Annotated in this window: 95 protein-coding genes, 6 pseudogenes and 1 riboswitch (2 of these 102 running past the window's edge); of the genes and pseudogenes, 54 read left to right on the top strand and 47 right to left on the bottom strand. The window is 69.2% G+C overall.

All coding sequences use genetic code 11. The annotated features are described in order from the left end of the window. The 8 genes and pseudogenes from ACF07B_RS07510 to ACF07B_RS07475 form a co-directional block, all read left to right on the top strand. Positions 1–2,498: pseudogene (locus ACF07B_RS07510) on the top strand (type I polyketide synthase); its annotated part reaches 3,046 nt to the left of the window's first position; the annotation flags it as partial. A gap of 9 nt (positions 2,499–2,507) precedes the next feature. Next, on the top strand, positions 2,508–9,083 hold the full coding sequence (locus tag ACF07B_RS07505; RefSeq protein WP_392178134.1) for an SDR family NAD(P)-dependent oxidoreductase: 6,576 nt from the start codon (positions 2,508–2,510) through the stop codon (positions 9,081–9,083). A gap of 5 nt (positions 9,084–9,088) precedes the next feature. Next, positions 9,089–12,229 (top strand): type I polyketide synthase, encoded by a 3,141-nt coding sequence (locus ACF07B_RS07500; RefSeq protein WP_392178133.1) that lies wholly within the window; start codon positions 9,089–9,091, stop codon positions 12,227–12,229. Between the two features lie 246 nt (positions 12,230–12,475). Beyond that, complete coding sequence (locus tag ACF07B_RS07495) at positions 12,476–15,877, top strand: AMP-binding protein (protein ID WP_392178132.1); 3,402 nt, start codon at positions 12,476–12,478, stop codon at positions 15,875–15,877. 60 nt (positions 15,878–15,937) lie between these two features. Beyond that, complete coding sequence (gene ccrA / locus ACF07B_RS07490) at positions 15,938–17,296, top strand: crotonyl-CoA carboxylase/reductase (RefSeq protein WP_392178131.1); 1,359 nt, start codon at positions 15,938–15,940, stop codon at positions 17,294–17,296. 1 nt (position 17,297) lies between these two features. Next, complete coding sequence (locus ACF07B_RS07485) at positions 17,298–18,287, top strand: 3-oxoacyl-ACP synthase III family protein (RefSeq protein WP_392178130.1); 990 nt, start codon at positions 17,298–17,300, stop codon at positions 18,285–18,287. After that, on the top strand, positions 18,284–19,168 hold the full coding sequence (locus ACF07B_RS07480) for a 3-hydroxybutyryl-CoA dehydrogenase (RefSeq protein ID WP_392178129.1): 885 nt from the start codon (positions 18,284–18,286) through the stop codon (positions 19,166–19,168). The genes ACF07B_RS07485 and ACF07B_RS07480 overlap by 4 nt, the downstream gene beginning before the upstream one ends. A 56-nt stretch (positions 19,169–19,224) precedes the next feature. Continuing rightward, positions 19,225–19,311, top strand: a riboswitch (ZMP/ZTP riboswitch). A gap of 21 nt (positions 19,312–19,332) precedes the next feature. Continuing rightward, positions 19,333–20,190: a bifunctional 5,10-methylenetetrahydrofolate dehydrogenase/5,10-methenyltetrahydrofolate cyclohydrolase gene (locus ACF07B_RS07475; protein WP_392178128.1), complete on the top strand. Its 858-nt coding sequence runs from the start codon at positions 19,333–19,335 to the stop codon at positions 20,188–20,190. An 83-nt stretch (positions 20,191–20,273) separates the two neighbouring features. Here the strand turns inward: ACF07B_RS07475 and ACF07B_RS07470 are convergent, their stop codons facing one another. From ACF07B_RS07470 to ACF07B_RS07460, 3 genes are all read right to left on the bottom strand, one after another. Further along, positions 20,274–21,029: a thioesterase II family protein gene (locus tag ACF07B_RS07470; protein WP_384233061.1), complete on the bottom strand. Its 756-nt coding sequence runs from the start codon at positions 21,027–21,029 to the stop codon at positions 20,274–20,276. 87 nt (positions 21,030–21,116) lie between these two features. Next, positions 21,117–22,634, bottom strand: coding sequence for an FAD-dependent monooxygenase (locus tag ACF07B_RS07465; protein WP_392178127.1), 1,518 nt, complete (start codon positions 22,632–22,634; stop codon positions 21,117–21,119). 268 nt (positions 22,635–22,902) lie between these two features. Further along, positions 22,903–23,310, bottom strand: coding sequence for a hypothetical protein (locus ACF07B_RS07460; RefSeq protein ID WP_369486692.1), 408 nt, complete (start codon positions 23,308–23,310; stop codon positions 22,903–22,905). A 530-nt stretch (positions 23,311–23,840) separates the two neighbouring features. Between ACF07B_RS07460 and ACF07B_RS07455 the strand changes: the two genes are divergently transcribed. Both ACF07B_RS07455 and cimA read left to right on the top strand, forming a co-directional pair. Beyond that, positions 23,841–25,418, top strand: a complete 1,578-nt coding sequence (locus ACF07B_RS07455) for an acyl-CoA carboxylase subunit beta (protein WP_392178126.1) — start codon at positions 23,841–23,843, stop codon at positions 25,416–25,418. Between the two features lie 125 nt (positions 25,419–25,543). Further along, positions 25,544–27,175, top strand: coding sequence for a citramalate synthase (gene cimA, locus ACF07B_RS07450; RefSeq protein WP_392178125.1), 1,632 nt, complete (start codon positions 25,544–25,546; stop codon positions 27,173–27,175). 41 nt (positions 27,176–27,216) lie between these two features. Here cimA and ACF07B_RS07445 read toward each other — a convergent pair whose 3' ends face one another. The 4 genes from ACF07B_RS07445 to ACF07B_RS07430 form a co-directional block, all read right to left on the bottom strand. Beyond that, entirely contained in the window at positions 27,217–28,395 is a 1,179-nt protein-coding gene (locus tag ACF07B_RS07445; protein WP_392178124.1) for a M20 family metallopeptidase, read from the bottom strand. A 269-nt stretch (positions 28,396–28,664) separates the two neighbouring features. Further along, positions 28,665–29,516: an aldo/keto reductase gene (locus tag ACF07B_RS07440; protein ID WP_392178123.1), complete on the bottom strand. Its 852-nt coding sequence runs from the start codon at positions 29,514–29,516 to the stop codon at positions 28,665–28,667. Between the two features lie 42 nt (positions 29,517–29,558). Continuing rightward, complete coding sequence (locus tag ACF07B_RS07435) at positions 29,559–30,587, bottom strand: zinc-binding dehydrogenase (RefSeq protein WP_392178122.1); 1,029 nt, start codon at positions 30,585–30,587, stop codon at positions 29,559–29,561. A gap of 46 nt (positions 30,588–30,633) precedes the next feature. After that, on the bottom strand, positions 30,634–30,792 hold the full coding sequence (locus tag ACF07B_RS07430) for a hypothetical protein (protein ID WP_392178121.1): 159 nt from the start codon (positions 30,790–30,792) through the stop codon (positions 30,634–30,636). Between the two features lie 231 nt (positions 30,793–31,023). On the opposite strand from ACF07B_RS07430, the gene ACF07B_RS07425 reads away from it, so the two are divergent. Continuing rightward, a complete protein-coding gene (locus tag ACF07B_RS07425) occupies positions 31,024–31,932 on the top strand; it encodes a helix-turn-helix transcriptional regulator (RefSeq protein WP_392178120.1) in 909 nt (302 codons plus the stop codon). A gap of 30 nt (positions 31,933–31,962) precedes the next feature. Here ACF07B_RS07425 and ACF07B_RS07420 read toward each other — a convergent pair whose 3' ends face one another. From ACF07B_RS07420 to ACF07B_RS07410, 3 genes are all read right to left on the bottom strand, one after another. Then, positions 31,963–32,550, bottom strand: a complete 588-nt coding sequence (locus ACF07B_RS07420) for a DUF4383 domain-containing protein (RefSeq protein WP_392178119.1) — start codon at positions 32,548–32,550, stop codon at positions 31,963–31,965. 126 nt (positions 32,551–32,676) lie between these two features. Continuing rightward, complete coding sequence (locus ACF07B_RS07415; protein WP_392178118.1) at positions 32,677–33,138, bottom strand: SRPBCC family protein; 462 nt, start codon at positions 33,136–33,138, stop codon at positions 32,677–32,679. 239 nt (positions 33,139–33,377) lie between these two features. Continuing rightward, a complete protein-coding gene (locus ACF07B_RS07410; protein ID WP_392178117.1) occupies positions 33,378–34,619 on the bottom strand; it encodes an MFS transporter in 1,242 nt (413 codons plus the stop codon). Positions 34,620–34,687: 68 nt separating this feature from the next. On the opposite strand from ACF07B_RS07410, the gene ACF07B_RS07405 reads away from it, so the two are divergent. Beyond that, positions 34,688–35,119 carry a MerR family transcriptional regulator gene (locus tag ACF07B_RS07405; RefSeq protein ID WP_392178116.1) on the top strand — a complete coding sequence of 144 codons (432 nt, stop codon included), beginning with the start codon at positions 34,688–34,690 and terminating at the stop codon, positions 35,117–35,119. A gap of 43 nt (positions 35,120–35,162) precedes the next feature. Here the strand turns inward: ACF07B_RS07405 and ACF07B_RS07400 are convergent, their stop codons facing one another. Beyond that, a complete protein-coding gene (locus ACF07B_RS07400) occupies positions 35,163–36,287 on the bottom strand; it encodes an LLM class flavin-dependent oxidoreductase (protein WP_392178115.1) in 1,125 nt (374 codons plus the stop codon). 334 nt (positions 36,288–36,621) lie between these two features. Between ACF07B_RS07400 and ACF07B_RS07395 the strand changes: the two genes are divergently transcribed. Then, the gene (locus tag ACF07B_RS07395; RefSeq protein WP_392178114.1) at positions 36,622–37,833 is read left to right on the top strand and encodes a S8 family peptidase; all 1,212 of its coding nucleotides are present in this window, start codon (positions 36,622–36,624) and stop codon (positions 37,831–37,833) included. A gap of 154 nt (positions 37,834–37,987) precedes the next feature. Here the strand turns inward: ACF07B_RS07395 and ACF07B_RS07390 are convergent, their stop codons facing one another. Further along, positions 37,988–38,713 carry a dienelactone hydrolase family protein gene (locus tag ACF07B_RS07390; protein ID WP_392178113.1) on the bottom strand — a complete coding sequence of 242 codons (726 nt, stop codon included), beginning with the start codon at positions 38,711–38,713 and terminating at the stop codon, positions 37,988–37,990. A gap of 480 nt (positions 38,714–39,193) precedes the next feature. On the opposite strand from ACF07B_RS07390, the gene ACF07B_RS07385 reads away from it, so the two are divergent. The 3 genes from ACF07B_RS07385 to ACF07B_RS07375 all read left to right on the top strand — a co-directional run bounded on the left by ACF07B_RS07385 (position 39,194) and on the right by ACF07B_RS07375 (position 41,813). Continuing rightward, positions 39,194–40,141 carry a M28 family metallopeptidase gene (locus ACF07B_RS07385; protein ID WP_392178112.1) on the top strand — a complete coding sequence of 316 codons (948 nt, stop codon included), beginning with the start codon at positions 39,194–39,196 and terminating at the stop codon, positions 40,139–40,141. A 298-nt stretch (positions 40,142–40,439) separates the two neighbouring features. After that, complete coding sequence (locus tag ACF07B_RS07380) at positions 40,440–41,216, top strand: endonuclease/exonuclease/phosphatase family protein (protein WP_392178111.1); 777 nt, start codon at positions 40,440–40,442, stop codon at positions 41,214–41,216. Between the two features lie 156 nt (positions 41,217–41,372). Beyond that, entirely contained in the window at positions 41,373–41,813 is a 441-nt protein-coding gene (locus tag ACF07B_RS07375) for a DoxX family protein (protein WP_392178110.1), read from the top strand. Between the two features lie 97 nt (positions 41,814–41,910). Here ACF07B_RS07375 and ACF07B_RS07370 read toward each other — a convergent pair whose 3' ends face one another. Next, positions 41,911–42,339 carry a hypothetical protein gene (locus ACF07B_RS07370; protein ID WP_392178109.1) on the bottom strand — a complete coding sequence of 143 codons (429 nt, stop codon included), beginning with the start codon at positions 42,337–42,339 and terminating at the stop codon, positions 41,911–41,913. 863 nt (positions 42,340–43,202) lie between these two features. On the opposite strand from ACF07B_RS07370, the gene ACF07B_RS07365 reads away from it, so the two are divergent. The 5 genes from ACF07B_RS07365 (at position 43,203) to ACF07B_RS07345 (ending at position 45,894) form a co-directional block, all read left to right on the top strand. After that, positions 43,203–43,454 (top strand): hypothetical protein, encoded by a 252-nt coding sequence (locus ACF07B_RS07365; protein WP_392178108.1) that lies wholly within the window; start codon positions 43,203–43,205, stop codon positions 43,452–43,454. Beyond that, positions 43,454–43,801, top strand: coding sequence for a hypothetical protein (locus tag ACF07B_RS07360; protein WP_392178107.1), 348 nt, complete (start codon positions 43,454–43,456; stop codon positions 43,799–43,801). Before ACF07B_RS07365 ends, ACF07B_RS07360 begins: the two co-directional genes overlap by 1 nt. A gap of 165 nt (positions 43,802–43,966) precedes the next feature. Continuing rightward, the gene (locus ACF07B_RS07355; RefSeq protein WP_392178106.1) at positions 43,967–44,494 is read left to right on the top strand and encodes a hypothetical protein; all 528 of its coding nucleotides are present in this window, start codon (positions 43,967–43,969) and stop codon (positions 44,492–44,494) included. A gap of 110 nt (positions 44,495–44,604) precedes the next feature. Further along, positions 44,605–45,162 carry a hypothetical protein gene (locus tag ACF07B_RS07350; protein WP_392178105.1) on the top strand — a complete coding sequence of 186 codons (558 nt, stop codon included), beginning with the start codon at positions 44,605–44,607 and terminating at the stop codon, positions 45,160–45,162. A gap of 186 nt (positions 45,163–45,348) precedes the next feature. Beyond that, positions 45,349–45,894 carry an MOSC domain-containing protein gene (locus ACF07B_RS07345; protein WP_384233078.1) on the top strand — a complete coding sequence of 182 codons (546 nt, stop codon included), beginning with the start codon at positions 45,349–45,351 and terminating at the stop codon, positions 45,892–45,894. A gap of 304 nt (positions 45,895–46,198) precedes the next feature. On the opposite strand, the gene ACF07B_RS07340 is transcribed toward ACF07B_RS07345, so the two are convergent. Both ACF07B_RS07340 and ACF07B_RS07335 read right to left on the bottom strand, forming a co-directional pair. Then, positions 46,199–46,399 (bottom strand): type II toxin-antitoxin system VapB family antitoxin, encoded by a 201-nt coding sequence (locus ACF07B_RS07340; protein ID WP_369484200.1) that lies wholly within the window; start codon positions 46,397–46,399, stop codon positions 46,199–46,201. Between the two features lie 206 nt (positions 46,400–46,605). Then, entirely contained in the window at positions 46,606–47,097 is a 492-nt protein-coding gene (locus ACF07B_RS07335) for a YbaK/EbsC family protein (RefSeq protein ID WP_384233080.1), read from the bottom strand. Between the two features lie 133 nt (positions 47,098–47,230). Here ACF07B_RS07335 and ACF07B_RS07330 point away from each other — a divergent pair, with 133 nt between their 5' ends. The 3 genes from ACF07B_RS07330 (at position 47,231) to ACF07B_RS07320 (ending at position 49,429) form a co-directional block, all read left to right on the top strand. After that, positions 47,231–47,749 (top strand): helix-turn-helix domain-containing protein, encoded by a 519-nt coding sequence (locus ACF07B_RS07330; RefSeq protein WP_384233081.1) that lies wholly within the window; start codon positions 47,231–47,233, stop codon positions 47,747–47,749. A 139-nt stretch (positions 47,750–47,888) separates the two neighbouring features. After that, positions 47,889–48,785, top strand: coding sequence for a MarR family transcriptional regulator (locus ACF07B_RS07325; protein WP_392178104.1), 897 nt, complete (start codon positions 47,889–47,891; stop codon positions 48,783–48,785). Between the two features lie 377 nt (positions 48,786–49,162). Beyond that, positions 49,163–49,429 carry a hypothetical protein gene (locus ACF07B_RS07320; protein WP_392178727.1) on the top strand — a complete coding sequence of 89 codons (267 nt, stop codon included), beginning with the start codon at positions 49,163–49,165 and terminating at the stop codon, positions 49,427–49,429. A 365-nt stretch (positions 49,430–49,794) separates the two neighbouring features. Here the strand turns inward: ACF07B_RS07320 and ACF07B_RS07315 are convergent, their stop codons facing one another. The 3 genes from ACF07B_RS07315 to ACF07B_RS07305 are packed head-to-tail and all read right to left on the bottom strand — an operon-like array spanning position 49,795 to position 53,232. Continuing rightward, positions 49,795–52,074: an ABC transporter permease gene (locus ACF07B_RS07315; RefSeq protein ID WP_392178103.1), complete on the bottom strand. Its 2,280-nt coding sequence runs from the start codon at positions 52,072–52,074 to the stop codon at positions 49,795–49,797. After that, complete coding sequence (locus ACF07B_RS07310) at positions 52,071–52,763, bottom strand: ABC transporter ATP-binding protein (protein ID WP_392178102.1); 693 nt, start codon at positions 52,761–52,763, stop codon at positions 52,071–52,073. Before ACF07B_RS07310 ends, ACF07B_RS07315 begins: the two co-directional genes overlap by 4 nt. Before the next feature lie 58 nt (positions 52,764–52,821). Next, positions 52,822–53,232: a hypothetical protein gene (locus ACF07B_RS07305; protein WP_329297335.1), complete on the bottom strand. Its 411-nt coding sequence runs from the start codon at positions 53,230–53,232 to the stop codon at positions 52,822–52,824. A gap of 485 nt (positions 53,233–53,717) precedes the next feature. On the opposite strand from ACF07B_RS07305, the gene ACF07B_RS07300 reads away from it, so the two are divergent. Next, positions 53,718–54,467, top strand: coding sequence for a hypothetical protein (locus ACF07B_RS07300; RefSeq protein WP_392178101.1), 750 nt, complete (start codon positions 53,718–53,720; stop codon positions 54,465–54,467). A gap of 182 nt (positions 54,468–54,649) precedes the next feature. Here the strand turns inward: ACF07B_RS07300 and ACF07B_RS07295 are convergent, their stop codons facing one another. After that, positions 54,650–55,324 (bottom strand): DUF4232 domain-containing protein, encoded by a 675-nt coding sequence (locus ACF07B_RS07295; protein WP_392178100.1) that lies wholly within the window; start codon positions 55,322–55,324, stop codon positions 54,650–54,652. A 509-nt stretch (positions 55,325–55,833) separates the two neighbouring features. Between ACF07B_RS07295 and ACF07B_RS07290 the strand changes: the two genes are divergently transcribed. Next, positions 55,834–56,613, top strand: coding sequence for a DUF4253 domain-containing protein (locus ACF07B_RS07290; RefSeq protein WP_392178099.1), 780 nt, complete (start codon positions 55,834–55,836; stop codon positions 56,611–56,613). 58 nt (positions 56,614–56,671) lie between these two features. On the opposite strand, the pseudogene ACF07B_RS07285 reads toward ACF07B_RS07290, so the two are convergent. Beyond that, positions 56,672–56,764, bottom strand: a pseudogene (locus ACF07B_RS07285) (IS5/IS1182 family transposase); the annotation flags it as partial. A gap of 8 nt (positions 56,765–56,772) precedes the next feature. On the opposite strand from ACF07B_RS07285, the gene ACF07B_RS07280 reads away from it, so the two are divergent. Continuing rightward, positions 56,773–56,985 (top strand): hypothetical protein, encoded by a 213-nt coding sequence (locus ACF07B_RS07280; protein WP_384233096.1) that lies wholly within the window; start codon positions 56,773–56,775, stop codon positions 56,983–56,985. 131 nt (positions 56,986–57,116) lie between these two features. Here ACF07B_RS07280 and ACF07B_RS07275 read toward each other — a convergent pair whose 3' ends face one another. The 6 genes from ACF07B_RS07275 to ACF07B_RS07250 all read right to left on the bottom strand — a co-directional run bounded on the left by ACF07B_RS07275 (position 57,117) and on the right by ACF07B_RS07250 (position 65,234). Continuing rightward, complete coding sequence (locus ACF07B_RS07275; protein WP_392178098.1) at positions 57,117–59,510, bottom strand: ADP-ribosyltransferase domain-containing protein; 2,394 nt, start codon at positions 59,508–59,510, stop codon at positions 57,117–57,119. Between the two features lie 539 nt (positions 59,511–60,049). Then, entirely contained in the window at positions 60,050–60,664 is a 615-nt protein-coding gene (locus ACF07B_RS07270) for a hypothetical protein (protein ID WP_392178097.1), read from the bottom strand. After that, positions 60,651–61,112: a hypothetical protein gene (locus ACF07B_RS07265; protein WP_392178096.1), complete on the bottom strand. Its 462-nt coding sequence runs from the start codon at positions 61,110–61,112 to the stop codon at positions 60,651–60,653. The genes ACF07B_RS07270 and ACF07B_RS07265 overlap by 14 nt, the downstream gene beginning before the upstream one ends. 403 nt (positions 61,113–61,515) lie before the next feature. Beyond that, complete coding sequence (locus ACF07B_RS07260; protein WP_392178095.1) at positions 61,516–63,174, bottom strand: hypothetical protein; 1,659 nt, start codon at positions 63,172–63,174, stop codon at positions 61,516–61,518. Between the two features lie 770 nt (positions 63,175–63,944). Next, entirely contained in the window at positions 63,945–64,445 is a 501-nt protein-coding gene (locus ACF07B_RS07255) for a hypothetical protein (protein WP_392178094.1), read from the bottom strand. Positions 64,446–64,721: 276 nt separating this feature from the next. Beyond that, positions 64,722–65,234, bottom strand: a complete 513-nt coding sequence (locus ACF07B_RS07250) for a PadR family transcriptional regulator (protein ID WP_328457139.1) — start codon at positions 65,232–65,234, stop codon at positions 64,722–64,724. 94 nt (positions 65,235–65,328) lie between these two features. Between ACF07B_RS07250 and ACF07B_RS07245 the strand changes: the two genes are divergently transcribed. From ACF07B_RS07245 to ACF07B_RS07230, 4 genes and pseudogenes are all read left to right on the top strand, one after another. Next, on the top strand, positions 65,329–65,880 hold the full coding sequence (locus ACF07B_RS07245; RefSeq protein ID WP_328457137.1) for a hypothetical protein: 552 nt from the start codon (positions 65,329–65,331) through the stop codon (positions 65,878–65,880). A 185-nt stretch (positions 65,881–66,065) separates the two neighbouring features. Next, positions 66,066–66,350, top strand: coding sequence for a hypothetical protein (locus ACF07B_RS07240; protein ID WP_392178093.1), 285 nt, complete (start codon positions 66,066–66,068; stop codon positions 66,348–66,350). 309 nt (positions 66,351–66,659) lie between these two features. Then, the gene (locus ACF07B_RS07235; RefSeq protein ID WP_392178092.1) at positions 66,660–68,012 is read left to right on the top strand and encodes an FG-GAP-like repeat-containing protein; all 1,353 of its coding nucleotides are present in this window, start codon (positions 66,660–66,662) and stop codon (positions 68,010–68,012) included. A gap of 220 nt (positions 68,013–68,232) precedes the next feature. Continuing rightward, positions 68,233–68,861 (top strand): annotated as a pseudogene (locus ACF07B_RS07230) (IS5 family transposase); the annotation flags it as partial. Positions 68,862–68,959: 98 nt separating this feature from the next. Here ACF07B_RS07230 and ACF07B_RS07225 read toward each other — a convergent pair. After that, positions 68,960–70,180 carry a helix-turn-helix domain-containing protein gene (locus ACF07B_RS07225; protein ID WP_392178091.1) on the bottom strand — a complete coding sequence of 407 codons (1,221 nt, stop codon included), beginning with the start codon at positions 70,178–70,180 and terminating at the stop codon, positions 68,960–68,962. A 706-nt stretch (positions 70,181–70,886) separates the two neighbouring features. Between ACF07B_RS07225 and ACF07B_RS07220 the strand changes: the two genes are divergently transcribed. The 8 genes from ACF07B_RS07220 to ACF07B_RS07185 all read left to right on the top strand — a co-directional run bounded on the left by ACF07B_RS07220 (position 70,887) and on the right by ACF07B_RS07185 (position 78,562). Next, entirely contained in the window at positions 70,887–71,075 is a 189-nt protein-coding gene (locus ACF07B_RS07220) for a hypothetical protein (RefSeq protein ID WP_392178090.1), read from the top strand. Between the two features lie 99 nt (positions 71,076–71,174). Then, complete coding sequence (locus tag ACF07B_RS07215) at positions 71,175–72,413, top strand: hypothetical protein (protein WP_392178089.1); 1,239 nt, start codon at positions 71,175–71,177, stop codon at positions 72,411–72,413. Then, complete coding sequence (locus ACF07B_RS07210) at positions 72,410–73,234, top strand: class I SAM-dependent methyltransferase (RefSeq protein WP_392178088.1); 825 nt, start codon at positions 72,410–72,412, stop codon at positions 73,232–73,234. Before ACF07B_RS07215 ends, ACF07B_RS07210 begins: the two co-directional genes overlap by 4 nt. A 4-nt stretch (positions 73,235–73,238) precedes the next feature. Then, a complete protein-coding gene (locus ACF07B_RS07205; protein WP_392178087.1) occupies positions 73,239–73,631 on the top strand; it encodes an iron-sulfur cluster assembly scaffold protein in 393 nt (130 codons plus the stop codon). Next, a complete protein-coding gene (locus ACF07B_RS07200; RefSeq protein WP_392178086.1) occupies positions 73,615–74,883 on the top strand; it encodes an MFS transporter in 1,269 nt (422 codons plus the stop codon). The genes ACF07B_RS07205 and ACF07B_RS07200 overlap by 17 nt, the downstream gene beginning before the upstream one ends. Before the next feature lie 74 nt (positions 74,884–74,957). After that, entirely contained in the window at positions 74,958–77,291 is a 2,334-nt protein-coding gene (locus ACF07B_RS07195; RefSeq protein ID WP_392178085.1) for a xanthine dehydrogenase family protein molybdopterin-binding subunit, read from the top strand. Then, entirely contained in the window at positions 77,276–78,055 is a 780-nt protein-coding gene (locus ACF07B_RS07190; protein ID WP_392178084.1) for an FAD binding domain-containing protein, read from the top strand. The genes ACF07B_RS07195 and ACF07B_RS07190 overlap by 16 nt, the downstream gene beginning before the upstream one ends. Positions 78,056–78,058: 3 nt before the next feature. Next, complete coding sequence (locus tag ACF07B_RS07185) at positions 78,059–78,562, top strand: (2Fe-2S)-binding protein (RefSeq protein ID WP_392178083.1); 504 nt, start codon at positions 78,059–78,061, stop codon at positions 78,560–78,562. Between the two features lie 108 nt (positions 78,563–78,670). On the opposite strand, the gene ACF07B_RS07180 is transcribed toward ACF07B_RS07185, so the two are convergent. After that, positions 78,671–79,330, bottom strand: coding sequence for a hypothetical protein (locus ACF07B_RS07180; protein WP_392178082.1), 660 nt, complete (start codon positions 79,328–79,330; stop codon positions 78,671–78,673). A 247-nt stretch (positions 79,331–79,577) separates the two neighbouring features. Further along, on the bottom strand, positions 79,578–80,837 hold the full coding sequence (locus tag ACF07B_RS07175) for a transcriptional regulator (RefSeq protein ID WP_392178081.1): 1,260 nt from the start codon (positions 80,835–80,837) through the stop codon (positions 79,578–79,580). 382 nt (positions 80,838–81,219) lie between these two features. On the opposite strand from ACF07B_RS07175, the gene tap reads away from it, so the two are divergent. Further along, entirely contained in the window at positions 81,220–83,469 is a 2,250-nt protein-coding gene (tap, locus tag ACF07B_RS07170) for a telomere-associated protein Tap (protein ID WP_392178080.1), read from the top strand. Positions 83,470–83,484: 15 nt separating this feature from the next. Beyond that, positions 83,485–84,042: a telomere-protecting terminal protein Tpg gene (gene tpg, locus ACF07B_RS07165; RefSeq protein ID WP_392178079.1), complete on the top strand. Its 558-nt coding sequence runs from the start codon at positions 83,485–83,487 to the stop codon at positions 84,040–84,042. 130 nt (positions 84,043–84,172) lie between these two features. On the opposite strand, the pseudogene ACF07B_RS07160 reads toward tpg, so the two are convergent. From ACF07B_RS07160 to ACF07B_RS07150, 3 genes and pseudogenes are all read right to left on the bottom strand, one after another. Continuing rightward, positions 84,173–84,992, bottom strand: a pseudogene (locus ACF07B_RS07160) (IS5 family transposase). A 22-nt stretch (positions 84,993–85,014) separates the two neighbouring features. After that, positions 85,015–85,263: a hypothetical protein gene (locus tag ACF07B_RS07155; protein WP_392178078.1), complete on the bottom strand. Its 249-nt coding sequence runs from the start codon at positions 85,261–85,263 to the stop codon at positions 85,015–85,017. A 182-nt stretch (positions 85,264–85,445) separates the two neighbouring features. Further along, complete coding sequence (locus ACF07B_RS07150; protein ID WP_392178077.1) at positions 85,446–85,646, bottom strand: hypothetical protein; 201 nt, start codon at positions 85,644–85,646, stop codon at positions 85,446–85,448. 135 nt (positions 85,647–85,781) lie between these two features. Between ACF07B_RS07150 and ACF07B_RS07145 the strand changes: the two genes are divergently transcribed. From ACF07B_RS07145 to ACF07B_RS07135, 3 genes and pseudogenes are all read left to right on the top strand, one after another. After that, positions 85,782–87,011, top strand: coding sequence for a hypothetical protein (locus ACF07B_RS07145; protein ID WP_392178076.1), 1,230 nt, complete (start codon positions 85,782–85,784; stop codon positions 87,009–87,011). 7 nt (positions 87,012–87,018) lie between these two features. Continuing rightward, positions 87,019–88,914, top strand: a complete 1,896-nt coding sequence (locus ACF07B_RS07140) for a diguanylate cyclase domain-containing protein (protein WP_392178075.1) — start codon at positions 87,019–87,021, stop codon at positions 88,912–88,914. Between the two features lie 199 nt (positions 88,915–89,113). After that, positions 89,114–89,260, top strand: a pseudogene (locus ACF07B_RS07135) (XRE family transcriptional regulator); the annotation flags it as partial. 316 nt (positions 89,261–89,576) lie between these two features. Here the strand turns inward: ACF07B_RS07135 and ACF07B_RS07130 are convergent. After that, on the bottom strand, positions 89,577–91,763 hold the full coding sequence (locus ACF07B_RS07130) for a Helicase associated domain protein (protein ID WP_392178074.1): 2,187 nt from the start codon (positions 91,761–91,763) through the stop codon (positions 89,577–89,579). 388 nt (positions 91,764–92,151) lie between these two features. Here ACF07B_RS07130 and ACF07B_RS07125 point away from each other — a divergent pair, with 388 nt between their 5' ends. The 3 genes from ACF07B_RS07125 to ACF07B_RS07115 all read left to right on the top strand — a co-directional run bounded on the left by ACF07B_RS07125 (position 92,152) and on the right by ACF07B_RS07115 (position 95,295). Then, a complete protein-coding gene (locus ACF07B_RS07125) occupies positions 92,152–92,700 on the top strand; it encodes an N-acetyltransferase (protein WP_326666631.1) in 549 nt (182 codons plus the stop codon). Positions 92,701–92,785: 85 nt separating this feature from the next. Beyond that, positions 92,786–93,919: an IS630 family transposase gene (locus ACF07B_RS07120; RefSeq protein WP_392178073.1), complete on the top strand. Its 1,134-nt coding sequence runs from the start codon at positions 92,786–92,788 to the stop codon at positions 93,917–93,919. 596 nt (positions 93,920–94,515) lie between these two features. Then, on the top strand, positions 94,516–95,295 hold the full coding sequence (locus tag ACF07B_RS07115) for a hypothetical protein (RefSeq protein WP_392178072.1): 780 nt from the start codon (positions 94,516–94,518) through the stop codon (positions 95,293–95,295). 262 nt (positions 95,296–95,557) lie between these two features. Here ACF07B_RS07115 and ACF07B_RS07110 read toward each other — a convergent pair whose 3' ends face one another. Then, positions 95,558–97,018 (bottom strand): hypothetical protein, encoded by a 1,461-nt coding sequence (locus ACF07B_RS07110; RefSeq protein WP_392178071.1) that lies wholly within the window; start codon positions 97,016–97,018, stop codon positions 95,558–95,560. Between the two features lie 176 nt (positions 97,019–97,194). Then, entirely contained in the window at positions 97,195–97,404 is a 210-nt protein-coding gene (locus tag ACF07B_RS07105) for a hypothetical protein (protein WP_392178070.1), read from the bottom strand. A gap of 636 nt (positions 97,405–98,040) precedes the next feature. Here ACF07B_RS07105 and ACF07B_RS07100 point away from each other — a divergent pair. The 3 genes from ACF07B_RS07100 to ACF07B_RS07090 all read left to right on the top strand — a co-directional run bounded on the left by ACF07B_RS07100 (position 98,041) and on the right by ACF07B_RS07090 (position 100,114). Next, positions 98,041–98,400, top strand: a complete 360-nt coding sequence (locus tag ACF07B_RS07100) for a hypothetical protein (RefSeq protein WP_392178069.1) — start codon at positions 98,041–98,043, stop codon at positions 98,398–98,400. After that, positions 98,400–99,587, top strand: a complete 1,188-nt coding sequence (locus ACF07B_RS07095; RefSeq protein ID WP_392178068.1) for a sigma-70 family RNA polymerase sigma factor — start codon at positions 98,400–98,402, stop codon at positions 99,585–99,587. Before ACF07B_RS07100 ends, ACF07B_RS07095 begins: the two co-directional genes overlap by 1 nt. Positions 99,588–99,868: 281 nt before the next feature. Continuing rightward, positions 99,869–100,114 carry a transposase gene (locus tag ACF07B_RS07090; RefSeq protein WP_392178067.1) on the top strand — a complete coding sequence of 82 codons (246 nt, stop codon included), beginning with the start codon at positions 99,869–99,871 and terminating at the stop codon, positions 100,112–100,114. Positions 100,115–100,606: 492 nt separating this feature from the next. Here ACF07B_RS07090 and ACF07B_RS07085 read toward each other — a convergent pair whose 3' ends face one another. Next, positions 100,607–101,896: a sugar transferase gene (locus ACF07B_RS07085; protein ID WP_392178066.1), complete on the bottom strand. Its 1,290-nt coding sequence runs from the start codon at positions 101,894–101,896 to the stop codon at positions 100,607–100,609. Then, positions 101,893–102,522, bottom strand: coding sequence for an RNA polymerase sigma factor (locus ACF07B_RS07080; RefSeq protein ID WP_392178065.1), 630 nt, complete (start codon positions 102,520–102,522; stop codon positions 101,893–101,895). Before ACF07B_RS07080 ends, ACF07B_RS07085 begins: the two co-directional genes overlap by 4 nt. Positions 102,523–103,840: 1,318 nt before the next feature. Between ACF07B_RS07080 and ACF07B_RS07075 the strand changes: the two genes are divergently transcribed. Beyond that, complete coding sequence (locus tag ACF07B_RS07075; protein WP_392178064.1) at positions 103,841–104,041, top strand: DUF397 domain-containing protein; 201 nt, start codon at positions 103,841–103,843, stop codon at positions 104,039–104,041. A 267-nt stretch (positions 104,042–104,308) separates the two neighbouring features. Here ACF07B_RS07075 and ACF07B_RS07070 read toward each other — a convergent pair whose 3' ends face one another. Then, complete coding sequence (locus ACF07B_RS07070) at positions 104,309–104,764, bottom strand: hypothetical protein (RefSeq protein ID WP_392178063.1); 456 nt, start codon at positions 104,762–104,764, stop codon at positions 104,309–104,311. Positions 104,765–104,838: 74 nt separating this feature from the next. Then, complete coding sequence (locus ACF07B_RS07065) at positions 104,839–105,699, bottom strand: helix-turn-helix domain-containing protein (protein ID WP_392178062.1); 861 nt, start codon at positions 105,697–105,699, stop codon at positions 104,839–104,841. A gap of 691 nt (positions 105,700–106,390) precedes the next feature. On the opposite strand from ACF07B_RS07065, the gene ACF07B_RS07060 reads away from it, so the two are divergent. After that, complete coding sequence (locus tag ACF07B_RS07060; RefSeq protein WP_392178061.1) at positions 106,391–106,588, top strand: hypothetical protein; 198 nt, start codon at positions 106,391–106,393, stop codon at positions 106,586–106,588. A gap of 294 nt (positions 106,589–106,882) precedes the next feature. On the opposite strand, the gene ACF07B_RS07055 is transcribed toward ACF07B_RS07060, so the two are convergent. The 4 genes from ACF07B_RS07055 to ACF07B_RS07040 form a co-directional block, all read right to left on the bottom strand. Further along, positions 106,883–107,428 (bottom strand): hypothetical protein, encoded by a 546-nt coding sequence (locus ACF07B_RS07055; RefSeq protein ID WP_392178060.1) that lies wholly within the window; start codon positions 107,426–107,428, stop codon positions 106,883–106,885. After that, positions 107,425–107,895 (bottom strand): hypothetical protein, encoded by a 471-nt coding sequence (locus ACF07B_RS07050; RefSeq protein WP_392178059.1) that lies wholly within the window; start codon positions 107,893–107,895, stop codon positions 107,425–107,427. The genes ACF07B_RS07055 and ACF07B_RS07050 overlap by 4 nt, the downstream gene beginning before the upstream one ends. A 180-nt stretch (positions 107,896–108,075) precedes the next feature. Continuing rightward, positions 108,076–108,612 (bottom strand): hypothetical protein, encoded by a 537-nt coding sequence (locus ACF07B_RS07045; RefSeq protein WP_392178058.1) that lies wholly within the window; start codon positions 108,610–108,612, stop codon positions 108,076–108,078. Between the two features lie 10 nt (positions 108,613–108,622). Next, a protein-coding gene (locus ACF07B_RS07040) for an IS5 family transposase (protein ID WP_392178057.1) occupies positions 108,623–109,443 on the bottom strand; the annotation gives its coding sequence in 2 pieces (ribosomal slippage) (positions 108,623–109,093 and positions 109,096–109,443; 819 coding nt in all). An 82-nt stretch (positions 109,444–109,525) separates the two neighbouring features. Between ACF07B_RS07040 and ACF07B_RS07035 the strand changes: the two genes are divergently transcribed. Then, positions 109,526–109,735: a hypothetical protein gene (locus tag ACF07B_RS07035; protein WP_392178056.1), complete on the top strand. Its 210-nt coding sequence runs from the start codon at positions 109,526–109,528 to the stop codon at positions 109,733–109,735. Here the strand turns inward: ACF07B_RS07035 and ACF07B_RS07030 are convergent. From ACF07B_RS07030 to ACF07B_RS07015, 4 genes and pseudogenes are all read right to left on the bottom strand, one after another. Beyond that, a complete protein-coding gene (locus tag ACF07B_RS07030) occupies positions 109,732–110,100 on the bottom strand; it encodes a DJ-1/PfpI family protein (protein WP_392178055.1) in 369 nt (122 codons plus the stop codon). The two genes, ACF07B_RS07035 and ACF07B_RS07030, sit on opposite strands and share 4 nt — an antisense overlap. 736 nt (positions 110,101–110,836) lie before the next feature. Next, complete coding sequence (locus ACF07B_RS07025) at positions 110,837–111,568, bottom strand: CBS domain-containing protein (RefSeq protein ID WP_392178054.1); 732 nt, start codon at positions 111,566–111,568, stop codon at positions 110,837–110,839. Positions 111,569–113,033: 1,465 nt separating this feature from the next. Continuing rightward, positions 113,034–114,216, bottom strand: a pseudogene (locus ACF07B_RS07020) (cation:proton antiporter); the annotation flags it as partial. A 6-nt stretch (positions 114,217–114,222) separates the two neighbouring features. Next, the gene (locus tag ACF07B_RS07015; protein ID WP_392178726.1) at positions 114,223–114,693 is read right to left on the bottom strand and encodes a cation:proton antiporter regulatory subunit; all 471 of its coding nucleotides are present in this window, start codon (positions 114,691–114,693) and stop codon (positions 114,223–114,225) included. Positions 114,694–114,967: 274 nt separating this feature from the next. Between ACF07B_RS07015 and ACF07B_RS07010 the strand changes: the two genes are divergently transcribed. Further along, positions 114,968–115,343, top strand: partial view of a HAMP domain-containing sensor histidine kinase gene (locus ACF07B_RS07010; protein ID WP_392178053.1) — the 5' portion only. 596 nt of this gene lie beyond the right edge of the window; 376 of the gene's 972 nt are visible here — the first part of the coding sequence; it begins with the start codon at positions 114,968–114,970; its stop codon lies beyond the right edge, outside the window.

The following is a 115,343-nucleotide window of genomic DNA, read 5'->3' as shown; positions in this document are numbered from 1 at the left end:
TCGTCGACGGCAAGGGCGCCGTCGGCGTGCACTCACGCGCCGACGGCGAGAACACGTGGACGCGCAACGCCACCGGGACCCTCGGATCCGGCACCGCACCCGCCCCCGCCCAGGAGAGCCTCACCGCATGGCCGCCCCCAGGCGCGACCGCCGTCCCCTTCGACGACGAATACACCAGGCTGGCCGCCCTCGGCTTCGGCCACGGCCCCCTGCTGCGCGGCACCCGCGCGGTGTGGCGCACGGGCGACACCCTGTTCGCCGAGGTCGAACTGCCCGCAGCCGACGGCGCGGAGCAGGGCCGCTTCCGCATCCACCCGGCGCTGCTGACCGCCGCGCTGCTCCCGGCCGGCCTGGGCCCCTTCACCGACACCTCCCGGCCCGAGGGCCAACTGCCCTTCCGCTGCACCGGACTGCGCCTCGACGCCGGCCGGCCCGCCACCCTGCGCGTGCGGCTTTCCCCCGCGGGGGAGAACACGCTGTCCGTGACCCTCGCGGACGGCAGCGGGACACCACTCGGCGGCGTCGCCTCGCTGAGCCTGCGCCCGGTGGACGCCGAGGAGCTGACCGCGCTGAGCTTCGACCACCAGGACGCGCTGTTCCAGGTGGACTGGGCACCCCTCGCCGTTCCCCCCGGGCAGCCGACGGACCGGTACCCGGTGCTGGGAGCCGCCCCCGGCACGCAGGCAACGGACGGGCCTGCCTTCGCCGGCCCCGCCGAACTCGCCGCGTCCGGCGCGGAGATACCCCCCCTCGTCATCGCCCGCCTCGACGATGACGGCGCTGCCGGCGGCGACACCCCCGCCCTGGCCGAACAGCGCCTGCACCGGGTGCTGCGCTGGACCAAGGACTGGCTCGCCGACGAACGGTTCTCCGCCTCCCGCCTGGTCCTCGTGACACGGGACGCCTTCCACGACGACCACATCGCCCACCCCGATCCCGCGGCGGCCGCCGTCTGGGGCTTCGTACGCACCGCGCAGACCGAGAACCCGCAGCGCTTCACGCTCGTGGACACCGACGGCCGGCCCGAGTCCTTCGCCCTGGTCCCGGCGGCCGCCGCCACCGGCGAAGCCCAGCTCAAGATCCGGGCCGGCCACGCGAGCACCCCCCACCTGGCCCACGCGGCCCCCGCACCCCGCGACGGAGCACCGCGAGCGGCTCCGCTCGGCTCCGGTACGGTGCTGATCACCGGCGGCACCAGCGGCCTCGGCGCGATCCTGGCCCGGCACCTGGTCGAGCGGCACGGCGTGCGCCGGCTGGTGCTGACCAGCAGGCGCGGCCCGGCAGCCCCCGCGGCGGCGGCCCTGAGCGAGGAGCTCACCGCGGCCGGCGCCCACGTCCAGATCGCGGCCTGCGACGTCACCAGCCGCGACGCCGTCGCCGAACTGATCGCCGCCGTGCCCACCGAGCACCCGCTGACGGCGGTGATCCACTGCGCGGGCGTCCTGGACGACGGCGTCGTCGAGGCCCTGACCGAGGACCGCCTCGATGCGGTCCTCGCGCCGAAGGTGCGCGGCGCCTGGCACCTGCACGAACTGACCGAGCACCTGGACCTGTCCGCGTTCGTGCTGTTCTCCTCGATCGCCGGCGTGCTCGGCACCCCCGGACAGGCCAACTACGCGGCGGCCAACGCCTTCCTCGACGGCCTCGCCGAGGCCCGCCGCAGCCGCGAACTGGCCGCCGGCGCACTGTGCTGGGGCTTTTGGGCCGAACGCAGCGACATGAGCGCCGACATCAGCGAAGCCGACGTCCGGCGCCTGCAGCGCCGCGGTGTGCGCCCGCTGTCCTCGCAGGAGGGACTCGCGCTCTTCGACGCCGCCCTCGCGGCCGACGAACCGGTGCTCGTGCCGGCGCTGCTGAACCTGCAGGCGAGCGGCAGCGCGCAGACGGCCTCCCCGCTGCTGCGCACCCTCGCCCGGACCTCCACCGGACCCGTCGGATCCGCAGGCCCGGAGCCCACCGACGTGCCGCTCGAACAGCAACTGAGGTCGCTGCCGGCAGACGAGGCACGGACCCTCCTGCTGGACGCCGTACGGACGCAGACCGCGCTCGTCCTCGGTCACGCCGACACCGGGCGGGTCGCTCCCGCGGTGACGTTCAAGACGCTGGGGATCGATTCGCTCACGGCACTGGAGCTGCGCAACAAGCTGGCGGCGGTGACCGCCCTGAAGCTGCCCGCCACCCTCGTGTTCGACCACCCGACCCCCACCGCCGTCGCCCACTTCCTGGGCACACGCCTCACCCCGGACCCCGGCGCCGGGCAGCAGTCCCCGGCCGATCACCTGGTCAAGGAGATCGAGCACCTGGGCGCCCGGCTCGAGGACGCGTTCCGCACGCTAGCGGAGCAGGACCGGGCCACGATTTCCACTCTGCTCGGCGAGTTGCAGGGCCGAGTCCGTTCGCTGGCGGGCGACGACGGGTCACCGGTCGCCATCGTCGACCAGATCGGTGCGGCATCGGCGGGAGAACTCCTCGCGCTGCTGGACAAAGAGCTCGGCTAGGGGAAAGCGATGACAAACGACAACAACGCCGAGGTTCTCGACTACCTCAAACGGACGTCGATCGAGCTGATCGAGACACGCAGGCGCCTTCAGGAGCTGACGGACGCCGCCGCCGAACCCATCGCGATCGTGGGCGTCGCCTGCCGCTACCCGGGCCAGGTGGCGTCCCCCGAGGAACTGTGGGAGCTGGTGCGACAGGGCGCGGACGTCGTGGACGACTTCCCCGACGACCGCAACTGGGACCTGGAGAACTTCTACGACCCGGACCCGGACCACCCCGGCACCTGCTACACCCGCAAGGGCGGATTCCTCTACGACGCCGGCGACTTCGACGCCGACTTCTTCGGGATCAACCCGCGCGAGGCGCTCTCCGCCGACCCGCAGCAGCGCCTGCTGCTGGAGGCGTCGTGGGAGTGCGTCGAGCGGGCCGGCATCGACCCCGAGTCCCTGCGCGGCAGCGACACCGGAGTGTTCGCCGGACTCGCCTACTTCGGCTACGGCAACCACTTCGCCACCCCGGAAGCCATCTCGGGCTATGCGCAGCTCGGTTCCCTGCTGAGCGTGGCGTCCGGGCGGGTGTCGTACGCGCTGGGCCTGGAGGGCCCGGCCATCTCCACGGACACCGCGTGCTCGTCCTCGCTGGTCGCGGTGCACCAGGCGGTGCAGTCGCTGCGGCAGGGCGAGTGCGCACTGGCCCTGGCCGGTGGGGTCACCGTCGTCGGGATGCCGCAGGTGTTCCGGGAGATGTCCAGGCAGCGGGGCCTGTCGGTGGACGGCCGGTGCAAGGCGTTCGCGGACGCGGCGGACGGCACAGGTTTCTCCGAGGGCGTCGGCATGCTCGCCCTGGAGCGGCTCGGTGACGCCCGCCGCAACGGGCGCCGGATCTGGGCGGTGATCCGCGGCTCGGCCATCAACCAGGACGGTGCGTCCAACGGCCTGACCGCGCCCAGCGGTCCCGCGCAGCAGCGCGTCATCCGGGCCGCGCTGGCCAACGCCCGGCTCCAGGCCGGCGACATCGACGCGATCGAGGCACACGGCACCGGCACCACGCTCGGCGACCCCATCGAGGCGGGCGCCCTGCTCGCCACCTACGGCCAGGACCGCGATGCCCAGGACCCGCTGTGGCTGGGGTCGCTGAAGTCGAACATCGGGCACACCCAGGCCGCCGCCGGAGTCGGCGGCATCATCAAGATGATCATGGCGATGCGGCACGGGCTGCTGCCCAGGACGCTGCACGTCGATCGCCCCTCGACACACATCGACTGGTCGGCAGGAGCCGTGGAGCTGCTGACCGAGGCCCGCCGGTGGACCACGGCGGACGGCCGTCCCCGGCGGGCGGGCGTCTCCGCGTTCGGGGCCAGCGGCACCAACGCCCACGTGATCCTGGAACAGGCGCCCGAGGACGAAGCGGAGGAGGGCGACGAGGACCCGCTGCCCCACTGCGAGGGCGACCCGGTGCCCTGGGTGCTGTCGGCACGCTCCGAGCAGGCCCTGCGCGAACAGGCCGCCCGGCTGCGCGACCTCGCCGCCGCCGACGCGGACCTGGACCTCCTGGACGCAGGCTGGTCGCTGGTGTCGAGCCGCACCCGCTTCGAGCACCGCGCGGTCGTCCTCGGCCACGACCGGGACGAACTGCTGAACGCGCTCGACGCGCTGAGCCAGGGCAAGGACGGCGCCGCCCTCGTGCGCGGCACGGCCGGCGAACCCGGCGCCCCGGTCTACCTGTTCCCGGGGCAGGGCTCCCCCTGGGCAGGCGCGGCACGGCAGTTGTACGACACCTACCCCGTCTTCGCGCGGAGCCTCGACGAGATCTGCGCGCGCTTCGACGCCCACCTGCCCTACCCGCTCAAGCCCGTCCTGCTCGCCGACGAGCCCGCCGGCCGCGAACGCACGGACATCGCCCAGCCCGCCCTGTTCACCCTCCAGGTCAGCCTCTACCGGCTCCTGGCCCGCTACGCCCCGCGGCCCGCCCGGCTCATCGGCCACTCCGTCGGCGAGATCGCCGCCGCCCATGTCTCCGGCGTCCTGGACCTGGACACCGCGACCCGGCTCGTCGCCGCCCGCGGACGCACCATGCAGAAGGTCACCGAACCCGGCGCCATGCTCGCCGTCCGCGCCGCACCCACGCACATGAGCACCCTGCTGGACGCCTACGACCGCGTCGGTGTGGCCGCCGTCAACGGCCCCGAGTCCGTGGTCGTCTCCGGCCTGCGCGAGCAGGTCCACGCCCTGCGCGACGCCCTCGCCGCCGACGGCGTCTCGGCGAAACTCCTCCCGGTCGACCACGCCTTCCACTCCCCGCTGATGGACCCGGTCCTCGAGGAGTTCGCGGCGGCTCTCGGCGAACTCCTGCCCGGCGAGATGACGATCCCCATCGTCTCCACCCGGCTGGGCCGCGAGGCCACCCTGCAGGAGCTGACCTCCGCCCGCTACTGGGTCGACCACGTCCGCGACCCCGTGCGCTTCTGGGACGCGGTGCAGTGCGCCCGCGCCGCAGGCGCGGACACCTTCGTGGAGGTCGGGCCCGGAGCGACGCTCACCAGCATCACCAAGGAGGCCCTCGCCGGTGAGGGCGTCACCGACGTACTGGTCGTGCCGGCGTCGCGGCGCGACCGCCCCGCCCCGCAGGCGCTGCTCGGCGCACTGGCCCACCTGCACGTCGCCGGCTCCCCGGTGGACTTCGGCGCCCTGTTCGGCCCCCGCCGCACGGTGGACCTGCCGACCTACGCCTTCCAACGGCAGCGCTACTGGCTGGACTTCCTCGCCGGAACGCAGACCACCGATGTCACCTCCGCCGGCCTGTCGGCCCCCGGACACCCCCTGCTCGGCGCCGTGGTGGACCACCCCGGCACCGGCGAGAAGGTCTTCACCGACCTGTGGTCCCAGCGCACCCACGGCTGGCTGGGCGACCACACCGTGTTCGGCGCCGTCGTCGTCCCCGCGACGGCCTACCTGGACCTGGCACTGTCGGCCGGCGGCCACGTCGGATGTGCCGCCGTCGAGGAACTCACCCTGGCCGTCCCCCTGATCCTGCCCGACTCCGGCGACGTGCGCATACGCATCGTCCTCGGCGCGGCCGACGACAGCGGACGCCGCTCCCTGGACGTGTACGCGCAGCCCGGCCAGGACAGCCCCGCACACAGCGGCGGCTGGACCCACCACGCGAGCGGGAACCTGGCACCGGGCACCGCACCGGCGGCCACGGCGGCACTCACCGCATGGCCGCCGGCCGGGGCCAGCCGACTCGACATCAGCGGCCTCTACGACCGGTTCGCGGACGCGGGATTCGACTACGGCCCCATGTTCCGCGGCCTGCGGGAGGTCTGGCGGCACGGCGAGGACCTCTACGCCCTCGCCACCCTCCCCGACACCGCCGACCCCACGGCCGGCGGCGCCTTCGCCCTGCACCCGGCCCTGCTCGACACCGTCCTGCACGCGTCCGTGGCCGGCGGCGTCATCGAGGTCACCGGCGAACAGGGCCGCATGCCCTTCGCCTGGTCCGGCGTGGACCTGACCGGACCGTGCACGCCGACCGTCAGGGTCCGCCTGTCCCCGGCCGGCGAGGACGCCGTGTCGCTGGCGATCGCCGACGAGCACGGCCGGCCGGCCGCCTCCGTCGCGACACTGGCCTTCCGCCCCGCCCACGCCGGACAGGTCCGCTCCGCACCCGGCGGACAGGAGCGGCCGCTGTACGAACTGCGGTGGCGCCCGGCCAAGGAGAAACTGCGCGAGACCCGCCAAGGACGATGGGCCCTCCTCGGCACACCCGGCGCTCTCGCCACCCGGCTCACCGGCACGAGCGAGCGCCGTCCCGCCTGCTACGCGTCGATGGACGAGGTCCTGGCCGGGGAGGCACCCCGCCACATCGTCCTGGCCCTGGACGACGTCCTCACCCACGGCCCCAAACTGCTCGAGAGCGTCGCCGACGCGAACAAGCGGGTCCTGGAACAGGTCCAGCGCTTCCTGGGCGAACAATCCCTCGCCGCCTCCACCCTGGTGGTCCTCACCCGCCTGGCCCTGGACACCAAAAACGGCGAGCGCCTCGAAAGCCTGCCCGGCGCGTCCGTGTGGGGCCTGATCCGCTCCGCCCTCACCGAACACCCCGGCAGATTCCGGCTGGTGGACATCGACGACGCGGACACCTCCTGGGCCCGCCTGCCCGACGTACTCGCCCTGGACGAGGGCCAACTGGCCCTGCGCGAGGGGACCTTGCTGATCCCGCGGCTGGCAGCGGCCGAGCCGGCCGGCCACCGCATCGAACCCGCGCCGGCCGGAGCCCACCGTCTGGGCATCGAGACCCGGGGCACGCTGGAGAACCTGACCTGGATCCCCTGCCCCGAGGTGGAAGCACCCCTGGCACCGGGCCAGGTCCGCATCGCCGTGCAGGCCGCCGGCCTCAACTTCCGCGACGTCACCATCGCCCTGGGCCTGGTGGACCGCACCGCCATCGACTCCGGACTCGGCAGCGAGGGCGCCGGCACCGTCCTCGAAGTCGCCGACGACGTCACCGAGTTCACGCCCGGCGACCGCGTGACGGGCATCTTCAGCGGGGCCTTCGGCCGCACCGCCGTGGCCGACCACCGCCTGCTCGCGCCCATCCCCGACGGCTGGAGTTACGCCCAGGCCGCATCCGTGCCGTGCACCTTCCTCACCGCCTACCACGGCCTCTTCCGCGTGGCGAACCTCCACAAGGGACAGCGCGTCCTCATCCACGCCGCGGCGGGTGGCGTCGGCATGGCCGCCGTCCAGCTGGCCCGCCACGCCGGCGCCGAGATCTACGCCACCGCGAGCCCCGCCAAGTGGCCCGCCCTCAAGGCCCTGGGAGTGGACGAGAGCCACCTGGCGTCCTCCCGCGACCTGCACTTCGCCGAGAAGTTCCACCGCGCCTCCGGCGGCCGCGGCGTCGACGTCGTCCTCAACTCCCTCGCCCACACCTTCGTCGACGCCTCACTGACCCTGCTCCCGCAGGGCGGGCACTTCGTCGAGATGGGCAAGACCGACATCCGCGACCCCGGGCAGATCGCGGCCGCCCACCCCGGAGTCGACTACCGGCCCTTCGACCTCTACGAGACGGGCCCCGAGGCGATCCAGGACATGTTCCGGACCGTCATGGACCTGTTCACCGACGGGCACGTCCACCTGCCCCCGCTCTCCCTGCGCGACATCCACGACGCACGCCAGGTGTTCCGCGAGATGAGCCAGGGCCGTCACATCGGCAAACTGGTCCTGGACGTGGGCGACGGCCTCGGCGGCGGCACCGTGCTGGTCACCGGCGGCACCGGGGGAGTGGGCTCGCTCCTGGCCCGCCACCTCGTCGCCGAACACGGCGTACGGAGCCTGCTGCTCGCCAGCCGCAGCGGCCCCGCCGCCGACGGCGTCGCCGACCTGGTCGCCGACCTCGAAGGCGCGGGAGCGGCCGTACAGGTCGCGGCCCTGGACGTCGCGGACCGGACCGCGGTCGCGGACCTGCTCACGCGCCTGCCCGCCCGCTACCCGCTGACCGCGGTCGTGCACGCGGCGGGAGCCCTCGCCGACGGCACCGTCGAATCACTGACCGCGCAGAGCGTCGATGACGTGCTGCGCGCCAAGGCGGGCGGCGCGATCAACCTCGACGAGCTGACCCGCGAACACCCCCTGTCGGCGTTCATCACCTTCTCCGCCCTCGCGGGCACGCTCGGCAACGCCGGACAGGCCAACTACGCCGCCGCCAACGCCTTCCTGGACGGTCTCGCGGCCCGCCGCACAGCCTCCGGCCTGCCCGGCACCTCACTGGCCTGGGGCTGGTGGGAGCACAGCAGCGGCATGACCGGCGAGCTCGACGCCGCCGACCTTGCCCGGCTGCGGCGCACGGGCATCACCGCGATGCCGACCCCCGAGGCCCTGGCCCTGTTCGACACGGCCCGCGCCGACGGCAAGGCGGCCCTCGTCCCGGCCCACCTGGACCTCGCCGTACTGCGCGGCAAGGACACCGACGACGTGCCGCCGCTGCTGCGCGACCTCGTCGAGAGCGGCCGCCCGCGCCGCACCAGGACCGGCACCGGCACCGGCCAGGAGAGCGGTCCGGCCGGGCTGCCCGCCCGGCTGGCCGGCCTGCCGGCCGCCGAGGCCCGCGCAACCGTTCTGGAATGGGTCCGCGAACAGGTCGCCGTCGTCTTCGGACACACCTCCGGCGCGAGCGTCGACGTCGACGAGGCCTTCACCCGGCTCGGCTCCGACTCCCTGATCGCCGTCGAACTCTGCAACCGCCTGAACGCCTCCACCGGTCTTCGACTGCCGTCCACCATCGTCTTCAGCTACCCGACACCACGCGAACTGAGCGACCACATCAGCGACCTGCTGCGCCCGCAGGAGGACATCGGAACGGCCGGCGCCACCGAGGAGGACGCGGCGATCCGGGAAGTGCTGCGGACCGTCTCCATCGACAGCCTGCGCAGCGCGGGCGTCCTCGACCTGGTCCTGGCCTGCGCCCAGACCCCCGGCGCGGGCGGCGCCGCCTTGGCGGCGGACGAGAGCGCCGGCGCGGACGAACTGTCGGACCTGGATCTCGAAGCACTGGTCGACCTGGCCCTGGATGACAAGAGGTGAATGGCATGACCGACTCCGCGGAACGCACGGCGGACGGCGCGGACCGGGTCCAGCGGGCGCTGCGCACGCTCCTGGAGGAACGCGACCGCCTCCGGCAGGAGAACGACGCCCTCAAGGCCGGCCGCGGCGAGCCGATCGCCGTGGTGGCCATGGCCTGCCGCTACCCGGGAGGCGTCTCGACGCCGGAGGAACTGTGGGACGTGGTCCGCGAGGGCCGCGACGTCATCGGCGACTTCCCGCAGGACCGCGGGTGGCGCGACGTGTACGACCCGGATCCCGACGCCACCGGCCACGCCTACACCAACCAGGGAGGGTTCCTGGACGACGTCGCCGGCTGGGACGCCGAGTTCTTCGGCACCAGCCCGCGTGAGGCGCTGGCCGTCGATCCGCACCACCGCCTGCTGCTGGAGACCTCCTGGGAGGCCTTCGAACGCGCCGGAATCGTCCCCGCCGACGTCCGCGGATCCGAGGTCGGCGTCTTCTCCGGGGTCAGCTCCTCCGAGTACGGATGGCGCTTCCTGGAAGGCGGCCAGAAGGACCTGGAGGGCTACCTGCTGTACGGCAGCGCCCTGAGCGTCGCCTCCGGCCGCGTCGCCTACGAGCTCGGCCTGACCGGGCCCGCGGTGTCGGTGGACACGGCGTGCTCCTCCTCGCTGGTGGCCCTCCACATGGCGGTGCAGTCCCTGCGCTCGGGGGAATGCTCCCTGGCGCTGGCCGGCGGGGCGCTGGTGATGGCGACGCCCGCGATGTTCGTGGAGTTCTCCCGGCAGGCCGCCCTCTCGCCCGACGGCCGCTGCAAGGCCTTCGCGGACGGCGCCGACGGGACCGGATGGGCCGAGGGCGTGGGCGTGCTGCTCCTGGAGCGGCTGTCCGACGCCCGGCGCAACAACCACCCGGTGCTGGCCGTCGTGCGCGGCAGCGCGGTCAACCAGGACGGCGCCAGCAACGGCCTGACCGCCCCCAACGGCCGCGCCCAGGAGAAGGTGATGCGCAAGGCCCTGGCGAACGCGGGCGTCACCCCCGCCGAAGTGGACCTCGTCGAGGCCCACGGCACCGGAACCGTGCTCGGCGACCCGATCGAGGCCGGCGCGCTGCTGGCCACCTACGGCCGGGGCCGCGACCAGGACAGGCCGCTGTGGCTGGGCTCCCTGAAGTCGAACCTCGGACACGCCCAGGCCGCCGCCGGGGTCGGCGGGGTCATCAAGACCGTGATGGCTCTGCGTCACGGCCACCTGCCCAAGACCCTGCACGTGACCGAACCCTCGCACCACGTGGACTGGTCCGCGGGCGCGGTACGGATCCTGGCCGAGGGACGCGCGTGGACGAAGACGGACGGTCCGCGCCGGGCCGGGGTGTCCTCGTTCGGCGTCAGCGGCACCAACGCGCACATCGTCCTGGAGCAGGCCCCGTCCCCGGACCAGGACCAGGAGCAGGAGCGGCACGACGAGCGAGGCGCGGACGCGGGCGTCGTCGGCGGCCTGGTGCCGTGGACGGTGTCGGGCAAGACCGCCCAGGCCCTGCGGGAGCAGGCGGCCAAGCTGCGCGACTTCGCCGCCGCGGACCCCGGCCTGGACCTCGCCGGGGCCGGCTGGTCGCTGGCATCGGGCCGCTCACGGTTCGAGCACCGCGCGGTGGTGCTGGGCCGCACCAAGGATGAACTCCTGGACGCGCTCGGGGCGTTGAGCGAGGGTACGGAGTCTGCCGCAGTGGTCGGCGGCAGTGCCGGGGACCTCGGCGGCGTCGCCTTCATGTTCCCCGGCCAGGGCTCCCAGTGGGTCGGCATGGGACGGGAGCTGTACGCCGCTTTCCCGGTCTTCGCGCGGAGCCTGGACGCGTGCGCGGAAGCCCTGGCCGAGTGGACCGACTGGTCGCTGCTCGATGTCATCCGAGGCGTTCAGGGTGCGCCGGGTCTGGACCGGGTGGACGTGGTGCAGCCGGCCCTGTTCTCGGTGATGGTGTCCATGGCCGCCCTGTGGCGGTCCTGGGGCGTCCAGCCGTCCGCGGTGATCGGCCACAGCCAGGGCGAGATCGCCGCCGCCCATGTGTGCGGCGCGCTGTCCCTGCGGGACGCCACCAAGATCGTGGCGCTGCGCAGCAAGGCCCTGGTGCAGCTGATCGGGCACGGCGGGATGGCGTTCGTCGCCGAGTCCGAAAAGGTGGTGCAGCAGCACCTGGCGCCGTGGAGCGAGCGGATCAGCGTCGCCGTGGTCAACGGACCCCGCGCGGTGGTCGTGTCCGGCGAACCGGACGCGCTCGACGAATTCATCGAGAAGATGAAGGCCGACGGCTGCCAGGCCCAGCGCATCAAGGTCGACTACGCCTCGCATTCGCATCAGGTGACACGGGTACGGGACGAGGTGATCGCCGCACTGTCCGACGTGAGCCCGAAATCGTCGGAGCTGCCTTTCTATTCGACCCTGTACGGCGAAATCATCGACACCGCGCGGCTGGACGCCGACTATTGGTACAACAACCTGCGCGAGAAGGTCCGCTTCGCATCGTCCGTACGGCAACTGGCCGCGGACGGGTTCCGGGTGTTCGTCGAGATGAGCCCGCACCCTGTGCTGACCGTCCCCGTGCAGGAGATGACCGAGGATCTCGACGACGCGCTGGTGCTGTCGTCGTCGCGGCGCGGCCGGGGTGAGGTGGAGGCCGTCCTCTCCTCGCTGGCCGGGCTCCACGTCCGGGGCGGGAGCGTGGACTGGTCAGCCCTGTTCGCCACCCGCCGCAGGGTCGATCTGCCGACCTACGCCTTCCAGCGGCAGCGGTACTGGCTGAGCTCCTCGCCCGCCTCGGCCGTGGTGGGCGAGGCCTCCCCGCAGGAGCCGCCGCAGGTGGCCGACGACCGGCAGGTTCCGCTGCCGGAGCGGATCGTGGCGCTCGTCCCCGACGACGCGCAGGCCCTCGTCCTGGACCATGTCCTGGAGCGGGTCGCCGTCGTGCTGGGGCATCCCTCGAGCGAATCGGTCGATCCCGACGGGGAGTTCACGAAGATCGGCTTCGACTCGATGCTGTCGGCGGACCTGAGCAAACGCCTGACCGCCTCGACCGGTCTGAAACTGCGGCCGAACGTGGTGCTGCGCCACCCCTCCCCGCGGCTGATCGCCCGGCACATCGTGTCCTCGCTGGCCAAGCCGGCCGGCTGAACCGACCGTGTTCGGGGCGTGGTTGCGCCCGCTCCGGGGCGTGGCTGCGCCCTGTGGAAATTGTCCCGCCAGGGAAAAGGTTCCCGCTGGTGGATTGTCCCGCCGGCGGGACACCGCAAGCCCGGAAACGGCTTGTCCCGCCCCCGTACCAAGTTGTCTTGACCGGCTGATTCACCTTCCGTGAAGGTGGGGTGATCTGCGAATTCCTCCGATTCCCGGACCTGTTTCTCCAAGGGGTTGATCCGTGTGCGTGCATTCGCTGCTTCGTCCGCGCATAAAGGGCTGTGGCTGGCGGAGGAAATGTCTGCCGACACGCTGAACCATGCGCTGACCATGTGGGACGTGGACGGTGAACTGGACGCGGCCGTCATGGAGTCCGCGTTCCTGCACGTGCTGGACGAGGCCGAGGTCCTGCGCGTCACCTTCGCCGACGCCGGTGACGGGCTGCGCCTGACACCGCGCGAGCTGGGGGAGTGGCGGCCCTTCCTCCTGGACCTCTCCGGCGAGGCCGACCCCGAGCAGGCGGCGCGCGACGCGCTGGCCGACCTGATCCGCAAGCCGTTCGACCTCGCACGGGACCTGCTGTTCCGGATGGGCGTCATCACCCTCGCACCGGCCCGTTCGCTCGTGGTGATCGCCTACCACCACCTCGTCTCGGACGGGTTCGGCACCGGCGGCCTGCTCTCCAAGCGGCTCGCCGAGGTCTACACCGCCCTGTCACGCGGCGAGCAGGTCCCCGCTCTGCCGCACCCCTGGGACGCCGAGTCGTTCGCGGCCGAGGCGGCCGGCTACCTCGCCTCGAAAGAGTTCACCGAGGACAGCGGGTTCTGGCGTGACTACCTTGCCGACGCGCCCGCCCCCGCGCAGATCCCGCACGTCACCCTGTCCGAGCCCGCGCGCGCCGCGCTTGCCGAACCGATGAGCAGCGCGGACCGCTGGGGCGAACTGACCGAGCCCATCGGCATGGTCAGCCGCACCCTGACCGTCCCGCGCGCCGAGGCCGACGCGTGGACCGAGGCGGCGAAATCCATGGGCGTGTGGACGTCCACGATGCTGACCGCCGCCGCGGCCGTGTTCTTCCGCCACCGCTGCGACCGCCCCGAGTTCCTGCTCTCCCTCGCCGTCGGCAACCGGACCGGCGTCGCGAGCAGGACACCCGGCCTCGCGGTCAACGTCGTCCCCGTACGCGTGAAGGTCCCGCTGAACGCGACCTTCACCGACCTCGCCGACGCGATCGTCGACGAGACGTACGAGATCTCCGGCCACACCGCCTGCCACTACTCGGACATCCAGCGCGTGAGCGGGACCGCCCTGAGCGACCGCGGCAGCTTCGGCGCCGTCATGAACGTCGTCGAGTTCGTCGAGCAGCTCCGCTTCGGCGACCACCTGGCGCGCTACCTCGGCGGAACCACCGGCTCCTTCGACGAACTGTCGATCGGCGTCTACACCGACGGCAGCGCCGACAGCGACCTGTTCATCCGCCTCGACGCACCCGCCCGCCTCTACCACCGCGCGGAACTGCGCTTCATCGGCGAGGAGCTGATCGCCCACATCCGCGCCGTGGTGGCCGACGGGGAACAGCGCGTCGGCGCGCTGGACGCGCTCACCGGCGCCGGGCGGGAGCGGGTGCTGACGGCGCCGAACGACACGCACGCGCCTCTTCCCGCGCTCACCGTTCCTCAGCTGTTCGCCCGCCAGGTGACCTCGGCCCCCGACGCCGTCGCGCTGGTCGGCGCCGACCTCACCCTCTCCTACCGGGAGCTCGACGAGCGCTCGGACCGTCTGGCCGGCGCCCTGCGCGGCCGCGGGGTCGGCGCCGACACGGTCGTGGCGGTGGCACTGGAGAGGTCGGTGGACCTGGCCGTCGCCCTGCTCGGCGTGGCCAGGGCCGGCGGAGCCTACCTGCCCCTCGACCCGGCGCTGCCCGCGGCGCAGGCCGAGCTCGTGGCCGACGAAGCCGGCGCACACGTCCTGCTCACCGACGCGGCAACCGCCCAGACCCTCTCCACCGGCCTGCAGATCCCGGCACTCATCCTCACCGACCTCACCTCCACCACCGACGCGGCCTCCGTCACCGACGCCGCCCCGGCCAGCACCGACGTCGCCTCCGCCGACGCCGCACCGGCCCCCACCAACGCGGCCTCCGCCCCCGCCTCCGCCACCACCCCCGCCGACGCCGCACCGGCCGTCCCCGCCGCACCGGCCCCCACCGACGCGGCCTCCGCCCCCACCGACGCCCCCGCCCCCACCGGTGCCGCACAGGCCGTCCCGCTCCCGCTCCCGCACCCGGACAACCTTCTGGCCGTGACACCCGCCTCGTCCGCGACCGGTACCGCCGCGGTCGGCATCACCCACCGCAACATGGCGCGGTTCGCCATGGACCGCGCCTGGCGCGACGCCGCCCGCGCCGCCGTGCTGTGGCACACCCCGGCGACTTCCGGCAGCCTCGCCCTCGAACTGTGGGCACCCCTGCTGAACGGCGGCCGTGTCATCGTCGCTCCCCCCGGGGAACCCGGCACCGGCACACTCACCCAGCCGTCCGAGGCGCACGGCGTCCCCGCCGTGTGGCTGCCCGCCGACCGGTTCGCGCGGATCGCGGCCCACGACCCCGCGTCCCTGGCCGGGCTGCGCGAGGTGTTCACCGGCGGCGACCGCGTGCCCGCGGCCGCACTGCGCCGCGTCCGCCAGGCCTGCCCGGGCCTGACCGTCGTGACCGGCCACGGCCCCACGGAAGCCACCGTGTTCGCCGCCGCCGACCGCCTGGCCCCCCACGAACCGCAGCACCGCCCGGGCACCCTGGGCCGCCCGGCCGACAACACCGCCCTCTACGTTCTGGGCCCGGGCCTGGCGCCCGTCCCCGCCGGCGTCACCGGCGAGCTGTACGTGGCCGGGTCCGGTGTGGCACGCGGATACCTCGGACGGCCCGCCCGCACCGCGGAACACTTCGTGCCCTGCCCCTTCGGTCCGCCCGGCGCACGCATGTACCGCACCGGCGACCGGGTGCGCTGGGGCGCCGACGGCCGGATCGAGCACGTGGCCGACGCGGGCGCCCAGGCCGACGTACGCGGTGTCAGTGTCGAGCCGGCCGAGGTCGAGGAGGTGCTGGCCGAGCATCCCGCCCTCGCCCGCGCGGTCGTCGCCGTCAAGCAGGACAGCACCGGCCAGCAGCGCCTGGTGGCCTATGTCGTCCCGGCGGACGGATCGGCCGTCCCGGGCGACGAACTGCGCCGCTTCGCCGCGGGACGGCTCCCCGAATCCGTCGTCCCGACACTGTTCACCGTGCTGGAACGCCTGCCGGTGACGGCCGGCGGCAGGGTCGACCGGGCCGCACTGCCCGAGCCCGAGACCGAGCCGGACACCTACCGCGCACCGCGCAACGACACCGAACGGATCCTCGCCAAGGCGTTCGCCGAGGTCCTCGAAGTGGACCGGGTCGGCATCGACGAGGACTTCTTCGACCTCGGCGGCAACTCGCTGCGCGCGATCCGGCTGGTCGGCCTGATCCGGGCCGAGCTCAAGCAGGAGGTGTCCATCCGCCGCCTGTTCGCCGCGCGGACCATCACCGGCCTGTCGGACATGTGGAAGGACCTCGGCCGGTCCAGCAGGCCGAGCCTGCGCAGGCGGACGAAGGAGGGCGCGGTCCTCTGAGACCGCGCGGCCCGCTCCGGCCGGCAGCGGTTCGGCACGGCATACGTGAAAGGGAATCAGATGGATTCTTTGACAGAGGCCCTGCTGTCCGGGGCCGGCCCGGACGAACTCGGGCGACACGAACTCCCCTCCCACTACGAGGCGGCGCACCTCCTGGCCGCGGACCTCGGCATGTTCGACGGCGTGGCGGACAACGACGTCCGCAAGTCGCTGCACGTCGGGCAGGTCCCCATGCCGGACATCGCGCCGGACGAGGTGGTCGTCGCCGTCATGGCGAGCTCCATCAACTACAACACCGTGTGGTCGGCGACGTTCGAGCCGGTGCCCACCTTCGCGTTCCTCAAGCGCGGCGCCCGCCAGGGCGGCTGGGCCGCCCGGCACGACCTGCCGTATCACCAGGTCGGCTCGGACGCCTCCGGCGTCGTCGTCCGCACCGGAGCCGGGGTACGGCACTGGAAGCCGGGCGACCACGTCGTCGTCAGCTGCGTCCAGGTCGACGAGCAGGAACCGGCGACACACGCCGACGCCATGCTCGGAGCGGGACAGAAGATCTGGGGCTACGAGACGAACTTCGGCGGCCTCGCCCATTACTCGGTGGTCCGCGCCAGCCAGCTGCTGCCCAAGCCGGCACATCTGACCTGGGAGGAGTCGGCGGGCGTGCTGCTGACCGCGGCGACCTCCTACCGGATGCTGGTCGGCGACAACGGCGCCCGGATCAAACAGGGCGACATCGTCCTCGTCTGGGGTGCCACCGGCGGCCTCGGCGCGTTCGCCGTGCAGATGGTCAAGAACGCGGGCGGCATTCCCGTCGGCGTGGTCGGCTCCGAACGCAAGGCCGAGGTGCTGCGCCGCCTGGGCTGCGACGTGGTCATCGACCGCAACGAGATCGGCATGGGCGGCGACGACGCGCTCACCCCCGAGCGGACCATCGAACTGGGCAAACGCCTCGGACGGGAGATCCGCCGGCAGGTCGGCGAGGACCCGCACGTCGTGTTCGACTTCGTAGGGCGGGCGACGTTCGGGATCTCGGTGTTCGTCGTGCGCAAGGGCGGAACCGTCGTCACCTGCGGCTCCAGCACCGGCTACGACCACCACTTCGACAACCGCTACCTCTGGATGAACCTCAAGAAGATCGTGGGCAGTCACGCCGCGAACCTCCAGGAACAGGCGGAGTGCAACCGGCTCTTCCAGCTCGGCCACCTCTCACCCGTCCTGTCCGAGGTCTTCCCGCTGGCCGAGGTCGGCGAGGCCGCCCGCCTGGTCCAGAACAACCGGCACACCGGAAAGGTCGGCGTCCTCTGCCTCGCCCCCGAGGAAGGGCTCGGCGTCACCGACCCCGCCCTGCGCGAGAAGATCGGCGTCCAGCGCCTCAACCCGCTGCGCCGCCTCGGCGCGCCCGATCCCCAAGAGGCGTCCTGACATGGGCATCGGCATACTCTCCACCGGCTCCTACCTGCCCAAGCACGAGGTCGGCAACGAAGAGGTCGCCGAGCGCGTCGGCGTCACCGCGGAGTGGATCGAGCGCAAGACGCAGATCAAGTCCCGGCGCTACGCCGCCGAGCACGAGGCGACCTCCGATCTGGCGGTGAAGGCCGCCGAACGCGCCCTGGAGCAGGCGGGGCTGGGCCCGGAGCAGATCGACCACATCATCGTCTCGACCTCCACCGGCGACTTCCCCCAGCCGCCCACCTCCTACCTGGTGCAGCACGGCCTGGGCGCCTACGGCGCGGCCTGCTTCGACATCAACGTCGTGTGCAGCGGCTTCGTCTACGCCCTGGCGCTGGCCCACAGCCTGGTGAGCGTGAACCCGTCCGCCCGGGTGCTGGTGATCGGCGCGGACGTCTACTCCCGGATCCTGGACTTCACCGACCGCCGCACGGCGATCCTGTTCGCCGACGGCGCCGGCGCCGCTGTAGTCGGCGCGGTCCCCGAGCCGTACGGGATCATCGCCACCGACCTGTCCAGCCGCGGCGACGCCCACCACCTGATCCGCGTCGAGGCCGGCGGCAGCCGCAGACCCGCGTCCGCGGCGACCGTCGCGGACGGCGGCCACTACTTCAAGATGGACGGCCGCGGCGTACGGGACTTCGTCGCCGAACACGTCCCGCCCGCCCTCCTCGCCCTGGCCGGCAGGGCCGGCGTCGACATCGGCGCGGTCGACCACTTCGTACCGCACCAGGCCAACGGCGTGATGCTCGGCGAGGTCGTCGAGCGCACCGGACTCGGCGCCGCGCAGACCCACCGCACGCTGATCAGATACGGCAACGTCGGCAGCGCCTCCGTCCCCGTCGCCCTCGACGAGGCCCACCGCACCGGCGCGCTCAAGCAGGGAGACCTGGTCCTGCTCGCCGGATTCGGCGGCGGCATGTCGATCGGGGCGACACTTCTGAACTGGGGGACACCCACATGACCACGTCCACACACAGCGCCACCACCGCCATCGAGCGGGTGGGCGTCGCCGGCAGCGGCATCATGGGCACCGGCATCGCCGAACTGTGCGCCAAGAACGGCCTGAACGTGAAAGTCGCGGTGTTCTCCGAGGCATCGCTGCACACGGCACCGCGGCGGCTGGCCGCGTCACTGGAACGCGGCGTGGCCAAGGGCAAACTGACCGCGCGGGAACGCGACGCGGCCCTGGGCCGGGTGTCCTTCACCCGCGACCTCGCCGACCTCGCGGACCGCCAGCTCGTCATCGAGGCGGTCAAGGAGGACGAGCAGCTCAAACGGGACCTGTTCGCCACCCTCGACAAGACCGTCGAGGACCCGGACGCCATCCTGGCGACCAACACCTCCTCCCTGCCCGTCGTACGGCTCGCCGCCGCGACCCGCCGCCCCGGCCAGGTCCTGGGCATCCACTTCTTCAACCCGGTGCCCGCACTGCCCCTCGTCGAGCTCGTCCCCACCGTCCTGACCGACGAGAGAGTCGGCGAACGCGCCCTGGCCTTCGTCCGCGACACCCTGGGCAAGAAGCCGATCACCTCCCCGGACCGGGCGGGCTTCCTCGTCAACGCCCTGCTGTTCCCCTACCTGCTGTCCGCGATCCGGATGGTCGAGTCCGGCCTGGCGAGCGCCGAGGTCGTCGACCAGGGCATGGTGCAGGGCTGCGCGCACCCGATGGGCCCGCTGCGCCTGGCCGACCTCATCGGCCTGGACACCACGGTCTCCATCGCCCAGGCCATGTACGAGGAGTTCAAGGAGCCCCTGTACGCGCCGCCGCCGCTGCTGCTGCGCATGGTCGAGGGAGGCCTGCTGGGCAAGAAGTCCGGCCGCGGCTTTCACACCTATGCCTGAGCGGGCCTCTTCGCTCTTCCGTTCATGACCCGCGGAAAGGGCGTCCACTAGAGTGGTGCGCGGGCCGTGACTGGCGCTGAGGTGGAGCACCACCGGGGAGCGGTCTGACGAATCGGTCGATGCCGTGCGCCTGGGCGAGTGGTCAGCGACGCCTGGAGGCGACCATGTCCCAGACCCGGACAGCCCAACTCATGGACGGTGTCGGCCCTGCCCGGCGCATCGTCGAGGAGGCATCGGGCAGAGCGGCAGAGCTTGCGCGGCGCGTGGGCGTGACGCCTTGCCTGGCAACGGTGCTGGTGGGTGAGGATCCGGCTTCGGCGACGTACGTCCGCATGAAGCGGGCCCGTTGCGCGAAGGCGGGCATCGAGTCCCGGCTCGTCGCTCTGCCGGCCGCCACGACGACCGCTGAGCTGGTGGCGATCCTGCGGTCCCTCTCGCGGGACACGGGCGTGCACGGCATCCTGCTGCAGCACCCTGTGGGCCCTCACATCGACGAGCGGGCGGCGTTCGAGGCCATCGCGCCGGAGAAGGACGTCGACGGGGTCACGATGAGCTCCTTCGGGGCGATGAGCTTCGGACTGCCTGGTTTCACCTCGTGCACCCCGGGCGGGATCATGCGGCTCCTGGACGAGTACGACGTCGAGCTCGCCGGCCGGCAGGCCGTGGTCGTGGGCCGCAGCGCGATCCTCGGCAAGCCCGTCGGAATGCTCCTGCTCGCCCGGGACGCCACCGTCACCTACTGCCACTCCCGCACGACCGACCTGGCCGCGGCCGTGCGGGAAGCGGACGTTGTCGTGGCGGCCGTGGGACGGCCTCGGCTCATCCGCGGCGAGGACGTCAAGCCGGGGGCCGTCGTGATCGACGCCGGATACAACCCCGGCAACGTCGGTGACGTCGACTTCGACACGGCCCGCACGCGTGCCCGCCTGATCACGCCGGTTCCCGGTGGGGTCGGCCCCATGACCATCGCGGTTCTGCTGGCGCAGACGGTCGACGCGGCATCCAACCAGCTCACCCGCTGAGCGCGGCACGGCCAGGAGGCCAAGCGCGGATCGACCCGCGCTCCGCCTCCTGGCCGTGGCACCCGTGCGACGCCCCTTCCCCCTCAGGAAGCGGCGGCCCGGGTGAGCAGTCCCTCGGTGACGGCGGCGGCGACCCGGCCGAGCTGGTCGAAGAGGTAGAAGTGCCCGCCGGGGAACACCTCCACCCGGAAGTCGCCGGTGGTGTGCTCCCGCCAGGTGTGGGCGTCCTCGACCGTCGCGATCGGGTCGCTGTCCCCGATCAGGGCGGTCACCGGGGCCGTGAGCGGCCCGCCGACGGGCCCGCGGTAGGTGCCCAGGATGCGGTAGTCGGCCCGCAGCGCCGGCAGCACCAGCTCCAGGATGTCGGGATCCTCCAGCATCGACTGGTCGGTGCCGCCCAGCCGGCGCACCTCGGCCAGCATGTCGGCGTCGTCGTAGAGGTCGTAGGCGCTGTCACGCAGGTCGGGACCGCCCCGGCCGGAGAAGAACACCCGCTGCGGCGCGGGCAGTTGACGCCGGGCCAGCAGCCGGGCCGTCTCGAACGCCACCAGCGCGCCCATGCTGTGCCCGAACAGGGCGTACGGCCGCCCGTCCGCCACCAGTTCACGGGCCAGCTCCTCGGTCACCGCCTCCGCGAGCGGCGCGAGGGCCGTGAACGGCTCCTCGCGGTAGCGGTCCTGGCGGCCCGGATACTGCACGGACACCACGTCGACGTCCGGGTGCAGTACGCGCGCCAGGTCCTTGAACGCCGTCGCGGAGCCCCCCGCGTGCGGGAAGCACACGAGCCTCGGTCCGTTGCCGGCAGGCGTGGTGAAGCGTCGCAACCACGTGCTGTTCACTGTCGGTGTGTTCCCTTCGTAGGGTCGTCGCGGCCGGGGCCCCGCCGGGAAGCGGACCGGCCGGCCGTTCGTTTCGGGCAGGGCCGCTCAGCCCTGAAGGGCCGGGCCGAACCAGGCTTCGATGGCCGCCCGCAGCGCGGTGCCACCGGGCGGGCCGCCGGCCGCCACCGCCCAGGCGACATGCCCGTCGGGACGGACGAGGAGCGCGGCCGGCGCCGGGATCTCCCCGAGGGCCGGGACGATCCAGTGCTCGTCCTCGCTGCGCGCCTCGACGACATCCACGCGGTCGGCCCAGCCCCGGGCGACCGCGGCCGCCTCGGGGCTGCCGGCCAGGTCGAGCAGGACCGGGCGGGCGGCGTGCAGCAGCTCGTGGACCCGGGTGGCGCCATCGGCCCCCTTCAGATCGGCGTCCGGGACCCGGCGCCCCACCAGCGGGTGGTCGCCGTCGATCGGATAGCGGATGTCCAGCGCCGTCAGCAGATGACGCAGGTACTGGTTGACCTCGTCGAAGACCATCAGGGAGCCGAACACCTCACGCAGCGCGTCCGTCTGCGGTCCGGGCCGGACCAGGGCCGACTGCGCCCGGGTGTTGTGCAGCACCCGCTCCCCGACCGGGTGCCGCTCGGCGTGGTAGGTGTCCAGCAGGCTCTCCGGCGCCAGCCCGCGCACCACCGCGGCGAGCTTCCAGCCCAGGTTGACCGCGTCCTGCACGCCCATGTTCAGCCCCTGCCCGCCGGCCGGGAAGTGGATGTGCGCCGCGTCCCCGGCGAGCAGCACCCGCCCCGCGCGGTACCGGTCGGCCTGCCGTGCCGTGTCGTTGAACCGGGAGACCCACCGGGGGTTGCGCATGCCGAAGTCGGTGCCCGCGACCCTGACCAGGGACTCCCGCAGCCCCTCGAACGTCACCTCCTCGTCGCGGTCCGCGACACGGTCGAACTCCGAGGTGATCACCCGGTGCCAGCCCGGCTCGAACGCGATCGCCGAGTAGTCGCCGCCCGCGGTGCGCCGCACCCAGACGTAGTCCTCGCCCAGAGCGGGCAGTTCGACGTCGCCGATCAGCGCCGTCATCGTCGCCTCGGTGCCGGGGAAGCCGATGCCCGCCAGCTTGCGCACCGTGCTGCGCCCGCCGTCGCAGCCCACCAGGTAGCGGGCGCGCAGCGTGGCGGGCGCCTCCTGCGCGGCGGCGGTCTCGACGCTCACACCGCTGTCGTCCTGGCGAAGCCCGCTCACCTCGTATCCGCGGCGCACCCGCACGCCGAGCTGGACGGCCCACTCCTCCAGGAGCCGCTCGATGGCGGACTGCAGGATCATCAGCGGGTAGGGGTGGCGCGACTCCGACTCGTCGAAGTCGAGGTAGAGGCCGGAGAAGTGGCCCACCGGCTGCGGCTGGCCCTCCGCCAGGAAGCGCTCCAGGATGCCGCGCTGGTCGAGGATCTCCAGGGTGCGGGAGTGGATCCCGCCGGCCCGTGACTCGCCCGAGCGCTGCGCGAGCCGCTCGACCACGATCACGTCGGCGCCCGCCAGCCGCAGTTCGCAGGCGAGCATCAGGCCCGTGGGCCCGGCGCCCGCGATCACCACATCCGTGTCCGTGCCGGTGTGTCCCACGTGTGCCCCCTCTTTCCGCTGCGCCTGTCACGGCATTGGATGACCTCCACGCTCACGCACGCGACGCGGCGGTTCAAGACAACTCGGCTGCGGCGGGCGGCTGTTCGCGCTCGGGCTTGCCGTGTCCCGCCAGCCGGCCCCTGGTGTCCCGCCGGCGGGACACCGGACGGTGCGCGAAGAGCGCCGGCTCCGCCGGAGCGTTCTCCGGCGGAGCCAGGGGTGAAGCGGGGGAGCGGCGCCGAGGGTGTACCGGTACCGGGACGGTGGGTCAGGCGGCGTCCAGAGCGGCGGTGATCTTGCCGGCGGTCGCGGTGAGGGTGGGGCCGGGCCCGCCCTTGGAGGTGCGGGCGGAGGCTTCGACGGCGACGAGGACGGTGCTGCGGAAGTTGTCGGCCTCCTCGGGGGCCTGCTTCTTCAGCAGCTGCACGGCGGCGGTCAGGGCGGGCAGGACGCGGTCGGCGATCTCGGCCGCGGACTTGCCGCTCAGGTCCCCGACCGCGGACTTCTCCGCCAGCACGTGGCCGACCAGACCGGTGCCGGTGGTCAGGGCGATGCTGCCCTGGGTGGCCACCTTGTGCGGGGAGTCGGCGCCGGCGGCCGCGGCCATCAGCGTCACGGCGCCGTAGGCGGCGGTGCGCAGGGTCAGCTTGTCCTGGTCGCTGAGGGTGACGGACATGGTGGGGGCTCCTTCGTGTCGTACGCCGTGCCCGGCGTCGCTCCGTTTCCGTGGCTCCACTGTGGCACATGTATGGCACCATGATGGGCCATTAATGGCGCCAATATGCGCCACGGGATGGCCCGTGCTCATGAAGCCACAGCTCAACGGCCTGGCCACAGAGACCAGGACGACCGAATCCCGACGGCACAACCGCCGGAACCGACCGCTTCGGCCACACCGACCGCCCGCTCGACCGCACCGGCTGCCTTTCGGCGACGGACGGGCGGGAAACCCGCCGGCGCCCTCGGGGGATGGTGGGGACACCGGCGGGCCGTTCGGTGCTCCAAGAAGGCTCTTGACCGTCCGCATCGGAGCTCACGGCCTTGAGCCTCGCACGCTCCGCTCGACGCGACCTCGCGCGCCACCGGAGCGCCCGGCGTGTCCGTAGCGATCGTCGTCCGGCGCTCCAACAGGCTTCAAGTGCCCTGACGGACGCTGGCGTTCGGCTCATCGAAGGATGGCTGATCACGACGGCCGGAAGGGAAACCATGACCGCCCTGGACGACACACCGGTCGGGCTGCGGCGCGGCACGGTCGCCGAACTCGAGGCCGTACGCGCCGACATGCGCCGAGGACCCAGCGACAAGGCCACCGAGACGCAGCACGCCAAGGGCAAGCTCACCGCCCGTGAACGGCTCCAACTCCTCTTCGACGACGGCCGGTTCACCGAGGTCGAAGGACTGCGCAGACACCGGGCGAGCGGCTTCGGCCTGGAGGACAGGCGCCCCTACACCGACGGCGTCGTCACCGCCTGGGGCCGGGTCTTCGGCCGGGTCGTCTTCGCCTACGCCCACGACTTCCGCGTCTTCGGAGGCTCCCTCGGCGAGGCCCACGCCGAGAAGATCCACAAGATCATGGACATGGCCGCCACCGCGGGCGCCCCGATCGTAGGCCTGTGCGACGGCGCCGGAGCACGCATCCAGGAAGGGGTGACCGCGCTCGCCGGCTACGGCGGCATCTTCCAGCGCAACGTCCGCAACTCCGGCGTCATCCCGCAGATCAGCGTCATGATGGGCCCCTGCGCGGGCGGCGCGGCCTACTCCCCGGCCCTGACCGACTTCGTGTTCATGGTGCGCGGCACCTCGCAGATGTTCATCACCGGACCCGACGTCGTACAGGCCGTCACCGGGGAACGGATCAGCCACGACGAACTCGGCGGCGCCGACGCCCACACCACCCTCTCCGGAGCCGCCCACTTCGCCTACGACGACGAGGACAGCTGCCTCGCCGACGTCCGCTACCTGCTCTCCTTCCTGCCCGCCAACAACCGGGAACAGCCACCGTCCGAACCCGGCGCCGACCGGCCCGACCGGCTCACCCCCGCCCTGCGCGACCTGGTGCCCTTTGACGAGAAACGCGCCTACGACATGCGCGAGGTCATCGGGGAACTCGTCGACGACGGCGACTTCTTCGAGGTGCACGAGACATGGGCACCCAACGTCGTGTGCGCCCTGGCCCGGCTGGACGGCCATGTCACCGGCATCGTCGCCAACCAGCCCGCCGCGCTCGCCGGAGTCCTCGACATCAAGAGCAGCGAGAAAGCGGCCCGCTTCGTGCAGATGTGCGACTCCTTCAACATCCCGCTCGTGACGCTGGTCGACGTGCCCGGCTTCCTGCCCGGCGTCGGCCAGGAACACGGCGGCATCATCCGCCACGGCGCGAAACTCCTCTACGCCTACTGCAACGCCACCGTCCCCCGCGTCCAGCTCATCCTGCGCAAGGCCTACGGCGGCGCCTACATCGTCATGGACTCCCGCTCCATCGGCTCGGACCTCTCCCTGGCGTGGCCCGGCAACGAGATCGCGGTGATGGGCGCGGAGGGCGCCGCGGGCGTCGTCTTCCGCCGCGAGATCGCCGCCGCGGACGACCCCGACGCCGCCCGCGAACAGCACATCAAGGAGTACCGGGAACAGCTCATGCACCCCTACTACGCCGCCGAACGCGGCCTGGTGGACGACGTCATCGACCCCGCGGAGACCCGCGTCAGACTCATCGACGCCCTCGCCGTGCTGCGCACCAAGTACGTGGCGCAGCCCTCCCGCAAACACGGCAACCAGCCCCAGTGACACACCGGGCCGGCCGGCCCGCCTCTGTGCCCATCCTCGACCGGTAAGCGAGCGCGAGGGCCCATAGATGGACGGTGCAGCCGGTCATCCCGGTGGACCGAGATCCCGAACAGGAGATGGTCGGCATGAGTATCAGCGAGAGCGAACGCACCGGGAACGTCACCGGCGGACTCGACGATCTCTTCCACGTCTTCGACACGACGCTGCGCGACGGCGCGCAGCGCGAGGGCATCAACCTCACCGTGGCGGACAAGCTGGCCATCGCGCGGCACCTGGACGACTTCGGGGTGGGCTTCATCGAGGGCGGCTGGCCCGGCGCCAACCCCCGCGACACCGAGTTCTTCGCCCGCGCGCAGGGCGAACTCGACCTCCGGAACGCGCGGCTCGTCGCCTTCGGCGCCACCCGCAGGCCCGGCGCCAGGGCGAGCGAGGACCTCCAGGTCAAGGCGCTCCTGGACTCCGGCGCCCCGGTGATCACGCTGGTCGCCAAGGCGCACGACCGGCATGTGGAGCTGGCGCTGCGCACCACGCTGGAGGAGAACCTGGAGATGGTCCGCGACACCGTCTCCCACCTCGTGGCGCAGGGCCGGCGGGTGTTCGTGGACTGCGAGCACTTCTTCGACGGCTACCGCGCCAATCCCGCCTACGCGAAGTCCGTGGTGCGGGCCGCGCACGAGGCCGGCGCCTCCGTGGCCGTGCTGTGCGACACCAACGGCGGGATGCTCCCGGCCCAGGTCCACGCGATCGTGCAGACGGTCCTGGCGGACACCGGCGCCCGGCTGGGCATCCACGCCCAGGACGACACCGGCTGCGCGGTCGCCAACACACTCGCCGCCGTCGACGCGGGCGCCACCCACGTCCAGTGCACCGCCAACGGCTACGGCGAGAGGGTCGGCAACGCCAACCTCTTCCCCGTGGTCGCCGCACTGGAGCTCAAGTACGGCAAGAAGGTGCTCCCCGAGGGCAAGCTCCGCGAGACCACCCGCATCTCCCACGCCATCGCCGAGGTCGTCAACCTCACCCCCTCCACCCACCAGCCCTACGTCGGTGTCTCCGCCTTCGCGCACAAGGCGGGCCTGCACGCCTCCGCCATCAAGGTCGACCCCGACCTGTACCAGCACATCGACCCCGAACTCGTCGGCAACCGGCTGCGGATGCTCGTCTCGGACATGGCCGGCCGCGCCTCCATCGAGCTCAAGGGCAAGGAGCTCGGCATCGACCTCGGCGGCGACCGCGAACTGGTCGGCCGGGTCGTGGAGCGGGTCAAGGAGCGCGAACTCAAGGGCTACACCTACGAGGCCGCCGACGCGAGCTTCGAACTCCTGCTGCGCGAGGAGGTCGAGGGCAGGCCGCTGCGCTACTTCCAGGTCGAGTCCTGGCGGGCCATCCTGGAGGACCGCCCCGACGGCAGCCACGCCAACGAGGTCACGGTGAAACTGTGGGCCAAGGGCGAGCGCATCGTCGCCGCCGCCGAGGGCAACGGCCCGGTCAACGCCCTGGACCGCGCCCTGCGCGTCGGCCTGGAGCAGATCTACCCGCAGCTCGCCCGCCTCGGAGTGGTCGACTACAAGGGCCGCATCCTGGAGGCCAGGCACGGCACCGAGTCCACGACCCGCGTCCTGATCTCCACGACGGACGGCACGGGGGAGTGGTCCACGGTCGGCGTGGCGGACAACGTCATCGCCGCGTCCTGGCAGGCCCTGGAGGACGCGTACACCTACGGCCTGCTACGAGCGGGCGTCGAGCCCGTCGACTGAGAAGCTGCTGATGGCAACGCCGGCAGGCCTGCCGGTCCGTGCTAGGCCCTGCCCGGCAGGCCCTGCGCTCTGTGGGTGCGCTCCGCGATCCAGCCCGCCATCGCCCGCACGCCGACGCCGATGGCTCGCTCGTCCGGGGAGAAGTCCGGGTAGTGCGGATAGCCCGCTGTGATGGGTGTGCCAGGTGCATGGACACCGAGGAAGGTGTACGTACCGGGGATCCGGTCCAGAAAGAGGGCGAAGTCCTCGCCGCTGAAGGGCGGGAAGGCGGCACGGAGCTCGATGACCCTGTCCTGGCCGACGGTGCGGCGCAGATGGCGGGCGAGCAGGCGGGCGTCGCGTTCCGGGCAGACCACGGCCGGGAACGGCTCAGCGGGGAAGCGTACCCCGGCCCCCGCATAGGGCGTGGCCGCTCGGCGAATGCTTTCGCGCACCTCCGCGTAGCGCTCCTGCGGCCAGCAGCGATAGGACACACTCACCTTGGCCTCCTGCGCCGAGGCCCGGAGGGCTACGAACCGGGCCAGCGGCCCGTCGGGCACCTGGGCGGCAGCGATGATCCGCTCCAGGTCCGCCGGGGTCCGTGGCAGGGCCACGGTGGCGAGCGCGCCGATATCGACAGCCAGGCGCCGCGCGGCATCGAGTGCGTCCGGCCCGGAGAGGGCTATTTCCGCCTTGTCCTGGCCCGGCATCCCATAGCCGGGAGTCACGGCGAACCGGCCGACCGGGAACGGCCCGCAGTGCAGCGCATGGATCTCCTCGACGTGCTCGCGCTCCAGCACACCTGAGTCGATCAGCGCGCGGGCTCCGGACAGCGTCTCCTCGGCAGGCTGGAAAAGGAAAACCGCCGCTCCGCTCAATTGCCGCCGCAGCCGCGCCAGGACCCGCGCGGCGCCGATACCCACCGTGGTGTGGATGTCGTGTCCGCAGAGATGGGCCGGCGCGGGACCTCCTCCGACGATGTCCTGGGGCGGAACCGCGTCCATGTCCGCCCGGTAGGCGACAGTCCGGCCCGGACGCGAGCCCCGCAGGACCCCGACGACTCCGTGGCCGCCCACTCCGGTGGTGACGTCCAGCCCCGCCGCCCGCAGCTCCCGGGCCACCACAGCGGCCGTGCGCTGTTCCTGCCCCGGGGCCTCAGGGTGTTGATGGAAGTCCCGCCGCAGCTGAATCAGCACGCGATCCACACGCGCCGCCTCGGCGGCCACCGCCGCCTGTTTCACCGGCCCTCTCCATCCACCCGCGACGGCCTTCCCCCTGCCTGCCCACACCATTCCCGCACCGGCTGCCGCTGCGCCGGCCAATAACGTGCGGCGCGCGAGAGCGTGCTCAACGGGACGATCCACTGCTACCCCCTTGACCCAAGTCGTCTTCTGGGACACAGGATCGCCGTGCGCCGATGCCCTTGCCCATCCGGTGGGCCACCCCTCGGCGGTGGGGACAACCACACCAGGGACATCGCCGCGGTGAGGCCGATGCTCCTGAAAGCGGTTCAGGAGTCCAGGCGTCGTCCCGCGAGCCAGGTGACGATCTTCAGGTCGCGGTGGTCGAAGAACAGCGAGGCGCCGGTGTCGAGCGTGGCGACCCGTGCCATCTGCTCGTCGGTGAGCCGGAAGCCGAAGACGTCGAAGTTCTCCACCATGCGCTCGGCGCGCACCGACTTGGGGATGGCGACGACACCGCGCTGGGTCAGCCAGCGCAGCACGACCTGCGCGGCCGACTTGCCGTACTCCTCGCCGATTCCGGTCAGCAGCGGGTTGGTGAACAGGTCGTTGCGGCCCTCGGCGAAACCGCCCCATGACTGGATCTGCACCCCGTGCTCGCGCATCAGGTCCTGGTAGTCGGCGCGCTGGAAGAACGGGTGGGTCTCGACCTGGTTGACCGCGGGCACGATCTCGTTGTTGACGATCAGGTCGATCAGCCGGTCGGGGTAGAAGTTGGCGACACCGATCGCCCTGGCGCCGCCCTCGCGGTTCAGGGCCTCCATGGCACGCCACTGGCCGTAGACGTCGCCGAAGGGCTGGTGCATCAGGTACAGGTCGAGGTGGTCCAGGCCCAGCTTGGTCAGCGAGGTCTCGAACGCGCGGCGGGTGTTGTCCTGGGCCGGGGCGTCCTGGACCCACAGCTTGGTGGTGACGAACAGGTCCTGGCGGGCGACGCCGCTGGACTTGATGGCACGGCCGACGGCTTCCTCGTTGCCGTAGGCGGCGGCGGTGTCCAGCAGACGGTAGCCGGCCGCGAGAGCGTCGAAGACGGCGCGCTCGGTGTCCTCGGCGGGGATCTGGTAGACGCCGAAGCCCAGGAGCGGCATCTCGACGCCGTTGTTCAAGGTCACGTACTGCATGAGTGGTGTCCTTCGCGGTGTGCGGGGGAGGCGGAGCAGGGGTCAGGGGCGGACGAGGGCCTTGAGGACCCGGCGGTCGGCCATGGCCCGGTAGGCGTCCGGCGTCCGCTCGAGGGCGAAGGTCCGGTCGAAGACACGGCCGGGGGTGATGGCGCCGTCCAGGACGTCGGACAGCAGCTGCCCGATGTAGGCGCGGGCGGGGCTGGCGCCGCCGGTCAGGGTGATGTTCCGCATGAACTCCGCCGGTCCGATCGGCCCCTGCTCGTACTGCGGCACACCGAGACGGCTGATGGTGCCGCCGTCCAGGACCGCGCCGAGGGCGGTGTCCAGGGCCTGGCGGGTGCCGACGGCCTCGATCACCTTGTCCACGCCGCCGGTCAGCTCACGGATGCGGGCGATGCCCTCCTCGCCGCGCTCGGCGACGACGTCGGTGGCGCCGAAGTCGCGGCCCAGGCCGGTACGCGCCTCGTGGCGGCCGGCGAGCACGATCCGCTCGGCGCCGAGCCGCCTGGCTGCGATCACCGCGCACAGGCCGACCGCGCCGTCCCCGACGACCAGTACCGTGTCACCGCGGCCGACACCGGCGGTGACCGCGCCGTGGTGGCCGGTGGTCATCACGTCCGACAGCGCCAGCAACGAGGGCAGCAGCGCGGAGTCGGCTGCCACGGGCAGCTTCACCAAGGTGCCGTCCGCGTACGGGACGCGGACGGCTTCGCCCTGACCGCCGTCGAAGCCGTCGAAGCCGTACCGTCCGCCGTTGCGGCACGAGATGTGCAGGCCCCTGGCGCAGTAGTCGCAGCTGTTGTCGCTGTAGGTGAACGGGGCGACGACCAGGTTCCCCGCCTTGAGGCCGGTGACGTCCGCGCCGGTCTCCTCGACCACGCCGAGGAACTCGTGCCCCATGGGGCGTCCGGCGGCGGTGGCGGGCATCGACCCGTAGGGCCACAGGTCGCTGCCGCACACGCACGCGGCCACCGTGCGCACCACCGCGTCGCCCGGGTTCACGATCTTCGGGTCGGGCCGGTCCTCGACGCGGACGTCTCCGGCTCCGTACATCACTGCTGCGCGCATGAGGGGTGCTGCTCCAAACGGGGGTCGTGCCCAGGGGTGCGGACGGTCAGCGGTCGAGCGTCCGCACCTGGGCCTCGGTGTGGGTGTCGCCGGCGGCGGGCGGCAGGGCGCCGATCCGGCCGGGCTGTCCGCCGGTCGGCGTGACGGCGCCGGCGGTGCTGTTCTCCTCGCCGCGCGCCGCGCGCTCGGTGAACCTCCGGGGCACACGGCTTGGCCGAGCGCATCTCGCCCTCTTCGCATCGTGGCGTCGCCCACACCTCCACGCCCACCCGGCCCGGCAGGACCTGCCCCGGGGAGGCCGGCGCGAGGGGCCGGCGTTCTTGCCCCTCCACCTTCGCCCCGATCACGCCGGTGTGGCAGGGCGGGCTCTTCAGGGGTAACCACAGGGCCCCCCTGCCACCCGCACGTCAGGTACCGGGCGGGTGAGACTGGAGCCATGGCATCCGAGAGCGCGCACAGCGAGGGCGCCGAGCTGGGCCGCTACCTGCGCGCCCGCCGCACCCAGACCAGCCCCGCACACGTCGGCCTCACCGTCGGCACAGGCATCCGCCGCACCCCCGGCCTGCGCCGCGAGGAGCTGGCCACCCTCGCCGGGATCAGCATCGACTACTACGTACGCCTCGAGCGCGGCAAGGAGACCCGCCCCAGCCCCGCCGTCCTGGACGCCCTCGCCCGGGCCCTGCACATGGACGACCAGGAACACCAGCACCTGCGCGAGCTCGCCGCCCGAGCCGCCCGCTACGCCCCCGAACCCCCGCCCGCCCCCAGCCGCACCGTGCGCCCCCACCTCAGGCTGCTGCTCGAATCCCTGCGCCCCAACCCGGCCTACGTCATCAGCCGCAGCATGGACCTGCTCGCCTGGAACCCCGGCGGCCTCGCCCTCTACCCGGGCCTGGACGGCTGGCCCGCCAAGCACCGCAACCTCGCCCGCTACCTGTTCCTGCACCCGGCGGCCCGCGAGCTCTTTCCCGACTGGGACCGGCAGATCACCGCCTGCGTCGCCCGCCTGCGCGCCATCGCCGGCACCGCCCCCGACGCCCCCGACCTGACCAACCTCGTCGGCGAACTCCTCCTCAAGAGCCCCGACTTCGCCGGCCTGTGGGAACGCTACGAGGTCACCGGACGCAAACCCGCCCACAAGACGTTCCGGCACCCCCAGGTCGGCACGCTCACCCTCACCTCCCAGTCCCTGCACGTGGAAGGCACCCCCGGCCAGCGCATCGGCGTCTACACCGCCGAGCCCGGCAGCCCCGACCACGACGCCCTGCTCCTGCTCGACATGACCGCGCCACAGTCGGCGGACCGCCTCGCACACCCCCCGGACACCACCGGCCGGCGCCCGTAAACCGTCCCGCGCCCCGCCGACCGGCATCCCTCAGCGGCTGTCCCGCGGGCCGGGAGACCCGGCCGGCCCGCGCAGGGCGGCGGTCCGGCGGGCAGAGGCCGGCAGCGTTCCCGCGGGAGCCGGCTGCCTGCGCCGGGCGAGAGATTCCTCGGCGGCCTCGCGGGGGTGACGGCGCCGCCAGTACGGATTGTCGTGCGGCAGCTTGCTCGACACCCGCCCGTACATGCCGAACGTCAGGATCACCAGCCCCATGACGAAGCTGAAGATCACGTTGGTCATGCCGAAATCGAGGAGGTTGGCGGGCCGGTCCAGGATGAAGATGTGGACGAATCCGCTGAGCAGGAACAGGGTTCCCACCGCCATGTTGAGCATGGAGGCGACGTTCCCGCCGATGACGCCGCCGATGATCAGGGCCAGGCCCACCAGCACGGAGATCAGACTGAGGGCGCCGTTGGTCGACATGCCCGCGATGCTCTGCCCGGCGGTGTCGAAGGGACTGAGCGCGTCGGCGAAGCCGAGAACGCCGAAAACGAGCAGGACCACGCCGCAGAAGGCGGCGCCCCAGCGGTACACGGCGCCCAGTTGATGGTCGACGGGCAGTTCGTCCTGGAGCTTCATCGCGCGTCCCTTCGCATACCGCCACCGGCCGGGAGCCCGCGAAAGCGGCCCCCTTTCCTCATGTTTCGTCCCCTTATTCCACCAAAAGACGCCGGATGGTTGCACCCCCTTCCCGCAGCGACGGGATCAGCCCGCCAAGCCCCCGCCGGAGCCGAAGTGACGGTCCACCGCTTGCGGCATCCGGCGGGCCACCCCGTCCCCCAGCCGCTCGAACTCCCCGCGCAGGAACGGAGCGGCCAGCCGGGCCAGGCCGTGGAAGTCGATACGCGCCCGGTAGGTGAGAAGGGTGGCGCCGTTCTCCTCGCGGAAGGTCAGGTCGTCCGTGGAGGTGGCGGTGCGATTGCGTCCGACGAAGGTCAGGCGCAGGTCCTCGAGCCGGACCAGCCGGTAGCAGAGTTCGGTGCGCCGTCCGCGGAACGTCGAGACGTTGTGCCATTCGGCACCCTTGGCGACGGGGGCGCCGGCTCTGGCCGGACGGCAGCTCACCGTGCCCGGGTCCCATTCCCGCGCGTGCGAGAAGTCGGCCAGGTAGGCCACCACGTCCGGCAGAGGGTGGCGCAGGGTGAGTGTGCGTTCGACTTCGACCATGGAACGTGCCTTTCACGGAGCCGCAGCGGCTGACGTCAGGAGTGCGGGAGACCCACCTGGATTCCCGATGGGAACGCGCAGCGGATGCAGCGGATGGGTCGCGCGGCGCGGCGGCGGGCTTTGCCGGGGGCGATGGGACAGCGATCCGCCGCTCGACGAAGGGTGTCCGGCTTCATGCGCCGTCACCGCGCCGCCGGCACCTCTGGGGGCGAACCCGGCCGTCGGCGCGGCGGTGCCCCTCAGCCGGCGGGCGTGCGTTCGCGCTCGCACGGTGCGTCCTGTTCCGCCGGTGCGAAGGCGTGCTTTCGGGTGAAGGTGATGACGGCCAGGCTGAGGGCTCCGAGCCCTGCCGCGGCGACGGCGTCGGCGGTGACGCCGACCTGCTGCAGGAGCAGGCCGCCGATGATGCCGCCCAGTGCCATGGCCGCGTTCCACAAGGTCACGAGGATGGCCTGCGCGGTGTCGGCGACGGCCGGACCGCGCCGCATCCCGGCATGACCGGCCGCGGTCTGAAGAAGCGTGGGCGCGGCGCCCCACCCCAGCCCCCACACGACGGCCGCGACCCAGACGACGCCCTGCGCCGTGGTGGCGGCGAACGCGGCCGTGGCGAGAGTGAACAGCGCCGCGGCGCTCAGCGCGAGCCCGCGGGGACGACGGTCGACGTGGCGGCCGGTGTACCAGATGCCGGCCAGGCACGCGATGCCGAAGGCCAGCAGGATCGCGTCCGCCGCGGTGCCGAGACCGGCATGCGACAGGTACGGCGCGATGTAGGCGTAGAGGACGGTGTGGCCCAGGACGAAGGCCACGACGACGACCATGACGGCGGTGACCCCGGGGACCCGGAGCGTCTGCCGGGTGGTCGGCTTCGGCCTGTCGGCTGTCGTCGCCGGCCGGCCGACGGCGGGAACGCTGAACGTGATCCACCCGAGGACGGCGAGAGTGATCACCGAGACAGCGGCGAAGGACACGCGCCATCCGATCTGCTGCCCGATCAGCGTCCCGGCGGGAACACCCAGCGACAGCGCCAGCGGGATCCCGGTCATGGCGATCGCGATGGCACGTCCTTCCTGGCCGGCAGGCGCGATACGCCGCGCGTATCCGGCGAGGATGGCCCACGCGAGTCCGGCGGCGATGCCGGCGAGGAACCGGGAGAGGAGCAGGACCGCGTAGCCGGGCGCGGCGGCGGTGAGCGTGTTCGCGACCAGGAACCCGGCCATGGCGCCCAGCAGCAACGGCTTGCGCCGGATTCCCGCCGTGGCGGCGGCCAGCGGTATGGCGGTGAGGGCGGTACCGGCCGCGTACACGGTGACGGTCTGGCCGGCCGCACCGGAGCTGACGCCGAGAGCGGAGGACATCTGCGGGAGGACGCCCGCCGGGAGGGTCTCGGTCAGGCTGGTGATGAAGACCGCGGTGCCCAGTGCCAGCAGGGCGGACCAGGGCAGGGCATCACGTCGTGTCGCGGAGGCTGTTGTGGTCGTCATGCACTGATCGTGAAACCCTCACACTCATGTGATGGTCAAGTCCGGGCCGGGCGGCTAATCTCAGGCGTGTGCGGATCGGTGAACTGTCCCGTGTGACGGGGGTGTCCCGGCGCCTGCTGCGGTACTACGAGGAGCAGGGCCTGATCGTGCCGGACCGGTCGGTCAACGGATACCGTGACTACGACGAGCGGTACGCGGACCGGGTGAAGCAGATACGCGGTCTGCTGGCGGCGGGGTTGTCGACCCGGCTCATCAAGCAGATCCTGCCGTGCCTGGACAAGCCCAGGTCCATCCACTTCCCGGACGCGACCCCGGAGATGCTGGCGCTGCTGACGTCGGAGCGGGACAAGCTCACCGACCGGATCGAGGTGCTCACCCGCAACCGGAACGCGATGACCGAGTACCTGGCCGAGGTGGAACGCCACCGCGCCCCGGCCGCACCCGGCCGGCAGGCGCCTGATCAACTACCCCGCGCAGCTGCCCAGTTGTACGGCACCTGACCAACCACCCTTGACCAACTGGGCGGCGCCTGGGGCACGTTCCTCACCGGGCAAGCTCCCGGACGATCCGCTCACCGTCGTCCGAGAGCACCGCGGGACGCAGCCGGACCCCGCGCAGGCCGAACTCTTCGCGCCAGCGGGCGAGTTCCCGGGCAAGATGGTCCACGGTTCCGACGAACACCTGCGTGTCCGGTGTCCAGGCGAAACCGGCGGCTTCGTCCAGCCGGGCCAGCCTGGCCTTCGCGTGCTCGTCGCTGTCGCCCAGGACCACCGCCACGTCCGCGTACACCTCGGTCTCGGTGGCGTCCGGTGTCAGCCTCTCGATCTCCCGGAACGCGGTCAGGAGCGAGGGGATCGGATGCTCCGGGGAGGGCGTCACGAAGACCCGGTCCGCGACGGCGGCGGCGAGCCGGTACGGCTCCAGGGCATGGTGCGCGAGCACCGCGACCTTCGGGATGCTCAGCGCCGGGACGGTCAGCGGCCCGGCCGCCGGGTACCTCTCCTTCCCGGTGAGCCGCAGCGGGGCGACCATGTCCCGGTGCAGGAACGTGTCCCCCGAGCCCAGGCTCCCGGCGGGAAACGTCCCCCACAGCTCGCGCACCGTTCGCACGTAGTCCTCGGCGTCACGGAACAGATCCCGCAGCCGGCGCGCGATGCGCGTCGGGACGTACACGTCCTTCGGCCGCAACTGGGGCGTCGCCGGGCCGCCGACCACCGTCGCGTCGCGCGCGTCGGCGGAGACCTGCGGCCGCCACGTCACCCGGCCCGGCCCGACGGCCGCCAAGGACGCCATCTGGGCGGCGACGTGGAACGGGTTGGTGTGGGTCACGTTGCGCGAGACCACCACCTCGCCGATGTCCGTCGTCGCCAGCAGGAGCGCCGTGGTGACAACGGGATCGAGCCTGCCGCGCACCCGGTCATGGGCCTGGTCGGCGGTACCGAACCGGTCGCTCTGCAGGCTCAGGCCGTCCTCGAGCGTGACGAAGTCGATGCCGCCCGACGCGGCAGCGCGCCCCCAGTCCGTCCAGTAGCCGCCCCTGAAGACCTCTTCGGCATCCGTCACCGACGACAGCAGCCACGAGGCGGGGTGCCAGCCCGTGCCCTCCAGCGCCAGGCCGAGCCGAAACGATCCGGGGTCCATCGCGTCCCTGTCCAAGTCCCTGTCCATGACCCGATTGCACAACGCTGACACCGATGTGAAGGTCAACCCTCGACAGCCTCCTCCTCGGACGACGCCCTTCCTGCAAGTGGGACGACGCCCTTCCCACGAGTGGGCCGGCCCCTGCCGCACGCCAACTCCCAAGCGAACATGGCCCCTTGTGGCCGCAGTGCTGCGCACGATGGCCGCCCATGACGGGTTCATGACGTGCGCATGTAATCCCTTTTCGACCGCCGGGCGCGGAACCCATGGTCGCTCTGTGGCACCGACCCGAGTGCCTCGCATGGTTCGGCCGGGGATCCGCACCAGGATTCCCGTGCCCGATCGCAAAGGACCTCCCTACATGGCAGCAGTACGCACCATGAAGCGGCGCATCGCCGTGGCGATCGCCACAACAGCCGCCGCGGCGGCCGCAGTCGGCACCCTTTCCGCCCTCCCCGCCCAGGCCGCACCGGCCGAGGGAACCGTCCTGGGGGCGCATTCCGCCGATGCCGTTCCCGGCAGCTACATCGTCACGCTCAAGAAGAACGTCGGCTTCAAGGCCACCGCCGCACGCGGCAAGAGCCTGGTGTCCCCGTACGGAGGCACCGTCAGGCGGACGTTCACCTCCGCGCTCAACGGCTACACCGTCCACCTCACCGGCGCCCAGGCCAGAAGGCTGGCGGCCGACCCCGACGTCGCATCGGTCGAGCAGGACCAGGCCGTCCACACCCTCGGTACGCAGACCGGCGCCCCCTGGGGCCTGGACCGGAGCGACCAGACGAACCTTCCGCTGAACGGCACCTACACCTACCCCGACACCGGGGGCAGCGGGTCGACCGTGTACGTCCTGGACACCGGTGTGCGCATCACCCACCAGGACATCGCGGGCCGCGCCTCCTACGGATGGGACTTCGTCGACAACGACGCCACCGCGCAGGACGGCTACGGCCACGGAACCTTCGTCGCGACCGTCGCCGCCGGCACCACCTACGGCGTGGCCAAGAAGGCGAAGATCGTCGCCGTCCGGGTTCTCGGCAACGACGGCTCCGGCACGACCGCCGGGGTCATCGCGGGCGTGGACTGGATCACCGCCCATCACGTGGCCGACTCCGTCGCCAATGTCTCGCTGGGCGGCGGGGCCAGCACCTCGCTGGACACCGCGGTGAAGAACTCGATCGCCTCCGGGGTGACGTACTCCATCGCGGCGGGCAACTCCGGCGCCCTGGCGTCGAACTACTCCCCCGCCCGGGTCGCGGAGGCGCTGACCGTCGGCGCGACGACGAGCGGCGACGCACGGGCGAGCTACTCCAACTACGGCTCCCGGGTCGACCTCTTCGCCCCGGGCTCGGGCATCACGGCGGCCTGGAACACCTCCGACTCGGCCACGTACACGGGCAACGGCACCTCCTTCGCCGCCCCGCACGTCGCCGGGGCCGCCGCCCTCTACCTGACGGCCCACCCCGGTGCCTCCCCGGCGAGCGTGGGCAGCGCGCTGGTCAACGGCGCGACCAGCGCAGTCCTCAGCGGAATCGGGTCCGGTTCACCGAACAGACTGCTGAAGCTCGTCCCGTAGGCCATACCGCCCGGCGCCGCGGCCACAGCCCCGGCGCCGGACGGCGGTCGCGCGTCTGCCGGCCACCGTCATCGAGGAGGACAGGTACCTGCCCTCCTCGATGACGGCGTCCCGGCCGGCACCGCCCGGCGTCAGCAGCCCGGGCGGTCTTGCCCTACTTCAGGTGCCGGTCCAGGAACCGGCACCCGTCCTCCAGCTCGAACCACGGGGTGCCGGTGTGTCCTCCCAGATTGGCGTGCAGCGTCTTCTCCTTGCTGCCGAAGGCGTCGAACAGGTCCAGGGCCCGCTGCCGGGGATTGCCCTGGTCGTCCCACTGCAGCAGGAACAGCAGCGGAATGGTGACCTGCCGGGCCTCCTCGCGCTGGGCGCGGGGCACGTACCCCCCGGCGAAGAACCCCGCGGCCGCGATGCGCGGCTCGACCACGGCGAGGCGGATGCCGAGGGCGGTCCACCCCCCGGAGTATCCGACCGGGCCGCCGATCCCGGGCAGCTCGAGAAGGGCGTCCAAAGTGGCCTGCCATTCCGGGACCGCGTTTTCGACCATCGGACCGATGAAGGACTCGAAGATCTCATCGACCGGCTCGCCGGCCTGCATCGCCCGCCGGAGGTCGGCGCGCGCCTGATCGGCGGCGGCGGAACGGGGACGGTCACCGCACCCGGCGGCGTCTATGGTGGCCACCGCGTAGCCGCGCGCCGCGGTGTACCGGGCCCGGGCCACCAGACGGGGATCCGCCTTGGGCAGGCCGTTGTTGTGGGCCATCAGGACCAGCGGGACCGGTGCGGCGGACGCGGGCGTCCACAGGGTGCCGGGGATCTCGCCGAGGGTGAATTCGCGCTCGATGACACCGTCGTCGAGGCGCTGTTCGGAAATGAAGTGCACGGTCGTGCCTTTCGGGAGGGCTCAAAAGCGGCGCTCCCGGACGACCTATCGCCCGACCGTGGCCCCGGAGGGGAGCACCCATGTCGATACTGCGTTCACGGGTACCACCTCCTCGTTCTCTCGCACGGCCTCCCGGAGAGTAGCAACGGTCGCCGGGGTTCGCCAACGGGATCGTGCCGAGGCCCCGTGGCCGGATGCCGTCGCCGCGCGGACACGAGAAGCACGGCCCGGCCCGGGCCAGGGGGCAGGGGCCGCTCCGGTGGCCGCCGGCATCGGGCGGCGGCCCTCCGCGCTCGCGTCGGACAGCGCCGGCACCCGAGGGATATCCGGAATGCGAACGCGCGTGACCGAATACCACTCTTGACGGTGAGTCAGTCCCACCTTCACCATCCAGGCACCCCATTCACCGTGGAATCCCCGGACACCTCACGCCCCCTCGTGAGAACACCCCGGGATTTCCTGGAATTCGGAGCCCCCCACATGAAGCTCTCCGTTCCCGGGCGCGCCTCGGCGACCGCTGTCGTCACGGCCACCGTGCTGCTCACCTGCGGTTCCATAGCCGGGGCGGCCCCCGCCCCCGAGGCAGCGGCCGCCGCACCCGACCTCCCCGTGGCCAACGTCAAGGCCCACCTCACCCAGCTCCAGTCCATCGCCACCGCCAACGGCGGCAACCGCGCGCACGGCCGCGCCGGCTACAAGGCGTCCCTCGACTACGTCAAGGCCAAGCTGGACGCGGCCGGGTTCACCACGACCGTCCAGCAGTTCACCTCCAGCGGCAGCACCGGCTACAACCTGATCGCCGACTGGCCCGGCGGCGACACCGGCAAGGTCGTCATGGCCGGCTCCCACCTGGACAGTGTGACCGCGGGCCCCGGCATCAACGACAACGGCTCCGGCTCGGCGGCCGTGCTGGAGACGGCACTCGCCGTGGCCCGGGCCGGCTACCAGCCCACCAAACACCTCCGCTTCGCCTGGTGGGGCGCGGAGGAACTGGGCATGGTGGGCTCGCGCTACTACGTCAACAGCCTCACCACCGCGAACCGTTCGAAGATCAGCGGCTACCTGAACTTCGACATGATCGGCTCGCCGAACCCCGGGTACTTCGTCTACGACGACGACGCGACCATCGAGAAGACCTTCAAGACGTACTTCACCGGGATCGGCGTCGCCACGGAGATCGAGACCGAGGGCGACGGACGCTCGGACCACGCGCCCTTCAAGAACGCGGGCATCCCCGTCGGCGGCCTGTTCAGCGGCGCCGACTACATCAAGACGACCGCCCAGGCCGCCAAATGGGGAGGCACCGCGGGCAAGGCCTTCGACGCCTGCTACCACTCCTCGTGCGACAAGTCGTCGAACATCAACGACACGGCGCTGGACCGGAACGCGGACGCGTTGGCGTACGCGGTGTGGCAGCTGTCGGCCTAGACCCCGCTGAGACCTCAGGCCATCTGACGACCTCGGGTCATCCGTGCGGCGGGCCGTCGGCCCCCGCACAGTGCTCCACAAGCGTTGCTCCGCGAGCGCGGGCAGGGGCCGCCGGCCCTTGCCCGCGCTCTGCCGGCTCTCGTGACAGCGTCCGTCCACGACCCCGGGCCCCGGCGGGCACGGGCGACAGTACGATCAACGCCACGGCTCCCCGCACAGGCGTGAGCCGCTCCCCGCACGGCGGTGCGGCTGCCCGCACGGCCCGACAGGCGGCCACCGGAGGGAAGGCGACACGTTCGTGAAGGCCCTGCGACTGCTGACCATGAACACCCTCTTCACCGGCGATGTCCCGGCCCGGCTGCGCGCCCTCGGCGCGGCGCTCGACGGGTCCGACTACGACATCGTCTGCCTGCAGGAGGTCATGTTCCGCCGCAACGCCCGGCTGATCCGCCGCGCCGCTCCCGCATACCGGCACGTCGCCTGCTCGGGCACGGTCCTGCTCAAGGGCGGCCTGGTCCTGCTGTCCCGGTGGCCGATCAGCCGGTGGCGGTTCGTGCCGTACCCGATGACGGGCCCGGTGCGCGGCGAACTCCTCATGCGCAAGGGCGCCCAGCTGGCGTCCGTCGCCACCCCGGACGGTGAACTGGTGGTCGTGAACACCCACTTGTCGGCCAACCGCGACGACGACTGGTCCTCCGCGAACCGCTACACGCGGATCGCGGATGCCGAACTGGCCCGGCTCACCGAGCTGATCGCGGCCATCGACCCGTCCCTGCCCGTCGCCGTGGTCGGTGACCTGAACCTCCCGCGCGACTCGGCGGCACTCGACGGCTTCATCGCCACAGCGGGGCTGCGCGACATCCTCGCCGGAGACACCCGACCGACCTACCGGCCCACACCTCGATGGCCGTCACCACCGGCCCTGGACCACGTCCTGGTCCGGTCCGCGGCGGGGGAGACCCTGACCGGCGGCGCCGACCTCGTGTTCCAGGACAAGGTGACACTGGGCGACGGCCGCCAGGCCTACCTGTCCGACCACTACGGCGTACGGGCACAGCTGACCCGGTCGAAGTGAGCACGGGGCCGGAAAACGGCAGGACGCCGCACTGAACCGACGCTCCCGCGCGCACGTAGAGGAAACACGTAGAGGAAAAGGGGACAGGCTCGCGCACAGGGCCGGTCCCTCATGTCACCCGGGTACGCACCCGACCGAATCAAGGAGTACGCACCCATGAGCGCCGCCCGCCTGAGCGACCGGCTGTCGAGCCACCAGCCCCTCGTCCTCGGTCTGTTCCGTATCGTCCTCGGCCTGCTCTTCGCCAGCGAGGGCGCTGCCACGCTCTTCGGGATACTGGGGCGCAAGAGCAGCCCCGTGGGCGACTGGCCGTTCTGGTACGCCGGGGTCATCGAACTGCTCTGCGGTGTTCTCGTACTCCTGGGAGCCGCGACGCGCGGCGCCGCGTTCCTCAGCTCGGGAGCCATGGCCTTCGCCTACTTCACCGAGCACCAGAAGAACGGCCTCTTCCCCCTGCAGAACGGCGGCCTGTCGCCCGTGCTGTTCTGCTGGGCGTTCTTGCTCCTGGTCTTCTTCGGACCCGGCGCCCTGTCCCTGTCCGCCCTGACCCAAGGCAAGGCAACCACCCGCGACACAGCCGCCCTCGACGCGGCCTGAGCAGCCGGCCGGACCGGTGACGAAGAGCGGCCCTCGCACCGCGCGCCGACGCGCAGGCGGGGAGCACCGCTCTTCCAGGTTGGGCAGGTCAGGGCGGTCAAGGGCAACCCGGGCCGTCCTTGACGGTGCAACTCACCTGCCAGGCGGTCCACGCGCCGTTGGAGGAGCGGACCCGGAACCAGTAGTTGCCGTCGCTGCCGATGGCCGCGATGGTGAAGTTCGAGAGGCTGTCTTGCAGATGGTCGATGACGATCTTGCTCTTCACCCACCCGCCCATGGACACCCATCCGTTCCAGGAGCCGTCGGGGTAGCTCCAGTTCGTCCACACCGCGTGATCGGCACCGACGACGAACTCCTCCGTCGTCCCGTTGTCGAGTTTCGTGGACGAGACGCCGTACTCGCAGAAGTACTTCTGGCCCTTGTCCGTGCAGTAGGTCGCCGCCTGTGCCGGCGCCGCCGCGGCACCCACCCCCGCGAAGGCGGCCAGGGCCGCAACCGCTGTGAGGGCACTCTTGAATCTGCGCACGTACATGCTCCTTTGCCAAGTGGTGTGGTCGTGTCGAGGAAGGGGGAGAACCAGCGCCCCAGCACTCCTGACAAGTCGATCACGGGCATGAGGGGGAGGACCATGCAGATCCACCGGCAGAAGTAGCCCCCACTACCGGCAGAAGCGGCCCCGCCTCCTCGACAGCTACGGCGACTTCGACCTGAGCGCCGGCCGACGATGCCGCTGACACCGCCCCGACGGGCGGGCGGAACTCGTTCAGGTCTGGAGCCCGGCGCGCCGCACTGCTACGATTGATCTTGAGCTGAACGGCGGAAGTCGCACCGGTCGGCGATGCGTTGGTGGTCCAAGGAAAGACACCCCGCTTCCTGCGGGGAAATGCAGGTGCAAGGCCTGCCCGGCGCTCCATGAAGACCCTGTCCCGGTATCCGGGGCAGGGTCTTTTTCGATGCCCAGAGCCCGAGTCAGAGCCCGAGCGGAGCCGGGGTAGGGGCCGGGCCGAGGGCTTTGCTGGGCATGGGCAAGGACATGACCGGATTTACGGGGATGGGGCGGGACGGGGCCGAGACCCGAGGGGCGTGCTTTCGGCCGAGTTGGCGCGAGGAAGCGCCCCGGACGGCCGTTGCTCTTCGCGGGGAATTCTCCGTGACCGCAACAGAATCATGGTCTCGGCCGGCCGGCTGATGTGTCGCTTTCACGCCACAGCGGAGGAGCGATCTGTCGGTTTTCTCTTGCGTCTCCCAGTTATCACCTGCCTACAGTGGCATCGCCCGCCTCGAACGCGTCTGACCAACCGTTCGAAAAGAGGGGGGTATTGGCGCGGACCATGGGGGAGCCGTCTGCCTCTTCGTGTGATTTCCCCTGCCCGAAACGGAGGGGCGCTGATGACCGGCGAGATGGTGTTGCAGGTGGGGGAATTCGCTGGCGCGACTTATGGCACCCGCATCGGCAGGACCGTAGAAGAGGACGGGAAGACCAGCCGGAATACGCTGCATTCTCTCACTCGCGCCCTGCGGCGGGAGTCGGGGATTTCTTCCCTGTCCGGCGGCTTCGGACCCGGACCATGGTCCGCCCTGCCGCCGAAGCATCCGATTGCCTATGCCGACCGGCGGGATCTCTTCGTCGAACACGTCTGATGAAGAGGCTGCGGCCGATATGGCCGGCGCTGCTGGTCAACCTCCTCGTCGGGGTCCCGGCCATGGTGCCCCTGTACAGCCTGTGGTGGCTTTCCGAACGCCGATGGGGCGGATCGGCCGTCGACCGCTCCAGCACGATCATCGACGTGTGCGGTGCCGACTGCGACCGGGCCGGCGTGGCCACGTGGACCGTGGCCGCATCCGGGCTGCTGGTGCTGCTGCTGGTGGCCGTGGCGGACGGCCTGGTCCCGTTGCGCCGGGACCGCCCCGTGGGGCCGTGGCTCAAGGCCGTGCCGGCCGTCCTCGCTCCCTTCCTCGTCTTCCAGGCCGTCTCTTCGGCTCTGTAGCCACCTAGGACCAGGACGCGCGGAGCAATCGGTCCGCGCGGCAGGAGCCGGTGTGCCCGGTCATCCGACAAAGGCGCACCAAGCCCGGCCCCGACCGCTCCGCAAATGATGTGGCGTCCTGATCCGGTCTGTTCACCATCGAATTCACCATCAAGGAGTTACCCGATGCGTCACCTGCTCGCTGCTGCCGGATCGATGGGCGCTGCCGTGGCCGCCTGCATGCTGCTGGCGGCCCCCGCGTCCGCGACCGGGCAGTTCTCCCGTTCGCAGTTCGATGTCGTCTTTCCCGGTCAGAAGCCCGCGACGACCTACTACGCGCAGAACACCGCCACGCAGAAGAACGGCCTGATCTCGGGCAAGTCGATGGTGAGCTGGCAGATCATCGACGACCAGGCCGTCGACCTGTCCAAGCGGTTCACCAGCTTCAAGGTCACGACAACGCTGGAGGAGCGTCTGTCGAAAACGAGTGAGGACCACGTCGTCACGACCAAGACGTGCGATCTGACCCGGCTCGTCAACGACAACTACACCTGGTTCCTCGACGAGCCGGTCAACAACTGCGCGGCCCCGTCCGCGCTTTACGACGGTGAGGTGTGGTGGTCGGCGGACTCGACGGTCGTCTACGACATAGAGGGCGACAGCAAGGGCGCCATCACCCAGAACCTCCAAGGCTCACCCCTTGTTCACGGATGACCCGTCGCAGGGCGATGCGAGGAACTTCCCCCTCCCGAGCCTGCGTAAAAGGGCTGCCGCCCACCTCTGACCAGACCCTGCACAACGAACGAAAGGAACACCCGAGTCCCATGCGCACACTGATACGCGCCATCGCCCCGGCCGCCGCCCTCGTCTCCGTGCTGGCAGCAGCCCCCCAGTCCCTGGCGGAAGACCACACCGCAGCCACCCGGAAGGTCGTTGCCGGGACCGGCGTCGCCTTCTCCGAGGCCGGTGCACGCAGCCGGCAGACGCGCGCCATCGCGGCCGAGAACCCCGCGGCGGTCAGCGCCACGGCGACGCTGTGCGGTAGCGGCTACCGGCTCGCCTACGCGGAACGCCTGCCTGACGCCCGGCGTTTTGGAACCCTGTTCACCTATACCCTGTACGGCTCCGGCAAGTACGGAGCGTGCGCCGTCTTCGAGAACAACCTCGGTGCCGCCAAGAAGATGAAGCTCAAGCTGTGCCCCAACAAGGGCGGCGTGTCGTGCAAGGTGGACGAGGGCACGTACTCGCAATACGCGGGCCCGGTGAAGTACGAGGCCACCGGCAACGGATCGTGGGTGGACTGCTCCTCGGTCTCAGCGGTCATGTGGTCGGACGGCGTCCCCATCATCGACCGGGTCACGACCGTCGCCGCCTGCGACTGAGCAGGCCCGAACTGCTGCGTGCCAGTTGTGCCGCAGCCCGGCCCGCAGCACAACCGCCCGGCGGGCCCCCGGACTTCGACGGCGGCGACCGTCGGGTCCGGGGGAGGGCGCGGCAGCGGCCGGAAAGGGGCGCCTGTACCGCCCGTAAGATCAAGCGCCGCAGAACGACAACAGGTGGGAAGAGCGATGACGGGTCAGGTCGCCGCAGTGAGCCGTAACGAGGTGTACTCGTTCAGCAAGCCCAACCGCGATTCCATCACGCTGCTCACCGGGCTCGGGGTGGAAGGAGACGTCCACGCGGGTGAGACGATCCGCCACCAGTTCCGCATGACCTACGAGCCGAACCTGCCCAACCTGCGCCAGGTCCACCTGATGCACGAGGAACTCTTCGACGAGCTCGCGCTCAAGGGCTTCCCTGTCTCCGCGGGCGAGCTCGGCGAGAACATCACCACGCGCGGAGTGGACCTGCTGGGCCTGCCCACCGGCGCGCTGCTCCATCTCGGAGAGGAGGCGGTGCTCGAGGTGACGGGACTGCGCAACCCGTGCGCGAAGATCAACGACTTCCGCAGGGGGCTGCTCGGCGAAGTCTTCACCATGGACTCCGTGACCGGCGAGTTCACCTTCAAGTCCGGCGTCATGGCCGTGGTCCGCCGTGGCGGGATCGTGCGCCCCGACGATGCCGTCGAGGTCGAGACCCCGCCCTTCGCGCACCGCCCCCTGGAACGCGTCTAGCGCCGCATCAAGCACCGGCCCCCCGCCTGTGCGAGCGGTCGCCAAGCGCCTGCTCCAGCGTCTCGACCACCACCTCGTGAGGCAGCGCGGGCGGATTCTCGAAGCGCAGATGAGAGTGCACCCCACGAGGGTACGGGCCTGCCACCACGGCGAGACCAGGGCGAGGACGGCGTCCTGGCGGCGGCGCTCATGCTCCGCAACTGCCCTGTCCCCGGGCCTTGGACGGGTGCCAACGGAGATGGCCTGTTCCCGAATTCGGTCGGGTGCCGACGGGAGCTGGAGCGACGTCACGCGCTCACCGTGGTCAGCCGTGAGGATCCTGCGGTTTGACCTCGACCTCGCGCAGGCTCTGCTCTTTGAGCTCGGTGCGTGCCTCGGTGCGGTGTCCCCGGGCGATGTAGTCCCGCACGACCGCTTCGACGGCGTCCTGGGGTGAGCCGACTCCGGCCAGGACCATCACTTCCACCACCAGTTCGGCATCGAGACTGATGTTGACCTTGGCCACGAGCGGCCCCCTTCGTCGGTCCGGGACTCTAACAGCCGTACAGCGGCGACTCGTTCCCGCCGCGGTTCGTGGCACAGGACGACAACAGGGCGAACGTCGCGTGATGCGGCACCGGGTTCCTGCTCCGTGGCCGGTTCCTCGGGCCGGCCCGACGCCGCGCGGGGATTCTCCTTCGCCGGCCGTGTAGCCGGTGCGGGAAGTGGCGGTCACGGGCCGACGGGGAGCAGGAGCCCGCCGGTGAGCCGGAGGAGTTCGGCGACGGTCGTGGGGAACACCGTGCGAGGGGTTCCGGCCGCGGCCCAGAGCCGCGGGTAGTCGGCCAGGGCCGCATCGACCACGGCAGGGAGCGTCTGGGGGTGGCCGACCGGAGCCACTCCGCCGATGGCCTGTCCGGTGGCCTGACGTACCTGCTCCGGGGTGGCGCGCCGGAGCGTGCCGCGTCCCCAACGGGCGGCCAGCGCCGTGGTGTCCACCTTGTGGCGGCCGCTGGTCAGCACCAGGACGGGTTCGCCGTCGGAGATGAAGACGAGGCTGTTGGCGATCGCGCCGACATGGCAGTCCAGGGCCGCGGCGGCCTCGGCCGCCGTCCGCGTCGAGTCCGCCAGTTCGCGCACCCGGCCTTCCACGCCGGCCTCGGCGAGGACGCGGGCCACGTCCATGCTGCGGACGGGCAGGGACGTGTCTTCCTGGGACGCCATGCGACTCCTCCTCACACCAAGGGGCGTTCCGTATACGGAACGTTCTGTATGTGGAACGATAGATCTCTCAAGCCTCCGGAATCAACCGGAATCAACCGGAATCAACCGGCTCCGCGAAACGGACAGGGACATCATGGATCTGGCAGCCGGCGTCGGCTCGCGTCTGAAGGAGCTGCGCGAGGCGCGGCGGCTGTCGCTCTCCGAACTGGCACGCAGGTCCAAGATCGGCAAAGCGACGCTCTCCGAACTGGAGAGCGGACGCCGCAACCCCACTCTGGAAACGCTGTACGCCCTCACGAAAGCACTCGAAGTCCCGCTGAGCAGCGTTCTGCACGATCTCGAACCCCCCGCCAGGATCTCCGGGGACGCCGTCGACGCCGTGCTGCTCGACAGATTCGAGGCCGACACCGGCGTCACGGAGACCTACCGGATCCGCATCCGCGCCGGAGCGACACAGCAATCCGCGGCCCACGCCCCGGACACCACCGAGCACATCATCGTCCTCACCGGCACCGCCCTCGTCGGTGAAGCCGCCGCCCCCGTCCTGATCGGCCCCGGCATGCACGCCGCGTGGGCCGCCGACACCCCGCACCTGTATCGGGCGCCCACCGCAGACGTCGAGGCCGTACTGCTCGTGCGCCATCCCAAGTGACCACCCGCTGTCCGCAGGATGAAAGCACCCACTGAACGACGCGCTCCGACCGGCCGGTCCACCGGAAGCGGAAGCGAAGCGAACCATCGGACACATCGTGCGTGAGACACGGCCCCCGATCGAGGCGTAGAAGAGTGTCATGCCAATGCGGATGCCGATGCAGGCCCGGGGCGCTGTCGCCCGGGACCTCTGGCGGCTGCTCGAACCGATCCACGCCGTCGTCTACTTCGCCCCGGAGCCCTTGGAAGAGTTCAAGGCGGTGGGCTACCGCGGTTTCTGGATGGGCTACTTCGCCGGACGGGCCGCTCCTCTGGGCCACGTCGGCGCCGACGTCGTGCACGCGCTGTTCTACAACTTCGCCTACGAGCGGGTGAGCCGCGCCGTGCCGGCCGCCTGGGACTTCGCTCCGCCGGACGAGGCCCTCACCGCGCGTGTACGAGGATCCGTGCGTGCGCTCAGCCGGGCACTCGGCCCCGAAGCCGACAGCGCGGAGGTGGCAAGGGCGGCGGAGCTTGCCACGCGTGCCGCTCGATCCGCCCCCTTCGAAGGCCGGGCCCTCTTCGCCGCCAACCGCTCCCTGCCGGTGCCACAGGAACCCCTTGCCCAACTGTGGCAGGCTGCGACGCTTCTTCGTGAACACCGCGGCGACGGTCACGTCGCGGCTCTGACCGCCGCCGGGATCGCCGGCCGCGAGTCACACGTCCTGCATGCGACCGCGAGCGGGATCCCACGCGATGTCTACACGCCGGCACGTGACTTCGACGAGGCGGAGTGGACATCGAGACGCGACACCCTCCGGCAGAGAGGGCTCATCGAGGACGGCCGGCTGTCCCGGCGTGGACAACGGCTCAAGGTCCAGATCGAGGAACGAACCGACCAACTGGCCGCCACCGCCTACGCCGCGCTGACCATCAGCGAGACCGACGAACTCACCCGGCTCCTGCGCCCCCTGACTCACGCCGTGGTCCGCGAGGGCGACATCCCCCTGGACAACGCCATGGGCCTCAACCTGCGCGAGGCACTCGACCAGCCTTGAACCCGCGGGGCAGGGCTCCTCTGGACGATGGCCGGCTGGCCCGGACGTACGCCCGGGGCGCGGCCGTGCTGGCGAGCCACGCCGTACCGGTCATCGTGCGGTCTCCGGGCCCAAGCGGGGGACAACGATCCCTCCCTTGTGCCGCAGGAAGCCGATCAGGAACGGGTCCTCGTCGTCGCCGGGGCCCGACAGTGCCTGCACCGCGGTGAGCGCCCGGCCCTGTTCGGGCTCCGGGTCCGGAGTGATCTCCTCCGGGCGCAGACACCGCCGGCCGCCCAGGCGTTCGCTTGAGTCGATGGCCGGGACTGCCCGTCCGGGCGGCGGCCATCCGAGTGTGCTGAAGCCGTGTCAGGCGACCGACCGAAAGCCGATTGACCATGCTGGGCGGGGCGGGAATCAACACGCTGTCCAGCGACGAGGAGTACGGCATGCCGATGGACTCGGTGGCTAGATTTCTGGCGGCTCTGAACCCGGAGGATCGGCGGACTGTCGACGCCGCACCACGCGATGAGCAGGAGCGCCTCGCTGCGGCCTGGGAAAGCGAGTTGGAGGCAGACACCGAACTCGACACGCTCGACGAGGTGTCGCCGCCTGCGGCAGAGGCAGAGGCGGCCCGTCGTGTCCTGGACCGCAGAGAAGGTTGACCCCCTGCGGCACCCGTGCCGGCGGCGGCCACCCTTGCTCTACTTCGCCAAGAGAGGCCAGATCAAGGAGATCGAGGCCCGCATAGGAGAGGACGACGACTCCTGGGCACTCACCCGTCCGCTGCGCCGCCGCCCTGGTGCCGAGGTCATCGCCCTGCACGATCACCTCGCCTGCCCGCATCGACAGGGCACCGCCAGCCCGGACGCGCGAGAGTCAACGCGAAGCAGCGCTGCCAGTCGATGCTCCAGGCCGGGCACCGCCCGGGTCGATGGCGTCCAAGGCGTTCATACGCCTCTCGAGTCGGCTCGGCCCGCTCGATGCCGAGCGGTCCGAGCCGACGGACCAGGAGGGCCAAGCGCCGTGGTCAGTCGCGCCGGATCAGTTCCGGGTCGATGCGCCGTCCCACGAGCGGGAGTGCGCCGACGGCGGAAACGGCCGCCACGCCTGCCGCTGCGAGCGCGAGCATCGGGACGCCGGCGAAGTCCCAGTAGATCTCGCTGCCCCCAGTGACCAGGTAGCAGGACTCGGCGACCTTGCCCGTCACGAGGGCCAGTGCGAGCCCGATGCTCAGGGGGAGCACGACCTGTACGCACTGCACGGCTCGCATCGTCCGGGCCCGTGCTCCGATCAGTGTGATGGCGGTGACCTGTGCGCGCCGTTCCACCGCCCGGTCGGTCGCCGAGACGACGAAGGCCGCGGTTCCGATGACCAGACCCATGATCATGCCGACGGCGAGCAGGGTCTCGAGGACGGCGATCTGCTGGAGGCCCTCGATGTTCACGCCTATGGGTTCGACTTCGATGGTCGGGGCGACAGCGGCGACACCGTCGAGGACCCTGCGGACCTCGTCGTGGTCGGAGCTGCTGGTGAGGACGTACCGCGCCCCCTCCGGGCGGCCCGTGGCGGACAGCGCCGACGGCGGGACGAGCACGTCCGCTCCGTGTACCGCCGACGGGTCGTACGCACTGTAGGCGATGGTGTCGTGCGGAAGTTCGATGTTCAGGGTCTTGCCGGGCCCGCCCTTCGGGTTGCGGAAGGGGAGGGTGTCACCAGGGCGCGCCCCCTGGCCGGTGCCCGCGTTCGGGTCACTGAGCCGCATCACCTTGCCGTCGACGCATCCGTCGGAGTGCCTCACCAGCTTGGACAGCTGGCCGCAGGTGGCGACGACGGCGCTGGCCCAGGGCTGGTCGGCGGAACCATCGGGGTCGGTCCAGGACTCCATCGTCACGGCGTGCGCGCGTACCCCCGGAAGGGTGGCGAGATCGTGCTGTTGCCGAGCCGTGAGCGATGCCAGAGGGATGGAGTAGTCCTGCACGGGAGAGGACGGCCGGGTGACCTGCTCCAGCTGGATCAGGACGCCCTGGGCCAGGGAGGCGGAGAAGACGAGGAGCACGAGGCCGGTGACGACCCGCATGGTGCTGCCCGGCTCGACCTCGTTGCGGCGCATCGCCAGGTTCAGGGTGAGGGACTGGGTGGTTCGCGCCAGTCGGAGGGCAAGGGAGTAGGAGATCAGGGGCAGCGTCAGTATCAGCCCCAGGCCTGTCAGCAGAATGCCCGCCGGCATCAGGAGCGCGTTCGGGCCGAGGCTGTTGGCGGGGTGGTCGGTGAAGCCGGTGGCGCAGTAGCCGACGACGATGCCGAGGCCGGTCACAAGGAGCAGGCCGCCCCACTTGGCGGGGCGCTTGGGGGTGGCGGTGCGGCGTACCGCCAGTGGATTGGCGGCGGCATCGCGTGCGCTGGCCCGGCCGACGAACCAGGCGAGGAGCGGGGAGCCGATCAGACAGACGCCGACGGTCGTCGCGGACAGCTCGCCGTCGGCCTGGTACCACCTCAGACTGGGCAGTCCCGTCCGGGTCATCACCTGGTTGAGAACCCAGTACTCGCCGAGGCCGAGAACCGCGCCGAGCAAGGCCGCCATCACGGTTTCGGCGGCGTTGACCCGCTGGGTTCCCCTGGTGCTCAGGCCCAGCAGACGCAGGGAGGCGAGGCGGCGGTTCCGGCTGGCGGCGGAGAGCCGGGCACAGACGGAGAGGAAGATGCCGAGGGGGAGCAGGACCAGTGAGCCCAGGGCGAAACGGATGTACGTCAGGGTCGAGGGTTCGACGGCGGGGAAGGGCGCGTAGCTGTATCCCCATCCCTTCAGGGCGCGGCCCTCGCCGGCGATCTTGTCGGGTGTCGTGCCGATGTAGGCGAACAGCTCGTCGGGGTGGGCGAGTCCGGTCGCGCCGATCAGACCCTTCTCGTGACCTGGCAGGAGTCCCTTGACGGCGGGTCGGTCACGCAGCAGGTCGTGTACGCGAGGAGAGACGAACACCTCGCCCGGGTCCGGGAGTTCCTTCAGTCCTGGCGGGGCTTTGTCGGCGTTCTTGATCCCCTTGGCGACGAACACCCGGGTGAACGCCTTCGAGCCGTAGGGGTCGGTGCGCTGGAGCAGCAGGGTGGAACCCGTGGGCCGCGCGGAAGTGGTCTGCGGTTGTCGTGCGGCGGCCCGGCCGTCGTGTGCGTCGAGGATCTGCGGGACGGTCAGGACGAGAGCGAGGCAGCAGACCCCGAGGGAGCCGCCGGCCGCCATGAGGAAGAAGCGTATGCGGTTGCCGCGACCGGAGCCGAACAGCAGGCGCAGACCGAGCTGGAACTCCCTCACGCCGCCCCCCGGTGGGCGAGGATTCCGTCGGACATCGTGTAGTGGGTGTCGGCCTGCGCGGCGACGGCGGGGTCATGGGTGACCAGGATGACGGCAGTGCCCTGTGAGCGAGCCAGGCCGAGGAACTCCTTCAGTACGGCGGATGCGTTGGCGCTGTCCAGGGAGCCCGTCGGCTCGTCGGCGAACACGACGGCCGGGCGGTGGACCAGGGCCCGTGCGACGGCGACGCGTTGGCACTGGCCACCCGACACCTGCGACGGGCGGCGCTCGCGCAGTTCGCCGAGTCCGAGCCGGGCGAGGACTTCACCGGCGGCCGCGAGCGCGGGCCGCTTGCGCTGCCCGGCCAGTCGTAGCGGCAGGGCGGTGTTCTCCTCGATGGTCAGCTCGGGGAGCAGTTCGCCGTACTGGAAGACGAAACCGAAGCGTTCACGGCGCAGCGTACTGATCTCGTCGTCGGTGAGATCGCCGAGCGGCTTCCCTTCGAACCGGACCTGCCCGCGCGCGGGAGGCAGCACTCCCGCGAGGCAGTACAGCAGCGATGACTTGCCCGAACCGCTCTGTCCGGTGATGGCCGTGACCTCCCCCCGGGAGATCGAGATGTGGGCGTCGCTGACAGCCAGGTGTTTGCCGTAGGAAAGGTCGACGCCCTTGGCGGAAAGGACTTCTGACGTACTGATGGCTTCCCCCAAAGAAGCGACCGGGCCCAGGAGGTCAGCCTGGGCCCGGTACTTGGCGGTGTGCTTTTGCTTACCGCTGGTAGTGCTTGGTAGGCGAGCAGTTGTCCGGGTTGAACGAACCCTTGTCACGGCAGACGCGGATGTACGCGTCGTCGGTGTAGCGCTGCGAGGGCGCCCAGTTGGAGTAGTTCAGCGGAACGGTCTGCCCCTGCTTGCCGTTGTAGCGGCTCCAGTCGTAGCCCTCGACCTTCACCTGTACGTACACGTTGTGGTCGTCACCGTGGTCGGCGTCCTGGAGCTGGCCCTTCCACTCGAAGGCGCCGTGGTCCTCGCCCGCGGGGTGCCACGCGTATTCGCCGTGGTGGAATTTCGCACCGCCGGTCGACAGTGTCGGAATGTCGTGCCACGAGGCGGCGAACGCTGTGCCCGCCCCCATGGCGAAGAGGCCGGCCGCGAGGGCGCCTACTGCCAACTTGCGCACTTTTTCTCCCGTTTGTTTTCTGTTGTATGACTCTGATGGTCAGGTCAGAGCGGTATGAAAACTAACATCGGCCAATTGGCGGGATCATGACGATGTGTTGGATCTTGTCCTGTCTGTCCGGCCCGGCGGCGGACGCTCTTTGCGATGCCTTTGCTCCTCCTGTGCGTTGCCATGACTATGGGTGAGCCGTGTGCAATACGTAATCGGTCCGGTCGGGTACGCCGCGTGCCGGGCACGCGTCATGGAGATCTCCTGGGGGTGTGCGGGCACGCCGAAGGCCCCGTCGCCGAGGCGGCGACGGGGCCTTCAGGGATGCGGACGGGCGCGGACGAGGATGGGACCCGGCTGTGCCCGGACGGCCTCGGCTTCTCCGAACCATGGGACGGCACGTACGACACCTGAGCGCTCCACCTTTTCGGCGTGGCCCTGACAAGGGACTGGTCGTAGGATCGGCTCCCTTGATCACGAGGGGCTGGGGGGCACGGGTGAAGGTACGGGCAAACGGATGGCTGCTGGTGTGCGCGGCACTGTCCTTGTGGGGGCTCACCGGCTGTGCGGGCACGGGCGGAGGAACACCCGGCCCTCAGGCGTCGAGCGGCTCGTCCGGCGCTACCCCGGTCACCTCCGCCGCCGCGGGACCACCGCTTTCGGCCCGGGCCCTCCAGTCCATCGCCCTCACCGGTGACGACGTTCCGGGCAACAGAGGTGTCTCGGCGGACGAGCGGGCGCACACGGACTCGAAGAGCACCTTCCCGCCGGTCCCGGACAGCTCCTGCGAGAAGCTGCTCAACGCACTCGGCGCCGGCGACGCGTCGGCCGTCGTGGACCAGGTCTTCAACTGGAAGGGCAGTATCTGGGCGGGCGGCGGCACCCTCGCGTCCTACGCGGGCACGGATGCCGAGACGGCCTTCGCCCGTGTCCGTACGTCACTGCCGGCCTGCCACGACTACAGCGGCGTCGGCTTCACGGGGAAGTACACCGCGCATCTGGCGCCGGAGACGATCCCCCGCCTCGGCGACGAGTCGATCGCCTTCCGGATCACCGTGCCGGTGAAGCAGGGGTCCGGCCTGCGCAGTGGCCGCCGCGTCTCCGTACGGAACGAGCAGCACATTCTGGTGAGAGTCGGTGGTGTGACCGCGCAGTTCACGATGCTGGACGTGGACCACGAAGGCCACTTCCCCCTGGCCCTCATCCGCAAGGAAGTTGCTCGCATGACACAGGCCCAGCACCGCTGAGGCGAGACACCCCGCCACGAGCACGCCGACGAACCGTTCGGCGAGAAGGGCCCGGAACTCGTTGGGTTCCAGGCCTCTCTCTCAGTCGGCAGGGGAGCGCGCGTCTCGGGTCCAGATCGCGTTCAGGGCCCGGGCGTCACGGGAGGCGCTCCCGGCGGAGCTCGCCCTGCCGACGCGGGTGATCAGTAGGTCAGTGCGTCCTCGGCGGTACCGAAGAAGCTGGTGACCTGGCCGTCGTTGACCGTGACGGGACCATCGTTGATCGGCACGGTCGTCGGACTTTCGGAAGCGGTGAGTGCCACTTCCATCTTGTCGGCGCTCTTGCCGCCTGCGGTGTCGGCCCGCGAGAACATGATCCCGGCATACGCGTTCTGGCCGGGCTCAAGAATCCAGTCCTTGCCGTCCGGTCCCATGTGCTCCGCGGCGCCGTCGAGCCCCGGAATCGTGATCACCAGTTCGTTCGCCGACAGCAGGCAGGGGTCGCTGCCCTTGTTGCTCGCGGTCAGCAAAGCGTGGTTGACGGGCCTGGACGCGACGGTGACGTTGTAGCTCAGGTCGGCCGTCTCGCACATGCCCACGCCTCCGTCCTGGCCGTCGTCGGACCCGGGCTTCGACGACGGCGGGGTGCTGGGGCTGCCGGAGGACTTCCCGGTACCGGTGCCGCTGTCACTCGGGCCGGCCGACGAGGGCGTGTTGGTGCCCTTGTCCGCACGCGTAGCAGAAGGGCTCGCATGAGTGCCCGGGGCGGCCGCGTCGTTCTCGGCGTCGCCGTTGCATGCGGTCAGGGCCGCCAGGATGCCGAGCGACAGAGCCGCGAGCGCGGCGGTGGTACGGCGTGAACGAGCTGTGTGAGCCATGAGAAGTCCCCCGGGATTCGGAATGTCCCCGTGATAGTGCCTCATGGGAGGGACGCTGCTCTCCGATCACACCGAGAGGGAGCGATCTATGAACAGGCTTGTGACATTGTGACGGTGACCAGGGTGACAGAGGACACGCCACCCGCATCTCCCGCCCGTGCTGGGAACCGGCAGCGCAGACGTCGGATCCCGCTGGAACACCGCGGGACGTGAATCACGAGACCCCTACGCGCCTTGGGATGCTTCCGCCGACACCCTGCCGTCCAGAGCACCGCCCACGCACCCGCACACGGGACCTCATGAACTCCCGCACCGAACCCGACTGCCGATGGTGCGCCCCGCAAGAGCAGTTCGCGCTCGGAGACCGGCCAACCGACGACGTGGCATCCAGCCGACTGAGCAGTCCCACCGCCTGAGCTGCCACAGGTGAGGCCCGCGCCAGACAGCCGTGAAGTCTGCTCGGATCCGGGGGCAGCTGCGTTGTCGGTGCCACGGTCTACGGTGCGCTCATGTCGTTTGCCCTGCCCGATGGTCTGCCGCCCGGCCGGTTCCTGCCTTCCGGTCTTCCGCGCGTGTGGGTCTCCGACGAGTTTCCTCGGGATGTCGAGGAGTTGTGGCCTCGTCTGCTGAGCTACCAGAGTGCATACGGCCTGGTCCCGCTGCTCTGCGAGCCCGATGCCCTGGGAACACCGCTCAGCTTGGACCAGGTCGACGCCGTCAGCCTGGAGGAGGAACTGGCCACGGACTTCGCCGAATACCGGCGCCGCCGGCTGCCCTGGTGGAGCGACCCGACACCCGTCCCGGCACCTGAAGGAATCGAGCCGTGGCCCCACGACCCGGGACCGCCCTTCGAACAATGGCCGGGCCTGGCACCGCCCATGCCGGCTACGCCCGCAAGCCCGTCGCCCGAGCAGGCAGCGTCCAACCTGCTGGCGTGGCTGGTCAGAAGGGGCCTGTTGTACGAGTGCCGTCTGATGCTCGTTCCTGCCCGTCGCGGCAGCGATGCTCTGGCCTCGATCGGCTGGTACGGAGGGGGATACCTGCCTCTGCTGTGCGCGCTCACGCGGAGCTGGGAGGACCGCTTTGGCGCACGGCTCGTGGCGGTGTTCGGCAGCGAGCTGTACGTCTCGGCCGCGAGACCTCCCGCTGAAGCAGAGCACGCGAACCTGCTCGCTCTGGAGCACGTGCTGTCGACCGCGGACAACATCGTCGATGACCCGCCCACGCCGTTCCCCGACTACGCGATGGACCTCCCGGGACGGACCTTCTGGTCGTTCTGGTGGGACTGAAGCGTGTTGCAGAAGGTCGTGTCTGGGCAGGTCAGAGGCCGGTTCGTGGTGCCTCTGGTCATGCGGCGAGGGCGAGGTTGTGCATGTGGGCGACGGCCTGGACGGCGTGGTGGAGGCCGGTGTTGCGCTGGCGGCAGTCGCGGAGAATCCTGGGCGTTCGTGGTCAGCCTGACGGACACCGTGACCGCTGCCCTCGCCTCGGCAGCACAGGACGACCTTGTCCGCTTTGCTGAACCGTGGTCGAAGACGGACGAGCTCCGGCAGATCGGTATCAGCGTCGAGGTCACGGCTGGTGTCCTGGAAGCCCTGGCCGGTCTGGCTCAGCGCGCTCACACCTCCGGCCAGCAGCTGTATTGCTGGTGGGCTCTCTAACGTGCGGCAGCCGGAGCCGTTGTTCTTGCAGTCGGCGGCCGACAGCCCTTGCCGCTATGGGCCTCTGCCACGTGGTTGCCGGGCGGGAGCGTCCGGCAACCACGACCGCGACCTGGACGGGGGGTGGTGGTTCAGGAGACCACGGGAGCGGCGTCCGTGACCTCGCTCAGCCGGACCGTGCACAGCCCGCGGGATTCGCTCTGTACCTCCGTCACCTTGAGTTGGGTGCCTGGCGTAAGGATGTATTCCTCCTCGCCGGTGAAGGCGGAGAAGCGCTTGATCCCGACGGCACGGGCCGGCGTCACCTCGAAGAGGGTCCGCTTGCCGCGACTGCCCAAGAACGCCCTGGCCACCTTCAGCTCGGAGGTACAGGAGGAGACGCCCCACCAGGTCACTGTCCGGCCTACCGGGTACTGCGTCCGAAGGTCCAGCGACACTCCGCGCCACAGCGGTTGCGTGTAGGCCGGCAGCTTTGAGACCGCCGAGAACAGCAGCCGCAGGTACGGCAGGTAGGGCGTGACCCTGGTGCGGTCGGGGGAGCGCAGAACGCTGTTGATCTCGCGGTAGAAGGCTGACTCACAGGTGTAGAGGTGGAGCGCGGCGATCGCGTCGGCGGACGGGCCGCCGTCGGCCACCTGGTCTGCACGCCGCTTGCCGAAGTCGCGGGAGCGCTGGATGTGCCCGGCGAGCCCGGACAGCGCCCCGGAGACCGGAGCGACGGCGTCCTGGAAGTCCATCAGAGGGGTGTCGAAGACACCGGTGATCGCGGGCAGGACCAGACCCTCGTCCTTGACGCTGGTGAGGCGTTCCAGGTACAGCTGGTGCAGGTTCATGGTCGACTCGATGAAAGCGCCCATGCGCGCCGCGACGCCCCCGTCCGCACCGCCCGCGCCGACCGCCGTCTCGTTCCACCCCTTGCTCGGCAGCCAGTCGATGCCGTCGGCGCCCAACGAGGTCAGAGCGTCATTGACCTGGGCGAAATGGTCGCCCTCGCAGAAGATGTCGCCCTGTGCCGCCGGGTTGGCGTGGTCCAGGTGCCGCACCTCGACGTCCGGGTACTTCTGTTGGAGCCGCAGGACAACCCGCTTCAGGCTGCGGGCGTGCGCCCCCCACCACGCGAACACGACCCCACGGTCTTCCTCGGCCGCGTCCTGCTTGGCCTTGAGGATCTCCTCGACGATCCGCTCGGCGACCGGCCGCCAGAACGCCGTGTGCTGGTCGGCCCCCATCGCCCCGTCACCGCTCGCGGTCAGCGACGCGTTCAGCAGGAGCACGCCCTGGGTCAGCATCGCCTGGAACCACTCCGGCGGCTGGACCGTGTCCCGCTCCTTCAGCAGCGCCCGCACGTCGGCGATGGGGGTCTTCTTGGCGATGCCGTATTTCCACATCGCCGCCGCCTTGATGAGGCACCGGATGCTGACGACCCGGCCGAACTGGCTGTCCTTCCAGTCGCTGAAGGTGTTGTCGAACATGGCGATGCCGGTGGCGCTCTCCTGCCGCGGATACGGGTTCTGGCCGAAGACCACAACCTTCCACTTGTGCGGCGGGTTCGGCTTGAGCGCCTGGAACGTCAGCTCGCGGACCGGGACCACCTCATGGCTGCGGCCCTTCCCGATGAACCGCGCGGCGTCCGGCTGCGCCTCGATGACCGGCTTCAGCAGCGGGAGCCAGGATTCCCCGCCGCCGTCGAAGAGTTCGGTCAAGGCAAGGGGGTCGTTCGCCCCGGGCTGGGGCTGCAGTGGCTGGCCCGGAGCCGGGACGCCGGTCGTCGATCCCGTCATGGCGGACGCGCTTTCACTCGTCGTGGCAGAAGGAGAGGAAGGAGCAGCAGCTTCGAGCGCCGACGCGGGGGCGACCGGCGTGGCGGCCGCCGGTGGCACGATGCGCACCCGCTGGTCGACAGGCGCGCTCTCGATCCCGTGCAGCTGGGAGATGATCGTGGAGCGCAGCTCGTCGTCGTCCTCGAACCAGTGGTCGTGGAAGAGCGTGTAGCCGGTCCACATCAGATTGGCGCACACCCGCGCCGGCACCTGGCCGGTCTGCGCCCCCAACCCGACCAGCGCCACAGACCGGATACTGCCCGGCTTCTTCCGGTTCTGCCGGTGAACGGCCTGGAAAGCGGCCGCGCAGGCCAGCGCCACGTTCAGCGTGGCACTGACATTCTGCGAGGACCGCACCATCGTGGGCGTCGATATCAGGTACCGGGGAACGGTCGCGCCGGACGGGACGCAGACCGCACTGCCCACCGGCATGGGGCCGGCGAACCGGTCACGTATCGCCCGCTGGACGCGCACCTGGATGCCGGACCCCAGGTACCGCTTGATGACGGCGTCGACCCCGCCGTCCATCCGGCCTTGGGAGTTGGTGGGGGTGACCCAGGCGTCGACGTCCTCGTCGAGGATCGAGCCCTTGCGGATCTCGATGCCGGGGGTGTCGGCGAACGCGGCGCGCCACGCCTCCACCACACGCTCGTTGACGTCCGTCAGTACCACCCTGAGCGCAGGCAGCACACTGCTCTCGGTCATCGTCCACTCCTGTCGTGCAACAGCGGTTCCAAGACCTCGAACGTATCGCCCACCACTGACAACGCAGCCCCGACAAGGGGTCTATGACCTGCCGTCACGCTCTGGTGAACCCACATCGCCCGGAAGGCCTCGACAACGGAGGTGAGCCAGGGAGCGGGCGCTCCGACGGCGGCGGCGGCGGTCCGCCGCGGGCCGCGAAGGCGAAGCCCACGTCGATGGCGCCCCGGTCGCAGCAGTTGGCGCCACCGGGTCGACTCGACGTTCTTGACGGCCTGGGCCAGCGGTGCCGCCGCGGCGAGATCGGGCTCGGTGCCGGCGCTGCTGCAGCGTGGCCGCCGACAGGGCGAGGGCGGCGACCTCGGCGGCCACCGTCAGTTCGACGGTCGGGGTGGCCCCCCGCGGTGAGCCCACGGCCGCTGCGGCCCTGGCCGCTTCGCCTGTACCACCCCGCCACCGGGCAGCGGGCCACAGGTCTGACCTGGCTGGAGTACCCAATCGACGTAAGGGACGAGTGCAAAGGGTCTGCACGCCGTACGGCCCTACCAGTTGGTCAGGTCGACGAGGAGATCGCAGTGCGGGTCGTCCGGCGCAGGCTGTCGGTACTGGTCCTCCTCGATGAGGGAGGGCAGGGAGGCGATGAGCGCGGTGGCGGGCGTCTCGGTGAGGCGGATGTCGGCGCCGATGATGCCGGAACGGTCGGTGCGCTGTGTGTACAGGCGCAGCAGGCCGTGGCCGTGCATCAGGAAGCCGATGAGGAAGGGGTCTTCGTCGTCGCCGGGGCCCGACAGTGCCTGCACGGTGGTGAGCGCCCGGCCCTGTTCGGGTTCCGGATCCGGCGTGATGTCCTCCGGCCGGAGGCGGATGAGTGTCATCCCCATGACCTTGTCCACATCGCTGCTGCTGTAGAGCTGAGGTCCGGTCAGGACCGTACGCAACAGGCCGGGAACGTAGTACGGGGTCACCGTGTCGTTGGGGATCTCGTAGAGGAAGTCCCGGGCGTTCTCGTCGTCCCCGGCACGGATGGCGATGCGTACGGCGCCGGGTGCGGGCAGGACGCCGCGCAGGCGGCAGTACTCGGCCACCGGAGCGTTCAGGAAGTACAGCAGGCGGCGGGTGACGTCCGCCTGCTGCTCGCGGTCTTCAGGGTCGATCACGGATGCATCCATGCGGGGCACTTGTTGTTTCGATGGTTGCGGCAGAAAGCGCTGATGACGCCGATCTTCTGTCCCCTGCCGGCGTCGTACAGCCCGTCTTTTGTCTTTCGGGTGTACTGGACGATGACGGTGAACTTGACCTGCCGTGGCCGTGGTGGCCGTGGTGGCCGTGGTGGTCGTTGCGGTCGACGTTGCCGTGGACGGCTGCGGCCAGCGTAGAGCGTTTGTGGATGTTGTGGCGTTTGGCGAGGTGGTTCCAGCCGCAGCCGGACGTGCCGAATCGGGTGACGATGTGACGGCCGTCGGGGCCGGTCGCGTTGCCGTGCACCCGCTTGTCCCAGGGGTGCCGTACGACGGGGCCGGGTCGGGCCTGTGCGGAGGGTGCGAGGCCGGACAGCAGCGTCGCGGTGGTCAGGGCGGTGGCCGCTATCGCCGTGATCTTCTTCATGGCGCTGCCTCACATCACGGCGTGAGGAGTATCAAAAGGGACCCTTGGGTCGACCTGGGATTCGATATTGGCCAGTTGGCCAGCTGCGCGCCGCTGAACCAGAGGGACAGTCCGGTAAAGGGGGGTGTTCAGCCTCCGGACAAGTGCGGATGCAACCGGCATCGAGACCGGCAACTCGCGCAATACCGCTCCTCGTGGCCTCCACAGCGCCGTGAAAGCCACGGCACCCAGTCGGAGCTCTCGAACTGCGACGGCGGTGACAGCCAGCAGTGGCGCTTGAACTGAACGGACCGGCGGCACACCGCCATTGCCCTCGCATCGTGTTGTCCTGGCGGCCGGCCCCGTACTCACCGGGCCGGCCGGACTGTCAGAGCGGTGCGTGCTGGATGCGTTGTGACGCGGGTCAGTGAACGTCGACGTAGTCGGTGACTCTGGTGCTTGTGAGGTAGTGGCTTCCGGTCTCGCGGCTGAGGGCGAGGGCCCAGGTGCCGTCCTGTTTGGCGGTCACCAGGCCTGTGAGGTGGCCGTTGTGGTCGCTGGCCAGTTCGCAGACGTAGCGGTACGTGGTGGAGCCGCGGGGCTTGAAGTAGAGGGTGGGCGCGCCGCCGGAGAGCGGCTTCCAGGTGGTGCCCTTCTTGTACTGGAGGATGCCGCCGAAGCTGATGGACTGCCCCTTGCGCACTGTGTCGGAGGAGGCGTGGAAGCCGGTGATGCGGGTGGCGTAGCGGTAGAGGTGCACCGGCTTTGTGGTGCTGGTGCCCAGGTCGGGGTTGCCGTTGAAGCGCGTCCGCCAGTAGGCGTCGGTGTCCGGCTTGGTGAGGGTGCGGGCGAACGTCTCCTGGACCAGGGCGCGGTTGTGGTGGATCAGGAGCGGGACAGTGGCGGCGTCCTTCCAGCCGCTCTTGCCGTCCTTGGAGTACTGCAGGGTGACGGTGGGCTTGGCGGGCCAGTGGGCGCGGGTGTCGTCGTAATAGACGTAGCCGTGGGTTTGCAGGGACCCGTCGTCGTCGAGTGATGCGCTCAGCGCGATGTGCGTGGTGTAGGGGACGTGGAGGCTGAAGGGTTCGGTGGCCGGCTGCTGGAAGGGCATGTCGCCCGTGCCTGCGACGAGTTCGGCGCTCGGGGCGGCGTTGTCCGAGGAGACGTGCAGGGTGTAGTTGCCCTGGCTGTCGGTGGTCGTCTGGCCGGCCAGATGCGCCTGGTCCTGGAGGGTGATCGCGGTGTGCGGAAGCGGCTGCCAGCCTGAGGCGGTCTGGACCTCCGCGTGGCCGGTGACGGTCCCTGTCGCACCCTGTTGCAGGTTCAGGGTGTGGGTGCTGGCCGAGAAGCGGACCGGGGCCTGCGCGGTGTGCAGGTTCAAGGGTGTGATCGGCGGGTGGACGGCCCCCGGGTAGCTGCTGGAGGCCTCGGGCGCGGTGTACAGCTGGAAGGACGGCGCCGTGGGGACGAACGCGGCGGTGAAGCGGCCGTCGGTGCCGGTGGTCGCGGTCTTGTGTATGTGCCCGGCGTCGACGTCGACGGTGATGCCGCCGGCGGGAGCCGGAGTGCCGGGGTCGCGGGGGTCGCGGGCGACGAGGGTGCCGCTGACGGAGACGTCCTGGTGGAGGTAGTCCGGCACGTTCGGGGTGGCGGTGAGGCCGGTGACGGTGATGACGGTCTGGTAGTGCAGGGTGTGCGGCGAGAGGGCCCCGGTGACGGTGGCGCCGGAGGCATCCTGCAGATCGACGGTCACCCGGTAGTCGCCGAGTTCGGCCAGGTGCACCGGCGCCCGCCAGACGCCGGAGCGGGCGTCCTGCCCCGAGTACTGGGTGAAGTCCTCGGTCGATCCGGCCTCCGGCGCTCCGTCCGGTGCGTCCAGCGGGGAGAAGTGGGCTGTGATGCGGGTGAGCGGGCTGTCGGAGTGTGCCGTGACGAAGAGCAGGCCCGGTTCGTACCAGCCGTCGGCGTCGGACAGGACCGGACCGTCGGTGGTGCCGTCCGCGTGGGCCGGGGCGGTTCCCGTGAACAGGGATGCGGACAGGGCGGTCGCGGTGGCCGCGGCCAGGAAGGTGCTGCGTCTCATGAAGGTTCCCAGGGCAGAGATGGGTCGCGTGGGCGGAGCCGGATTCCGGATCCGTGTCCGGCGCCGCCCGCATCCGGGGGTGTCCGGGTGCGGGCGGCGGTACGCAATGACGGTCAGGTGTCAGTCGAGCTGGGCGACCTTGGGCAGGTCATCGGCGGACGCGGCGTCGGCCGGGGGAAGAGCGAAGGGACAGATGCGGACGTTGCTGATCGCGCCGTTGGGTCGCACCGATGGTGACGCCTCTGGGCACGGGTATCTCCGTTCGACGCAGGCAACCGGGAAAGCGTATGGCGAGGCCGAAGACACCGTACTTTCCGGTCACCTCTTCGAAACTCCAAACCTCTGTTCCCAGCACGCTGACAAGGTGTCAGTGCACGCTGCCATGCTGCTCACCAGCCGAAAGCCGAGTCGGCCTGGGCCGACTGGCAGACGGAGTGTGCGCTTGATGAGCGGAGCACGAGGTGCACCGGGGTCCGGAGCCGGGCCACCGCTCCCAGGCGGTCACACGACAGCGCCGCGGTGTTGCCTTTCTCCGGCTTGCGCAGCGCCAGGACCGAGGCCAGCAGCGCGGCAAGACCGACCGGCAGGCCCCACGTCCCCGCGGTATCCGACGGACCGAGCCCGCCCCGCCGCAACGTGGTCCGAGGAACTGCTCTGGCTTCGGAGTCCGGCTGCTGGCCGTGGGGACTTCGAACTCGGCTCGATGCAGGCCGGGGAGGGGATGATCCGCATCGTGAACTCCGGTCAGGGCTGACGGGTTGGCTTCAGCGTCACCATGACCACGGGGCGTCGGCGTCGCAGAGTTGATCACAGAGGGCGAGCAATTCGGCGGCGTTGATGTGGGGCGGTCTCCAAGCGGAGCCGGCGGCATGGGCGACGAAGCGGTCGTCGAGCGCCAGGTGGTAGGTCTTGACGTAGTAGGCCAGGTCCGAGTTCCAGAACCACGTTCCATCGGTGCGCAGCGAGTTCTCGCCGATCAGTGTCACGTCACCGCGCAGTTCGTCGTAGGAGGCTGTACCGCACAGGGCCAGCCGGGTTCCGGAACGCAGGTAGGCGATCAGCTTCGCTTCGTCAGAGCGGGGTTCGGTGGCGATGGAGTCATGGATGCTCGGCGCGTCGGTCCGGTCGGGCTCGAGTTCGCGGTATGTGCCGAGGTGCCTGGTTGAGCACTGTGCCGGGGTCTGTCTGCGCCGCTGTGCCGTGCTGTTCGACTGCTTGTCCAGTGGAGCGGGCGCCGTCATGGATGTGCTGGCCTCGGTGATGGTTCGCACGCCGAGCGCTACAGGTTCCTTGGGGCGGGGGAGTGCCTCGACGGCCAACGCGAGGAGGTCGGCCGGCGGGCTCTGCCCAGCCGCCGGCGCGTCCGTATAGGTCGCTGCCGCACGGATGCTGAGAGCGGGTATCCGTCGTCGGAGGTGACGGTGCTCGGGCCGAGTTCCCGGCTGGCGCCGCGCGGTGCGGCGGTCAGGGGCGCCATGAACACGCAGTGGTAGGTGTCGTTGCCTGGGGGGCCGCCCGAGAACGCGCCCGTCACCTACCGACACGCCCTAGCGGATCTGGTCGGCCGCCCACGCGGCCCACTCGCGGCGCATTGTGTTGAAGCGGAGGCCGTACTCCAGGGCGATCTTGCCGTTCACCGACAGCGGGTCGTCGCCCCAGTCGATGGAGTCGGCCAGTCGACGCAAGGCCTCGTGCTCCTGCTCCGACAGCTCCATGAGTTCGGTGAGGTAGCTGCGCGCCTGGTCGGGTGTGATGACGTTGAGGAAGAAGACCCGCAGCAGGATGTCGCTGCGGGTGTGGCGTTGGGGCTTGATCTCCGTCAGCCAGTGGCGCAGTTCCGCCAGTCCCTCGTCGGTGAGGGTGTACTCCTTGCGGCCACGCGGGCCCTGGGTCGAGACGCTGATCAGGCCGTTGTCGGCGAGCTTGGACAGCTCCGTGTACATCTGGCTCTGCGTGGCGGGCCAGGCGTTGGCCAAAGAGGTCTCGAAGCGCTTCAGCAGGTCGTAGCCGCTGGCGGGTCGCTCTGACAGGAGTCCGAGGAGGGCGTGTCGAAGGCTCATGCCGTCAGTTTACCTTCCACTCTTGACATGTCGAGGGTGGAACTTCTAGTTTCGACATGTCAAAACAGGAATGTCGGCAACCCGGGGGTCTTCGATGTCGTACGTACGCGCCTTCCTTCCATGGATCGTCTTCGCAGTGGTCCCGTCCGCCCAGTGGCAGTGGGGGGCGCTCGCCGGTCTGCTGGTGGCGGTGGCGGTGATCGCCCAGCAGCGGCGGACGGGAGTCGGGTTCGACGCGCTGATCATGGAAACCGGCTCGGCCGTCTTCTTCGCGGTCCTGGCGGTCGTCGCCTTCGCAGACCCCCATTCGGTCGCACACGCCTACTCGGCGGCGCTCTCCTCGGCGACCCTGGCTCTCATCGCCGGGGCCTCACTGCTCGCGGGCAAGCCGTTCACGCTGGGCATCGCCAAGCGCACCACCCCACCCGAAGTCTGGAGCCTCAAGCCCTTCGTCCGGGTCAACGTGGTCATCACCACCGTTTGGACCGCCGCCTTCGCCGTCACGGCCGGAGCCCTCGCGGCTCTCGCCCACGCCGGCCAGGGCCACTCCACGACGGCGACACTTGTCCAGGCCGCCGGATTCGTCGTCCCCGTGCTGTTCACCGTGCGCTACGTCGCCGCCGCCCAGGCCAAGGCCAGGGGCTAGCCAATACCGGACACTCGGTGCCGGACGCTCCTCGGGCAGGCGCGCCCCGGTCTGCGGCGCGATCGGACCGGATGGCGCTCTGCGGACGGGCCCCGGGAAGTATGAGCACCTCCGGAGGGCCGCCTGACGGAAAGACCCTGATCCACAACGAGTCAACCGCCGCGCGGCCATCCGGGGGGATCGTCATGACCAGGACCACTCACTCGACCGCTACCGTCGCCTGCTCACTGAACCTGCCCGCCCTCCCGGCCCACACCCCACCGGCCGGCTCAGGGAGACCGGCCGGGGCGGCGAGCCGAGGCCCACCACGGGGGTTCACGGGCGCACCGCCCGCGGACACACCGGTCGGCGTCGACATCCCCACCTGCCGGGCCGGCGGCAAGGGCGACTGGCTGTCACTCACCTTCGCGACGCGGGTCACGCGCTGGAACGTCCCGCACCACATCGCATCGCACGGCATCGCCTCGTAGCGAAGCTGATCCCGGCCCCGGCCGCCAAGCCTCCTCCTCAGGCGCAAGGCCCGCCACCGGCCTCCGACATGCCGTCGGAGGGGACGTGCCCCGACTGAAGCCCTGAGGGTGGGAGTCGCGAGCCGAACCCCGGCCCGACGTCACTCAGAAGGCAGGCGCCCGCGTCGCCGCCCTATTGACTCCCACGAACTGCGCCGCCAGATCGTCGCGCCCGTGCGACAGCGATCCCGCTCGCCCTCTTCACAGTTCAGCTCCTGGTTCTCCGGACCCGGAGAACCCCTGCGCTACAAACCTCATCAGGAGTATGTCATGAACATGATCAAGCGTCTCACCCTGTCCGTCGCAGTCGTCGGCGCGGTCACCGCCATGACGCTGGGGCAGGCCGTCGCCGACACCCCGGCGCCGTCCGCCGACGCGTCCAGTACGGCGAACTCGGGCTTACTGACCCACTTCACCCCGACGGTGCCCAACCCGACGACCGCCTCAGCGGCGCAGTTGGCCGCCGCACCCAGGCCGGTCGGCGCCTTCGCCACTTTGACCGCGGATTCCTCGGCAGGGGGCAGCATCAGCAGGGCGGACGTCATTGCCCGGGCCCAGTCGTGGGTCGACGCAGGCGTGCCGTACAGCATGACCAGCTACCGCACCGACGCCAACGGCAAGTACCGCACCGACTGCTCCGGCTTCGTCTCCATGGCCTGGCACCTGGACTCCTCCAGCGGGAACAACTGGGGCGAGACCACCGGCACCCTGCTGAACTACACCTCTTCCATAGCCAAGGAGTCCCTCAAGCCGGGTGACGTCCTCCTCAACCCCGACTCGGGCGCCAGCGGCCATGTGGTCATCTTCAACGGATGGACCAGCTCCGATCACTCCACGTACGACGCGCTGGAGGAGTCCGGCAGCAGCGGCGCCGTCCACCACAGCATCCCCTACCCCTACTACAGCGGTCACGGCACCTTCAGCCCCCGCCGCTACGACAACATCCAGGACACCAACAATCGCGCGGACGTCACGGGTGACGGCAAGGCCGATCTGATGGTGTTGAGCACCGACGGGACGATCGGGCTCCGTCCGGGTTCGGGGACGAGCTTCGGTGCCAGCACCACGGTCAGCGCGGGCTGGCAGAACTACCTGGGCGGCGCCGGTCAGGGCCGCCTGTACTACGCCGACATCAACGGCGACGGCAACAAGGATCTCCTGGTCCAGGGCACCGACGGAACCATCGGCGTCCACTTCAACAACGGCTCCGGCACCAGTTTCGGCGCCAACCAGCCGCTCTCCTCCGGCTGGCAGAACTACCTCGGCCAGCCCGGCCAGGGCCGCCTGACCTTCCCCGACGTCAACGGCGACGGCAAGGCCGACCTGGTCATCCAGGGCACCGACGGAACCGTCGCCACCCACCTCGGCTCCGGCACCAGTTTCGGCGCCAACCAGCCGCTCTCCTCCGGCTGGCAGAACTACCTCGGCCAGCCCGGCCAGGGCCGCCTGACCTTCCCCGACGTCAACGGCGACGGCAAGGCCGACCTGGTCATCCAGGGCACCGACGGAACCGTCGCCACCCACCTCGGCTCCGGCACCAGTTTCGGCGCCAACCAGCCGCTCTCCTCCGGCTGGCAGAACTACCTCGGCCAGCCCGGCCAGGGCACCCTCTCCTTCGAGTAGCGCGGCGGAGTAGCTACCCGGACGGCAATGCGGCGGTGCCCCGATCACCTTGGGTGATCGGGGCACCGCCGCGTTCTGGGGCTCATGCCCTCACGCCCACGTTCCGGTTCGGTCACCGCGGCGGTCAGGCGTGCGCGTAACCGGGCGTCATGGGGGCGGGGCACGTGGGTGGGCTGGACGAACTCGGAGCTGTCCGGATCAGTGCGCTGTCCGGGAATCCCCGCGTCGAACGGTCTACGGCTACTTCACCGCCTGGCAAAAGGAAGGCGTCCTCGACCAACTCAACGGCCTCCTGCGTCGCCTGGTGCGGGAGGCCGAAGGCCGCGGCGGCGAGCCAACCGCCTGCGTGCTGGACGCGCAGAGCGTCAAGACCTCCGCGAACGTGCCCGCGGCCGGCCAGGGTATCGATGCCGGCAAGAAAACCGCAGGCCGCAAGCGCCACATCAGGGTCGACACCCTCGGCCTGCTCCTGGCTGTCTGGGTCACCGCGGCGAGTGTCTCCGACAACGTCGGAGGCATACACCTGATGTCCCACATCGCCGCCACTCACCTCGCGTGACCAAAGCATGGGCCGACACCGGCTACCGCACCAAAGTCATCGACCACGGTGCCCGCCTCGGCATCGACGTGGAAGTCGTCCAACGCGAGCCGGGCGTCAAAGGCTTCAAGGTGATCCCGCGGCGCTGGGTCGTCGAGCGGACCTTCGGCTGGCTCATGCACCACCGCCGCCTGGCCCGCGACTACGAAACCCACCCCCACCGCTCCGAAGCCATAATCCACGTCGCGATGATCGACCTCATAAGCCGCAGACTCACCCGCGAATCCACCCCGAACTGGCGCGACACCTGAACCTCGAACCAAACAACCTCGCCGGGACAAAACGCTCTTTGAATCCCCGTCAACCCGCTCTGCCCGGCTGATCAGTGCCTCCCGAACGACGGGGAGCCTCAGTGTGGGTTTGCTTGGATGAGCGGGGCCTGGGCGGCGGCCCGCCACACCTCGGCGGCGAGGTCGAGCATGCCGCGGCTCTCGGCTTCGATGGCCAGGTTGCGTAGCCGGGTGCCGGCCTCAGGGTCGGATTGTCTGACGTTGATCTGTTCCTGGAGCATCTGCAGCCGTACGCGGTCCCGGAAGGTCAGCTGTGCGTTCGTCTGCTGCGCCTGCTCACAGAGGTCTGCCGCAAGCTTGATGTCTCCCTTGGCGTAGGCGAGTTGTGCGCGCAGGAAGGCGTACTCGTGCAGATGAAGGACTTTCCCGATCAGGTTCAGGGCGGGCTGCACCTGGTCCAGGTAGGCTTCCGCGCGCTCCAGGTTCGCGGGCATGGCGCGGAGTGCGAGTGCTGCAGCGGCCAGCCGCAGCCTCATCCACAGGGTGAGATCGTTCCGGCTGTCGAGCACCTCCAGAGCATGCTCGAGGAGTGCCGTGGACCGGGTGTGGTTCCCCTGCCGCGTCGAAACCGTGGCCGCCGTCCAGAAGGCTTCCGCGGCGAGAGAGCCGGTTTCGGTCTCCAGTTCCTCGCACACCTCGGTGCTCAGCCGGGAGGCCTCGGCCAGGTCGCCGAGCTCTGCGGCGACCGAGGCGAGGAGCAGTCGGCATCGGACCGTGTCGTGGCCTGTTACCGAGGCGTTGGAAGCTATTGCCATGCCTTCCTGCGCGGCAGTTCGGGCAGGTTGGGCACGTCCGAGGGCGCGCAGGCATCGGGCGAGGCGCAGCCGGGAATGGAGGCGGATCGATGGGTTTCCCACCTCGTCACTGAGCGCGTTGAGGGCCGTCAGGACCTCCAGCTCGGCTTCGCGGTCGCCTTCCTCGCCCAGCAGCCGGGCCAGCTGAGCGTGCGCCTGCCACCGTAGCGCCGGGTCGCACGGCTTCTCGTGGTTCAAGGCTTCCTGAAGGCGCTGGCGCTGAAACTCCCCGTTTCCGGATGAGACGAGGACTTCTGCCAGAACATCGACCAGGTCAGTGGGATGGCTGGCGTGGAACGCCGTGACGGGAACTTCCAGGCGCTGCGCGAGATAGTCCACGGCACGCTCCGTCGGCGGCCGTGAGCCGGACTCCAGCCGCGACAGGTATGCGGCCGACATGCCCGGGCCTGCCAGGTCTGCCTGCGTTTTGTGTCGCTGCTGCCGGAGCTGGCGCAATCTCCGGCCGAATGACGGCTGGGCCAACATGTTTTGTCCCTGTCTGCGGTTGAATCGTTCACCCCCAGGCGTCATTTTGGCAAATCATTGCCTTAAAAGTCAAACCGTCGTAGCGGTCCGCATCTCCTGCCCATGCCTACGGCCATTCGATCTCCGACAAAGGGGCGCTTTCGGAGCTCTGTACCGGGTGGTCTTCGTGCACATCGGCGACCGGACAGCAGGCGAGAGCGAGGCACGCCGCAGCGACGGTGAGGGTGGTGCGCAAGAAGAAGTTCACAGGTGGTTCCCCCTTGGTGGTGCATCGAGAAAGGGGCGTCCCGCTATGCCGGCACGGCGGCGCCTTGGCCCCTCCTGCCAGCAGTTCCCGGCAGGTGGAAGCGAACGTAGATCAGTTCGTCAAGCTTGGCAACTTGTTGACAAGTCTTGTCATGCTGCTTAGGTTCAATGCTTGTCAGCCCGGCCATCCGGGACCGGACGAAGTAGTTACCCGCTGGTGGACCAGGTCGGCGCAGGCGCACGCAGCCCGACACGCCCCTGCCTCAAAAGGCCATCCGCACCGGTTCCGTTACCGCCCGCACTGTGCAGGCGGGGACGTACGCCACGGCCAGGTTGCCGGGCTCCCACCCGGCTTCCGGGAACGGCGGACGGTTTCACGAGCAACAGCGAAACCGTCCGCGGAATCTGAAGCCTTCGCGCCCCGGAAGTCCCGGGACGCTACTCACAATGGAGGTTCCCTATGGGTCTCGCCACGCAGGTTCGGATCGGCGACCTGTCGAAGGTGGAGAACGTCCTTCACCCGACGCTCCTGACGGCCGTCGACCGCAGCGCGAGCTCGCTGCTGGACATCATGGCGAACAACGCCGACAACCTCGGCCGCGAGAAGTTTTTCTGCGCCAACACCTGCGACATCGTCGCGCACTGCTGACGCCGGCCTAGAGCAGCCACTCGCAGTACCGGCCTGCCGCACTCCTCGCAGTGCGGCAGGCCGCCCAGCGTGGGCCCCACACTCATCGGGAGAGAAGACATGCCGAAGACCATCATTTTCGCGGACCGTCTGGACCGGCAGTTCGAGCTCATGGCAGAGCCGGGGGAATACATCCACTCCACGCTCGCCAGGAACCACATCCCCGTCGACGCGGTCATCGTCCGCCGCGACGGCGCAGTCGTCGACGACTGGCAGGAGCGGATCGACGCGACCGCGGACTACCGGATTGAGATGGTGCGCGCCTACCACCTGCCCGACTTCCTCTCCCTCACCCGTCTGTGGGACACCGAGCTGGCGTCCGGCAGCTGGCAAAGCCGGGACGACGCCTACTACACCAAGCGCCACTTCATGCACAGCGGTGAAGGCGACTACGACTCCACCCAGGTGGCGTTCAATCGCGAGGAATACGTCCAGTACGTGGAGCAGCTCTTCATCGACGGCGTCCACAGCAAGGGACTGATCACACCCGACGACAGAGTCCTCCTCGCGGTGTCCGGCGGCAAGGACAGCCTGGCGCTCGGCTACTTCCTCAGCAGGACCGCGCCCCGACTGCCCGATTTCGATCTCCAGACCGTCCACGTCACCACGTTCTCCAAGCCGCTCGACACCTCCTTCGCGGAATCGATGGCCAAGCAGTTCGGGCACCCGCTGACCCTTGTGCACGACGACGAAGTCCAGGGGTTCTACAATCTCGCGGTATCGCCGAAGCAGGCACTGTCGGACGTCAAGTACAAGTACGACGCCTCCTACTCCATCGCGTCCGTGCACTCCATGATGCGGTGTTCGATCGAGCGCACCGCCCGACGCATGGGCATCGAGAAGATCGCCTTCGGGCTGATGCGCGAGGACATCTGCACGTCGATCATCAAGAGCATGTTCGTCGGGTTCCCCTTCGGCGGCAGCTACAGCAAGCAGCAGGGCCCGATCGAGATGGTGTACCCGCTGTGGCCGATCGGCAAGAAGGAACTCACCCTCTATCTGGAAGCGCTCTTCCCCACCAACAACAAGCAGGGCAGCCCGGTCGCCTTCGAACGCGGCGAGTTGGCCCGCGACATCCACTACATGATCGTCGACACGTTGGAGACCATCCTGCCGGGCGCAGGATTCCAGCTGTTCGAAGGGCACCAGCGCCTCGTGGAGAATTTCCTTCAGCTGCCGGTGCAGAAGGACTGCGAGAACTGCCAGATGACGTTCTCCGTCGGCGCGGGCGCCTCGGATCCTGACGAGACCGTGTGCGAGCTGTGCCGCGTCTTCGAGAAGCTTGGGCTGCTGAAGTGAGCACGACCATGAGGACGCCGACGCCGGTCCGCGCCGCTGAGGTCCAGCAGCCCACCCTCAACTTCGAGGTGCAACCTGACGGCTACCGGACCTACTTCGAGGACGACTACTGGAGGTTGTCGGACTTTTCGTGCTCGTCCGCCGGGGTGATCGACTCAGAACTGTCTTTCCTCTCCGGGAACCTGGAGAGCTGGCAGGCGCGCAGCGTCCTCGACGTGGGCTGCGGCCGAGGCCGGCATCTCGTTCCCCTCGCTCTCGCCGGGTACGACATCGTGGGAGTGGACGTCAGCGTCCGCAACGTCGAACTGGCCGAGCACGCCGTGAAGGAACACAAAGCCTTCGCCCAGGTCCTGCATACGGACGCCCGCGAGCTCTCGCTCGGGCGCACCTTCGACCTGGCGCTGTTCATGCTGACCTCGTTCGGCTATCACTCCGACGCCGAGAACCTGCGTCTGCTTCAGTCAGTGCGAGCACACGTGCGCACCGGTGGTCACGTCATCCTGGACCAGCCCCACCGCGAACAGATGATCTCAGGGTTTTTGAACCGCTCGTGGGTCGAGGTCGGCGGCCACTACTACCTCATGCACTACTCTCTGGACCTTCATGCCGGCGTCCGGGACGGCTGGCTCACCGTATGGAACCCGGGAGGCGAGGTGCGTAACTACTTCCACCGGCTCCGCCTCTACACCAGCACGGAGATGCGCCAGATCCTGGAGGCATCGGGTTTCGAGATCGAAGCCGTAGTCGGGGACTTCACCAACCCGCTCACCCGCAGCGACACCTCCAGCCGGCGTCTGCAGTACATCGCGCGGGCGGTCTAGCCCCATGCCGGCGGCGAACTGGGAGATACAGGCTGTCCTGTCAGACCACTTCAAGCACCCACGCCACTGGGGCATGCTGCACCGGGCCAGACATCGGACCGGCGCTTCGCCCGGCTGCGGTGACGAGCAGATCATCTACGTCGACGACACTGCCGGAACGCTGTCCCAGGTCAGCTTTCACGCTACCGGCTGCGCCCTGTCCAGGGCCTGTACGTCCCTGCTGCTCGAACACGTGGAGAGCCGCACGTGGAGCGATGTGACAGCGCTGGACTTGTCCTTCTTCACACAGATCCTGGGCAGCGACATCGTTCACAGCCGACCGAAGTGCACCCTGCTCGGCCTGACCATCCTGCACAACCTCGACCCCGGCAGGGAAACCGATGAGCCCAGTCCGTAACCTGACGAAGCTGTGGCACAGGCCCGACAACGTCCCCGCCCTGACCAGGCCGGCCAGACTCTTCGTCCTCGGCAACTCCGTCAGCGCCCTGGGCTCCGGGCTCGCCATGCCCTATTTCGCCATCTTCCTGCTGGGCGTACATGGCGGCTCGGTCGGCGCCGTCGGTGTGCTGGCCATCATCTCCGTCGTCGACGTCGTCACCCAGAGGGTGCTCGCCAGTCCGCTGGAGCAGCGTCTGGGAAGCCGGCTGCCGGCGATCGCCGGATGCTGGGCCCAGGCCGCAGGGTGGACGCTGATGGCTCTGTCCGCCGTGCAGTGGCAGGTCTTCCTGTGCGCCGCAGCCATCGGCGTGGGAAACGCCCTCTTCTTCTCCGTGCGCATCAACCTTCAGATGGAGGTGGTCGACGAAGCAGCGCACTCGTACGCCTTCTCACTGAGATATTTGCTCGGCAACGTCGGCATGATGCTCGGCGGGGTGATCGGAGGCGCGACGGTCTCCTGGCTGGGATCCGGAGGCATCAAAGTGCTGCTCCTCGCCAATTCCGCGACCTTCGTGGTCTTCGCACTCATCCTCACCATGGCGGTCCCGCCCAGCGGCCCCGTCCCGGCACCCGGCACCCAAAGGACCGAGAAGGAACACGCCACACCCCACCGCTGGAACGGCCGGCTGACCGGGCTCGTCGCCGGGTACTTCTGCATCGTCGCGGCCGGTCTGGTCCAGTTCGAAGCGGTCCTGCCCCTGCAGCTCACTCGGCATGGCGACATGGCGCCCTCGATGGCCGGCTACCTCTTCTCCGCGTTCGCCCTGAGCACCGTTGCCCTCCAGATGCCGGTCTCCCGCCTGTCGACGAGGCTCGGCGGCCTGAACTCCATCCGTGCCCTGGCCGCCGCGTGGACGGCAGGCGCCGCGATCCTCTGGGCCAGCCAGACCGCGCCCCCTTTGCTGCACGGCACGGCGATCGTCCTCGGCACGCTGACTCTGGCGTTCGGTGAGTGCTTCTTCAGCCCGGCCGTGCCCTCCCTCCTGAAGACGCAGGACACCGAACTGCGTCGGCGGACAGGCTCACTCGTGGCTTCTGCCCACTCCCTGGGCCAGTTCATCGGCCCTTCGATCGGCATCATTCTGGTGACGCACTCGGACACCGCGCTCTACGGCCTCGTCGCCGTCGGCGCCGTCATCGCCGCCACAGCCATACGGCCACTGTCCACCGCCCCAGTGCAGCGCGCTGCCGGGGAGAAGGCACCCGCATAGCGGGGCATCGGCCTGCCCACTTCGGCCAGCCCGGTGTTCTCCCTCCAAAGAACGCAGCACGGACAAGAGGTTTCATGGACCCCTACACCGGCAAACCCATCGCCCGGGCGAATGCGCAGGCTCTGCTCTCGGGCACGGCCGAGTTCATCGACGACATCGACCGCCCCGGCATGCTGTGGGTGGCCGTCGCCCGCAGCCCGACGGCCCACGGCAGGCTCACCGCCGCGTACGCCGACCACACGCCCAGGACCCCTGGGCTGGTGGCCGTCTTCACCGCCGACGACCTGCCCGCTGCTCCCATGCCGCTGCAGGCATACGTGGCGGGAGACGGCCATGCCCCCACGTCGCATCCCGTCCTGGCCCGCGGCAAGGTGCTCTACCACGGGCAGCCCGTCGCAGCGGTCGTGGCCCAGACCAGGGCGGCGGCCGTCGCCGCAGCCGCCGAACTCGAGTTCGCGATCGAGACCCTGCCGGCCGTGATGGACGCCGACCTGGCGGCGACGGACACGGTCCGGCTGCACAGGGGCGTCTCGAACGTGGCTTCCCGAACTGTGTCCTTCTACGGACTCGACCCTGATGCCGACATCGACGAGATCTTCGCGCAGGCACCCGTCGTCGTCAGCGGAACGTTCTCGTTTCATCGCCAGACAGCGTCACCGCTGGAAGTGCGCGGTCTTGTCGCGGAGTTCGACCAGGACACGGCCTGCCTGACGATGTGGGGAGCAGCCAAGAACAAGCACGCCAACCGGGCACGCCTGGCTGCATGGCTCAAGGTCCCCGAGGAGCGGGTGCGACTGGTCGAAGTGGCCACCGGCGGCAGCTTCGGGGTACGCGGTGAGCTCTATCCCGAGGACTACCTCCTCGCGTGGCTGGCCACGCGTCTGGGCCGCCCCCTCAAATGGACTGAGGATCGCGAGGAGCACTTCCGCAGCACCAACCACGCCCGGGACCAGCGCCACCACGTGGACATCGCGGCTACCGAGGAAGGCGCACTGCTGGCCATGCGCGACCGCTACGTCTGCGATCTGGGCGCGTTCGTCAAGCCCGGAGGCAACCACCTGCACTACCTGACCGGATCCCAGGCAGCCGGCCCCTACCGCTGGTCCGCAGTGGAGGTGCGGGCCACCAGCGTAATGACCAACAAGACCCCGACCGGCGTGTACCGGGGACCCGGCGTCACTGAAGCCACCTTCGCGCGGGAACGCTGCCTGGACCTGCTGGCCCAGCGGCTCGGCATGGATCCGATGGCCCTGCGAGCGGACAACCTGGTGCCCTCACAAGACCTGCCGACGGCGTTCGTCCCGCTGACGGCAGGTGAAGGCAGGGAATACCTCCTACGGCTGCCGCCCATACCCTGCGCCGATGCCGACTACCCCCGTGTTTTCACCCGCCTTACGGAGGAGGCCACTCGGGCCCGGGCGGCCACGTCCACCATGTCCCTGGGCCAGCACTGGCGTGTCGGCCTGGGGGTCGCCGCGTTCCTGGAGATGGAGGGCGTAGGGCCGTGGGAGCAGGCTGACATCTCCACCGACAGGGGCCGATTCCTCGTCCGCGTTGGTGTCTCCTCCGTGGGGCAGGGCGTAGAAACCGCCTTGGCGCAGATCGCCGCCGACGAACTCGGCGTCCCCATCAGCCTTGTCTCGGTCGAATTTCACGACACCGCAAGCATCCCCCAGGGCTTCGGCGCCTTCGGAAGCAGGACCACGGTGATGGGCGGCAACGCGATCCGCCTGGCTGCCGACGATTTCAAGGCCAAGGCGGCAGCCGCAGCGGCGGCCCTGTGGGGGCTGGCCGTCCCGGACGTGGCTATCACCCATGGCAGCATCACCGCCGCCGGCCGTCCGGACCTCCACCACACGCTCGCTTCCACGAACTGTTCGGGCTTTGGCCGATTCGAAAAGCCGATGCCCGGCTACACCTTCGGTGCCGCGGCAGCCGTCGTCGCGGTGGACTCCGCCACAGGCAAGGTCCGCGTGCTGCAGTACGTGACCTTCAACGACGCCGGACGTGCCGTCAACCCGGCGATTGTGGAAGCACAGATAGCGGGAGCTGCCGGGCAGGGCATCGCAGCAGCCCTCGGCGAGGAGGTGGTCTACGACGACAACGGCCTCCTGACAACCAGGTGCCTGGGGGACTACGACGTCATGCGCCTCGACACCATGCCCCCCATCGACGTGCACATCATCGAGTACCCCGCCTCGGACAACCCGCTGCAGGTCAAGGGCGTGGGAGAAGCGGGCATGCCCGCCGCCCCGGCCGCCGTGGCCAACGCGGTCGCGGACGCACTGGGTCCCGCAGGAAGGCGGGTCAGGGACCTGCCCCTGCGCCCTGAACGTGTTTGGGCCTGGCTGAACGAAGACCACGCGACCGACGCGACACGCCAGGAGAACCGGTGCAGCAATACGTGAGAGCGGCGTCCGTCGGGCACGCCCTGGAACTCCTGCGCGACAGCGAAGGCGCGGTGCTGGTCGCTGGCGGCCAGACGGTCCTCCTGCAACGGCCCCAGCCCCGCCTGCTGGTGGATATCGGCCGCCTCGACGCACTGCGGCAACTCCACACGGAGAACGGCGAACTGGTCCTGGGGCCGCTGGTGCGGCTCGACCGGCTGGCCCGCTCCGCCCTGGTGGCAGAACACGCACCGCTCCTCGCTCACTGCGCCGCAGGCATGGGCGATCCGCAACTGCGTCACCAAGCCACCCTGGGCGGCGCCCTGTGCGGGGTACCGGACGGTGAGCTTGTGGCAGCCGCAGTCACCTTGGACGCCGTCATCGGCGTCCGCACTCCCACCGGCGCCGAAACCGTAACGATGAAACAGTTCCTCAGCCGCAGAGACCGCCCGACACGCCCTGCGGCCGAGATCGTCACAGACATCCGTATCCCCTGCCCAGGTGGCCGGTGGGGATACGCCAAGCTCACCCGGCGCAGCTGGGGCCGCCCCGACATGATCGCGGCGACCGCACAGGGCCGCATCACCATCGTGGATGCCCCCTGCGCCCCGCTGCGCGCCGCCGCCGCAGAAGCCGCCCTGGCCGCCACAGGGGACCGGACACACGCGATCGCACTGGTACCAGACCTCATCACGCCGGGCGGGCCACCGCGAACGCCTCTTGACTACCGCAGACAGTTGGCAGCAGTTCTGACCGACCGAGCACTGAAACAGGCAGGATGGTAAGCGGTGCACATCACCATGGAAGTTGACGGAAATCAGTGCCACGCCGACGTCGAGGGATCGCAGCGGCTGATCGAGTTTCTACGTGATCACACTCGCGAGAAGAGCGTCAAGTCCGGCTGCGTCACTGCCTCGTGCGGCTCGTGCACAGTTCTCCTGGACGGGCAGTCAGTCAGGTCCTGCACGGTCACTGCGGGACAGGCAGACGGATGCTCGGTGGCGACCGTCCGATCCGCACAGCACGACCCGCTGCTCAGCGCCATCCAACAGGCTTTCATCGACTCGCACGCAACCCAGTGCGGATTCTGCGCCCCAGGCATGGTCATTGCAGTCCGCAGCCTTCTCGCGGAGGAGAAAGAGCTCACCGAGGACGACGTTCGTCAGGGACTGCGAGGCAACGTCTGCCGGTGCGTGGGCTACCCCGCGATCCTCCGCGCCATACGCAGCCTGGCCCCTGCAACCGCTGCGGGCGCTGGCGATGTAGTGGACGAGGAAGAGTCCACGGCCTGACCCTGCGCTTCGCCGGCGGCACCACCTGGGACGAGACTCGCCGCCTCATGGAAGCCTCCGCGCACGACGACCTGCGCCCGGAGCTTCGTGGACGGTCACGAACCCGCGTCACTCCCGTCGCCCGCCCGGTGGCGAAGCCGTACCGCCTGCGGTCGAGCGGCCGACGGGGTCACGAGGGCGCTGACGTGCGCGGCGCTGGGTCATCTCCAGGCCGAGGGTGAGCAGCAGTTGCCGGCCCGCCTGATCGAACTGTTCCTGCAGGTCGGGCTCGCGGAAGAGGCTGTGCAACTTGCCGGCGCTCGCGGCGAGTTCGCCGCGCTGTGCGAGGTAGTCGGACATCGAGGCCCGGTGTGTGGCCCGTGCCCTTTCCAGCAGGGCGCCGTCCACGTTCCCCTCAAGGGTGTGGCGCAGAGCAGCGGTGACGGCTTCGGTGTAGCCCACGACCGTTTCGACGGTCACGGGAATCTGAGCGGGCCCGATCGCCCACGTCAGGCCGCTGGTGGCGAACACGCTGTCCGGCTCCATCACGTCCCGCACGACGTCGACAAGCTCGGCGCGTCCGCAGGCCGTCAGCGCCGTGCCGCCTCCACCCAGTTCCATGATGATCCGCACGAACCGGGTCCGGGCCGTCGGCGTCGCCAGCCGGTGGCCGACCTGCCGCAGAAGGCCGAGAGCGCCCTCCCGCGCCACGTCCTTGCTGCGCTGGCCTCGGCCCACCCACGTCAGCCAGGCTCGCTGGGCCTGTCGGGTGGCACGTCGTCGTCCCACCACAGCCACATCGCCAGCGGAATCTGCGCGAGGGTGGGTCCAGGTGGGACACCTCGTCCCGCTTATCGAGCAGCAGGAGCAGCAGCCTGCGCTGGGTGGCGCTGTGCTCGGCCCGGCCCGGCCCGGTCCGCGGTGCCGGCGCCACGCCTGGCCCTGTTAAATGGTGTCCTACCTGGCGTTTCTCGGACTCGCCGCAGCCCTCTGCTGCTACAAGCGACGCCTCAAACTCACCATGTAGGACACCGTTTTAGGTACTGCCGAGGAGCACCTCGCGGTGTTGCAGGGCCAAGTGGAGCAGTGCGGCCGGTATGGGGGACATTCGGGGTGAGACGAGAAGGTCGCGGACCGTGTCTGCTTCCAGCGGCAGGCCCGAGACAGTGCTACCACGCGGTCCGCTGATAAGGACGCCTTCATTGGTGCGCTCGACCATCGAGGCAAAAAGTGTGTCGAAGGTGCTGGCATCAAATACCGCGGCGGTCAGGAGACAGGGAACGAGGTTGTGCGCCTCGATACCCATGCCGAAGTTCCATACTTGCAAGCGGTTGTCGGCCATGGCTGAATTGAGGTCGCTGTAGGGAGGCGTGTCATAGTCGACCTCCGAGCCGCCTGCACCAGTTGCTTCCGGGGCGCCGAGCAGTTCTTCGTTGAACTCCCGCATGATGTTTCGCCACAGGTCCAGATCCCGTCGGTGGCCAAGAGGTGAAAGAGACGCGGGCTGGAATATTCCACCGGGAATGACATTGTAGGTCTCTTCACCTGTCGCGACCTGCCCAGACGTACGGTAAATGAGGAAGAACGTGCCCTGTCCGGGGCCTGTGCGCCGGACAGTGAGAGTGCCGATCGAGGGAATAGCGCCGCGTCGTGGCAGGGAGAGGGGATCTGACATCAGCAGAGCCCTCAGGGGCAATCGGCGAAGGGGAGGTACTGCCGTTCCCTTCCCGGCAGCGCGGACCAGTTCATGAAGGAGAGCCTCCCCCTGGTCCACGAGATCGAAGTACTGTCCTGGTCCGAACGACAACACCGGGCCATCTGGGTGCTGCCAGTCTGCATGGAGCAGGCGGAATGCCGGCCGGTTCTCAAAGAGACTCGGCCGCATCAGAGCGTCGAGCGCCTCAGCGTATCCGGAGTACTTGCTCCACCGGGTACGTCGCGGCAACACTCTTCGAGCAGCGGCCCGTAGAGCACGGTCTTCTGGTGGTTCGGCGTCTTCCCAGAGCAGACGAACCCGGTTGATTGGCAGCGGAACAGATGGTCGCATCGACGGAGTTGTCAATACCGCGCTGCCGCCGATTCGCTCTAGCTGCGGCATTGCAGCAGTGTGGAGGTCAGCGGCTATGTTGGCGATCCGGCTGAGGGCCTCTCGAGAATCGGCTCTCACCACTCGGAAGCGATCCTGCGACGTTTTCACATTCGTATCGTCCAGAGCGCGCCAGGCGTAGTAGCCGCCGGCGATCCCCGCAACGCTCGCCAACGCGCCGATGCCTTGAAGTATTTCACTACCGCTCATAGCGCTCCCCCCTGAGGGCACCCACGCCACTCGTTCTCGCAGGCATGATCCCAGTCACCGAGTCTCTTGGGGCAACAATCGGAGATCGTCCATAATCTGCGCCCGTCGCTCGCAGCGCCCAAGGGTCGGGGGTCAATGCGGCCGCTCTGCATCCGAACATCCGCAACTCAGCTCGCTTCTCGGGCCGGTTCTCTATGAAGAGGCAGGGCCGGGGGTCGGGTGGTGCGCGTTCGTTGCCGAGCATGGCGACCAAGCTTCGAGATCATTCCGGGTTTGTTTAGCTTTGAGGACCCCTTCGGACGTACTTCGTGCGCAACTCGTACGGTAAATGTACGCAGTCTGTACGGTTGTCGGGGGTAGGGTGGTTCTCTGGAGGTGCTGCATGTCCGAGTTGTTCGATGCGGTTGATGCGTTGGTTGCGTCTCGCTCGCCGTTGCCGCCTGCGGTTGAGCGTAAGCGGCTGCGTACCGCGCATGGCCTGACGTTGGAGGAGGTTGCTGCCGCGTTGCAGGTGCGCCGGGCGACGGTGTCGGGCTGGGAGTCGTTGACGAAGCCGACCGAGCCTCGGGGTGCGGAGCGTGAGGCGTATGCGCGGATGCTGCGGCAGCTCGCGGAGCTCTACCCCGCCCTGGAGGAGCCGGCCGCCCCGGCGCCCACCTCTGTCACTGCTGCGCCCGCCCCGGTGCCGCCCGCTTCGGCGCAGGCGCGTCCTGTGTCCACCGGTCCGGCACCCGAGGTTGCGGCCAGGACCGCAACCGAGCACCCCCAGACCCCTATTGCCCCCGCTGCTGCTTCGCAGGCCGCGCCGCGTTCGTCGCGCACCGCCGGGCCGCCGTCGACGTCGCGTCGTCCGGCCGTACGGAAGGCGGCCCCGGCCGGCAGTCCGGCCGCGGATACCGACCCGCGGTTCGAGAACGGGCCGCTGGCGGTCGTCGACGTCGACGCCGACGGGCAGGCGCTGGCGTACTGCACCGGCGGCCTGATCCTGGACGTGTCCGCCAAGTCCCTGCCGTCCCTGGTGGACTGGACGCTGAAGGAAGCGAAGCTCGGTCAGTCGAGGCTGGCCGGGCCGGGCAAGGACGGCGACCCGCTGCTCGTCCTCACCAAAGCCGCGCTGGAGCGCTACGGCCTGCCCGTCACCCTCGCCGACGACGAGCGCCTCGCCGGACGGATCCCGGAGAACCACAAGGTCGTCAGGCAACTGGTGCGCGCGGAGTGGCAGCTGACCAAGCGCGGGTTCGGGCCGTGGGCGCGGATCTACCGCCCCGCGCAGGGCTCGGACCGCCAGTGCGTGCAACTGTGCATTCCGTCCTGGCACGCGCTGGGCACCCGGCACTGGGGCGAGGTGGGGCAGCTCCCGCCAGCCGAACTCGCCCGCGTCCTGGGCATGTTCGCCTCCCGGGTGATGACGCCCCGCGGATCCACTGCCGTGACCGGCCTGGAGCTGATGACCGCGCTGCACCCGCCGACCCGGGCCTCCGACCCGGACGCCGACGGCAAGCGGCACCCCGAACACAACCCCGGCAGCCTGGGCAGGGACCCGGTCGACCCGGCGCCGTGCGAGGCCCCCGACGGCCACCCCCTCCTCAAGGACCTGCCGCGCTTCCATGTCCGGGGACCGGCGGAGAAGCTGTTCGAGGAGGCCTACGACTGGGCGCGGCCGCTCACCGACGCCGAATGCATGCAGCGGCACCTGGTCGGCATCGACGTCAACATGGCCTTCGCCGCCGGCGCCAACGGCCTGACCGTCGGCCTCGGCGCGCCCACGCACGTCACGGCGCCGGTGTTCGACGCGAAGCTGCCCGGCTCCTGGCTGGTCGACCTCAGCCATGTGGACCTGTCGAGGGTGAAGGTCGGCAAGGACAAGTGGGCAGAGCTGGACGCGAGTCTGCTGCCCAGCCCGTTCACCCCGAAAGGCGACCGGCCCCAGGGCCCGGCCTGGTACGCGACCCCGACTGTCGCCTACGCGGCGGAACTCGGCTACGACGTCGCGCCGGTCGAGGCCAACGTGCGGTACGAGAACGGCCGCTACCTGGACGGCTGGTACAACCGGCTGCGCGACGCCTACCTCGCCACGATGGCCGACCTCGGCATCGGCGCCGACCTGTCGCCGGCCGACTTCCTGATGGCGATGGACGGCTACAAGGACCGGGATCCGGAGCTGGCGATCGTCGTCTCGGCCATCAAGGCGACGGTGAAGGGCGGCCTGGGCAAGCTGCGCGAGCGCCCGCGCGGGGAGGGCTGGCGGCCGGGCGAGCCGTGGCGTGCGCTGTCGCGTCCGACGTGGCGGCCGGACATCCGTGCGGCGGTCATCTCCCGCACCCGGATCAACCTGCACCGCAAGATCGTCAAGCATGCGGCGTTCACCGGCCAGTACCCGGTCGCGGTCCTGTCCGACTGCGTCGTCTACGCGTCCGACGGGCCGTCGCCGCTGGACTTCCTGCCTTACCGGGACGGCAAGCCGCTGCCCGGCGGCTTCAAGCTCGGCATCAACCCCGGCCTGGTCAAGCACGAGGGCACCCAGCCCGTCCTGTGGGGTGAAGAGGTCCGCGAACGGTTCGACGCACCGGAGCTCAACCTCGCCCGGTACATCAAGGACGGCACCGTCACCGACGCCGACAACGGCGAATAGGGGAGTAGGCAGGCGATGAGCATGTTCGGGGACGGCCTGGACGCCGCAGTAGAGAAGGCGTTCACCCGACCGGCGCCCAAGACCGCACCCGCGCAGATGCGCTACCTGGTCAAGCAGTTGGGCGGCACCAAGGCGGTCGCCCAGATGCTGCGGATCTCCCAGCGCACCGTCGAACGGTACGTGAAAGACCAGATCAAAAAGCCCCGCCCGGACCTCGCCGCACGCCTGGAACGCGAGGTGAAAGCCCGCTGGCAGCCCCAGATTCGGGCCAAGGCCAGGGCTAAGGCGGCGAGTACAGGCGGCATCGTCATCGACGCCCGCGCCCGCATGGGCTACACCGCACCGATCGGATCCACCGACCAGGACCGCATCCGGCACCTGACCGTCGCCCTGCCCCCGCAGTACGCTGCCCGCCTCTTCAACGCTCAAGAAGCTGGCGCCAGCGAGCACGAGCTCCAGGAGATCGCGGCCGAAGCGCTCAAGGAGGTGTACTTCCAGGACGGCGGCCGCCGCGCTGGCAGTCTGGAGGAGGTCCGCTTCACCGATGTGGAGCACCTCGAGTTCGACCTGTAGCCCGTGCCGAACACGAACAGCCTGTGAGTCCCCGCACCTCGTTCGGACTCGTCCGCAAGCGGTTCTCGCAGCCAGTTCAGGCATAGCCAAGACACCGCTGCCGGCCCTCGGCTAGACCGCTTCTTCTGGATCACCCTGCTGACCAGATGAAGATGGCTGCGACGTGGAGTGCGGCGAGGTAGATGGTGGCGGTCTTGTCGTAGCGGGTAGCCAGGCCGCGCCATTGCTTGAGCTTGTTGATGCAGCGCTCGACGGTGTTTCGCTGCTTGTAAGCGGCGCGGTCGAAGGCCGGAGGCCGTCCGCCGCGGTTGCCGAGCCCCTTACGGTTCGCGGCCTGGTCGGCTGGCTGCGGGATCACCGCCCGGATCCCGCGGCGACGCAGATGGGTGCGGATCGCGCGGGACGAGTACGCCTTGTCGGCCAGGATCACGTCCGGTGTCGTTCGTGGTCTGCCGAGTGGTCTGGGCACCCGGATGCCTGCCATGACGTCTCAAACGCGGGTGCGTCACCGGACTGGCCCGGGGTGAGGACGAAAGCCAAGGGCCGGCAGCGGCTGTCGGCGGCGAGGTGGATCTTGGTTGTCAGGCCGCCGCGCGAGCGTCCGAGGGCATGGTGGTCAGGCTCGTCGGCTGGGGCCCCTTTGGGCGGGCCCCAGCCGCGTGCTGGTGGGCGCGGACGACGGTGGAGTCGACGGCGACGACCCAGTCGAGGTCGCCGTCAGTGTCGGCTTGGGCGAGCAGGGTGGTGAACAGGTTGTAGACGCCCTTCCACGAACCGAAGCGTTTGGGAAGGTCCATCCAGGGGCTCCCGGTGCGGTACTTGAATGCGATCGCGTCGATCACCTGCCGGTGATCACGCCACCGCCCACCCCGCCGAGGTGTCCGGTCCGGCAGCAACGGCTCGATGCGTACCCACTGGGCGTCAGTCAACGACACACCCGGACCAACGATCAGACGATCGGAAGGCTACTGCTCAACTGCCTTGGCGCTGTTCACGCTCTCGAAACCGTCGCACATGCCTGGCGTACTGCCCGGCCCGCGACCTCTGAGCGCGATCGATCGAAAGCACTTGAGGATCAGCCGCGCGCTCGTACAACTCGACTTCGAAGGGGTCCGCGTCCACCTCGACAAGCCGTGCCAGCGCGTCCCGATCCTGCTCAGCCGTCGGACGCACGCGAACCTCGTCCCTCCACACCTGACCGCTCGCTTCGGCTTCGTCCACCTCGCCAATATATGTGCGGGCAGGCGGCGAACGGGCTCCTCCGAACCAAGATCCGAAAGAGACAGCCTAGATGCGTTGGTCGGGTAGCCCGAGCCCAGCAAGGGGCTCGGGCTACCCGACCAACACACTCAGAGGGCGTGTTGCGAAAGTGCCGTCGGCCGTCTGTCTCCTGTTCCTCTCCGCTACGTCCGGTCCAGCGCCGCGAAGACGGCCAGGCACAGGGTGAGGCTCGCGGCGAACGCGATGCCGCAGCGGGACAGGGCCGTCGGCACCGCGGCTCCCTCCCAGCGGGCGAGGGCGAAGGCGATCGCCGCGGTGACGACGGAAAAGAGGACGGCCACCGCCAGCGCGAGGAGCAGGAACGCCGGGAAGGTGTGTTTCATGAGGGCACCGCCTGAGTCGTGTGGTGTCGATGACGAATTACGACGATCCCCGGGCGGCACCGCAGGTGGGACGGTTGGATGTTTCTCCGGTGACAACAGGGGGTTGTCCGGTGAACAAACCATGGGGGAGAACGAGTGGCCGGCGAGAGGAAGCGGGCGGGGCGGCCCTGGGGACTGGCCCGGGGCTCGTGCGTCGAGATCAACCAGCTGGTGGCGGTGGTGCGGTCCTGGCTCGACGAATCGGGGGTTTCCGTTGGGGAGTTGCACGCACGGCTCACTGCCGAGCACTTCGTCGCCAAGGCGGTGCCCGAGTTACGCCGGTTGCGTGACCAGCTGTCCGGTGAGTCGCTGAAGTGGGATCTCGTCGAGGCCGTGGCCGACGTGTGTTTTCCTCACGAGCAGGCCGACCCTTCCCTGCGACGCCTCGCAGAGGCGAGGACGCTGTGGGACCGGGCGGGGACGAACCCCACAGCGATCACGGAGGCGCAGGAACGTGTGCCCGCCCGGGAGTTGCTGGAGGCCAAGGACCGCACCATCGAGGTTCTCCAGGAGATGCAGCGCGTCCGGCAGGCCTACGAGGCCGGCGAGCACGGGCGGCAACAGGCCCTGTCAATCGCCACGGTGCTGTTCGTCATGCTCGGTCAGGCCCAGGCGAAGGTCGTCGAACTGAGGCGTCGGCTCGACTCGCTGGAGTCGGTGGCGGCTGAACTCCCGGGCGGCCAGGGGGTGGTGGAGCTTCTGTCCCGGGCGCAACGGCAGGAGACGGACCTACGCGAACAGTTGGTTCGTGCCGAGCGGGAGCGGGGCATCGCCCAGCAGGTCGCTGACCACGCGGCACGGCGAATCCACGAGCTGGAGGCGGAGCTGGCCGAGTTGCGGCTCCGCATGGGGGAGGATGACGGGCCCTCCCGGACGCAGGAGCCGGAGCCGGAGCCGCTGCTGTCCGGACCCGATCTGTACGCGCTCAGCCCCGACGATGCCGCGCTCAACGACGTGGACCGTGCGCTGGAGAAGGCGCGTGCCGCCCTTGACGAGGGGCACGAGGCCGTTCAGCAGGCCGCCGACGATGTGGGTTACTGGTCGTCGTCCTCGACTGCCTCGGCTTCTGCGGCGGATGCCGGGGTCTCCGTGCCCGGACAGGCTCGGCAGAACCTGGGACGACAAGCCTTCGGGTTGTCCGGAACAACCCCGGACAACCCGCCGACCAGCCAGGAGACATCCTTCCCCCGCGCTCGAATCCCCATGGTCTCCGGTCGCCGACCTCCAGGGCGATATGTCCGAGGCGGTCCGCCGGATCACGGAGGGAAGGAACCCGGAGGACATCGTGACGCGGCTGTGCCGGGCCGTCGTGCCTACCGTCGCTGATGCGGTCATGGTCTATCTGCGGGACCCGATCCCGGTGGGCGATGAAGGACACCTGGGTCCGCTGGTGCTGCGGCTGCAACAGGTGTATCCGCTTCACTCCGGAGGGGGTGCCGCGTTGTGCGAGGTACGCCCCGGCAGCGCGCTCTTCGAAGTACTGAACGGGGCACTGCCGGTCGCCACCGACTCGCCGGTCGGCGGCGCCGCGCTGTCGGAACTGCTCGGTGAGGGGCATGAACCCGGCGGAGGCCACACCGTCCTCGTGCCCCTGCACGGTCGCAGGCGGATCATCGGCACGGCGGTCCTCCTGCGCCACCCCTCCGGGCAAGCCTTCCAGGAAGCCGATCTGTCGGTCGCCGCCGAGTTCGCCCTCCGCAGCGCGCTCGCCATCGACAAGAGTCACAATCTGCAGGCCGCGGTCCAGGGTCTCCATCTCGCCCGCAGCTTGGCGGACACGCTGCAGACCGTCGCCGACGGTGTGGTCACCGGGCTCGGCTACGAGCTGGCGTGTGTCAATCTCGTACGCCCCGACGGCGATCTCGTCGTCGCCGCTCTCGCCGGCAACTCCGCGGCCGAGGCCCTCATCACCGGCCGCGTCGGCTCCCGCACGTCCTGGGAGCGCCGGCTCACGATGGGCGAGGCCTGGGGCGACCTGCGGTTCATACCGCACACCGAGGGCTGGGTCCTGGAGGAGGACGACGTGCCGCAGTGGTACACCGACGGTCCCGCGCCCCGCTTCGAGGACGAGTGGCACCCCGCCGACCGCCTCTTCGCACCCATGTACAACCGGAGTGCTTCCGGTTCCTCTCGCGATGAGCTGCTCGGTGTGATCTCCGTAGACTGGCCCCTCACCCGTCGCCGTCCCAGGCCGGACGAGCGCCGGGACCTGGAGGAGTATGCCTTCCAGGCCGCCATCGCGATCAGCAACGCGCGTCTACGTGCCAATATGCAGCGCTCACTTGTCCGGCTGGAGCGGGAGCAACAGGCCCTGCGCGCCAGCGAGGAGAGCTTCCGGCAGGCCTTCGAGTACGCCCCCTCCGGCATGGCCATCGCCGAGATGGGCGGCGACCACCACGGCCACATCCTCCGGACGAACGACGCGCTGTGCCGCATGCTCGGCCGACCCGCCTCCGCCATGCGCCGCTACACGTTCTCCGACCTCGTCCACCCCGAGGACATCGGCACCCTGCTCCGCACCGGCGCCGAGGGCGGGCACGCGGAACTGCGCCTCGGGCGCCGCGACGGAACCTACCTGTGGGTCTCGATGCGCAACAGCGTGGTCGCGGACGCCAACGACGGCCCCCGCTTCCTGCTCACTCACATCGAGGACATCGAGAAGCGCAAGCGCCGCGAGTTCGACCTCGCCCACCGCGCTTCGCACGACGATCTCACCGGCCTGCCGAACTCCGCCGAGCTGCACGCCCGTATCGACGCCCGGCTCTGTGCTGGGACCGACACCGTCGTGGAGGGAGTCGACGGCCCCTACCTCGGCCACGCAGACCAGGCCGCGACCCACTACCCCCACGTGTGGGCGCCCGGGGGCGACAACCCCCGTGGCCTGGCCGTGATCTTCTTCGCCCTCCGCGACTTCAAGGAGATCAACACCCGTTTCGGGCACGACGCGGGGGACGGCGTCCTCGTCGAGGTCGCCCGGCGGCTCAGTCAGGCCGTACGCGACGGCGACACGGTCGCCCGATACGGCGGTGACGAGTTCGTCGTCCTCGCCGCCGAACTCGGCCCCGCTGACGCGCAGACCGCCGCGGTGTGGATGCAGTCCCAGATCCACCTGCCGATCCCCCTGGGCGACCAGGCCGTGCGCATGCACGCAGGTATCGGCATCGCATGGGCCCAGTGTGGGACGGCTCCTGGTGACATCCTGCGGGCGGCCCGTGGGGCCGCGTCGTGAGCGCAGGTTGCGTCGGACGGAAACGGAGTCGTACGGCGTGCCGGGCGTCGGAGTGGCGGCGAAGTGACCCTTGAGGAAGCGCTGGATCCCCGAATGTGAAACGGGCAAGTATGCGGTGCCCCCGACGCAGCAGGCGAGAAGCCGAGCTGCGTCGGCGGCCTGGTCCTGGACGTATCGGCGAAGCCGATTCCGGCCTTGGCCGCCTCACTACGCCGCCCGCCTCTTCGACGCCCAAGAGGCCGGCGCCAGCGAACGTGAGCTCAAGGAGATCGCGGCCGAAGCGCTCAGGGAGGTCTACTTCCAGGACGGAGGCCGCCGCGCCGGAAGCCTCAAAGAAGTCCGCTTCTGCCCGAAGGCGCCGAGATCGAATCGGCGCAGTCTCTCTTGGAGATCGAGGGTCACGGCCGTCGGCTGCAAGTGGCGTGTGCTGAGATCGAGCGCTTGCTGCTGGAGCTCACTGACCTGCAGACCTGGGCAGAGGGCATTGACCGGCTGCTGGAGAAGACTGAAAGCCGCTCACCGGACCTGCACCATCCGGCAGTACGGGTACGGCCCAATGGGGTCAGGACCGCTCCCGTACTCCGCCCGCCACCAGGGCGAATCCGAGAATGATTACGACGCGATGCGCGGCCTAGTCGCCCAAAAGATGCGGAGCGCGTGCCTCAGGCCCAGTCGAGGCCGAGTTCCCGTAGTGCGTCCTGCTGCTCCTGGGTGAGTTTGTTGCGCCGGGTTTTGGTGTTGGAGATCCATACGCCCAGCTTCACGGCCACCGGGTCCGCCTCGCCGTCGACCGTGATTTCCTCGCTGTGGCCGCGGGGCACAGGCCGACCCGCGCCTTCCCTCTCTACCCATTGCGTGAGGGCGGTCAGGCCGCGTTGGAATGCCTGTTGTGCCTTGCTCCGGCCCTTCGATGGTGTGGCCGCGGGGGCGGGAGGCGACGTCTCAGCGGGCGTGATACCCAGCCTGGTCAGCCGCTCCTGCTGCTCTTCTGACAGCAGTTTCCAGGTGCTTGCCTCGCGTTGCCGTGCGAGCCATCGTCCGATGTCGTCGCCGTCGAAGGTGACGCCGGGTGCGATGTCGGGCAGGTGGCCGTCGGCGTCGACCAGGTCGGCAAGCACCCGGTGGTGGCGTTGCCAGTCCAGCGGCCAGGGGCAATTCCAGTCTTCATCGATCGCCGTCAGCTGCGCGGCCCGCACCGCAGCGCGCTTGGGGTCCTTCCCGAGGCCGCCTTTCCTTCGGAGGTTGGCCATGTGCTGTCCGATGGGCATCATCGCCTCGCATTCGCCCCAGATCGCGTCCTGGCGGGGTGCGAGGTGGCCGGTGGCGCGCTGGTAGGAGCGGAGCGCGGCGAGCTTGTTCTCCCAGGCTTCCTCGCCCGGTTCCCAGACCATCCCGGCCTCCGGCAAGTCGAGCAGCGTCTTGCGCCGTTCCTCCAGCTCCCCGGCCCGCAGGGCCTTGCGCTGTTGGTGCACCCACCTTCCGAGGGGGAAGTCCTTGGTGACCCCGACTTCGACTTCGGCGTCGTAGGGCACGGGGTAGACGCCGGTGATTTCGTTCTCCTTCCGCCATCGGAGCAGGGCTTGGTAGCCCTCGAGCCACACCAGCGACTCGGGCCGGTAGACCCGGGTCCGTAGGAACGCGGCGATGGTCGCGGCGTCCCGTGGAGAGGAGAAGTGCAGCAGGGCCGACTCGGTGCCGTCCTGCTCCTGGTCCTCGCCGGCACCCTCGCCGCTGGCCCCGACGATCCGCCCGTTCTCATCGCGTTGCACGTGGACTGTGCGCTTGCCGCTGGTGAGCGCGCGGGAGGCGAGCTGCTCGACCAGGCGCTCATCGTGCGAGCGCAGGCCCTGGAGCACGGCCACGAGCGGCTTGAAGCTGGCCGAGGCGACCATGTCGGTCGGGTCCTCGCCCGGCTCCAGGAACACCGGCACGATGATCCTGGCCACCTTCGTGGAGCCGTCCCTGTTGAGCCGCAGCGCGCGGCCGATGTTCTGCACGATCTCCACCTGCGAGCCGCGGGTGTCGGCGAAGCAGACGGCTTCGACTCCTCGCTCGCCGGTGATGTCGACGCCCTCGCCCAGGACCCGCACGCTGGCCAGGAACGCCCGGTGCACGCGCTTGTTGTCGGCGTCGATGCCGTCTGCGAACTGGCGCAGGACCTCTCGGCGTTCGGTGACGAGGTGGTCGCCGCACAGCCATGCCGCCCATACTCGGTCCGGCGGCACGTGGCGGCCGGCCTCGAGTTCGTAGTACTCCGCGTCGATGGAGGACTTCGGCAGCTTGTCAGCAGCGGCCAGGTCATCGCCCGTGGCGTCGTTGGCGTACAGCTCGGCTGCGGTCTCGGGGAGCTTGTCCGCGAAGGCGGCGGCCTCTTCCACCTTCTGGTGGAAGGTCATGACCGTACGCAGGTTGTACGCCGCCGCGTGCTCCAAAAGTGCGGTCTGCAGGAGCGCCAGACGCCGGCCGCGCCGCGCCTCATCCGACTCTCCGAGGATCGGCGAGGGGTCCCGGATCTCCAGCACGTCGATCTCGAACCCGGCGAGGATCTCCCGCTCGATCGCCTCGCTCAGACCGAGTTCGGCGAGCCACGTGCCGTACGTGCCGTCCGGGTTGTCCGCCATGCTCGCGATCTCCACCTCGCCGTCCGCACCCTTCTGCGGCCGGGGCGCGGCGAGAATGCGCGGTGTGGCGGTGAGGTAGAGCCGGAAGGCGGCGGGGATCCGCTGGTTGTCGTGGATTGCCGCCCAAGGTCGCCCGAGGTCACCGGCGGTGCCGTGGGCTTCGTCCACGATGGCGAGGTCGAAGCCCGCCATGCGCTGGTGTCGGTTATTCGTGTAGTTGAGACACATCTATCTTCATGACCTGCAACATCTCAACTGCACTCATAGGAATTGAGGTTGAGTCATCTGAGTGGTTGAACTGCTCTGAGGGGATGCAAGGGCTCCTGAGGCTCTCGGCGACAAGCCTGTGAACTGGGATGCCGCATCCCTATCGAGAATGTCTCAACTCTACGAATAATTTCTTGGGATTGGGGTTCTGTAGGGTGCGGAAGAGTTGATCTTGGTTTGGGAGGGTGGGGAGCCGCTCCTAGTGCCGCATCAGCGAACCTTCGCCCCGTCGGAGTGAGCGTTCGGTTCGGACGCTGGGCCGGTGTGCAACTGAGCGGTCACTGGCCGCGGGTCCTTCCGGCTCCAAAACCGTGTGCAAACTATCCGGAGGGGCCTTTACCCTCCGGGCATGGATCTTCGCGAAGAACTTCCGAGTGACAGACAGGCCGTGCGGGATGTTCACCTGCAGGCTTTCGGTGACCACGGCCTTGTCGTGGCCGACCTGGTCGATACCCTGCGGGAGACCATCACACCCGAGGACGGTCTCTCGCTGGTCGCCGAGCACGACGGGCAGGTCGTCGGGCATGTCATGTTCACCCGCAGTCTTCTCGATGCCCCTCGCCGGCTGGTTGACGTGCAAGTCCTCAGTCCGCTGGCAGTGATGCCTGACCTCCATAAGCGGGGTATCGGCTCGGCCCTGGTCCGACACGGACTGGGGGTCCTCGCCGAGCGGGCTGTTCCCCTCGTCTTCCTGGAGGGTGATCCGGGCTATTACTCGCGTTTCGGCTTCGCGCCCGGTGGTGGCCTGGGCTTTCGAAAGCCATCCCTGCGTATCCCGGACGGTGCCTTTCAGGTCATCAGGTTCCCGGAGCATGAGCCATGGATGACGGGGACACTGGTCTATGCAGAGCCGTTCTGGCGGCATGATGCAGTCGGCCTGCGTGACCCCAACGCATAGTGACACGAGCGCCGATACCCGTGTTGTGACGTGACGCGCCGTTTGGATGCTGGTCCGGACGGCGCGGTGTCGCCAGGCTGTGCGGGTGGCAGAACGAGTACGCGTCCGCGATATCGATGATGACGAGGGGCGGCGCCTGCTGCGGATCATCCGCAGAGGCACCGGGTCGGTGGTGACCTGGCGGCGGGCGCAGATGGTGCTGCTGTCCGCGCAGGGCATGCACGTGGCGAAGATCGCCGAGGTGACGTTCACCAGCGCGGACCGGGTTCGGGACGTGATCCACAACTTCAACGCTGACGGCTTCGAGGCGCTCTACCCGAAGTACAAGGGTGGCCGGCCCAGGACGTTCACCCTGCCCGAGCGGCGCGACATCAAGAAGATCGCCAAGTCCAAGCCTGCCGAGCACGGCCTGCCGTTTTCGACCTGGAGCCTGGCCAAGCTGGCCGACTTCCTGGTCGCCGAGGGGGTGGTCGACGACATCAGCCACGAGGGCCTGCGGGTCCTGCTCCGCGAGGAGGGCGTGTCCTTTCAACGCATAAAGACCTGGAAGACCTCCCGCGACCCGGACTATGCCGCCAAGAAGGCCCGCGTCGAGCACCTCTACGCGATCGCCGACGGCGAGGTCATACCCGAGGACGGCGAACCGGAAGTTATCTTCTGCCTGGACGAGTTCGGCCCGCTCAACCTCCAGCCCCATCCCGGACGACAGTGGGCCGAGCGCGGCGGACGGCACAAGGACCCCGACCGGGAGCCGAGACCCCGTCGCCGGGCTACCTACACCCGCCCGCACGGGGTCCGGCACCTGTTCGCCGCCTACGACCTGGCCCAGGACAAGCTCTACGGCCACATCAAGCCGAAGAAGAACCGGGCGAGGTTCCTTCAGTTCTGCCGCTACCTGCGCAGCCTCTACCCGTCGGACATCCGGATCGCGATCGTGCTCGACAACTTCTCCCCGCACCTGACCACGAAGAAGGACTCCCGGGTCGGCGACTGGGCCGCAGCCAACAACGTCGAGTTCGCCTACACACCGACCAACAGTTCCTGGCTGAACCGCATCGAGGCCCAGTTCACCGCCCTGCGCTACTTCGCCCTGGACGGCACGGACCACGCCAGCCACAGAGAGCAGGGCAGCATGATCCGCCGCTACATCAGCTGGCGGAACAAGCACGCCGCCGACGAACGGCTACGTGAAGTGGTCGACAGGGCAAACGTTGCCTGATGCGGCACTAGAGCGGGCAGGCGGAGGCCAGGAGTAAGCCGGCGTTCGTCAAAGTGCACCCGAGCGGGGTGTTGTATCTCCGTAGTTGGCGAGGGCGGCGTCCCAGAAGTGGTGGCGGCTCGCCATGCACGGCCGTCCTGCTGGCACTGTCGGATTTAGGGTGGCTGCGGCAGTTGCGACCGGCCACACCCGTGTGGCATCCGACGCAGGCGATTCGTCTCCGAACCGCCCCGGCTGTCAGGGGCTCAAGGGGCCGAGACCTGGGAAAAGTCTCACGGCTAGGCCCAGCACCCGTCGATCCGCAGCGCTTTCGCCACCGCAGCGGAAACACCCACCAGGTGATCACAAACCGGAGGAGAGGGCGGGTGCGCGCCTGCGGGCAGGAGACGGTTCGCGACCGGCGCCGCAGGCATCACGACGGTGCACGTGCAGCGCGCCGGGTCGGTCTCGCCCCGGCGCGCACAAAAGGCCAGCGACCGGGTGTGAGGGCCCATTACGCTCCTTGAATGTCTGACAAGCGGCCTCCGGGCACGTTGGGTGTTGACCTGCGCAGGCCGGGACTTCGTCCCTGTGGGCTGTGCGGTGAGGTGCGCGGGATGACGAAGGCGCATGTGCCGCCGCAGGTAGCTGGCAACCGGGGCAAGGTGACCAGTGCAACCGTTCGGGTCCACAACAACGTACGCAGTATCGGCCGACTCGACGCGGGCGGCATGTGGATGCGCGGACTTTGCGGCGACTGCAACAGTCTCGCAGGACTGAACTACGACAGCGCTTATGGCGACTTCGCCAAGGCTCTGGACACCTACCAGCGGGCGCGCTCGCTCCTGTACCTTCCGCGGGCTGCCCCAGCGCCGCCCGTACGCGTCGCACCAGGCCGGGTCGCCCGGTCGATCCTGATCGGGATGTTCGCCACCACTCCACAGCTACGGGTGATGTTCCCGGGACTCGCCGTCGACCTTCGCGAGCGCCGCTCTCACATTGCGCTGCCCGACGGAGCCTCGCTGCGCATGGCCCTGTATCCCCTGAGGTGGACACGCCTGGCCAGCATGTTCAACAACTACCGGGTGCTGGGGCGCAGGCTGTACTACAACGTGTTCTCCGAGGTCTACTTCCGCCCGCTGGCGTGGGCCCTGATACCCAGCGACCGTGGGTACGACGAGCACATGGGCGAGTCCGTCTTCGACAACCTCGGATGGGCAACCGTGGACGACTGGCTCCAGTACGGCGACGACGTCACAGCGGTCGATCTACGCGACCTCTGCCGCCGCGGCGTTCCCCACGTGCGTCACCCGCTGACCGGGCGGGAACAGGACAACTGGGTCCAGCTCTTCAGCGACGAGATCACGGCCATCATCGAGGGCGAAATTCCAGAGTGACGAGCTGAGAGCGGGGGAGGTCGCAGTCCCAAGTCTGGGAAGGCACCACGGTGGTCTCCGCTGAGGGCGCTGGATAATGGTGGCCACTCTCGATCCACCTGCGTCCCACCGACCGCCGGGTGTGATACCCCGGCTCCCAAGCCCGCTTGATGGCTGGCAGAACAACGGGTGAATCGCCAGCTTGGTGTATTCCGTCCGCCCTGATCGGGTGACCCACATTGTCGAGCAGGGGGTTGGCCCGGCGGGCTGACCCCCTGGTGCATCAGATCCCTCTGGCCTCGCGCCAGACCTTGAGCTGTGCGGTGATCTTCGAGTCCGTGCGGAGCTTGTCGGGGGTGCCTGTGAAGGACCGGACCAGCTCAAGCATGACGCGGTCTCCCCGCTCGGTGAGCTTGGGCGCCACGAGCTCCACCAGCTCGACCCACTTCGCCTGAGACAGCGTGGCATCCAGCTTCGGGATGATGGACCGGAAGGCGAAGGACCGGAGCGCGTAGGCGGCCTGCGGACCGTCGAACCGCTTGATGAGCTCGATGTAGTACGGCTCTGCGTTCCAAGCGACGCCGTAGCCGTTGGTCAGGAAGACGTTCACGAGCGTGGCGACGTAGGGGGCTGTCAGGAGCTTGGGCACCTCGCCGTGGCGGCCGACGACGTCGCGGAGGCGCCGCGCGACCGGCGGCTCGTTGTAGAAGTTGTTCGTCCCCTGGTGCGCGCGCGTAAGGTCGTCCAAGGCCTCCTGGATCTCGACGAGCCGGTCGGACTCAGGAAGGTAGGCCGCGCCGCCGTCGACCAGCTCCAGGAGCTCCTTGGCCCGGTCAGCCCGGTCCTTGTCCGCGTTGGCCCGGAAGCGCGCGAGCTTCACTCCGAGCTCGCGGCGGGTGTCCTCGCTGATGAACGGCCAGAGCTCGGGCCAGAGCAGCCGGACGTTGTCCAGGACGTGCGGGTCAGCCGTGGGCGGCGTGTAGATCCCGAAGAGGCCGTTGGCCAGGTTGTTCGCCTGCTCCTGCGGGAGTCCGTCGAAGAAGGTGGCCGCATTCTTCAGCTCGGTGTCGGCGAGTGCTGCGGCCTTGACGTTGTGGAGAAGCCTTCCGATCTCCGCGACGACGGGTCGGGTCTTGAGCTGCATGACTTCCCGGATGCAGGTCTGCAGCCAGTCGGCGAGCTTCAGGCCCGTCAGCTTCTCCACGTTCGGATGCGCGGCGCTCGCGTGGTTGCGCATGTAGTTGATGTGGGTCAGCTGCTGGTGAGCGACGTCGCTGACGAGCTGGATCTTCTTGGCAGCGTCCAGCAGCGCTGCGTCGTTGATCTTCGAGAGGTCGTCACGGGTCTGCAGGGACGCCCGGCGGGCCGGGTCGGCCTCGGCGAGGTCGAAGAAGTAGGCCACGTCGAAATCCGCGACCCGGTCCCGCAACTGGGTGATCGTCTCGTCCCAGAGGTAGCTCAGGGCGGCGTCGAACAGGCCGGCCGCCCCAGCGATGATCATTCTGGAGATGTAGGGCGACCGCGCCAACTGCTCGGCGTCGAGTTCGTTGAGGATGTCCGGGGTGTTCTTGAGCAGGACGTGGCGGTCGCCGGGGCTGACGATGATGCTGTCGGTCGGCAGGCCCCACTCATCGAGCACCGTGAGCATGAACTCTTCGAACGCCACCAGGTCGGCGCGTGCCGCGCTCACCAGATCCTTCCGCTCAACGGATGCGGGCAGGTTCTGCGGGGCGTCAGCGTTCATGGAATGTCCTTCACGGGGTTTGAGGTAGCTCTTCCGGGGGCCATCGGCGGCAGCAGCAGCCGGAAGCGAACCTCCCCCCGGTGAGGCCCTTCGAGAGTACCTGTCCGAGATCTCCGCGGACGCAGTATTACCTTGGGTGGCAACGCAGTTGGCGTGTTCCCGGAGAGGGAGCCGATCTAGGGATTCCGGCCAGGATCCTGGTCGTCGGGCTGCTCGTTCGCCACCTGGAACATGCCGACCGTCTGCTGGACCGCTATCTCACCGAGCCGGTGATTTGGCACCTGGAGTTCGCACGCCTCGTCCACGAAGCGAGCGGCTTGAAGGCAGCCGAAGACGGACTGACGGCACCCGAGCGCCGACGCTGGTCGCTGCCGGGAGGCAGCCATGACGATGGTGCTGCGCGCCGACGATCAGCGAACGGACGAGTTGCGACTGATCGGGCAACGGCTTGTCGCAACAGGGCGCGTCGGCCCCTGCGGGCCCAAGCCGGTGAAGTGAGCGGGTCCGGGCCGGAATGGCCCCGAACCGGCGTCACCACACATCGATCACCTGGCGAGGACCGCGCCGTCCACGCTTTGGAGGGATTCCCCGACAAAGGCTGGGAGGCGTCAAGGGCCAGTCCCGCTCACGCTCTTGGGGCGCCTCGCCGACCGGCGGGGTGGGCCCGGATGTGCCGACCTGACGAGCTGGCCTCCCTGCCACCCGGAATTGGAAATTAGTAACAAATGGCATGAGGGGCACCGAACCTACAGGAATGGCTGAAGTAATGATTATTTTGGATATTCGTAGTTTCAACTGCTGCTACTCGGAAGGGCGTCAGGCGGCTCATTGCACGCGGGACGCCTCCCTGGCCCCTAGTCGATGAACATCGACCGGGCCATGCAGGGCCTCGGACTCACGAAATCTTGTGGCGAGAGCGCGTGAGCCGAGGTCTCCTCCAACCGCCGGTGTCGCCGGAGGCGGTTGTCTCTCCGATGGCACCGGCGGGTCGGACTGGCCCCCGACCCTGAAGGATGTTTCCCATGCACCGTCCGCAACTGGTTGAACGTACACGCGGAATCTCGCAGTCCGCTGTGCGGGGCGCCAGGCATGCGATGGACGCGGTCCGCCGGGCGATCGCGGCCATCGATATCTGGATTCAAGATCATTACTGGTTTGTCGTGATCAGCCTGCTGCTGGTTCTCGGCACCGGAACGGGACTGCTGCTGGAGTGGCGGTGGGCGGAGGTCACCGAGTTCGCGCGGCAGATCGCTCCCGTGCTGACAACAGTGTCGATCATCGCCAGCACGCTGCTGAGCGTCCTGGCCTGGTTCCGCAGGCGCCGTCACAGGCGCGTCGCCGCGCAAGCGCCGACGAACTCCGCTGGCAGCAGCGGTAGTTGATGGGACGCCGCAGCGAACACCCGGAGCGCCTGCTGCCTGCCGATGAAGGCAGGCAGCAGGCCTTCGGCCTGCCCAGGGAGATGCTGGAGCTCTACCAGGAGTTGCAACCCCGACTGCGCCGACAGGTGCGTTGGCATCTGGGGCCCTCCTGGGAGAGCGACGACGTCGAGCATGTACTGCAGGATGCCTGGGAGAAGGCCGCGGAAGCCTGGACCAGCAGCTCGCATGATTACCGGGCGAGGCAGTGCGTGCGACAGACCGTCGGATACGCCATCCTCGAAGCGCTCAGCCGGCTTCAGGGGCAGCCACCTCCCTCCGCTCCCGGTGCGTCCCCCTCCACGCAGACACGCGTCTGCGCACTGCGCCGCCTGCCTTCCGCCCGGCGCCTTGAGGTCGCCGTGTGCTGGGTTTTGGAGGTGACGAGCCAGATCCTCGGACAGCGTCAAGCCGAGACGATGGATGCCGAACGGTCCTTCCGCGACCTCGGTCTCGTCACCGCAGACGTCCACCAGCTACGAGAGCAGCTCACGCACATCACCGGACTAGTACTAGAGCCGTCGTCGATGAGTGCATCCTCCACGCCGATGTCTGTGGCGCACCACCTCCTTGAGCGCCTGACGACCGTCGAAGGCGACCTTCCCAGGGAAACCGGCCAATTCGATGCGTTCTACAGAGACTTCCATCCCCGGCTTCGCCGGTACGCCAGCCGCATTCTGGGATCAGGGCACAGCAGCGATGTAGACGATGTGATGCAGACGGTCTGGATCGCTGTGCTGGGGAACTGGGGCCGCATCCGGCAGATGGAGTACGTCGAGGCCTACCTCTTCAAGATCACTCGCAACGAAAGCATGAAGATCCGGCAGGCCACCATACGGCGATACAGATTCGCCTCTCCCACCGAGGACATCCGGCTGATGATGTTCGCTGAGCACAGCTTGCGGCTGCAGCCGGACGACTTCGACCAGGTGCTCCAGGAGGAATGGCTCAGCCGCTGCATCTCTGAGCAGATCGCGCCTCACCTGTCCCAGCAACAGCTCGCCATCTTGCTCCTGGCAGCTGCCGGACACGACAACGACCTCATAGCTGATGCGCTGGGCGTTGCTCCGGCCACGATTCGTGTGCAGCGCTACCGGTTGCGCAGCAAGCTGCAGACGGCGTTACCCCGTGCCTTCTGGAGCAACGGATAGTGCACTGAGGCCCTCGGCAGCCCAAGCTGGGCTGCCGAGGGCCTCAGCATGCAGGAGTCTGGCGCCCCTATCCTTTGGCGAGAGCGGGGAGCGCCAGACCCTCCTCCAACCAGTGGCTGGAGTCGAGGCAGGCACTGAAGCGGCTGCCTGTCTCATTGTTCATAAGTGCTGCAGCACACTGAACCGTTTACACCCACAGCGAAAAGTTGGGAATCTCGGTGGCACACCGCCATACAGGCTCTCGAAGCGTGCCTCGGCTGCCGTTGGACAGGCCGCATGCTATGGACAGTTGTCACAGGCCAGACCCTGTGCGAGGGACACTAAGAGGTCGTCGCATCTGGCTGGCTGTTCGAGCGGTGCCGGAGACGCCGTGGCGGCCGCAGGGTCGTGGCCGACGTCGACACGGTGATCGGGATGTTCTGGCGGCGACGTTGTTCACAGCGACGTCGGGCTGTACGTGGCAGCAGCTGCCCGCGGCATCATCCGGACCATCCGGTGCAACGGCCCACCGCCGGTTCACCGAGTAGACGAAGGTCAGATTGGGGGGCCAAGCTCCACCGCCTCGTCCCTGTCGCGGCGGCTCGGACGACACTGCTGGACCACCAAATGGGCCATGCCCTGGCCGGCCACCTGCCGCCGACCCCACCCCGCCACGAACGCAAGGCCGAGCACTACCTCGCCTTCTCTAGCTTCGCGAGCACCCTCATCTGCTACCGCAGACTCGGGACGATTACTGGGCACAGCGCGGACCGGAGGCTTCGAACTTTGAGAGGGCGGAACGACGGGTAGCCCGGAGAAGGTGTTTGGGGCGAAGAGCCTCGTCACAGAGCGCCGCCCGTCCTGCTGCAGGACCGGCTTCTCAGTGATCTGCCGCAAGACTGAAGGGGGTGGGCCCCGCCCGAACGGGCGGGGCCCACCCCCTTCAATAATGGGTTTTCCTGATCGAGCATCAGCGAGCACCCGGAGCAGAGCACCGCATAGACGCCAGGTCAGGGCGAAACGCCCACCTTGTGCTCGCGCTAGGCGAAAGCCTGGTCGTACTCGTGCCGTGACCACTTCGTCACCTGACTGACCTGCTCGCCGGCAGGGATACCGCCCGATGCCGGCATCACAGGCATGGCACGGTTCTGTGCCTTCTCGCCCTTGTGTCCGTGCGAGGTGCGCGATCGCTCCGACAACATCATGTTCTCCACGATCAGGGGCACCATCAACAACAGGAGCGCCCTGGCCATGATGCAGAGCTGTCCTACCGTCGGCAGCGCGAAGTAGTACCGGTCGTATGCCGATTGGAGCGGCACGATCCGTGTGAGATAGGTATCGGCGTCGAACTTGTTCACGGTCAGCCACGTTCGTAGCTCGGGACTGACAGGTCCCGTCAGGCCCGGTCGATACGCGAAGACCCACCGGCAGGACTGCGGATACCGAATGGCCAGGGAAGGGTTCTCGGGCTTCGGGCCGACGAGGGTGAGATCTCCATTGAAAAGATTCCACAGCCGTGGCAGCTGCTCGATTCCCGACCTTATCAGGAAGAGATCCGAATGTGTCGCTGGTGCCCCGCTCTCACTGGCGTGCACGTTGAACTTATAGCGCATGAAAACGCGCCCACCCTGACCGACCCGTGGCTGCCGCTCCAGGGCATCCCTTCCCTTGCTCTTGACCAAGAGGTAGCCGATCGCCAGGGGGATACTCATGCTTGCCATCGAAACAACCGAAAAAGCGATGTCGATGACCCGCATGAGAGGCGGCAGCTTAACGCTTCCCACGCCTTTGGCCAAGATTTCCATACGCTCGCGCCACCATGGCTCGAACTGGGAGTGAATCGCTCCGGCCCGGTCCTGGCGACGCTTAAAGGAGCGGCGGAGATTTGAGGAAACCGCCCCGGCGGTCATGCCGGCTCCGGCGAAAATCAGGACCCTCGCGATGTCATTGATCGCGTTCAAGTGCGGTGCTACGGTGAAATACATCACCATGAAGACAATCCAGAGGGAAATGATATCCCCCAGGAGTGACACTCCCATCTCCGCAACGGTGCGAAGAGGAGACCTCTTCTTTCTTACTTCTGCCTCGCGCGGAGGAGAACTGGCGAGAACTCCCTGATGCGCTGCGATGGCGTTACGGCGTGCGACTTCGATCTTCGCCTGGAGGAGAAGCTCATCCACCTCCTGCTCCGTGGCGAGATAGCTCGTGGCCTCATGGAGGCGCGCCTCGTAGGCGTTTACGCGGTCTGCTTCTTCCTCCGTCAGCCCGGCCTCGCTCCGCTCGGCCGACCCCACCACACCGTCTCCGGAATCCCACATCCAATTCTTCATTTCTGCTTCCCCTCGGCATCCCCCGCTGACCTAGCCAGCTCCGGATATTCCTTTCCGAGTGCGGTAGCCAGCTTCTTCCTTGCGTGACGAAGATTCGAGCGCACCGTAGCCGGGGACATGCCCAACTGCCTGGCGATTTCTTGTGGCTCGAACCCGTCGATATTCCAAGCCATCACCCGCCGCTGGTTGCCTACCAGGTGATTCTCGACAAAATTAACAACGAATTCCCACTCTTCAAGCGGGCTGCGCAGTACATAGGAATCATCTGATCCGCGACGTGCAATGAAATCATTACGCGCCGACAGATCGGCCTTGTTTTCCTTTATGTCGCTGCGCAGAAAATGGTGCGCTGCCGCCTTGCGGCACCAGGGGCGTGGCGCCTGCACGGTGTACCAATTCTGCAGCAGATCGATGAGAGCGGACTGCGCTGCATCTTTGGCTTCCTCGTGAGTGCCACCCAAAAAAATCACATGTCTCGTCAGAGGGGAGAACTCGGAGCGATAGAAATCGTCATACTTCTTTTGCTCGTCGTCCGTGAGAGGCTGAATCTTCTTCCTGGTGCGCCGGCGGCCCTGCTTCGGGAAAATGGCCGCGCTCTTGGGTACTACCTCCTGCCCGGGCGGCACGTCGCTGCCGCCGTCCGGGCCACGCGTCCCCCTAGGCCACCGCACGAGACATCCCTGTCCCAGTCCGCTTCACGTTCATGCCTACGAGGGGCGACGACATCGCCGAACGTGCAATCAGGGACCAAGATCTTTTGTCTCGCCCGCGATGAGCGGCCGCCGGATCCGTCCCCAGCCCGGCCCGTCAGGACCACTGATCGGCACCTTGACCAGGTGCTCCCGCAGTCGCGGGTATGAAAGGGACGGAGGCCGCTGCCGGAGGGCGGGTTCACCGGACAGGAACGGGATTTCAGCTCGGCTGACGTCCGTCAGCGGCCCTCGGCGCGCGGAAAGCCGCCACGGGTGACGCCGTCGTAGACCGCTCCCGACGCAGAGATACGGCCGCCTTGGCGGGGTGGCCTGCCGCGGCCGGCTTGCTCCTACGGAGTGCGCACGGGCCAGTTCCGATTTTGGATGATCTTGATGACCAGATGTGCGGCGGTGTTGTCGAGATGCTGGATGTGGGCTTGGCCGTGGTTCGGCGGCTTCGCTGCCGGAGCCGAACAGAGGCCCCGGAGACCGGATTCGGCCGCGGCGTGGACAGTCCCTGCGTCCATGCGGCTTTCCAACAGAGCGACACGCAGGGCCAGGAGGCGTCCGTCCGGCCTGCGCAGGTGCGGCGGCAAGGGCTGTTCGCGTCACACTGGTGGCACGGGAAGAGAACCGACGGCTTGCTGCGGGGTGGGGGATCTAAGGGCGCAGTTCTCGTGCTCCCCATGGGCCCAGATTCCGGAGGGCGTATCGCGCCGGTAGGGCAGCTGTCGCACGGGCGCGGAGCCGGTGGATAGATGGGGGAGGGCGCCAGCTAAGTATGCCCCAGTCCGTTCTATGTGCGACCGATGATCAGCCATGATGCGCCTGCCCGCCGTCTCGGCAGGCAGAGCGGCACTGCGAGCTCGCTGCGGCGGGATATGGGTTGCGTTGCTTCGAAACCCTGCCCTCCCGCACGAACGCGTATCGGGCAGGCAGGGGCCCTGAGGAAGGTGACCCGTGCCGGTGCATTCGGCGGACATGTTGACCAGGGGGTGTCAACAACCCCTAGGGGGCGCGCTGTTGCGCGCGGGAGGCGGCTGCTGGAGAGGTATGCCATATCGGCCTGTTCCCGTATAGCGGCTGCGTTCCAGCAACCGTAACCTTGCCCTTGGTAGCTGTGGGTAGCCTTATGAGCGCTGTTCGTTGTAGACGGACGGAGCGATCCGGCCGTTGCTCTGCGGCAGTGCACAACCGTCCACTAGAGTTGCTGCGCACCATCCGGGCGGATCGGGGGATCGGGGGGAACTGAGTGGTGCATGGGGGGAAACCCTTGTGGCGCAGGAGCAGTAGATGCGGCAACGAGAGCGAGTGCGTGGAGGTCGCGGTGGGACGTGACTTGGTCCTTGCCCGCGATTCGAAGACTCTTGCCCGGCCCGCTTTAATGTTTACCACTGGCGTCTGGTCTGCATTCATGGACGCTGTGAGGGCAGGGGAGTTACCGAAGCCGTGACGTTTTTAACCAGCCAGCGGCAAAGGGGAGGGGGACGGATGGGCGCCGAAGCGTCGGCCGTTCAGTGTCTGGGTCGTAAGACCCGCAGCCGGTCTGCGGCGGTGGGCGGAGCCATCACTTTCACCCTCGCCGTCGGTCTTGTCGCCACGCTGGCAGCATCTGCAGCGTCCATGGTGGTAGACAGCGTTGTCTTCAAGAGAGTTCTGTGGGTCTCCGTGGCCATGATCGTGGCGGTCAGTGCCGGTCTGTGGCGCGCTGGCGTGTCTACTACGGTGCCCCCACTGGATTCTGATCGTCTTCCGTACGGCTCTCAGGCGGGTTCGCCGCACTAGCGCGCGTCGTCCGTCGGCGCAGTACTGCCTGCCCCACCCGCCAGGCTGCCGCGCCCAATAGGCTGGCGCCGACGAGGGTCAGAGTGCTCGTGCCAGCCGGCGGCCAGGGCAACTTCAGGCGGGCTGCCTTGTCTATGACGAACAGGGCGCCTGCGACGGCGCCAGCCACGAGGATCATCAGAACTATCAGGCATATCGCTCCCGCAAGAGCGAGTATCTGTAGTTTCTTCGGCCAGTTCAGTTCGGGCAGCCGAGCGTCGTTCTCGGACTGGGCGTTCTCCCTCGCGATCAGGCTCCGCGCCTTCTCAGGATCCTTGATGGCCTGCTCCTCGAGGATTTCGTCGGTCTTGCCGCCCGTTGGATCAGTGTCAACGGGCGTGCTCGTCTGCATCCACTCCAACATGTGCTGCCATATCGGCCTGAAGACCACGCTTCGGCCCTCCCTGCCCCTCGTCACCCCGGCTGTTAATGGACGCCGAGGTCCTGCTGGACACGGCTGATCAGGTCGGCCGACTCTGACTCGTCGAGCGCCCTATCGGTGACCTCCCGGAAGCACTCCTGGTAACGCGCCAGCAGGCTCAGGTCCTCGCCGCCGGTCATGCTGCCGGCGGCATGCTCGAGATAGAGAAGATCGTCGTCATCGGGAAAGCCCAGCAGGACAAAGCTGCCCAGCGTGCTGTAGTGCGCTCCCGCCTCGAAGGGGAGCACTCGCACGGAGACCTCGGGGCGGCTTCCGAGATCGAGCAGGAAGCTCAGCTGTTCTTCAAGCACCCCTTTGCCTCCGACCTGACGTCGTACGGCCGCTTCGTCGAGCACGAACACGCAAGCGGGCCTCCTCGAGTCGTCGAACATCCGCTGCTGCCGCTCCATGCGAAGGTCCACGATCCTGCTGAACATGCTCTCCTCCAGATTGCGAGGAGTGAGGAGGGCCTCTGCGTAAGCGCGGGTCTGCAAGTGCCCAGGCACCACGATGGGGTGATACGTGTGCAGAGAATCCGCTGCACCCTCATATCCCAGGTACTGGGCGAACTGCGGGGTGATGACCTCGTGATAACCCGACCACCAGCTCGGCCCCTTGCTGCCCCGCGCCGCCTGTTCCAGATCCTCGACCTGTTCGGGATCCCTCACCCCGTACAACCCCAGCAGTGCACGGAGGTCACTGACGGACACGCCGACCGTGCCGGTTTCGACCCGGATCAGCTTCGACTGGGACCATTCGATCTGCTCGGCTGCCTCCCGCTGGCTCAGATGTGCGTGCTCACGCGCCCGGCGCAGTGCGATACGTAGCTTGCGCCGGTTCAAGCTGGGGTCAATCTGATGTGTCATCGCCGCTCCTTCTCCGCGCACGTACCCCGAACCTGATCGGCCATGCACAGAAAGTTCCTAGCTCATTGCCTAGCTCATTATGCTCCAAGCTTTCTGCATAGAGCCAAACGGCCAATGAGTGGAGCGTCACACTCTGAGGAAGGGCCTGCGGCGACCTGCGCTGCAGTACGACCTGCCTCGCTCAACGTCACAGCCTGTGCCTGCGCTCCCGAACAGCCCATCTTTTTCGCACTGTTGGCGCGCAGGGGCGCGAAGGGGCGCGCAGCTCCACGGCGCGCAACCCGTCGCACGCTGGAATGCGCCCACCAGATCCACGTAATGCGGAGGCTCAGCAAACCGCGTGTGGCAGTGGCGCGGGCCCAGTACCTGCAGGACCGAGTCCGTGGTGATGGACACGGCCTACGGCCCCGTCGCGATCCATGCTCTCAGCTGGCCAGGCAAAGGACCCTATGTAGCCCCGCGACGTCCCGGCCCGGACGAACCACCCTTCTCCGCCTGCAAGGACAGTGTGTGACCAGTGCAGCCTTCGCCTCGCGGATGGGCGACTGCCGCGAGCAGATCGACGCCGATCATTAGCTGGCTGCGACCCGCCCCGGCGGCACGATGGTTTACCTGCCGCAGGAGGGACGGAACTACGGGCTTCTCAGCAAGGTCGAGATCGTGCGCCAGATGAACCGCGGTCTGTCCCTCGGTGAGGCTCAACGCGCCGTGGCAGCGCAGCCTGGAGATCGGCGGGGTCGCCACCGAGCCGGCGCCCTTCGGCATCGGTGACCTGGCGGCGTCCGTGGAGGGTGGTGACCCGTCATCGCTGCACTCGTCCTACTGGGCCTTGGCGCAGCGCTGGATATGGAGGCGATCCGGCACTCCGGCGTACCACGGATCGGGGTGACTACCGGCTCGCACACGGCCGAGGAGTTGCTGCAGGCGTGTGCCGCCTGGGTGGTGGACGATCTCACCGAGGCAGCCAAGTTGGTTGGCCGGTGACACGGCTGAAGGCGTCGAGCGCCGACCTGCCAGCTGCGGCAGCCATCGGCACGAGGGCTTCCCGCAGGCCTCACCAGATGGTGGGCAAGTACTTCCCAGCAGATTCTGTGCTGGTCACGATGCAGCCCTTATCGCAGGAGATGAGCCCGAGGTCTGTGCGGCATCAGTTTGGCGTGCCGGCCAGCGTCGGCCGCGTCGGCTACGACTGCAGCGAAGGAAATCCTGCGTCCTCGGCGGCCAGCGAACCGTCGGCGCCTACCTCCAGACGCTGCTGGTCCAGATCGAAGCCCAGTCTCTCGACCTCGGCCAGAACATCCATCCACAGCGCCAGGGCTGTCACAACCGACCACGGATCGCTGCGCTCATCATCCTTCAGCAGGACCGTCTCCGTGTAGCCGTCGCTACGCCTCTCGCCGCGAGCCCCCCGTTCTGCCAGCCGCGTTCGTCGAACCACAACCGTTTTGATGGCCCCCTCCACCAGCCGCGCATGTAGCCCCACCCTGAACGGGCGCGTGTACAGAACCTCCCAGCCGTTGCGTACGTGGAGCTGCAGCCTGGTGTTGCGTACCGAGTCCTCGCAGATGCCGATCTTCGCCATGGCGGGCCCGGTCGTCCGCTGCAGCAGATAGACAAGAGCCGGTTCACTGTCCTTGAAGCCGGTGATCTTGCACGCGCGGGGGCTGCAGGCGCCCTGGCCGCGGTAGAGGTTGCCCAGGCACGGGTTCACCGGACCGTCACAGCTCATACAGGTCCCCGCCCAGGGGATGTGGTGCTTTGGAAGCCCTCCGGATCGCTGGGGCGGAACCGGTAGACGAGCGCGCGCTGCCACGCCTGCTTCTTGGACAGCGGCGTGTCCGGAGCGCAGTGAAGACAGGCTCCTTGCCCCTGCATCACGTCGTGCAGGCGGGGGTGCACGCTGCGCTGACAGCGCAGACAAATACCCAGCCACGGATCATCCACCCGGACATAGAGAGCACTCGGCTCCACCTGGCCCCTCTCCCGCATGGTGGCGACGGCCTCATCGGGATCGATGGCGCGCCGTGCGCAGTACTTGCAGGCCATCGCACCTCGCCGGACCGCCTTGATCAATACCTTGACGGGCCTGCCCTGACGCGGGCAGCCCTCGTTGAGGCAGATGCATTCCATCCGGCCGCTGTTGTTCGTGTACGGCTCCAGCGGCTTGATGTTGGCCAGGGCGATCGTCTTTGCCAATTCCGCCTCGTCCAGCCGGAATTTCTCGGCCAGCGCACGGTCTGCACAGCCTCTGCAGCCGCGTGGTGCGTCACCGAATCGTCGTGCCTTGGAGGCGATGCTGTCGTACGTCGGATCGATGTCTGCACCGCAGCGCTCACACGTGCTCGGCCAGGACTCCTTGGCCTTAGACGTTGTTTCTTATGGTGTGTCTGAACATGCACGCTGGAGGGAAGCGAAGGCCGCGTCGGCGGAGTCGCCAGGGAACAGCAGCAAGACGGTGGCCCGGTTCGGCGTCGTGATGACGTAGTGCCGCGCCAGGTAGGAGAGATTTCCCCAGCTTTCTCGGGAATGGGCGCGCATCAGGACCTGGCCGCATTTCGTGCAGGCGATCCAGGGGACGAGCACGAGACCGGCCAGGTCCTCGGCCTCACCGATTGCCTCGTGGACGGTGTTTTCGTCGCTTTCGATCAGCTTCAGGGGGCCCGGTCTGCCTTCATCACGGCACTGAAGGATCTGGGGCGTGAGGGCCTCTCGCTCGCCCCAGGTCTCCGCGAGAACAGAGATCTGGGCCCTGTCTGTCTCGCTGATCGGCACCTGGTAGCCGAGGATGCCGGAGAGGAGCAGGCCAAGTCCCGCCTCCTGCTCTCCGATGCTCCAGCAGTCTTTGACCTCCTGGGCTTCGGTCTCCGGCAGCAAGGCGGCGAGCCGGTTCCATATGACGGCGTCGTCGGTCACCTGGCAGACGCTACCGGCCGGCGCTGACACCCAGACGTCGGAGGCAGATGAGCATGACCGCGATTGCAGTGAAGCCGATGAAGTGTTCGGGCTTCCGCTCGTAGCGCCGGTGCAGCCGACGGCACCCGGACAGCCACGACATGGTCCGCTCGACCACCCAACGATGACGGCCTAGGCGGGCTGAGCTCTCGACCCCGCGGCGCGCGATTCGCGAGACGATGCCGCGCCCCCGCAGCCATTTCCGCAGATGGTCGTAGTCATAGCCCTTGTCGCCATGCAGCTTGGCAGGCTGCCGACGGCGCGGTCCCCGGCGGGATCGAATGGGCGGGATGCCCATCACCAAGGGTTCCAGGGCCTGGCTGTCGTGCAGGTTGGCGCCCGAGACTGCGACCGAGATCGGCAGGCCGTTGCGGTCGCAGATCAGATGAATCTTCGACCCGTTCTTACCCCTGTCGGTCGGATTCGGTCCCGTCAGTGGCCCCCTTTGACAGCGCGGATGCTCACCGAGTCGATGGCGCACCGGGACCAGTCCAGCTCGCCCTGGGCGCCAAGTTCGTCAAGGACGACTCGGTGCAACCGGGCCCACACCCGGTCACGGCTCCACTGGGCAAACCGGCGGTAGACCGTCTGCCAACGGGCTCCGAAGACCGGGGGTAGCTGGCGCCAGGTGCAGCCGGACGTGGCGACGAACACGATCGCCGCCAGCACCTCCCGATCGCCAGCACGCCGACGGCCACCACCCTGCGGCCGCTGCACGACCGTCGGCGGTACAACCCGTCGGAACAACTCCCATAAACCGTCCGGAACCAGGTGCTCTACAAGCCTCTCCACGCCGGCTTAACGCCCCACTCCCGCCAAAAGAAACGGCGTCTGAACTGGCTCTGTCCGCCAGGGCGTTTCCATCATCCGGGCGGTGGCCAGGGCAAGCTCCTGGCCGTGGTCCTCGGCGACCATGGCCAAGGCCATATCCATCCCCGAGGTGACACCTGCGCAGGTCCACACCTGCCCGGTCCTGATGAAGGTCGGATCTGGGTCGACGACGACCCGCGGATACCGGGAGGCGAGCCGCCCTGCGGTGAGCCAGTGGGTGGTGGCTGGCCGTCCGTCCAGCAGCCCCGCCTAGGCCAGCAGATGCGCACCGGCGCAGACCGACCCGATCCGCCGGGCTCGCGGCGCCACCGAGCGCAGCCAGTCCACGACTTCGGTGTCGATCACCGGCTCGGCGACTGCGCCGCCGTGGCCGAGCAGCTCGATCGCACCCGAGACGAGCACAATGTCCAGCTGCCCGTCCAGCTCCGCCAGGAGCCGGTCGGCCACCAGCCGCACCCCGCTGGAGGTCCGCACCACACCGCCCTTGGCCGTCGCGACCTCGACCCGGTAGCCGGGGCTGCCGGTCCCGGCGAGCCGGGAAGCGACGGAGAAAACCTCGGCCGACCGGTGACGTTCAGGAGTTCCACGCCGGAAAAGGCGACGATGACGATGCTGCATGATTCGGGCACGTGACCGATGATTCCGTTCCCACCCGATGGCTGCAATGACCGGTTTCTGTCAGATCCGGCCATCGGCTCCATGACCGGCGGCCCGCTACTCGGCGCGCAGTACGGTCGCCGTCCGGGTCCGGCCGCTCGGCTGGTCGGCAAAAGCGCTCAGCATCGCGATCGCCACAGCCGCCCGGGACGTCTCGGACGGGGTGGCCAGAGTGAGGCGCTGGCGACCCGGAGGGCGAGGACCCAAAGCACAGCTGCACAGTCGCGGTCAGGACGTCCGTCCATAGCACCAGGGCGTGAGAAGCGACCACGGTTTGCCGCGCTCGGTGTCGTTGAGTAGTACCGTTTCTGCGTAGCCGACGCTCCACTGTTCCCCGAGGGCTGCCCCGTCGTCTCAGCCGCGTTCGGTGAACCACAGCCGTTCTACGGCCCCTTCCACCAGCCGCGCATGCAGCCCCGACCTGAACGATCGGGCGTAGACACCCCCCAGCCGGAACCTGCAACCGCGTGTTGCATGCGGAGTCCTCGCAGATGGCGACCTTCGCAATGACTGCCACCGTGGCGGAACACGCTCAGGGCACAGGAGCAGCCAGGCCCGGCGGTCCGAATTGAGCAGGCTTTTGCTCGGATGTCAGCCAGCCAGTACCCCCCGCGTCCACGCCGCCTGCGACGATCTACGCGGCATCCCCGAACGGCGTTCTTGCTGAGAACGCATCTGGGGGAGTTCTACTACTGAGTTAGAGCTTGCGCAGCCAATCGTCCGCCACTCCGTGTACGGCCTGCTCGCTGAGCCGCGCATGCGCGTCGTCGAGGCGGGAGGTGAGTTGGTCGTCGACGGCAACCACGCCATCGACCTGGCGGGCCGTGCTCACGGCGATCTCGGCTTCGGTGCGGCGCTCAAGCTGTCCGGTCAGTGTCACTACGCCTTCCTGCACAGTGATGTCGACGGCTTGAGGAGGCAAAGACAGGGTGCAGACAAGGACTTCGTCGATGATGTCACGGCGAATGTCACTGTCCGCCCGAAGGAAGATCTGCAGGAGGTCGTGGCGGGTGACGATTCCCACCAGCCGTTGCTCTTCGTCCACCACCGGCAGGCGTTCGATGCGATGCTTGGCCATTGCGCGCGCGGCCTTGGCGATGCCGACGCCGGCACCGACCGTGACGACGGGATGGGACATCAGCTGTCCTGCTGTACGAGCATGGGCCTTGGCCCTGCGCTGTCGTGAAGCAGAGCCGATGCAGGGCCAGCGGAAGCGGCGCGCGGGACGGTAGGGGCTGTCGGCCTCGACCTGGCGGACCAAGAGGTCAGATCCGGAGATTACGCCAATGACCCTCTCGTGGGCATCCACGATAGGAAGGCCGCCGATGCGGTGCTGGTGGAGGAGGCGGGCGACCTCCTTGAAGGAGGCGTCGCATCCAGCCTTGATGACATTGCTTGTCATCACTGCGCCGACCTTGCTGTGTTCCATGCCCTTCCCCTCCCTGACGAGGATGGAGATGCTGAAGTGCCAGCTGAAGCAGAGCGGTGGCCGGGACAAGCCCAAGTCATGCCACTGGTGGCGGCTGGACTTGCGATCCCACCACAGCATGACGCGGCACGAAGGGGGCGTCTATCCGTGGCGACACCCATATCCACGACCGGATCACTGTCAATTGAACGCCCTTCCTAGGGCCTTGGGCCACCCGGCCTCGACGGAGCGACCACCACCTGGCGGCGCGCTTCTGAGTCTGGAGGGCCGGGGTTTCGCACGGGCATCTGGTACTGAGTTGTTGCGCGGAGGTGTGCTGTGCCGGTGCGGGAGTTGAAGACGAGTCCCTGCTTCCGCCTGCTGTGATCACCCTCATCGCCCGCGGGTACGGCCCCTGTTCCCAGCCGGAGACTGTGCTGCGCTCACTGCCGCTCCCTCAGAAGGTCGCTGCATTACCAGAAGCCGAATCAGGGTTCAATGACGCCCCCACGATCACCCTGGTCCTGCCCTTGTCCACTGCGGCCGCCGGCCTGCCCACTTTCCAGCGCCTGGCCGCCAACGTCATCTACCAGCTCGTCACCGGCGGGCTGTTGGGTCTGGTCAATGGACGGTTCGGGGTGGCCGCACTGCGGCACATCGGTCTGTACCCGCTGACCACCGTCGGGTCCAGGATCATCGCCTAGGCCGTGGGAGGGACCGTGGGTGCCAGCGGCATCATCGCCGGCCTGGTCCTGGGTAATTCGCACTTGGCGCACCGGGCCGCCATCCGTTCCTTTGCCAAGGACATCGGACGGCTCGCCCAGATCGGCCTGTTCGTCGAACCCGGCGACCTGCCTTCTGCCATCCTGCTCGCCCTGGCTGTCCGCCTCACGCTCCTGCTCCGGGGCGGGCCTGTGTCCGTCGCCGCTTACCTGGCTATCTTCCGCGTTCCCTGACGGGAACAGGCGTTCATCTCCTGGGCGGGGCCGCGGGGCGCCGTGCCCATCGTGCTCGCCACGTTCCCCCTCGTCGGCGTCGGCCAAGCCAGGCACCTGAACATCGCGTTCGTCCTGGTAGCTGTCTTCATCCTCGTCCAGTGCCTCACCCGGCCTACAGCGGCTCGCGGGCTCGGCCTGACGCGGCCCGGGACCCTGCGGGAGGGCCAGGTCGAAAGTGCGCTCGTGGACGTCCTGGGCGCCGCCTTGCTGACTGTCGCCATTCCGTCCGGCTCGCGCCTGCATGGCGTGAGTGTCTTCGAACTCGGTCTGCTCCCGCCTGCCGTGATCACCCTCGTCGCCCGCGAGGGCACGGCTTTCGTTCTCCAGGCGGAGACTGTGCTGTGCTGCGGGGATGAACTCCTGCTGGTTGCTACTCCCATCGTCGGGTAGGCCATAGAGCAGTGGCTGCGTGCCATCGGCCGATGCGGCGAATTCGCCCGCTGGCTGGGTGAACAGGGCCACTTTGAACCCTCCGCCGGAGGGCATCGCGGCCGGGCGCGGCTCTGGCGGGCTGCGGCGCCGGGCGATCCAGGCGGCGGCCGGTTCGGTGTAGCGGGCGGTGAGCGGGCCGAGGACGACGAGGATCAGCACGTAGGCGGTGGCGAGTGGGCCAAGGCCAGGTTCGATGCCGGCGGTGACGGCGAGTCCGGCGATGACGATGGAGAACTCGCCGCGTGCTACCAGAGCGCCGCCAGCACGCCAGCGGCCCTTGGCCGAGATCCCGGATCGCTTGGCAGCCCAGTAGCCGGTGGCGATTTTCGTCAGGGCTGTGACGACGGCCAGCAGGAGGGCGGGCAGCAGTACTGGCGGGATGCTGGCGGGGTCGGTGTGCAGGCCGAAGAAGACGAAGAAGACGGCGGCGAACAGGTCTCGCAGCGGGGCGAGCAGGTTGTGGGCGCCTTCGGCGACCTCGCCCGACAGGGCGATGCCCACGAGGAAGGCGCCGACGGCGGCCGAGACCTGGAGCTGCTGCGCGAGCCCGGCGACGAGGAGAGTGAGGCCGAGGACAACCAGCAGCAGTTTTTCGGGGTCGTTGCTGGAGACGAAGCGGGAGATGTGGCGTCCGTAGCGTACGGCGGTGAGCAGGACGAGTCCGGCGACGCCAAGGGCGATGGCCAGGGTGATGCTGCCTGCCGCGAGTCCGGCCCCGGCGAGCAGGGCGGTGAGGATCGGCAGGTAGACGGCCATGGAGAGGTCTTCCAGGACCAGGATGCTGAGAATGACGGGGGTTTCGCGGTTGCCGAGGCGTCCGAGGTCGCCGAGGACCTTGGCGATAACGCCGGAGGAGGAGATCCAGGTGACTCCGGCCAGAACGACGGCGGCGACCGGGCCCCAGCCGAGCAGCACGGCCATGGCGGCGCCGGGTAGGGCGTTCAGCGCGGCGTCGACGAGGCCGGCTGGGTATTGGGTTTTGAGGTTGGAGACCAGATCGCTGGCGGTGTACTCCAGGCCGAGCATGAGCAGCAGCAGGATCACGCCGATCTCGGCGCCGATCGCGACGAACTCCTCGCTGGTGCCCAGCGGCAGTATCCCGCCCTCGCCGAAGGCGAGCCCGGCCAGGAGGTAGAGGGGGATAGGCGAGAACTGGAGCCGTCCGGCAAGCCTGCCGAGCAGCCCCAGGGCCAGGATGATCGCGCCGAACTCGATCAGGAAGATGGCGGAGGAGTGCACGCCGCCTCACTCCCGTCCGAGTATCGTGGCGGCCGCCTCCACACCCTCGCGGGTGCCGATCACGATCAGGGTGTCCCCGCCGGCCAGCCGAAAGTCCGGGGTCGGCGAGGGTATTGCCTGTGCCAGCCTCAGCACGGCCACAATGGAGGCACCGGTCTCGGTCCGCATCCGGGTCTCGCCCAGGACACGTCCGTTCCAGTACGAGACCGTGGACAGCTCGATCCGCTCCGCCACGAGCCCCAGGTCAGTGGTGGACAGCAGATTCGGACTGTGATGGGAGGGCGCCAGCGCGTTGATCAGCGAGGCGGCCTCAGGCTCGGTGAGACGCAGCGACTGCGCACACGCGTCCGGATCATCAACCTGATAGACGTTCACCGTCCGGGTCCCGTCCCGATGCGCAATCACTGACAGCTGGCGATGCTCCCGGGTCGTGAGGTCGTACCTGACACCGATTCCCGGCAAGGGCGTGGTGCTCATCCGCGGAGCAGGCACAACCCCTCCCTCCCTGTTCGTTGCGACGGTGATGCGGCGCACAGCGGATCACTGATAGTCCGGCGCGGCAGGGGGCTCATGCTGCCACCTGTGCACAGGCCACGGATATGGGTGTCAGCACGGATGGACGCGGCACGCCCGCAACGGTCACAGTGGGGCGGGGCAGTGACGCCCGCCGCAGGTCAGAGCTCTGAAACGGGCCGATCGGCGGTGGCAGGAGACAGCGGAGGTGAGGACCACCGGGAAGGAGCACTCGATCATGACGTTGTACTGGAGGATCTTTCTCCTCAACGCCGTGGTGCTCGTCGTCGCGGTCCTGCTGCTCCTGGGCCCGGTCACCGTCTCCACCCCAGTGCTGTTCGGCGAGGCGGTAGTCCTGATCGCCGGACTGGTGGTGATGCTGATCGCGAACGCCATCCTGCTGCGCATCGGACTCGCACCGCTGGCACGTCTGACCGGGGCCATGGCCACCGCCGATCTCCTCAAGCCCGGTAACCGCACGACCGTCACCGGACCCACCGAAGTCGCCAAGCTCACCCAGACCTTCAACGCCATGCTCGCCCGGCTGGAAGCCGAACGGGCCACGAGCTCCGGCAGGGCCCTGTCCGCCCAGGAAGCCGAACGCCAGCGCCTCG

It is taken from the genome of Streptomyces sp. NPDC015532 (assembly GCF_043078065.1).
Taxonomy (GTDB): Bacteria; Actinomycetota; Actinomycetes; order Streptomycetales; family Streptomycetaceae; genus Streptomyces.
This window is presented reverse-complemented; position numbering and strand designations above follow the sequence as displayed.

What these genes read in the sequence shown, in the direction of transcription:
- ACF07B_RS07505 (WP_392178134.1), top strand. Translation starts at nt 2,508, where the DNA reads ATGACAAACGACAACAACGCCGAGGTTCTCGACTACCTCAAACGGACG.
- ACF07B_RS07500 (WP_392178133.1), top strand. Translation starts at nt 9,089, where the DNA reads ATGACCGACTCCGCGGAACGCACGGCGGACGGCGCGGACCGGGTCCAG.
- ccrA (WP_392178131.1), top strand. Translation starts at nt 15,938, where the DNA reads ATGGATTCTTTGACAGAGGCCCTGCTGTCCGGGGCCGGCCCGGACGAA.
- ACF07B_RS07485 (WP_392178130.1), top strand. Translation starts at nt 17,298, where the DNA reads ATGGGCATCGGCATACTCTCCACCGGCTCCTACCTGCCCAAGCACGAG.
- ACF07B_RS07480 (WP_392178129.1), top strand. Translation starts at nt 18,284, where the DNA reads ATGACCACGTCCACACACAGCGCCACCACCGCCATCGAGCGGGTGGGC.
- ACF07B_RS07475 (WP_392178128.1), top strand. Translation starts at nt 19,333, where the DNA reads ATGTCCCAGACCCGGACAGCCCAACTCATGGACGGTGTCGGCCCTGCC.
- ACF07B_RS07460 (WP_369486692.1), bottom strand. Translation starts at nt 23,310, where the DNA reads ATGTCCGTCACCCTCAGCGACCAGGACAAGCTGACCCTGCGCACCGCC.
- ACF07B_RS07455 (WP_392178126.1), top strand. Translation starts at nt 23,841, where the DNA reads ATGACCGCCCTGGACGACACACCGGTCGGGCTGCGGCGCGGCACGGTC.
- cimA (WP_392178125.1), top strand. Translation starts at nt 25,544, where the DNA reads ATGAGTATCAGCGAGAGCGAACGCACCGGGAACGTCACCGGCGGACTC.
- ACF07B_RS07440 (WP_392178123.1), bottom strand. Translation starts at nt 29,516, where the DNA reads ATGCAGTACGTGACCTTGAACAACGGCGTCGAGATGCCGCTCCTGGGC.
- ACF07B_RS07435 (WP_392178122.1), bottom strand. Translation starts at nt 30,587, where the DNA reads ATGCGCGCAGCAGTGATGTACGGAGCCGGAGACGTCCGCGTCGAGGAC.
- ACF07B_RS07425 (WP_392178120.1), top strand. Translation starts at nt 31,024, where the DNA reads ATGGCATCCGAGAGCGCGCACAGCGAGGGCGCCGAGCTGGGCCGCTAC.
- ACF07B_RS07420 (WP_392178119.1), bottom strand. Translation starts at nt 32,550, where the DNA reads ATGAAGCTCCAGGACGAACTGCCCGTCGACCATCAACTGGGCGCCGTG.
- ACF07B_RS07415 (WP_392178118.1), bottom strand. Translation starts at nt 33,138, where the DNA reads ATGGTCGAAGTCGAACGCACACTCACCCTGCGCCACCCTCTGCCGGAC.
- ACF07B_RS07410 (WP_392178117.1), bottom strand. Translation starts at nt 34,619, where the DNA reads ATGACGACCACAACAGCCTCCGCGACACGACGTGATGCCCTGCCCTGG.
- ACF07B_RS07400 (WP_392178115.1), bottom strand. Translation starts at nt 36,287, where the DNA reads ATGGACAGGGACTTGGACAGGGACGCGATGGACCCCGGATCGTTTCGG.
- ACF07B_RS07395 (WP_392178114.1), top strand. Translation starts at nt 36,622, where the DNA reads ATGGCAGCAGTACGCACCATGAAGCGGCGCATCGCCGTGGCGATCGCC.
- ACF07B_RS07385 (WP_392178112.1), top strand. Translation starts at nt 39,194, where the DNA reads ATGAAGCTCTCCGTTCCCGGGCGCGCCTCGGCGACCGCTGTCGTCACG.
- ACF07B_RS07375 (WP_392178110.1), top strand. Translation starts at nt 41,373, where the DNA reads ATGAGCGCCGCCCGCCTGAGCGACCGGCTGTCGAGCCACCAGCCCCTC.
- ACF07B_RS07365 (WP_392178108.1), top strand. Translation starts at nt 43,203, where the DNA reads ATGACCGGCGAGATGGTGTTGCAGGTGGGGGAATTCGCTGGCGCGACT.
- ACF07B_RS07360 (WP_392178107.1), top strand. Translation starts at nt 43,454, where the DNA reads ATGAAGAGGCTGCGGCCGATATGGCCGGCGCTGCTGGTCAACCTCCTC.
- ACF07B_RS07355 (WP_392178106.1), top strand. Translation starts at nt 43,967, where the DNA reads ATGCGTCACCTGCTCGCTGCTGCCGGATCGATGGGCGCTGCCGTGGCC.
- ACF07B_RS07350 (WP_392178105.1), top strand. Translation starts at nt 44,605, where the DNA reads ATGCGCACACTGATACGCGCCATCGCCCCGGCCGCCGCCCTCGTCTCC.
- ACF07B_RS07345 (WP_384233078.1), top strand. Translation starts at nt 45,349, where the DNA reads ATGACGGGTCAGGTCGCCGCAGTGAGCCGTAACGAGGTGTACTCGTTC.
- ACF07B_RS07335 (WP_384233080.1), bottom strand. Translation starts at nt 47,097, where the DNA reads ATGGCGTCCCAGGAAGACACGTCCCTGCCCGTCCGCAGCATGGACGTG.
- ACF07B_RS07330 (WP_384233081.1), top strand. Translation starts at nt 47,231, where the DNA reads ATGGATCTGGCAGCCGGCGTCGGCTCGCGTCTGAAGGAGCTGCGCGAG.
- ACF07B_RS07325 (WP_392178104.1), top strand. Translation starts at nt 47,889, where the DNA reads ATGCCAATGCGGATGCCGATGCAGGCCCGGGGCGCTGTCGCCCGGGAC.
- ACF07B_RS07320 (WP_392178727.1), top strand. Translation starts at nt 49,163, where the DNA reads ATGCTGGGCGGGGCGGGAATCAACACGCTGTCCAGCGACGAGGAGTAC.
- ACF07B_RS07295 (WP_392178100.1), bottom strand. Translation starts at nt 55,324, where the DNA reads ATGGCTCACACAGCTCGTTCACGCCGTACCACCGCCGCGCTCGCGGCT.
- ACF07B_RS07290 (WP_392178099.1), top strand. Translation starts at nt 55,834, where the DNA reads ATGTCGTTTGCCCTGCCCGATGGTCTGCCGCCCGGCCGGTTCCTGCCT.
- ACF07B_RS07275 (WP_392178098.1), bottom strand. Translation starts at nt 59,510, where the DNA reads ATGACCGAGAGCAGTGTGCTGCCTGCGCTCAGGGTGGTACTGACGGAC.
- ACF07B_RS07265 (WP_392178096.1), bottom strand. Translation starts at nt 61,112, where the DNA reads ATGAAGAAGATCACGGCGATAGCGGCCACCGCCCTGACCACCGCGACG.
- ACF07B_RS07260 (WP_392178095.1), bottom strand. Translation starts at nt 63,174, where the DNA reads ATGAGACGCAGCACCTTCCTGGCCGCGGCCACCGCGACCGCCCTGTCC.
- ACF07B_RS07250 (WP_328457139.1), bottom strand. Translation starts at nt 65,234, where the DNA reads ATGAGCCTTCGACACGCCCTCCTCGGACTCCTGTCAGAGCGACCCGCC.
- ACF07B_RS07245 (WP_328457137.1), top strand. Translation starts at nt 65,329, where the DNA reads ATGTCGTACGTACGCGCCTTCCTTCCATGGATCGTCTTCGCAGTGGTC.
- ACF07B_RS07240 (WP_392178093.1), top strand. Translation starts at nt 66,066, where the DNA reads ATGACCAGGACCACTCACTCGACCGCTACCGTCGCCTGCTCACTGAAC.
- ACF07B_RS07235 (WP_392178092.1), top strand. Translation starts at nt 66,660, where the DNA reads ATGAACATGATCAAGCGTCTCACCCTGTCCGTCGCAGTCGTCGGCGCG.
- ACF07B_RS07225 (WP_392178091.1), bottom strand. Translation starts at nt 70,180, where the DNA reads ATGTTGGCCCAGCCGTCATTCGGCCGGAGATTGCGCCAGCTCCGGCAG.
- ACF07B_RS07220 (WP_392178090.1), top strand. Translation starts at nt 70,887, where the DNA reads ATGGGTCTCGCCACGCAGGTTCGGATCGGCGACCTGTCGAAGGTGGAG.
- ACF07B_RS07215 (WP_392178089.1), top strand. Translation starts at nt 71,175, where the DNA reads ATGCCGAAGACCATCATTTTCGCGGACCGTCTGGACCGGCAGTTCGAG.
- ACF07B_RS07205 (WP_392178087.1), top strand. Translation starts at nt 73,239, where the DNA reads ATGCCGGCGGCGAACTGGGAGATACAGGCTGTCCTGTCAGACCACTTC.
- ACF07B_RS07200 (WP_392178086.1), top strand. Translation starts at nt 73,615, where the DNA reads ATGAGCCCAGTCCGTAACCTGACGAAGCTGTGGCACAGGCCCGACAAC.
- ACF07B_RS07195 (WP_392178085.1), top strand. Translation starts at nt 74,958, where the DNA reads ATGGACCCCTACACCGGCAAACCCATCGCCCGGGCGAATGCGCAGGCT.
- ACF07B_RS07175 (WP_392178081.1), bottom strand. Translation starts at nt 80,837, where the DNA reads ATGAGCGGTAGTGAAATACTTCAAGGCATCGGCGCGTTGGCGAGCGTT.
- tap (WP_392178080.1), top strand. Translation starts at nt 81,220, where the DNA reads ATGTCCGAGTTGTTCGATGCGGTTGATGCGTTGGTTGCGTCTCGCTCG.
- tpg (WP_392178079.1), top strand. Translation starts at nt 83,485, where the DNA reads ATGAGCATGTTCGGGGACGGCCTGGACGCCGCAGTAGAGAAGGCGTTC.
- ACF07B_RS07150 (WP_392178077.1), bottom strand. Translation starts at nt 85,646, where the DNA reads ATGAAACACACCTTCCCGGCGTTCCTGCTCCTCGCGCTGGCGGTGGCC.
- ACF07B_RS07140 (WP_392178075.1), top strand. Translation starts at nt 87,019, where the DNA reads ATGGTCTATCTGCGGGACCCGATCCCGGTGGGCGATGAAGGACACCTG.
- ACF07B_RS07130 (WP_392178074.1), bottom strand. Translation starts at nt 91,763, where the DNA reads ATGTGTCTCAACTACACGAATAACCGACACCAGCGCATGGCGGGCTTC.
- ACF07B_RS07125 (WP_326666631.1), top strand. Translation starts at nt 92,152, where the DNA reads ATGGATCTTCGCGAAGAACTTCCGAGTGACAGACAGGCCGTGCGGGAT.
- ACF07B_RS07115 (WP_392178072.1), top strand. Translation starts at nt 94,516, where the DNA reads ATGACGAAGGCGCATGTGCCGCCGCAGGTAGCTGGCAACCGGGGCAAG.
- ACF07B_RS07110 (WP_392178071.1), bottom strand. Translation starts at nt 97,018, where the DNA reads ATGAACGCTGACGCCCCGCAGAACCTGCCCGCATCCGTTGAGCGGAAG.
- ACF07B_RS07105 (WP_392178070.1), bottom strand. Translation starts at nt 97,404, where the DNA reads ATGGCTGCCTCCCGGCAGCGACCAGCGTCGGCGCTCGGGTGCCGTCAG.
- ACF07B_RS07100 (WP_392178069.1), top strand. Translation starts at nt 98,041, where the DNA reads ATGCACCGTCCGCAACTGGTTGAACGTACACGCGGAATCTCGCAGTCC.
- ACF07B_RS07095 (WP_392178068.1), top strand. Translation starts at nt 98,400, where the DNA reads ATGGGACGCCGCAGCGAACACCCGGAGCGCCTGCTGCCTGCCGATGAA.
- ACF07B_RS07090 (WP_392178067.1), top strand. Translation starts at nt 99,869, where the DNA reads ATGGACAGTTGTCACAGGCCAGACCCTGTGCGAGGGACACTAAGAGGT.
- ACF07B_RS07085 (WP_392178066.1), bottom strand. Translation starts at nt 101,896, where the DNA reads ATGAAGAATTGGATGTGGGATTCCGGAGACGGTGTGGTGGGGTCGGCC.
- ACF07B_RS07070 (WP_392178063.1), bottom strand. Translation starts at nt 104,764, where the DNA reads ATGCAGACGAGCACGCCCGTTGACACTGATCCAACGGGCGGCAAGACC.
- ACF07B_RS07065 (WP_392178062.1), bottom strand. Translation starts at nt 105,699, where the DNA reads ATGACACATCAGATTGACCCCAGCTTGAACCGGCGCAAGCTACGTATC.
- ACF07B_RS07055 (WP_392178060.1), bottom strand. Translation starts at nt 107,428, where the DNA reads ATGAGCTGTGACGGTCCGGTGAACCCGTGCCTGGGCAACCTCTACCGC.
- ACF07B_RS07030 (WP_392178055.1), bottom strand. Translation starts at nt 110,100, where the DNA reads ATGCAGCATCGTCATCGTCGCCTTTTCCGGCGTGGAACTCCTGAACGT.
- ACF07B_RS07025 (WP_392178054.1), bottom strand. Translation starts at nt 111,568, where the DNA reads ATGGAACACAGCAAGGTCGGCGCAGTGATGACAAGCAATGTCATCAAG.
- ACF07B_RS07015 (WP_392178726.1), bottom strand. Translation starts at nt 114,693, where the DNA reads ATGAGCACCACGCCCTTGCCGGGAATCGGTGTCAGGTACGACCTCACG.